General features: G+C 71.4%; 96 protein-coding genes and 2 pseudogenes (1 of these 98 only partly in view). 55 read left to right on the forward strand and 43 right to left on the reverse strand.

All coding sequences use genetic code 11. The annotated features are described in order from the left end of the window. Nucleotides 1-1150: the 3' portion of a hypothetical protein gene (locus tag Srubr_RS12745; protein ID WP_229926922.1), read on the forward strand. Its footprint begins 131 nt before the window's first position; 1150 of the gene's 1281 nt are visible here — the last part of the coding sequence; its start codon lies off the left edge, out of view; its stop codon occupies nt 1148-1150. A gap of 133 nt (nt 1151-1283) precedes the next feature. Here Srubr_RS12745 and Srubr_RS12750 read toward each other — a convergent pair whose 3' ends face one another. The 4 genes from Srubr_RS12750 to Srubr_RS12765 all read right to left on the reverse strand — a co-directional run bounded on the left by Srubr_RS12750 (nt 1284) and on the right by Srubr_RS12765 (nt 3273). Further along, entirely contained in the window at nt 1284-1790 is a 507-nt protein-coding gene (locus tag Srubr_RS12750) for a hypothetical protein (RefSeq protein ID WP_229926923.1), read from the reverse strand. 491 nt (nt 1791-2281) lie between these two features. Beyond that, a complete protein-coding gene (locus tag Srubr_RS12755; protein WP_189998251.1) occupies nt 2282-2554 on the reverse strand; it encodes a hypothetical protein in 273 nt (90 codons plus the stop codon). Beyond that, entirely contained in the window at nt 2551-2850 is a 300-nt protein-coding gene (locus tag Srubr_RS12760) for a hypothetical protein (RefSeq protein ID WP_189998252.1), read from the reverse strand. The genes Srubr_RS12755 and Srubr_RS12760 overlap by 4 nt, the downstream gene beginning before the upstream one ends. A 30-nt stretch (nt 2851-2880) precedes the next feature. After that, complete coding sequence (locus Srubr_RS12765; protein WP_189998253.1) at nt 2881-3273, reverse strand: hypothetical protein; 393 nt, start codon at nt 3271-3273, stop codon at nt 2881-2883. 763 nt (nt 3274-4036) lie between these two features. Between Srubr_RS12765 and Srubr_RS12770 the strand changes: the two genes are divergently transcribed. From Srubr_RS12770 to Srubr_RS12790, 5 genes and pseudogenes are all read left to right on the forward strand, one after another. Next, nucleotides 4037-4849, forward strand: coding sequence for a hypothetical protein (locus Srubr_RS12770; RefSeq protein ID WP_189998254.1), 813 nt, complete (start codon nt 4037-4039; stop codon nt 4847-4849). Between the two features lie 96 nt (nt 4850-4945). Beyond that, the gene (locus tag Srubr_RS12775) at nt 4946-5815 is read left to right on the forward strand and encodes a phosphoadenosine phosphosulfate reductase family protein (RefSeq protein ID WP_189998255.1); all 870 of its coding nucleotides are present in this window, start codon (nt 4946-4948) and stop codon (nt 5813-5815) included. Between the two features lie 220 nt (nt 5816-6035). Beyond that, nucleotides 6036-6443 (forward strand): annotated as a pseudogene (locus Srubr_RS40585) (DUF6248 family natural product biosynthesis protein). A 236-nt stretch (nt 6444-6679) separates the two neighbouring features. After that, nucleotides 6680-7321 carry a hypothetical protein gene (locus Srubr_RS12785; RefSeq protein WP_189998257.1) on the forward strand — a complete coding sequence of 214 codons (642 nt, stop codon included), beginning with the start codon at nt 6680-6682 and terminating at the stop codon, nt 7319-7321. A 265-nt stretch (nt 7322-7586) separates the two neighbouring features. Next, on the forward strand, nt 7587-8375 hold the full coding sequence (locus Srubr_RS12790) for a hypothetical protein (RefSeq protein WP_189998258.1): 789 nt from the start codon (nt 7587-7589) through the stop codon (nt 8373-8375). 18 nt (nt 8376-8393) lie between these two features. Here Srubr_RS12790 and Srubr_RS12795 read toward each other — a convergent pair whose 3' ends face one another. After that, the gene (locus Srubr_RS12795; protein WP_189998259.1) at nt 8394-9038 is read right to left on the reverse strand and encodes a hypothetical protein; all 645 of its coding nucleotides are present in this window, start codon (nt 9036-9038) and stop codon (nt 8394-8396) included. Between the two features lie 88 nt (nt 9039-9126). Further along, nucleotides 9127-9465: pseudogene (locus tag Srubr_RS12800) on the reverse strand (Tn3 family transposase); the annotation flags it as partial. A 235-nt stretch (nt 9466-9700) separates the two neighbouring features. On the opposite strand from Srubr_RS12800, the gene Srubr_RS12805 reads away from it, so the two are divergent. Both Srubr_RS12805 and Srubr_RS12810 read left to right on the forward strand, forming a co-directional pair. Beyond that, nucleotides 9701-10084, forward strand: coding sequence for a hypothetical protein (locus Srubr_RS12805; RefSeq protein WP_189998260.1), 384 nt, complete (start codon nt 9701-9703; stop codon nt 10082-10084). A 275-nt stretch (nt 10085-10359) separates the two neighbouring features. After that, complete coding sequence (locus Srubr_RS12810; RefSeq protein WP_229926924.1) at nt 10360-10713, forward strand: hypothetical protein; 354 nt, start codon at nt 10360-10362, stop codon at nt 10711-10713. 99 nt (nt 10714-10812) lie between these two features. Here Srubr_RS12810 and Srubr_RS12815 read toward each other — a convergent pair whose 3' ends face one another. From Srubr_RS12815 to Srubr_RS12830, 5 genes are all read right to left on the reverse strand, one after another. Then, nucleotides 10813-13149 (reverse strand): hypothetical protein, encoded by a 2337-nt coding sequence (locus Srubr_RS12815; RefSeq protein WP_189998261.1) that lies wholly within the window; start codon nt 13147-13149, stop codon nt 10813-10815. Beyond that, nucleotides 13133-13435 (reverse strand): hypothetical protein, encoded by a 303-nt coding sequence (locus Srubr_RS12820; protein WP_189998262.1) that lies wholly within the window; start codon nt 13433-13435, stop codon nt 13133-13135. Before Srubr_RS12820 ends, Srubr_RS12815 begins: the two co-directional genes overlap by 17 nt. A 241-nt stretch (nt 13436-13676) precedes the next feature. Then, on the reverse strand, nt 13677-13808 hold the full coding sequence (locus tag Srubr_RS41405) for a hypothetical protein (protein WP_268257601.1): 132 nt from the start codon (nt 13806-13808) through the stop codon (nt 13677-13679). After that, on the reverse strand, nt 13805-14101 hold the full coding sequence (locus tag Srubr_RS12825; protein ID WP_189998263.1) for a hypothetical protein: 297 nt from the start codon (nt 14099-14101) through the stop codon (nt 13805-13807). The genes Srubr_RS41405 and Srubr_RS12825 overlap by 4 nt, the downstream gene beginning before the upstream one ends. Before the next feature lie 2 nt (nt 14102-14103). Next, the gene (locus tag Srubr_RS12830; protein WP_189998264.1) at nt 14104-14802 is read right to left on the reverse strand and encodes a hypothetical protein; all 699 of its coding nucleotides are present in this window, start codon (nt 14800-14802) and stop codon (nt 14104-14106) included. A 351-nt stretch (nt 14803-15153) separates the two neighbouring features. Between Srubr_RS12830 and Srubr_RS12835 the strand changes: the two genes are divergently transcribed. The 9 genes from Srubr_RS12835 (at nt 15154) to Srubr_RS12870 (ending at nt 23887) form a co-directional block, all read left to right on the forward strand. After that, nucleotides 15154-17004, forward strand: a complete 1851-nt coding sequence (locus tag Srubr_RS12835; RefSeq protein WP_189998265.1) for a helix-turn-helix transcriptional regulator — start codon at nt 15154-15156, stop codon at nt 17002-17004. A gap of 108 nt (nt 17005-17112) precedes the next feature. After that, on the forward strand, nt 17113-17577 hold the full coding sequence (locus Srubr_RS12840; RefSeq protein WP_189998266.1) for a hypothetical protein: 465 nt from the start codon (nt 17113-17115) through the stop codon (nt 17575-17577). A 65-nt stretch (nt 17578-17642) separates the two neighbouring features. After that, nucleotides 17643-17765, forward strand: a complete 123-nt coding sequence (locus Srubr_RS41410) for a hypothetical protein (RefSeq protein ID WP_268257602.1) — start codon at nt 17643-17645, stop codon at nt 17763-17765. 2 nt (nt 17766-17767) lie between these two features. Continuing rightward, complete coding sequence (locus tag Srubr_RS12845; RefSeq protein ID WP_189998319.1) at nt 17768-18436, forward strand: hypothetical protein; 669 nt, start codon at nt 17768-17770, stop codon at nt 18434-18436. Then, the gene (locus Srubr_RS12850; protein WP_189998267.1) at nt 18433-19146 is read left to right on the forward strand and encodes a hypothetical protein; all 714 of its coding nucleotides are present in this window, start codon (nt 18433-18435) and stop codon (nt 19144-19146) included. Before Srubr_RS12845 ends, Srubr_RS12850 begins: the two co-directional genes overlap by 4 nt. Continuing rightward, nucleotides 19143-20147, forward strand: a complete 1005-nt coding sequence (locus Srubr_RS40590; RefSeq protein WP_229926925.1) for a hypothetical protein — start codon at nt 19143-19145, stop codon at nt 20145-20147. Before Srubr_RS12850 ends, Srubr_RS40590 begins: the two co-directional genes overlap by 4 nt. Then, complete coding sequence (locus Srubr_RS12860; RefSeq protein WP_189998268.1) at nt 20144-21280, forward strand: site-specific integrase; 1137 nt, start codon at nt 20144-20146, stop codon at nt 21278-21280. Before Srubr_RS40590 ends, Srubr_RS12860 begins: the two co-directional genes overlap by 4 nt. A gap of 29 nt (nt 21281-21309) precedes the next feature. Beyond that, nucleotides 21310-23034, forward strand: coding sequence for a hypothetical protein (locus Srubr_RS12865; protein WP_189998269.1), 1725 nt, complete (start codon nt 21310-21312; stop codon nt 23032-23034). 424 nt (nt 23035-23458) lie between these two features. After that, a complete protein-coding gene (locus Srubr_RS12870) occupies nt 23459-23887 on the forward strand; it encodes a hypothetical protein (RefSeq protein ID WP_189998270.1) in 429 nt (142 codons plus the stop codon). Between the two features lie 138 nt (nt 23888-24025). On the opposite strand, the gene Srubr_RS12875 is transcribed toward Srubr_RS12870, so the two are convergent. Next, complete coding sequence (locus Srubr_RS12875) at nt 24026-24550, reverse strand: DUF6292 family protein (RefSeq protein WP_308439945.1); 525 nt, start codon at nt 24548-24550, stop codon at nt 24026-24028. 102 nt (nt 24551-24652) lie between these two features. On the opposite strand from Srubr_RS12875, the gene Srubr_RS12880 reads away from it, so the two are divergent. After that, complete coding sequence (locus tag Srubr_RS12880) at nt 24653-24814, forward strand: hypothetical protein (RefSeq protein WP_189998320.1); 162 nt, start codon at nt 24653-24655, stop codon at nt 24812-24814. Nucleotides 24815-24914: 100 nt separating this feature from the next. Here Srubr_RS12880 and Srubr_RS12885 read toward each other — a convergent pair whose 3' ends face one another. The 8 genes from Srubr_RS12885 to Srubr_RS12920 form a co-directional block, all read right to left on the reverse strand. Continuing rightward, nucleotides 24915-25421, reverse strand: a complete 507-nt coding sequence (locus Srubr_RS12885) for a hypothetical protein (RefSeq protein WP_189998272.1) — start codon at nt 25419-25421, stop codon at nt 24915-24917. Next, nucleotides 25421-26149, reverse strand: coding sequence for a bifunctional DNA primase/polymerase (locus Srubr_RS12890; RefSeq protein ID WP_189998273.1), 729 nt, complete (start codon nt 26147-26149; stop codon nt 25421-25423). The genes Srubr_RS12885 and Srubr_RS12890 overlap by 1 nt, the downstream gene beginning before the upstream one ends. Continuing rightward, on the reverse strand, nt 26146-26580 hold the full coding sequence (locus tag Srubr_RS12895) for a hypothetical protein (RefSeq protein ID WP_189998274.1): 435 nt from the start codon (nt 26578-26580) through the stop codon (nt 26146-26148). The genes Srubr_RS12890 and Srubr_RS12895 overlap by 4 nt, the downstream gene beginning before the upstream one ends. Nucleotides 26581-26785: 205 nt before the next feature. Then, nucleotides 26786-27268, reverse strand: a complete 483-nt coding sequence (locus Srubr_RS12900) for a hypothetical protein (protein ID WP_189998275.1) — start codon at nt 27266-27268, stop codon at nt 26786-26788. Between the two features lie 84 nt (nt 27269-27352). Further along, nucleotides 27353-27991 (reverse strand): hypothetical protein, encoded by a 639-nt coding sequence (locus Srubr_RS12905; RefSeq protein WP_189998276.1) that lies wholly within the window; start codon nt 27989-27991, stop codon nt 27353-27355. A 23-nt stretch (nt 27992-28014) separates the two neighbouring features. Further along, nucleotides 28015-29721, reverse strand: coding sequence for a type I-E CRISPR-associated protein Cse1/CasA (gene casA / locus Srubr_RS12910; RefSeq protein ID WP_189998277.1), 1707 nt, complete (start codon nt 29719-29721; stop codon nt 28015-28017). Between the two features lie 72 nt (nt 29722-29793). Beyond that, entirely contained in the window at nt 29794-30498 is a 705-nt protein-coding gene (locus tag Srubr_RS12915; protein ID WP_189998278.1) for a hypothetical protein, read from the reverse strand. 330 nt (nt 30499-30828) lie between these two features. Beyond that, nucleotides 30829-31260 (reverse strand): hypothetical protein, encoded by a 432-nt coding sequence (locus Srubr_RS12920; protein ID WP_189998279.1) that lies wholly within the window; start codon nt 31258-31260, stop codon nt 30829-30831. 129 nt (nt 31261-31389) lie between these two features. Here Srubr_RS12920 and galE point away from each other — a divergent pair, with 129 nt between their 5' ends. After that, nucleotides 31390-32385: a UDP-glucose 4-epimerase GalE gene (gene galE / locus Srubr_RS12925; RefSeq protein ID WP_229926927.1), complete on the forward strand. Its 996-nt coding sequence runs from the start codon at nt 31390-31392 to the stop codon at nt 32383-32385. Nucleotides 32386-32403: 18 nt separating this feature from the next. On the opposite strand, the gene Srubr_RS12930 is transcribed toward galE, so the two are convergent. Genes Srubr_RS12930 through Srubr_RS12955 form a run of 6 tightly spaced genes read right to left on the reverse strand, consistent with a single transcriptional unit; the run spans nt 32404 to nt 37892 of the window. After that, the gene (locus Srubr_RS12930; RefSeq protein ID WP_189998280.1) at nt 32404-33243 is read right to left on the reverse strand and encodes an alpha/beta hydrolase; all 840 of its coding nucleotides are present in this window, start codon (nt 33241-33243) and stop codon (nt 32404-32406) included. Next, nucleotides 33218-33982 (reverse strand): sugar phosphate nucleotidyltransferase, encoded by a 765-nt coding sequence (locus Srubr_RS12935; protein WP_189998281.1) that lies wholly within the window; start codon nt 33980-33982, stop codon nt 33218-33220. Before Srubr_RS12935 ends, Srubr_RS12930 begins: the two co-directional genes overlap by 26 nt. Before the next feature lie 14 nt (nt 33983-33996). After that, on the reverse strand, nt 33997-35061 hold the full coding sequence (locus tag Srubr_RS12940) for a DUF2332 domain-containing protein (protein ID WP_189998282.1): 1065 nt from the start codon (nt 35059-35061) through the stop codon (nt 33997-33999). A gap of 11 nt (nt 35062-35072) precedes the next feature. Continuing rightward, nucleotides 35073-35738, reverse strand: coding sequence for an RraA family protein (locus Srubr_RS12945; protein WP_189998283.1), 666 nt, complete (start codon nt 35736-35738; stop codon nt 35073-35075). A gap of 16 nt (nt 35739-35754) precedes the next feature. Further along, on the reverse strand, nt 35755-36975 hold the full coding sequence (locus tag Srubr_RS12950) for an SIS domain-containing protein (RefSeq protein WP_189998284.1): 1221 nt from the start codon (nt 36973-36975) through the stop codon (nt 35755-35757). Continuing rightward, nucleotides 36972-37892 carry a dTDP-4-dehydrorhamnose reductase family protein gene (locus Srubr_RS12955; protein ID WP_189998285.1) on the reverse strand — a complete coding sequence of 307 codons (921 nt, stop codon included), beginning with the start codon at nt 37890-37892 and terminating at the stop codon, nt 36972-36974. Before Srubr_RS12955 ends, Srubr_RS12950 begins: the two co-directional genes overlap by 4 nt. Nucleotides 37893-38113: 221 nt before the next feature. Between Srubr_RS12955 and Srubr_RS12960 the strand changes: the two genes are divergently transcribed. After that, entirely contained in the window at nt 38114-39427 is a 1314-nt protein-coding gene (locus Srubr_RS12960) for an XRE family transcriptional regulator (RefSeq protein WP_189998286.1), read from the forward strand. Nucleotides 39428-39478: 51 nt separating this feature from the next. Here Srubr_RS12960 and Srubr_RS12965 read toward each other — a convergent pair whose 3' ends face one another. The 3 genes from Srubr_RS12965 to Srubr_RS12975 form a co-directional block, all read right to left on the reverse strand. After that, nucleotides 39479-39844, reverse strand: a complete 366-nt coding sequence (locus Srubr_RS12965; RefSeq protein ID WP_189998287.1) for a hypothetical protein — start codon at nt 39842-39844, stop codon at nt 39479-39481. Between the two features lie 336 nt (nt 39845-40180). Next, nucleotides 40181-41188: a hypothetical protein gene (locus tag Srubr_RS12970; protein WP_189998288.1), complete on the reverse strand. Its 1008-nt coding sequence runs from the start codon at nt 41186-41188 to the stop codon at nt 40181-40183. Between the two features lie 153 nt (nt 41189-41341). After that, nucleotides 41342-42049, reverse strand: coding sequence for a hypothetical protein (locus tag Srubr_RS12975; protein WP_189998289.1), 708 nt, complete (start codon nt 42047-42049; stop codon nt 41342-41344). 1500 nt (nt 42050-43549) lie between these two features. Here Srubr_RS12975 and Srubr_RS12980 point away from each other — a divergent pair. Beyond that, nucleotides 43550-44404 carry a hypothetical protein gene (locus tag Srubr_RS12980; RefSeq protein WP_189998290.1) on the forward strand — a complete coding sequence of 285 codons (855 nt, stop codon included), beginning with the start codon at nt 43550-43552 and terminating at the stop codon, nt 44402-44404. Nucleotides 44405-44760: 356 nt separating this feature from the next. Here Srubr_RS12980 and Srubr_RS12985 read toward each other — a convergent pair whose 3' ends face one another. Further along, nucleotides 44761-45528 carry a hypothetical protein gene (locus Srubr_RS12985; RefSeq protein ID WP_189998291.1) on the reverse strand — a complete coding sequence of 256 codons (768 nt, stop codon included), beginning with the start codon at nt 45526-45528 and terminating at the stop codon, nt 44761-44763. Nucleotides 45529-45635: 107 nt separating this feature from the next. Here Srubr_RS12985 and Srubr_RS12990 point away from each other — a divergent pair, with 107 nt between their 5' ends. Continuing rightward, on the forward strand, nt 45636-46046 hold the full coding sequence (locus tag Srubr_RS12990) for a hypothetical protein (RefSeq protein ID WP_189998292.1): 411 nt from the start codon (nt 45636-45638) through the stop codon (nt 46044-46046). Between the two features lie 1379 nt (nt 46047-47425). Here Srubr_RS12990 and Srubr_RS12995 read toward each other — a convergent pair. The 4 genes from Srubr_RS12995 to Srubr_RS13010 all read right to left on the reverse strand — a co-directional run bounded on the left by Srubr_RS12995 (nt 47426) and on the right by Srubr_RS13010 (nt 52458). After that, the gene (locus Srubr_RS12995) at nt 47426-47824 is read right to left on the reverse strand and encodes a hypothetical protein (RefSeq protein ID WP_189998293.1); all 399 of its coding nucleotides are present in this window, start codon (nt 47822-47824) and stop codon (nt 47426-47428) included. Then, nucleotides 47808-48329, reverse strand: coding sequence for an ArsR/SmtB family transcription factor (locus Srubr_RS13000; RefSeq protein WP_189998294.1), 522 nt, complete (start codon nt 48327-48329; stop codon nt 47808-47810). The genes Srubr_RS12995 and Srubr_RS13000 overlap by 17 nt, the downstream gene beginning before the upstream one ends. 997 nt (nt 48330-49326) lie before the next feature. Further along, nucleotides 49327-51018 (reverse strand): helix-turn-helix domain-containing protein, encoded by a 1692-nt coding sequence (locus Srubr_RS13005; RefSeq protein WP_189998295.1) that lies wholly within the window; start codon nt 51016-51018, stop codon nt 49327-49329. Nucleotides 51019-51618: 600 nt separating this feature from the next. After that, the gene (locus Srubr_RS13010) at nt 51619-52458 is read right to left on the reverse strand and encodes a GntR family transcriptional regulator (protein ID WP_189998296.1); all 840 of its coding nucleotides are present in this window, start codon (nt 52456-52458) and stop codon (nt 51619-51621) included. Nucleotides 52459-52731: 273 nt separating this feature from the next. On the opposite strand from Srubr_RS13010, the gene Srubr_RS13015 reads away from it, so the two are divergent. The 33 genes from Srubr_RS13015 (at nt 52732) to Srubr_RS13175 (ending at nt 82217) form a co-directional block, all read left to right on the forward strand. Beyond that, entirely contained in the window at nt 52732-53040 is a 309-nt protein-coding gene (locus Srubr_RS13015) for a hypothetical protein (protein ID WP_189998297.1), read from the forward strand. Next, entirely contained in the window at nt 53037-53303 is a 267-nt protein-coding gene (locus tag Srubr_RS13020) for a hypothetical protein (protein ID WP_229926928.1), read from the forward strand. The genes Srubr_RS13015 and Srubr_RS13020 overlap by 4 nt, the downstream gene beginning before the upstream one ends. A 169-nt stretch (nt 53304-53472) precedes the next feature. Continuing rightward, on the forward strand, nt 53473-55056 hold the full coding sequence (locus tag Srubr_RS13025) for a DUF2637 domain-containing protein (RefSeq protein WP_189998299.1): 1584 nt from the start codon (nt 53473-53475) through the stop codon (nt 55054-55056). Then, nucleotides 55053-55280, forward strand: a complete 228-nt coding sequence (locus Srubr_RS13030) for a hypothetical protein (protein WP_189998300.1) — start codon at nt 55053-55055, stop codon at nt 55278-55280. The genes Srubr_RS13025 and Srubr_RS13030 overlap by 4 nt, the downstream gene beginning before the upstream one ends. Before the next feature lie 77 nt (nt 55281-55357). Next, the gene (locus Srubr_RS13035) at nt 55358-57658 is read left to right on the forward strand and encodes a hypothetical protein (RefSeq protein WP_189998301.1); all 2301 of its coding nucleotides are present in this window, start codon (nt 55358-55360) and stop codon (nt 57656-57658) included. Between the two features lie 226 nt (nt 57659-57884). Then, nucleotides 57885-58409: a hypothetical protein gene (locus Srubr_RS13040; protein ID WP_189998302.1), complete on the forward strand. Its 525-nt coding sequence runs from the start codon at nt 57885-57887 to the stop codon at nt 58407-58409. A gap of 10 nt (nt 58410-58419) precedes the next feature. Then, nucleotides 58420-59070 (forward strand): hypothetical protein, encoded by a 651-nt coding sequence (locus Srubr_RS13045; protein ID WP_189998303.1) that lies wholly within the window; start codon nt 58420-58422, stop codon nt 59068-59070. Nucleotides 59071-59213: 143 nt separating this feature from the next. Beyond that, on the forward strand, nt 59214-59735 hold the full coding sequence (locus tag Srubr_RS13050) for a hypothetical protein (protein ID WP_189998304.1): 522 nt from the start codon (nt 59214-59216) through the stop codon (nt 59733-59735). A 212-nt stretch (nt 59736-59947) separates the two neighbouring features. After that, nucleotides 59948-60853 (forward strand): hypothetical protein, encoded by a 906-nt coding sequence (locus Srubr_RS13055; RefSeq protein ID WP_189998305.1) that lies wholly within the window; start codon nt 59948-59950, stop codon nt 60851-60853. A 272-nt stretch (nt 60854-61125) separates the two neighbouring features. Beyond that, on the forward strand, nt 61126-61737 hold the full coding sequence (locus Srubr_RS13060) for a hypothetical protein (RefSeq protein WP_203854996.1): 612 nt from the start codon (nt 61126-61128) through the stop codon (nt 61735-61737). Then, nucleotides 61734-62063 carry a hypothetical protein gene (locus Srubr_RS13065; protein ID WP_189999980.1) on the forward strand — a complete coding sequence of 110 codons (330 nt, stop codon included), beginning with the start codon at nt 61734-61736 and terminating at the stop codon, nt 62061-62063. The genes Srubr_RS13060 and Srubr_RS13065 overlap by 4 nt, the downstream gene beginning before the upstream one ends. A gap of 91 nt (nt 62064-62154) precedes the next feature. Then, on the forward strand, nt 62155-62865 hold the full coding sequence (locus Srubr_RS13070) for a GGDEF domain-containing protein (protein ID WP_189999981.1): 711 nt from the start codon (nt 62155-62157) through the stop codon (nt 62863-62865). After that, nucleotides 62865-63704: an ATP-binding protein gene (locus Srubr_RS13075; RefSeq protein WP_189999982.1), complete on the forward strand. Its 840-nt coding sequence runs from the start codon at nt 62865-62867 to the stop codon at nt 63702-63704. The genes Srubr_RS13070 and Srubr_RS13075 overlap by 1 nt, the downstream gene beginning before the upstream one ends. A gap of 262 nt (nt 63705-63966) precedes the next feature. Continuing rightward, nucleotides 63967-64761 carry a hypothetical protein gene (locus Srubr_RS13080; RefSeq protein ID WP_189999983.1) on the forward strand — a complete coding sequence of 265 codons (795 nt, stop codon included), beginning with the start codon at nt 63967-63969 and terminating at the stop codon, nt 64759-64761. Nucleotides 64762-64950: 189 nt separating this feature from the next. After that, nucleotides 64951-65388 carry a DUF2742 domain-containing protein gene (locus tag Srubr_RS13085; protein WP_189999984.1) on the forward strand — a complete coding sequence of 146 codons (438 nt, stop codon included), beginning with the start codon at nt 64951-64953 and terminating at the stop codon, nt 65386-65388. A gap of 479 nt (nt 65389-65867) precedes the next feature. Then, nucleotides 65868-66440, forward strand: coding sequence for a hypothetical protein (locus Srubr_RS13090; RefSeq protein ID WP_189999961.1), 573 nt, complete (start codon nt 65868-65870; stop codon nt 66438-66440). Between the two features lie 219 nt (nt 66441-66659). Beyond that, nucleotides 66660-67343: a hypothetical protein gene (locus Srubr_RS13095; protein WP_189999962.1), complete on the forward strand. Its 684-nt coding sequence runs from the start codon at nt 66660-66662 to the stop codon at nt 67341-67343. Between the two features lie 327 nt (nt 67344-67670). Further along, on the forward strand, nt 67671-68129 hold the full coding sequence (locus Srubr_RS13100; RefSeq protein ID WP_189999963.1) for a hypothetical protein: 459 nt from the start codon (nt 67671-67673) through the stop codon (nt 68127-68129). A 96-nt stretch (nt 68130-68225) separates the two neighbouring features. Next, the gene (locus Srubr_RS13105; protein WP_189999964.1) at nt 68226-68369 is read left to right on the forward strand and encodes a hypothetical protein; all 144 of its coding nucleotides are present in this window, start codon (nt 68226-68228) and stop codon (nt 68367-68369) included. 146 nt (nt 68370-68515) lie between these two features. Then, on the forward strand, nt 68516-69571 hold the full coding sequence (locus tag Srubr_RS13110; RefSeq protein WP_189999965.1) for a hypothetical protein: 1056 nt from the start codon (nt 68516-68518) through the stop codon (nt 69569-69571). 608 nt (nt 69572-70179) lie between these two features. Then, on the forward strand, nt 70180-70602 hold the full coding sequence (locus tag Srubr_RS13115; RefSeq protein WP_189999966.1) for a hypothetical protein: 423 nt from the start codon (nt 70180-70182) through the stop codon (nt 70600-70602). Between the two features lie 78 nt (nt 70603-70680). After that, nucleotides 70681-71436 carry a hypothetical protein gene (locus Srubr_RS13120; protein ID WP_189999967.1) on the forward strand — a complete coding sequence of 252 codons (756 nt, stop codon included), beginning with the start codon at nt 70681-70683 and terminating at the stop codon, nt 71434-71436. 615 nt (nt 71437-72051) lie between these two features. Further along, nucleotides 72052-72591 carry a hypothetical protein gene (locus Srubr_RS13125; protein WP_189999968.1) on the forward strand — a complete coding sequence of 180 codons (540 nt, stop codon included), beginning with the start codon at nt 72052-72054 and terminating at the stop codon, nt 72589-72591. A 774-nt stretch (nt 72592-73365) separates the two neighbouring features. Continuing rightward, on the forward strand, nt 73366-73689 hold the full coding sequence (locus Srubr_RS13130) for a hypothetical protein (RefSeq protein ID WP_189999969.1): 324 nt from the start codon (nt 73366-73368) through the stop codon (nt 73687-73689). Between the two features lie 78 nt (nt 73690-73767). Further along, nucleotides 73768-74172, forward strand: a complete 405-nt coding sequence (locus tag Srubr_RS13135) for a DUF6573 family protein (protein ID WP_189999970.1) — start codon at nt 73768-73770, stop codon at nt 74170-74172. Between the two features lie 83 nt (nt 74173-74255). Then, nucleotides 74256-74687, forward strand: coding sequence for a hypothetical protein (locus tag Srubr_RS13140; RefSeq protein ID WP_189999971.1), 432 nt, complete (start codon nt 74256-74258; stop codon nt 74685-74687). Between the two features lie 330 nt (nt 74688-75017). After that, nucleotides 75018-76865 carry a ParB/RepB/Spo0J family partition protein gene (locus Srubr_RS13145; RefSeq protein WP_189999972.1) on the forward strand — a complete coding sequence of 616 codons (1848 nt, stop codon included), beginning with the start codon at nt 75018-75020 and terminating at the stop codon, nt 76863-76865. A gap of 103 nt (nt 76866-76968) precedes the next feature. Beyond that, a complete protein-coding gene (locus Srubr_RS13150; protein ID WP_189999973.1) occupies nt 76969-77319 on the forward strand; it encodes a hypothetical protein in 351 nt (116 codons plus the stop codon). Then, nucleotides 77316-77636 (forward strand): hypothetical protein, encoded by a 321-nt coding sequence (locus tag Srubr_RS13155; RefSeq protein WP_189999974.1) that lies wholly within the window; start codon nt 77316-77318, stop codon nt 77634-77636. Before Srubr_RS13150 ends, Srubr_RS13155 begins: the two co-directional genes overlap by 4 nt. Nucleotides 77637-77946: 310 nt before the next feature. After that, entirely contained in the window at nt 77947-78231 is a 285-nt protein-coding gene (locus Srubr_RS13160) for a hypothetical protein (RefSeq protein ID WP_189999975.1), read from the forward strand. 81 nt (nt 78232-78312) lie between these two features. Continuing rightward, nucleotides 78313-79113, forward strand: a complete 801-nt coding sequence (locus tag Srubr_RS13165) for a hypothetical protein (protein WP_189999976.1) — start codon at nt 78313-78315, stop codon at nt 79111-79113. 820 nt (nt 79114-79933) lie between these two features. Continuing rightward, nucleotides 79934-80983: an ArdC-like ssDNA-binding domain-containing protein gene (locus Srubr_RS13170; RefSeq protein WP_189999991.1), complete on the forward strand. Its 1050-nt coding sequence runs from the start codon at nt 79934-79936 to the stop codon at nt 80981-80983. Nucleotides 80984-81845: 862 nt separating this feature from the next. After that, a complete protein-coding gene (locus Srubr_RS13175; RefSeq protein WP_189999988.1) occupies nt 81846-82217 on the forward strand; it encodes a hypothetical protein in 372 nt (123 codons plus the stop codon). Between the two features lie 196 nt (nt 82218-82413). Here Srubr_RS13175 and Srubr_RS13180 read toward each other — a convergent pair whose 3' ends face one another. From Srubr_RS13180 to Srubr_RS13215, 9 genes are all read right to left on the reverse strand, one after another. Next, nucleotides 82414-82641 (reverse strand): hypothetical protein, encoded by a 228-nt coding sequence (locus tag Srubr_RS13180; protein WP_203854997.1) that lies wholly within the window; start codon nt 82639-82641, stop codon nt 82414-82416. An 840-nt stretch (nt 82642-83481) separates the two neighbouring features. Further along, complete coding sequence (locus Srubr_RS13185) at nt 83482-84552, reverse strand: ArdC-like ssDNA-binding domain-containing protein (protein ID WP_230426657.1); 1071 nt, start codon at nt 84550-84552, stop codon at nt 83482-83484. A gap of 820 nt (nt 84553-85372) precedes the next feature. Next, nucleotides 85373-86173, reverse strand: a complete 801-nt coding sequence (locus Srubr_RS13190; protein ID WP_189999976.1) for a hypothetical protein — start codon at nt 86171-86173, stop codon at nt 85373-85375. 81 nt (nt 86174-86254) lie between these two features. Further along, nucleotides 86255-86539, reverse strand: coding sequence for a hypothetical protein (locus Srubr_RS13195; protein WP_189999975.1), 285 nt, complete (start codon nt 86537-86539; stop codon nt 86255-86257). A gap of 310 nt (nt 86540-86849) precedes the next feature. Next, nucleotides 86850-87170 carry a hypothetical protein gene (locus Srubr_RS13200; protein ID WP_189999974.1) on the reverse strand — a complete coding sequence of 107 codons (321 nt, stop codon included), beginning with the start codon at nt 87168-87170 and terminating at the stop codon, nt 86850-86852. Continuing rightward, nucleotides 87167-87517: a hypothetical protein gene (locus tag Srubr_RS13205; RefSeq protein WP_189999973.1), complete on the reverse strand. Its 351-nt coding sequence runs from the start codon at nt 87515-87517 to the stop codon at nt 87167-87169. The genes Srubr_RS13200 and Srubr_RS13205 overlap by 4 nt, the downstream gene beginning before the upstream one ends. Nucleotides 87518-87619: 102 nt before the next feature. Continuing rightward, entirely contained in the window at nt 87620-88768 is a 1149-nt protein-coding gene (locus Srubr_RS13210) for a hypothetical protein (RefSeq protein ID WP_203854998.1), read from the reverse strand. 496 nt (nt 88769-89264) lie between these two features. Continuing rightward, the gene (locus tag Srubr_RS41415) at nt 89265-89399 is read right to left on the reverse strand and encodes a hypothetical protein (protein WP_268987384.1); all 135 of its coding nucleotides are present in this window, start codon (nt 89397-89399) and stop codon (nt 89265-89267) included. Nucleotides 89400-89794: 395 nt separating this feature from the next. Continuing rightward, on the reverse strand, nt 89795-90059 hold a 265-nt coding region (locus tag Srubr_RS13215; RefSeq protein ID WP_203854999.1), incomplete at its 5' end, for a hypothetical protein.

The following is a 90059-nucleotide window of genomic DNA, read 5'->3' on the forward strand; positions in this document are numbered from 1 at the left end:
CCTGCAGCGCGCCTTGAAGGAACGAGAGGACTTCCGCAAGCAGTACGGCGCGTCGCTGGAAAAGCTGCTCGGCCCCGGCGCCAACGCCCTGTGCCACCTGACGGACAACGGCGAACTGCGCGCCAAGGAACTGGACACCCCGCCCAAGGGCGTGACCGCCTCCCAACGACGCCGCTCCAACATCCTGCGCCGCCTCGCCGCAGCCGCCGGCGTGCCCAGCGGAGCCGTCTCCTACCCGAAGCCGGTCCCGAAGCCCACCATGCCGGCCTGGGCCCGCAGCGAATTCCACAACCGACTCCAGAGTGAGGTCGACAAGAAGCCGTCGGCACCCGGCCGCGCCCGCCTCCTGGTCGTCATCGGCCTGGTCCTGGACACAGCCGCCCGCAGCGGCGAACTGTGCTCCCTCGGCATCACCTCGCTCGCCCCCGACTTCTCCTGGGTGAAGATCACCCGCAACCCTCAGGCGATCACCTCCGAAGTCCATACCACCGAGGTCTGGCCCGTCTCCTCCGCCACCCAGGCCGCTCTGGCGAACTGGCTCGGAGTCCGTGACCGCCTGGTCGAGGACCTGGAAGGCGACAAGAGCGCCCTGCTCGTCGTCCTGCACGGCAACCGGATGTTCCACGGCCAGGGCGCCTACAAGCGCGGGATGCCGCTCCAGGTGCGGGGCTTGATCAGCAGCTACCGGGCCGGCGTACAGGAACTCAAGGACGAGGTAACCAACCGCGGCGGAGCGGGCTGGCAACTCCCCAAAGGGATCGAACAACTGCGACGCGGCGTCGAGGAACGCCGCACCGCATACGGCACCGACCGCCGCGCCGGGACCAGGACTCCCAAGTGGGCCCCAGCCGTCGTCCTGAACCCGCTGTCGCCCGAAGAGACGGAGAAGAAGAAGACAGCGACGGCATTCGCCAAGACGGCCGAGGCCGTGACCGCCTTCCACCAGGCCCGCGAGGCCACCAGCGGTGACGAGAGCGATCCACAGGTGCTGAGGGCCAGGCGCACGCTACAGGAGACGACCCGGATGGCATGGGCCCGGTCCGACCACACCGCTACCCTCCGGCTGCTGCGGCAGGCCGGCCTTCACGCCGACGACCTTGCGGCCGCCGGCTACACCAAGCTGCTGTTGGATGCGTTGGAACGTTCATGAGGCGAGCTGGCGGGGAGACTGCCTCGCTCCCAGGGAGAAGGGCCGCACAGGCACGGTCGAAACCGGGAAGACGGGTGCGGCCGGTAGCCCGGGAGTTGAGTCTGAGTCAACGCGCGCTACAGCAGCGGGGTGCTCAGGCGGCCACTGCGGTCGCCTGGGTTCGCTCCAGCCGGGACTGCTCCCGCCGCCACTCCCTGCACCCGGTACCTCGGCAGGCCGGACGCAGAGACTTCCCCTTCGGACTGCCGCGGTAGCCACTGGCTGTGCTGCACGCTGGATCGCTCTCGCCCAGCACGCACAGCGACCACGCGGCCTCATCGAGGGCCTCGCCGTATTCCGCGTCCCAGATCGCCCGGCCGTAGACGTAGCCCAAGGACACGCCGACCTTCGCGGCGGCCTCTGCCACGGGCACAGCGTCCGCGACCAGCGCAAGCAGACGCTCCCGCGCTTGCCGGGGGAACGCTTTTTCGGCAAGTGCATGGTTCCGGTCGCGGCTGTCGGCGCTGTGCGCCCGCACGCAGACCGGGCACCGGCAGCCGACCCGGTACAGCGTCGACGGCGCGTAACGCTCATGGTCGTACTCCACCTTGATGGGCCGCGCGGCCAAGCGCAGCAACTGCTTGCCCGTCCAGGTGTACACGCGGCCACCGCGGCGGTGGGGCGTCAAACGGCCGCCAGGAAACCAGCCATAACTGGCCATACTGGACACACTGGAGGGAGCCAGCTCCATCAGCTCAGCGAGCTGCCGAGAGGTATAGACCCTCTCGGCGTCGACACGCTGCGCGTACTCGGCCAGAGGGTGAGGCTTAACAGAGGTACGAGGCACCTTCCATCCCTTCGACTCGCCCCCGTAGGCGCGGGGAGTAACACGCGCTCCTGCGTTGAGAAGCAGAAGGCCAACCCCGCAGCTGCGGGGAGCAGGAAGACGCATCCCGGCCGTTACCGACTCGGGAGACACCCCCGCATCGGCGGGGACCACGCTCGACCAACCAGCCGATAGAACTCGACAACGGGGTCACCCCCGCATCGGCGGGGAGCAGTGCGTCCACCATAGCGAACCCAGCCCACGGGCGGGGTTCGCTATGGTGGACGCTGGAGCCCTTCCCAGGACACGGTTCCGCCGCCCTGGCGTCAGGGGCCCGCGATCAGCCAGAGGATCAGGACGGCGTCCAGCGTCTGGGAGTGCCGGTAGACGACGCTGATCCCTCGACCACCGGTTGTCTCCGGCAGCAGCTCGACGGCGTAGGACTCGCTGTGCGGATCTGCATCCGGCAGGCCCCGGGCGTGGTCCGGGGTGGGGTCATCCTCCAGCGCGCGGCGGACCGACTCGACGGCGGCCTGCTCGGAGTGGGTCAGCTCGCTGCGGATCTTCTCGGCGGCGTCGCTGTAGAACGCGTGGCTCACTGGGCGGTCCCGTTCCGCTCGGCCATCTTCTGGCTCAGCTCGAACGCGACGTCCTCAGTGCCACGCATCAGGGCTGCCATCCCCTGCGGGTCGCAGCGCAGCATCACCCGGTGCCGGTACGCCTGGATGAGGTTGCGTACCCCCGTGAGGTCATCCAGGGCAAGCCCGTCCAACTCCTCCTCGAACTCCTGGCGGTCGCCAGGGAATGCCCAGACGCTGAGCGCAGCGCGCAGCTCGGCGAGCGTGCGCATCGGCGGGACAGGCCGGTCGGCCTGGTGGTCGGGCTGTGCGGTCACGGTGACCTCCTCGTCGCTGTGCTCTCGACGCTACTCGCCTACCGCTGGGCGCGGTCGGCCTTGAGGAATCCGGACGCCCTGATATCCGGGGCCGAGACCCCGGCGAGCGGTGCGCCGGCGGATCGGGCTGGGCGGAGTGACGGCCTGGTCCTGGTCATCGCGGGTGTCGCCGGCCGGGAGGCCGAGGTCACGGCGGAGCCGGGCCAGGGCCTGGAAGACGGCGTCCGTCGCCACGGCGGCGGCCGGGTGCACGCCGCGCAGGGCGAGCGCGGTCGTCTCCATCGCCTCGACCGCATCCTCGGCGGCGGCCTCACTCCAACTGTCCGGTGAGCGCGCGGCGTCGTGCAACTCGCAAGCAGCATCAGCCAGGGCCTCGGCGTGCTCGGCGACACCCGGCGCGGCGGTAGCGGACAGCAGGTTCACGGTGCTGGACTCCTCGGTCAGGCATGCCGGTCGGATGCCGGGCCAGCCTCTTCTCCCCTTTATATAGGGAACGAGCATGTGGCGGCGTGCCTACCGGGCTTGACCAACTCACCGCCACCGGTGCACTGCTGGTGCCGGATCCACATGAGCATGCCGTCGGCGGCGAAACAGCTGTCTGTGAGTAGCAGTTCGGCGTGGTCTGCGCAACCTTCGGTTCGGTGGGTCGGCATCGCGCCGGGGCTTACGCGGCCGGCCGTCGTTCGGGCTGCGGCTTTCGCTGTTGTACTCGTAGCAGGGGCCGGCGGGGAGGGGGACCGACGGTGATCCGGAGTGCCGTCTATCGCCCCGGCGTTGAGCCGGACGCCGTACTGCCGCTGTCGCATACGCGCGAGCGTGAGCAGACCGCGCCGTCCGGCCAGGCTGAGGGGGAGCGGCTGCTGCCGCGGTGCGGCCAGGAGCGTCGAGCTGGTCAGCCCTGTCCGCATCGTCGTGGTTGAGCGTCCGTTTGCAGGGTCGTGAGGGGCGCGCGAAAACTGCGACGTAAGGCCTCTGAACTGCGCTTTTCTGTCAGTTGGGGTTGACTTAACCCCAAAAATTTGAGATTATTGGTTACGTCGAAAGGGGGCGGGAATCCCCGGAAGACGCCGGGCCTTCGGGGCCCACACGAACCGGCGGCGGCCTGGGCTGGTGGGGCGGGAATCCCGCTCCACCAGCCCAGGCCGCGCATGACACCGAGAAACCTCACAACCAGGAGAAGACTGTGGTGAACAAGCCACTCACCCCGCCGAGCGGCGCCGTGCATTCCCCGCAGGAGTGGGCGGTGACGGCCCCTCTCGCCCAACTCCGGGCCAAGGGCGTCCGCTGCCTGCTGAGCTGTGGCAGGACTGCCGATTACGTCGCCGTCCCGCTCGCCGACGGCTCAACCATTCGGCTCACCGGAACCACGCGGCCCGACGAGAACGGCACGGTCGACGACGTCAGCGTCAACCACCCGGTCCGGGCCCACGAGAGCTGGCGGGCCGAGCTGGACCACGCTGCCGGTTCCACCCTCGTGTACGACTCGGAGGGCCGACAGATGACCTTCGCCGAGGACACCAAGGCCCTGGTCGCCGCCATCCTTCAGTACCACCGCCAGCGTGGCGGGGAGTTTGGAGACCAGCAGCCACCCGTCCCGGCTGAGGGTGAATCCGGCGAGGAGGCCGCGCCGGACGATCTGCCGTTCCTCAGCCCGCTGGCCGACCTCGCCGACCTGTACGGCCGGTTCGAAGACGGCTACGGCCCCGACGACATTCGGGCCGTTTTCGGCCGCATCCACGCAGAAGGCGGCCCGTACCTGGTCTGTGTCTGGGACTACGCGGACGAGTACGGGTTCGGCGGCGACTCGCAGTTCTACGCCGAGGACGCGGACGGCCGCCTCTTCGAGGTCCAGCCCGACATCCACCGGTGGCTGAGCGGCTGGCAGGAGACACCGGGCGCGGTGGATACCTGGGTGTGCGCGCCCGTCAGCGAGCCGACCGAGTTCCCGGTCAGCGACGACTTCCACAACTACGCCCGGACCGACCGGACCGGCGACTGACCGGCCGTCCGGCCGGGGGAGCGGGGCGGGAATCCCGCTCCCCCGGCCGGGATCGCGAACGACACCGAGAAACCTCACAACCAGGAGAAGACCGTAGTGAAGAAACTCCTCACCCCGCCGTGCGGCACCGGGTGCGCCACCGCGCAGCTGGAACTGTTCGCCGCGCCGGCCACCGCGCCGACCGCACCTGCGACTGAATTCGACTGGGATGCCCACGACGTCGTGATCGTTGGCGATAGCGGTGGCAAGGACTCCGGCGCTCTCGTGCACGAAGTGTGCACCCAGGCCGACAAGGCAGGTCAGCTCCACAAGGTTCACGTGCTCCATTGCGACCTCGGCCGTACTGAGCAGGGCCACCTGGTCGAGTGGCCTGGCGCGCTCGAAGTCGCCCGCGCGCATGCCGAGCAGTACGGCGTCCGATTCGCCGTCCGCCGCAGCAAGCGGTGGAAGTCACTGTGGGAGCGGATTCGTTCGCACGGCAACTGGCCGGGGTTCTTCGCTCGCTACTGCACCGCTGACGGAAAGACGGCGGTCGGCCGGGACTACGTGGACGAGGCCGGCATCGAGCTGAACCTGGGGCGCCCGATCCGTGCCGGATACGCGATGGGCATGCGCGCCGAGGAGTCCCGGGCCCGCGCCAACAAGCCCGTGATCGAGCGGCACCGCATGAGTGGCAAGGGCACGCTACGAGTGGTGACGACGTGGCTCCCGATTCACCGGCTCACCACCGAGCAGGTGTGGGAGATCCACCGGAAGAACGGTATCGCCCACCACGAGGCGTACGACCATGGGATGCGGCGCCTGAGCTGCCGGGCCTGCCCGCTCGCGCACACCGACGACCTGGTCCGCTCCGCCCAACTCAACCCGGAGCTGTTCGCTGAGTACGCCAGGGCCGAGCGGGAGATGGGCCACCAGTTCAAGAAGTCCATCAGCCTGCGGGAGATCATCGAGCGCGCCCGGAGCTGACACGACCGGCGGGGGGAGCGGGGCGGGAATCCCGCTCCTCCTGCCGGAGGGCGCCCCACCGAAACACCTCAACCGTCGAAGGAAACGCATGAAGCGATACGGAGGCAGCGCCGACCACGGACAGACCACTGTCATCCGGCGCCCCCAGCGCACACTCACCCCGGAGGAGCACCAGATCATCCGGGGCACGGCCGTCCTGAACCGGCAGGGGGCCTGGTACATGGGGATCATCGACCCGGTACCGAATCCGTCGCCGATGAGCGAGGAGGAAGGGGCGTGGGTGCGCGAGCAGGTGTGGCCCTCCTTCTTCTAGGAGATCGACCACAAGTACCCGTGGGGGTTTTACCGGTGGTCGACCTGCGAGCGGGGGAGCTGCTGGAACTGCCTCGGCGGCCGCTGCGACCTGTGTGTCCACCGGCAGAGGGGCGGCCCGTACGTGGACGACAACACCGACTGGGTGTACAACGCGCGCGGCCGATGCGTGGCCCGGCTCATCCTCCGACCCGGTGGCGAGCCGTGCGTGTGGTGGTGCCGCTGCCCCTGCCCCAAGACCGGCCCGCTTCCCGCTGAGCCGGCACCGGCGGCCCAGGCCGTCCCTGCACAGACACGTGCCCGGCGTCGCCAGTAGACCGGACCGGCCGCGCCCAGGCCCCACTGGCGTGCGGACGGCGCGGGTGTCGACTGGCCCCAGGACACCCTGTTCTGACCAGCGGGCCACCCGGCATCAGACATCGAACGGCCCGGCGGGGCGATGCATTGGGAATCCCGCCGGGCCGGCGGTCCGGCCACCGAGGGCCCTCAACGAGCCCTTAACCGAACCAGGCACCATCGTATCCAGCACCGACACCACCAGGAGCACACCCCGTGAAGACCGACGATGGCCGCCAGTGGGCGACCCGCGAGGACCTGATCGAGCACAGCGGCTACAGCCGGACCACCCTGACGAACCTGTGGCTCGCCCGCGAGAGCAACGGCCATCCGGAGGCCCACACGATCGACGGCGTCATGCACTGGGACCTCAAGGTGTGGACCGAGTGGCTCGCCGAGCACCGGCGACACCGGCCCCGTGACGAAGACCGGGTCGACCGCAGCGGTGACCCGGACGAGGAACTGCCGCCGGCCGGACAGGCACGCGTGCTCGGCATTGACCCCAGCCGGATCACCCAGTACGAGAAGAACCCGCCGGTCGGCTGGCCGGACCCTGTCCGCATCGAGGAACTGCCGACCCGCATCCGCCGGTGGCGTACCCGCCGGCAGCTGTGGCAGTTCGCCGACGAGCACCCGTTGCTGGGGACGGTCGGCCGCCCGCCCGGCCCCGAGACGAAGCCGCGGGCGAGCAAGACCGAGGGATCCGACCCGCGCATTCGGGTCGCCGCCGAGGCTCTGGCCTCCCAGCCCGACAGGAAGGTCCGCGAGGTGGCCGCCGACCTCGCCCGCGAGCACGGCCAGTCCGTGGACACCTGGAAACGGATCATCACCGAAGCACGCAAGCGCACCCAGCAGTAGACGGTCCACAGCGGTTGCCTGCTGGGTTGTCTTTGTGACACCCGCGGGTATGGGCCGGTCGGCGGACTCGGGCCCTGCACAATGCCCGCCTTGCGGTTGCCGGGATCACAAAGCGAATCCAGATCCCAGGCCCGCGCCAGCTCTTCGTCGGGCCGGGCACGGGCCATCCTCCGGGGAGGCAGCGATCACAAGGCTGCAGACCAGTCGATCCGCTCCGCACGCTCCGCGCCGCCATCTGTTCTACCCGCAGCGTCAGCTCGCGAAGGTGTGGACGGCGCCGCAGTACGCGGCGGCCGAGGACGCCTACCTGGCCGAGGAGGAGAAGCGGCAGCATGAACTGGAGGAGCGCCGGGCGCGGCTGAAGGAGAAGGCGGCGGTCAAGCGGGCCGGGATCGACCGGAGGAACGCCGCCTCCCGCCGGGCCGCGCTGGAGCGGGCCACCGCCGCCGAGGCGGAAGCGCGCCGGGCGAACCTCGGGCCCGCCGGGGCCCGGTGGCGCGACAAGCTCATGCGCCGGCCGGGTGTGCGGGAAGCCGTTGAGTACCTGGCCCGCGAGCACCACATCAACGTGACGGTCGGGATGAGCACCGCCGAGTGGCGCTGGGGCGGCGGGACGCCTCTGATCGGCCCGGACGGCACCCCGGTTGCCGTCCTGTCCCCGGTGTCCGGGATGGTGAACGGGGAGGCGTTCCTGCTGCTGGCGGGGATGCTGCTGCTGTTCGAGACGGACGCCGAGCAGCGGCGTTTCGACCGAAACACTCGTGCCCGTCGCCGCCGCAAGGTGCCCATCGACGGCTGGCGGATGGAATACCTCTCGGCACAGATCGTGGGTGCGGCGGGCGCGGCCGCGGTGCCCACGCCGCGCAGGGGCCGCCCCGGTCGTGCGGGCGGCCCGTGCTCCTGCGCACAGCCGGAGCTGACCGCCATCATCATGGGCCAGCCGTATCCGGCGGAGCCCGCCGAGCAGATGACGCCCGCTAGCGCCGTCTACGCCGCCTCCTGCCGTGCCTGCGGCGGCTCGTACGACAAGCCGTGGCGCCGCCGCACGGCCTGACCCTGCCGAACGGCCGGGTCAGGCGGCGACCTGGACGCGGGCGTCGTACTGGGCCACAGTCCAGGCCAGGGCCTGGCAGGTGTAGAGGAACCAGTAGTCGTACTCGGTGAACTCCCAGCCGGCGGTGTCGAAACGGAAGCCGTCGAACTCGAACGCGGCGAGCGCGGCTTTGGCGCCGGCCTCGGTCTCCAGGTCGGCCTTGCTGTAGCGGGAGAACAGCTCCTCCTCGACCTCCGCGAGCAGGCCGGGGTGGTCGGCTTCGGCTTCCTGGGCGGCCTGCTTGATGTACGCCTTCACGCGGTCTTCGGCGTACGACTGGACGCCTGTGCTGCCGATGCCGTCCGGTTGGACCTTCTCGGCCCAGTAGCGGGTGTCGATCTTCCAGTCAGGGCCGGGGCCCATGCAGGTGCGGAAGAACAGCAGCATGTCCTCGTCGCGGCGGAAGATGTGGCTGCCGGTGTGCCCGGTGATCGCCAGGGCGCCGGGCCAGGTCATCACCTCGAACCAGTACGCGGAGGACTTCGGCATCTCGACCTCCAGGTGCCGGTAGAGGCCGTCGTCGCGCCGCACGGTCAGCTTGCCGCCTGCGGATTCGATGGCGAACCGCTCCTTGATCTCGGCGATTCGGGCCTTCAACTCGGCGCCCGGGTCGATCGTGGTCATGCTCGTGGTCTCCCACCCTCGGTGCCGGGCACGGCTGCCCGGCCTGCACGGGTACAACGAATGGCCCAGCCGGGCGGGTACGCGCGGATCACGCCTCGTTCAGGTCCTCGTCGTCCGCGTCGACCTCGTCCGGGTCGCGCAAGGGCCGCAGGCCCTGGGCGGGCCCGGAGGCGGCGATGTTGAACAGGTAGCGGCCCAGGAAGTTGATGTGCGCGTTCTTCAGCGGGGACAGGCGGGCCACGTCTTCGTCCTTGATGTCGTGGCCCTCGGCGCGGAGCTGGGCGACGGCGGCGTCCAGGTAGCGGGTGTTCCACAGCACGACGGCGTTGAGGACGAGACCGAGGGCGGCGAGCTGGTCCTCCTGGCCGTCCCGGTACGCCTGGCGGATCTGCCCGCGGCCGCCGTGGCATCGAGCGGCACGGGATCTCCTGAGCACGTATGGGTACGGGGCGGGTGCCCTGCCCTACCCGGGTGGGGCACCAATGTGCCGTTCTCGGGTTTCGATCCTCACCTCGGCGGCCGGCGCCGAGCTTTCGACCGCGCCGACGCCGCGCGGTGTGCCACGTACTTCGTCTCCAAGGCTACCGCAGCCGTCGCGGCATGGACCGTGGTTGTGGGGGGCGTGCCCGTAACACGGAGCGGGCGAAGACCGTTGGGAGAGCGTGACCAGTATCGAGCGAGCGCTGGAGCGTGCGACGCTGTGGGCCGATCTGGCCATCCTCAGCGGCCCCGACATGCCGGATGAGCACCGGGAGGCATTCCGGACCGAGTTGATCGCGGAACTCGTCGGACACCCGAAGGAGCAGTTCCCGGAGCGGCACTGCGCGTTCATCCGCGACAACTGCATGAAACCCCACGTCCGACCATTCTTCGAGACGTACCTGATGATCGGTATCGGCGCCGAGTACGCCGGCGAAGACGCCGGTCCGGCCGAGTTGTCCGCCCGGCTGCAGGAACACTTCGGTCCGGTGGTCGGCGAACGGATGGCGCAGTGCGTGCTGTGGGCACAGGCGCAGATGATGAGCCCCGACGCCTTCACCCCGTAGCATCTGACGGTCAGGCGATGAGGCGGTGGCCTGAGGTCGGCTCACCCGCCACGGCGGCCGCCGCTGCTCGTTGAATACGCTGAGAATGGGCGCGAACGACGGTGATTGAGCTGCTGGCGCAGGTCTGGAATGGAGGGGCCCACGAGTGATCCCGATGCCGCCGCACCGTACGAAGGGACCGGGCGTCCTCGGCGCAACCAGCCCTGGTGAAAGGGGGCCGCTCGGCCGCTGGCCGGAGCCTGACGAGACACCGGAGGAGGAGCCGGGCGACGCCGGTGACCCCCGTGAATGACCTCGCGGCCGTGCGCGCGCAGGAGTACGCGAAGGTGTACGAGGAGCTTCTTGGCGCGGCAGCCCGGCTCGACATGTTGCGCCGCCTGGAGGGCGGAGCCGTCGACGCTCATGCCACCGCGGCCATGCACGCGGTCCGGTTCGCGGCCACCATCCTGTGGCCGGCCGTTCCCGGTACTCCCCCGCCTGGCTACCGCCACGACAGCGAGCACCTTCTCCGTCTGGTGGAGACCTGGCGCGAGGCGGCGCTGGAACTGGGGGAGTTCGCCCCGTCCCGCCCGGCCCTGCGGCTCGTTCCCAGCGCCGATGCCCTGCAGCACCGGGGACCCACTAGCTGAGGCGGCTCTTGACGGCTGTCCCCTGGCCCGTCCAGGCCGGCTGAGCGCGGGTTCCTGCGGCACAGGCGCACCTGTCCGCCGGGCAGGGAATCCGAGAACTCATGCCGGGTCTGCCTCCCCCCTGACCGACTGCGTGAGGAGGTCGTCTCTGATCCGCTGGAGTACCTCGTACAGCCGATCCGCGCGGGCGCTCTGCTTCGGGCCGAGGTCTTCCCGGGGCGCGTCGAGCAGGACGGCTAGGTGTTCGGGCTCCACAGGCGTGTTGATGTTCCGCCTCGCTTCCACGAGGGCGTTGGTGATCGCCCGGCGGTACTCGATCGGCTCCAGCTGGGAGTGGAAGTTCTTCAGATCCTTGGCGGTGCGTGCCGCGCTGAAGAGAGTGCCACGGAATCCTGGCTGGATGCGGTGCCACGCCGGGTGGTCAAGGGCGGGCAGGGGGCGGTGGTCCCGCTCGGCGGCGATGACGGCATGGAAGGCGGCGTCGCGGTCGAGGAAGGTGCGGCCGGTGGCCGGCCTGAGGGTGCGGCGGCGGTGCGTGGCCGTGCAGCGCCCGCCGGGGTTGGCTGAGGTCGGTGCGAGGGTGCCGACCGGTTGGCCGTCCGCGCAGACGATCAGCACATTGGGGTGTTCCAGGTCGGGTTCGAGAGTCCAGACCCGGCCGTCGAGCGTGCCGAGGGCGGTGGTCTCGCTCGCCACGGCGGCCGCCCGCAGGGCAGCGACGAGCCTGGTCCCCTCCTTGCTGCGGGAAAGGACGGACTCCGAGATGGTCTGGAGCTGGGCGAGGTCGCCCTCGTGCGGGGCGCGAACGGCCAAGCGGAGTGCTGCGTGGCGGAGCGCCGGCGTGAAGAGGGCCAGGTGTTCGCTTCGGCCGGCGGACGCGGTCGCCAAGGGCGCTGCGGCGCGAGCCACTGCCGTGGCGGTCTGTTCCGTCAACGCGGCCCACCAGGCGGGCACCGCTGTGGTCGGCTCGGGCTGTTGGCGCAAGGACGCTTTGATGACGGCCTTGGCGGCGATGTCGCGGTTGCTGAAGTACCTGCCCTTGGTGGGGCGCATGGTCCGCTCCCGGGCCGACATGGTCTGCTCCCGGGCCGACCACCCGAGGATGGAGCGGCGCCCGGTGATCGCGCGCTCGGGTGTCACCGTACCGGCCCGCTGGCCGTCGCGGAGGACCGTCCATGCGTCCCCGGACGAGAGATAGCTGACCATGCACCAGCCGGAGCCTGCCTGGAGGCCGAGGTCCTCGATGGCCACGGGCAGTTCGTCGGCCCCGTTCAGTTCTTCGGACCCTGCGGTGGCCCTGTCAGGTCGGGGGGACGGCTCCAATGGGCTCGGTTCTGCCGCAGCCCCAGACGGGTCTGAGGGGCCGGTCAGGGGCTGGCCAGCCGGGCCGAGCGGGAACATGTCCATCTGACCCTCAGGCACGTCCGGCTCGGCGGGCTGACCGGTTTCCTCCGCCTCGGCAGCGGCCGGCGGAGAAGCCGACAGGACGCTGAGAGTGGCGTCCTGGGGGGTGAGCTGGGTGAGTTGCTGCAGCAGTTCCGCCAGGGCCTGGCTATGCCGGGCTCGTTCCGCGTTCCGGTCTCGGTCGAGGTCAACGAGATGCCGCTGGAGGCCGTCAGCGCGTTCGCGGGCGGTGGCGAGATCAGCGTTCGCGGTGCGCAGTTCACCTTCCAGGACCATGATCCGGCCAGCCTGCTCATCCAGCCTGGGGCGGAGCACCGTGAGTTCGCCCTCCAAGCGACCAGCCTGTTCGGTCAGAGCGAGGTAGTCCTGGGTGAGCTGACGCAGGGCCCCGGTCGCGGTGTCGGCCCGCTGGTCCGCCTCGGCCGCCTCGCCCAGAGCGGTTGCCGCATCCCGTACCGCGGCATCGCGCTCCAAGTTGGCCTCGGCGGCGGCGCGCGCAGACGCCTCGGCCGCGGTCCGCGCGGCGGCGGCCGCCTTCTCCGCGACTGCGCGGGCGGTTTCGGCTTCTTCCACCCGGATGGCAGCCGCCTGGTCGACGGCGGCGACGTGGGCGGCGACGGCGTCGGTGTCGGCGGCGGCCTGCTCGCCGGCGATGATGGTGTTGAGGGCGGCGGCGACCCGGGGCAGCAGATCGGCGAGCACGCTCTGCTCGCGGGCCCGCCGGGCGAGGACCACCGGAAGCGGATCCGGCGTGGGACCGGACCCACCTGTCTCCTCTGCCATGCGCCGGGCGGCGGCCTCCGCCTTTGTCTTCTTCTCCTGCCGATACGCGTACTGCTTGTCCCTCCTGTTGTTGTGGGTGGGACAGAACTCTGGGGGCGGCCCCGGGCGGCCCTTCGCGGGGGTCTCGCGCTCCTCGGTGCAGTCGGGGTAGCGGCAGTCAGCCGCCGCCCCGGCGTGGCCGGCGAACTTCCGCTCCAGCCCCGGGGCCCCAGCGCCGGAGGCGGCGGTGGCGTCAGTGAGCTCCGGCACCGGATGCCTCCGTCTCCGTGCGTGAGAGCTCGTTCTCCTGCGCGGCCAGGCGGGCCAGGCGCCCCATCGCGTTGCAGAGGCGCTCGGCGCTCACCGCGCCGTCGACGAGTTCGTCACCGGTGCCGTCAACGAGCAGGGCGGTGGCCGTCTCGGTGATGCCCCACCGGCGGATCTCCTGCCGGCCTTCGGAGTCGGTCGCGACGTACTGCACGGCGGCGAGGAACTGGGTGCGCCCCTTGGTCGTGAGGTGACGTACGGCCTCCGCGACGCTCAACTGCTCCGCCACCGTGCCCCCTTCATGTATCGGTGCCCGCTTTCGGTCGGGCCGATCCTAGCCGCGCGCAGCCAGCAGCGGAGCGGATGCCACCCCGGGCCCTGTGGCATGCCGTTTTCCGGCCTACTGAACCGTTGTCCCGTTTCTTAACTCAACTCACTCGGAGTGAAATCGAAGAGAGATGAGTGAGGTTAGATCGACCAGCAGCATGCCCGGGGGTCCACGGTTCGAGCGGCGGGAGTCGGCCTCGGGATCACTTCGCCGCAGCTTCGGAGCGCTGCTCGCGCCCGGCGCACCGGATGACCTCCCCGTCGTGATTGGTCCGGGTCGTGCTCTCGGTGGCGTAGAAGACCCGTTTGGCGTTGTGCGGGATGCGGGTGGTCACGGCTGCTGGTCCTCCTCGTAGTTGTCCCAGTCACCCGCAGCCGCGCGGCGCGCGTCGTGGGTGAGCAGGAGGTTGTGCTTGTCGGCGAAGGCGTGGGCGTGGTCGGCGCAGACCCGCTGGTGCCGCTGGCTGGTGCGTCCGGCCCGTCCGGTGACGTAGCTGTAGGAGGTGACCCAGGTCGGGGCCTTGTTGCAGCTGCGGGCGCCGCACGTCTCGCCCAGCTCGATGGCGAGTGCGAGCTTGTCGCCGGTCAGCGGGACGACCGCGTGGCCCCACGCGGTACTGGCACCCATGGTCAGCTCCTCGGGGTGTGGTCGGCGTCGCGGCTGGTGTCCAGGTGGGTGGCGGTGCCCTCCTCGTCCGCCCGGTACGGCTGGAGGCAGACGCGGCACTCCATCACGCCGTCGTCGTCCTGGTCGCCGCCGGCCGGGGCCGAACCGCCGTCCACGTCAACGACCTTGACGCCAGGGAAACCCCTCTCGGAGACGGAGTCAGGGGTCCAGGACATGGAGGTCTTGCCCGCGCCGCCGGGGTGCAGGCCCGCCGCCCGGGCGGCCTGCTGGGTGGCGGCGAGGCGGTCGAAGGCCGCGCGGAAGAGGGGCACCAGGTCCCGGCTCATCACGTACGCCTCCGCCTTCTTCCAGGACGGGCGATCGGGGTCGTCCACCTTCTCGATCGGGTCCGGGGTGCCCTCCGGCCACCACCCCGCCTTCACGCCGCGCGGGACGGCGCGGGCCAGGGCGACGGCGGGCCCGTTGAGCCTGCCGAGGGCCGCCCGCAGCGTGTCGGCGTCGGCGTGGCCGCCACCGTCGACCACGACCAGCCGGGCGAAGGTGCGGGCGCCGGCGGGGAGCGAGCGGAGGAAGCGCTCGGCGCGCTCGGCCGTCCAGCCGGTCTTCACCGTGCGGACGGTCAGGTTCGCGCCCTGCTGCGCGGCGAGCCGGAGCACCTCCCGGGTGAATTCCTCGCTCGCGCCCTCAATGGTGATCTTCATGCAGACCTTCCGACAGATTCTTGCCCCGTTCTCCGGGGTCTGTTTGGGAGTCTGGCCCTCCGCCCCCCTCCCTGTCTACATCCGGGAGAAGTTGGCCAGAAATCTAGACACGTTCGGGTGATGTGGTGGCCCCCGGCGTCTCGCCTCGGATAATGTGCCATATCCGAGGCGACAAACCGGACAGCGTCCCGCACCCCCTTGCTTCACCGCAGGAACGGGTGTTGCGAGGAGGCGACACCGCTAGCTCCCTCTCGGTTCCTCTTGCTTCAAAGCAAGTGGCCATGGGACTGTCTTGCGTGACAGTCACTCAGGAAGGCGCCGGGTTGCGCCGGGAGAGAGAGGGGAGCGGCGTTGAGTCTGGATGAGCTGTACACCAGCCCGCAGATCGCCAAGCGGCTCGGCGTGAGCCGACAGCGCGTCGACCAACTCGTGGAGAACGGACAGCTGCCGCGGCCGGTCGGCCGCTCGGGGCGGACCCGGATGTGGCGGGCCGCCGACATCGAACTGGCCCTGGCGGGCAGCGACCCGTCCACCGGCCGGCCGCCCACCCCCGACTGGGACACGGTCCCCGCGCCGGACGCCCCGCTGCGCCTGGCCGTGGACGAGGTGCTCACCGTGCCCGGCGTCTGGTCCGACGAGCCGCCCCGGGTGCACGTGCGCATCTGGCGCGGCCCGGCCGGCGGCACCCGCCGCACCGTGGTCCTCTACGGCGCCCTCGTGGAATCGCACGGCATCATCGTCAACTTCGCCGAGACCGTGGCCCGCGCCATCGCCGCCAAGCACCTCGGCCTCGGCGAGGCCCGCAGCGCCTGGTGGTTCGGCTTCTGGCCGCGCGGCTTCCCCCGCCCCGAACTGCAGATCCAGTACGTCTCCTTCGCCTTCCCCCGCGCCTCCGGCGGCGGCCTGCTCGACACCCTCCTGCGGCGCGGCAGCCGGGACACCTGGAACGGCGAGTTCGACAGCCCCGTCTGGCAGGGCGTCGAGCCCGCCCAGCTGACCCGCGTCCTGGGCAGCGCACCCGACCTCAACTTCCCGCCCGGCACCTACACCGCCGCCGTGGTCACCGCCCTGGCCTCCGGACAGCGCCCGGCCGTCCTCGCCTTCGACCCGCACCACCTGCGCACCCGGCTGCGCCGGATCGGCCGCCTGCACGCCTACCGCGCGGCCCTGCTCGCCGGGGACGACACCCGCCCCGGCCTGCCCGCGCTCGGCCTGCTGGCCCAGGGCGGGCACGCGGCCGCCGCGCGCACCGCCGAGGCCCTGGGCATCGCGGTGCGGGTCCTGGTGCCCGACGCCCTCACCGCCGCCGACTCCTACCGGAGGCAGGCCGAGACCCAGGACCCGGGCGCCGACCTGGTCGAACGCCGCTTCTACCAGCCCACGCCGGACGAGAACCAGCTGCTGACCCGCTACGCCAACCTGCCCGAGCGCGCGCTGTCGACCGGCGCCGTGCACCGGGCCCTGACCCACGTGCGCGCCCTGGCCGGTGCGCTCGCCGACCAGGCCGAGACCGGCGGCGCGCACGCCGACGCGGACCTGGGCGACGCCCTGGCCGCCGCCGAACCGGAACTGGTCAGCACCCGGCACCTGCTGGACCCCACGCTCGTGGACGACCCCGGCCCCGCCCCGCACGCGATCTCCACGCTCGGCGAGGCCGAACAGGCCTACCTCGCCACCGTCTCCTGGTGGGGCCCGGCCGCCGGCGACGCGCACCGGGCCGCCGCCCTGCGCGGCCACCTGTGGGAGAAGGACCTGGAGGGCCTGCGCACCGGCTACGACCCCTTCGGCCGCCTGGTCCTGCACAACCCCGCCACCGGCGCCCTGGCTGTCGAACGCCCCCGGACCCGGCCCGCCGCCCCGTACCCCGACGACGCCGAGATCGCCGCCACCCCCGGCAGCATGACCGCCTTCGTCCTGCTGCCCGACGGACGGTGCGACATCCTGCCCACCGACCCTCGTTACACCCACGACGACGTCACCTGGGGCTACGGCGGCACCGGCCCGGAGATCCTCGCCCGCGCCCTGTCCTTCGCCGTCCTGCCGCACCCCGACCCCGAGCACCCGCTCACCCTGGAAGACCGCGCACCCGGAATGGACGCCTACCTGACGGACCTCGTCACCAGCCACCCGCAGCACGAACCGCTGCGCTGGGGCGTGGGCGCCCTGCGCGGCCAGCAGCGAGGGACCCAGACGCACCGGTGAACCCTGCCGCCCCCGGACGTACGGCGGAACGCCGGCGCCGCACCGCTGTCGGCGCCCCGCCGTACCGTTCCCACCACCACCCGCCCGCCCGGCCCCGAAAGGAATCGCATGCCCGGGTCATCCGCTCCCGAACCGCCACGGCTCCACCTCGTAGACCTCACCCCCGCCGACGCCGAGGCCATCACCGGCTTCCTCGCGCCGCGGTTGCGTGCGCAGATGGACGAACACCGCTTCGGCACCCCGCCGTACCGGACGGCCTTCGCGCTGGACGCCATCGTCCACCGCGCGGGACACGGTGCCCGCCGCCACGCCCAGGACCTGGCCGCGGACAGCTTCTACGACCGCCACGAGCGGCTGCGCTGCCTCCACGCCCTCCAGGACGCCTGGAACCTGCTGTGGCAGGCGGCCTTCCCGTGGCGGGAGGAAGACGGCTACGACCGCGACCGCTGGGTGTGCGTCGAGTACATCGACGCCGAGCACGCCGCGCGGGGGGAGGCGATGAAGGCGGAGATCGACGCGGAGCTGCGCGCCGAGAGGTCGGCCGCCGCGCGGGCCGAGGGCGGCAGCCGGTGAGCGCCCCGGCCGCGCCGGCGGCGCAGGCAACTCCCGTTTGTCCGGGGCAGCTTGAGCTGTTCCGCGTGCGGCCGCGACCGCACCTCGTCCTCGACTACGCCCGCCCCGACGGCGGCCCGCTCACCGACGCCGACTTCGCCCCCCTCACCCGGCTCGCCCGGGCCGCCACCACCCGAAAGAGGGACTGACCATGCCGCTGTCCGTACCGCTCCTGCTCGTACCGGGGGAGCCGGACCGCCACTACACCATCCACCTGCACCGCGTGTACTGGAACGGCGGCACGCCCTCCGTACCGCTCACCGAGCTGAGGGAGGACGCCGAGGGGCTCCTGCGGATGTTCTCCGCGTGCGTCGCCGCCGAGCTGGCCGAGCCCGACGTCGAGGTCACAGAGCACCCCGACGGCTCCGCCGAGGCGGTGGCCCGCGTGCTGTGCACCGAGGAGGAATGCGCCGCCGTCGCCGAGCGCTACCGCCGGGACGCCGGCGAGGACATCGAGGCGGAGGCCGCCCGGACGTGGGCTGCCACCCGGCTCCAGGACCAGACCGTCGAACTCCTCCGGCTCCGCGCCGAGCTGGAGAAGACCACCCCCGGCAAGACGGCCGCATCGGCCACGGACCTGCTCGCCGCCCTGCTGGCCGTCCAGCAGGAGCGCACCGGCGGCCAGGGCGACCGCATCGTGCTGACGCTGGACGAGGCCGCCGACCTCTTCCAGGCGTCCGGGCTGTTCCCCGACTGGACCCCGGAGGCCGCGCGGGCGGAGATCGAGCGCCTGATCCGCGCCGGCCGCCAGCCGTACCCGGTCACCGACCGGGACGCCGCCACCGGCGCACTGCGCTGGCTGCCCGCGGACGGGAAGTGACCGCCGTGATGCTCACCTCCGTCACCCTGCCCGACGGCACCGCCGCCGTGGTGCACACCGCCAGCCTCGGATGGGGCGCCCTCACCATCGATCGGTACGGGCTGCCCGTGCTGTACCGCAACGTGCTGGACGAGCTGCACGCGGACGCGTCCTGCGCGGCCGTGCGGGAGCACGACGGCGGCGTGCTGGTGGAGTCGCTGCCCGGGGGCGGCCCCGGCGTGCTCGCGTACGCGCTGGCCCTGTGCACCGCCCCGGAATGCCGCGCGCTCGCCGAGAGGTGCGAGAAGGAACTCGGCGGCCCGCACCCGGACCTGGACTACGAACGGGCCTGGGCCAGCAAGCAGACCGCCGGGGACCAGGACGAGCGGGAGATGGTCCAGGAGTACCTGTCCGCCGAGGTCCAGGACGTCAACCTGTACTGGCTCCAGCGGGTCGACCCGGACGCGGCCCGGATCTTCCGGCTGGGCTGCTTCACCGGTCTGTTCAACAGCGCGCACCCGGTGCCCGGCTATGAGGACTTCGACCTGGGCAAGGCCCTGCAGCGGTACGCGGCCGCCAAGCACGCCGAGGACAGGATGGACCGCTACGGTGCCCTGTTCGCCGGGACCGCCGACGCCTACGCCCGGCTGGTGGCCGAGGAGAAGGCGGTGCATCGGTGGCTGCGCGAGCACGGCCGCACCGTCCCCGCACCGTTTGGAGAGAGGGCATGACCGACCAGCACACCACCCCGGAGCCGGCCGTGCCCCGTCGTCCCAGCGACGTTGTGGCCGGCACGCCGCTCACCTCCCTCGCGCAGCAGCGCGCGGCGGCCGGGGCGCGCCTGCGGACCGAGCACGACCGCGGCCAGGACGCCGTCGTCGGCGACGCCCTGGCCCAGCTCGCCGTGGGCGAGGCGATCCGGCGGACCGTCCGCAGCGAGCGCGGCGACATGATCGCGCAGGCCCTGCGGCTCGGGGCGACGTGGGAGCAGGTCGCGGCCGCGCTCGACACCACCGAGCTGGCGGCCGTGGACGACCTGCGGGTGTGGGCCGAGGGGCAGCGCGCCCTCTACCGCCAGCACGTTGCCGAGGGCGCGGACGTGCTGGTCGGCTTGGACGAGGACGCGTACGGCGAGGTGATGCGGTGGGTCGCCTTCGGCCTGGGCCGGGCCGCCGTCGAGGCCCGAGCGGAGCAGACGGCCCGGCTGCGGGCCGCGGTCGCTGCCACGCCGATGGTCGACACCGTCGGCGAGCTGCGGGCCCTGCTGGAGCAGCTCCCCGGCGAGATGCCGCTGTCCCTGGACGACTACCACCGGGCCCTGCCCGGCGAGCCGGACCAGGTGCACACCATCCACCCCCGGCTGGTCGCCACCGTCTCCGGGCTCGCCACCGAGGCGGAGACCATCCAGCCCGGGCTGATGCTCACCCAGGTATACGTGCCCTTCCCCGCCGAGTACGAGGAGCAGGCCGCCGTCGCCACCCGCGACGACCTGCCCGCCTACGACGAACTTCCGCGCGCCGCCGACCACCTGGAACGCGGTGAGCTGCGCGCCGGGCTGAAGGACATCGCCGAGGTACTGGAGGAGCTGGCCCACCTACTCGGCGAGGTCGCGGCGGACGTCACGGAGCACGACGAGGACGGCTCGCAGCTCCGGGTCGAGGCGCAGCGCATCACCCACGCCGCCGAGCGGGTCGGCAGGCTCGCCGAGACGGTGGAGGAGGCCGCTGAGTGACGACCACCGAGGAGTACGGGACCGTGCTGGAGCCGGTGGAGGTGGTCGACGCCGAGCTGGTCGAGGCCGACGACGCCCCCGGCGCCGGCGCGGTCGTCGTGCACGACCCGGTGGCCGCCGTCCTGGCCGCGCTGGACACGAAGGCCGCCAAGGACCAGTACGACCGCCGCCCGCGCAAGACGAAGACCGGGTACGCCCGGGACTGGGAGCTGTGGCAGGAGTTCCACGGCTGGCTCGAAGCACAGACCGGCACCCGCCTTCCGGACAGCGCCATCACGGTCGGCACCTACGTCGCGTTCGTGAAGTGGCTGGACGAGGTCAAGGAGGCCGCGCCCAACTCGATCGAGCGCCGGGTGACCGGAGTGTCCTCCGAAGCGCGCCGGTACGGCTACAAGGTGCCCAAGGCCGCCCGGGCGGCGGCCACCCAAGCACTCAAGCCGCTCAAGCTGGACGAGGAGCGGCAGAAGCGCGGCCGCGGTAAGGCCGCCGCGATCACCCCGGCCGACCTGCGAAGAATGAACACCGCACCGCGCCAGCGGAAGCCGCAGCCGGACGCCCGGCGCCGCCGGGTACTCATCGTGCCGGAGCTGGCCCGGCTGCGGGACCGGAGCCTGCACACCATGCGGTTCGCCGTCGCGGGCCGCAACGCGGAGATGAGCGCGCTGAACGACACCCACATCCGGCTCGTGGCGGAGGGCCTGGAGGTCCACGTGCCCAGCGTGAAGCGCCGACCGGCCCGCGACGTCGTCGTCTCCTACGGCGAGAACGCCGACACCTGCCCGGTGCGCTGCTGGCTCGCATGGAAGGAGGCCAAGCTCGCCGCCGGCGCGGCGCCCGACGGGCCCGCGTACCTGCCCGTCGACCAGTGGGGCAACCTCGGCGCCAGTCGGCTGTCGCCCGACGGCTGCGGCCGGGCGATGGCCCGCTCCGCGAAGTACGCGGGGATGACGGAACGACGGATCACCGGGCACTCCGGCCGCCGAGGACTGGTCACCACCGGTCGCCGCAAGGGCAAGCGGTCGGAGAAGCTGCGGACCCAGGGCGGCTGGTCGAAGAACTCGCCGGTGTTCTGGGAGTACGTGGACGAGGGTGACAAGTGGGCAGACAACGCGACCGAGGGAATCGGATTGTGACCGCGAAGCCCAACACGAGGGAGGGGGCCATGGCCTACACCGGCTACGCTGAGCTCTGGAAGGCGCTGAACCCGCGTCAGCAGTTCTACCTGAAGACCATCTTCGAGGAGGACCAGGCGCGGGAGGCCGCGCAGCGCGCGGCCGGCGCGGCGGGGAACTACGACCGTCGCCCCGCCGCCGAGTGGCGCACGATCGACGCCTACCACGAACCGGCCGTGCCCGACCTGGTGGGCCGCACCGCACTCCAGATCCGTTGGCGTGGCGCCGGGCACCACGACCAGGGCACCGGCTCCACCATCAAGGTCCTGGTGTCACACAAGCTGATCACCCTGGACCACCGGGCCACCCCGTTCGGGCGGATGCACCAGGTCACCATGACCAAACACGGCCGGGCTCTGATGCGGTGGGTGACCAAGCCTCGCCCCTGCCGGACGAAGGTGCCGCTCAAGGAGCGGGCCGCCGAGGTCCTCGGACAGCTCTACGACGCGTCCAAGAGCCGCACGGGATACCTGGACTGGGCGCGCTCGCCCACCATCGACAAGGAACTCATCCCGCGCGGGCTGGCCCGCTCGCGCGGTACCTACCTGGGGTTCGAGATCACCGAGGAGGGCGTCACCCACCTTGCCGAGCATCACGCCGCCTACGCCGCGGCGTATCCGAAGCTGAACCTGCCCGACCCGTCGGGCAGGAAGTGCTGGCCGAAGGAGGCGGACCGGCTGCTCGACTGGCTGCGGAACGAATGCTGGTCGCTCGCCCACGCATCCGAGAGGGCCGAGAAGAGGGCACAGGAGGAACGCGCCCGGGCCGAAGAGGAGTTCAAGGAGGAGTTCCACCGACAGGAGGGGGAGCTGGCCCTTGCGATGTACCGGGAGGTCTTCGAGCTCAAGCGGGCCCACGCGAAGGCCCTGGCGGACACCTTCGACGGCTACAGGGTGAAGATGCGGATGGTCCTGGCGGAGCGCCTGCCGCAGTACACGGCCGCCACGCTCGCCGCGGTGACCGCGGTTGTCGAGGGCACCGACCCGGTGGCAGCGATCCGCAAGCAGACGGCGGCCGCCGTGTCGGAACTGCCGGCGTACACCCCGACGGGCGTCGCTGCGGTCGATGTGGAGGGAGAGCGCCTGTACGCGGAGTGCCAGCGCAAGCGGCCGCGCCGGGCGGCCACCACCCGCAAGGGCAAGGCAAAGGCCGCCGCCGGGCTCCACACCGAGGCCGTGCCCAGCCCGGCGCGTGGCACCGCACTCGAACAGCCGTGGGCACTGGCCGTGCACCTGCACCGCGTCCTGCGTAACGGCTACCTCTACCGGCTGCTCAACGCTCCGCCGGAGGAGGAACAGCCGCGCAGGCGCCGCCCGGCCGGGCTGCTGGACGCCCCCGCGCTGCGGCTGCTCGTCGCCCTTGTAGCCACCGAGAACCCCCGGCGGGCCCACCACTCCCGCATCCAGGTCGAGCGGTACGGGCAGGCGAGCGAGGGGGAGTTGGCAACGATTCCGCGAGGCTTGTTCTCGTACGAAATCAAGCAGGTCACCCGCAGCACGAAGGCACCCGGGGTCCTCACCGACCGGGGCCTTGCCGAGTACATGAACCTGGCCCAGTTCGACGCCTACAGCCACTACGGGGACAACTGGCCGCTGCTGCATGTCACCCAGGCCGGTCGGGACCATCTCGCCGAGTACCGCGAGGCGTACGCCGAGTTCCACCCCGACGTCGTCCTCCCCCCGGTGTCGGCCCCGGCCGTCCCGTCCGGCAGCTGACGCTTGCCTGCGGCCACCGGTAGGCCCGGGTGACCATCTCCGTGGTCAACACGTCTTCGTTCTCGATCGGTCGGCGGCGTCCGCCGGGGGTACGGGGACGGGGCACCACAGCGGACGGCCCCAGACGCCCGTGGGTGCACACCGCCAGCTGCGGATGGGGCACCTCAGAACAGCTCCCCAGGCCCGCCCGGGTGGTCGCGCCCGGCGCTGGGGATTCCCCCGCCGCTGCTCAGCCAGTGGTCTCCGACATGACGGTCTCCACCACCGTGTTGGCGACGCTGTCCTGTCTGGCCGGACTGGAAGGTGTCGAGGCCCACTGAGCGCTGTCAGATGATGTTCCATAGGTGGTTGAAGTCACCTACGAGGGAGCTGCGATGGCCCACTCCGCCACCCGCGCCGGCTGCGTCCCCGACGGAGGCGCCCTGTGAGCGGCGTGCCCCGGGAGGAGAGCCATCCGTACTTCGCCTGCCCGTCGTGCGGGATCGTCGGTGAGCCGGACTCCGTCGAGTACGCCCTCAGCCCGGACAGGGAACACGTCGACTGGACCGTGGCCATGAAGGTGAGCTGCGGCTCCTGCCGCAGCTACGCCGAGATCACCCAGACCGACGCTGTGGTCCGCGACTCGGAGCACCGCTGCTTGCGCTGCGGCCACGCCACCGCTTGCCCCGCCCGCGCGGATCGGGTCAGGTGCTGGAGCTGCGGCCTCAACCAGCCCGGCCCCGCCTCCGCCGGCGCCCGCGCCGAATACCTGCACGACGTCGAGCGCGCTGCCGACCAGTGGGCAGCCGCCCGGGTACGGGTCGCCAAAGACGACGCCCGCGAGCGCGGCGCCCTGCCCTGGTGGACCTCATGAGCGCACCCACGGCCGCGATTATCTAGGGGGTGAGGCGTCTTCGCCCAGGTCAGACCGCTGATCGGCAGTGCAGGCATGTAAGGCAAGTAGGACTTGGCATGTCCTCGGGAGGTGTTTCGATCGAAACACCTCCTGCACTCACGTTCGGAGCAGGTCCTCTGCCAGTGAGTACACCGCCAGGCGTTGCGCCGTGTCGGGCGTGATGTACCCCAACTCCATGAACTCGCGCTGCTCCACGCCTACCTGGGCGCCGACCGGAATCGGGATCTCGTCTGCGTGAGCCGGGAGGGCGGTGGGTCCCCGCTCGGCGAGCGTGCGTACAGCGAGGGCAACGGCATCAGCGGGCGGAACGATTGCTCCGGTGATAAGGGGCAGGCGTTCTTTCGGCTCGTCGTCTTCATCATCCAAGGGCGCGATGCTGTACGACCAGCCGGCCATCTGGTTCCACACCAGCGTCCAGATCCCACCCGCGACATCGACGAAGGCTTCCAGCAGCATGATTTCTTCGCCGTCCGGGCCGGTCCCGGCGAGACTGTCGTCCCACTCGGCTGAACCCGCATGGGGGCCAAGGGCTGCGACGACGGCCCTCAGGTATGCGGAGTGCGCCCGCTTCGGCGCGTCGGGGGAAAGGGCACACGGCCACGCAAGACTCATGTGGGCCATGATCGGGCAGTTGGGGTCGGTGTGTACGTCACGAACACACCGACATGCCTAACAACCCCCGGATACCTGTGAGGCACGTTCCTGAACAGGTACTTGCCTCACATGCCTGACGCTCGTTTCTCACCCGAGATAACGTCGGCGGAGGCCCACCGGCTCGTCGAGGCACACGTGCCCGATGCCCACCTGCGCAGCCCCGGCGGGATCGCCCTGCCGGACGGCAAGGGCAAGGTCGCCATCCAGTACGGCAGAGGTAGGAAGCCGTGAGGAAGGGCGCTGGAGCCTGCGTAGCACGGATGTGCGTCAGGGCCTCGTCGTCGGGGCCGCCGCCGCAAGGCTGGTGATGATGCCGAGTGACGTCACGCCGTCAGCCCCAGACTTCCAGGGCTTTGTTGTTCAGGTTGACGTGCCGAGTCGCCGGCGGGTAGCTGCCCGGGGCTTCCAGCCCGAGGGCCCACACGGTGACGGCGTGTTCGAAGCCCGTGCGGTGGCGGTGGTATTCCGCGGCGGCGCCCTTCACGAAGCGGCGCACGGCCGGGCTGTAGGGAGAGCGGCTGTCCTCGGTGCTGGTGAGCGTGGTGCTGGGGTCGACGTAGCGGACGTTTTTCAGCCGGGGGTCCTGGAGCAGCTCGGTGAGCGCCTGGTGCCAGGCGGTCAACTTCTTGGCCCGCTCGCGCATCGCGCTGCCCGGGTCCGCCTGCGCCTCCGGAGTGTCGAGCAGGGTCTCCAGCTCGAAGTAGGAGGCCAGGCCGAGGGGGGCGAGCTTGTCGTCGTACTCGTAGATGGCGTCGATCTCGGGGCGGGTGAACGCCCGCACGTTGTACTGGCACAGGCTCAACGCGTTCGCCAGCGAGTCACGGAAGTAGTCGTCCATCAGGCCCCCCTCGGGTGAAGCCGGTCGGCGATCCAGTTTGGCAGGGGAGCCACAGGGGAGTCGTGGACGATCGTGTAGGGCAGGCCGCCCACAAGGGAGCCGGGCCCGACGAGGTACCCGCCGCTGCGGCGGCCGGGCCCGCGGACGTCGATCCCCGGGCCGAGGGCGGTCCGGCCGCCGGAGCTGCTGCCGATGGTGCAGTCCGCCGACACCCGGAAGTACAGGTGCCGGCCACCGGACGGGGTCGCCACGGTCAACGTGTCGGGCCACGGCTTACCGAGGCGCGCGGCCAGTCCGGCGAGCACGGCCTGGCCGTCGTCGTCGTGGACATCCAGGTCCAGGGCGACGACGCCGGAGGCCCGGCAGGAGATGCCGACGTTGCGGCCGTCGGCGAGCAGCTCGGGCAGCACCGCCTCGTCGCGGGTCGCCAGCCGCTGCCAGCCAGGGGAGGGCACCCGGCCACCGACGGGGAGCGGGAAGACCGCCAGGCCGCGCCGGACAGCGGTCTGTGCGTCGGCGAGCCGCCCGGGGCATTCGGCGGCCCAGTGCCAGAGCTGGGCGGGGCTGCGCCGGTGTTCGGGGCACCCGTCGCGCTCGGTGCCCCCGGCAACGCCTCCGCACCGGGTCTTGGGGCACGTGCAGCTCCGGAAGGACCCGCCGAGCATCGTCGTGCCGTGGCGGGCGTAGCCGCTCGCCGCGATGACGGCTTGGACGTCGCGCGTGCTCATGCCGCCTCGCTGTCCTCGTCGTCGTAGCAGGTGCACTCCGCGTACGGGTCGCCGTCGGCGCCGCAGTCGTAGCAGTCGCCGTCCTCGTCGTAGTCGTCGTTCTCGTCGGGGTCGGTGTACTCGCCGTGCCGCCAGCCGGTGCAGCCGACCGAGCAGCCGCAGCCCTTGGCGCACTCGGGGCAGACCATGTTGTTCGTCCAGCCGCACGTCGTGCACATGATCTGGTTGGCCGGGTCGTTCTGTTCCTGGCGGAGGTAGTCGACGGCTTCCTTGTACGTGTTGATGTCGACGTACGTCTCCAGGTACTCGTACAGCGTTTCCCGCTCGTCGGCGTCGGGGTGGTCCAGGAGCGCGATGGCGTCGGCGTGCTTGATGCCCAGCTCGGCCTTGAGCTCGGCCAGGGCCTTCTTCCGCGCGTGGTTCTTCGGCATCTCAAGCTCTCGTTTCCGCGGCTGCGGTGATCCCAGACTCACCGGCCGCCAAGAGCGAGGCCAGCAAGGTGATGTGCGAGGAGGGTGGCTCGGCGCGGAGCACCTGCGGTGTTGCTCGTCCGGTCTGGGCCAGACGAACCGGGCCGTGAGCCGGGCCCACGGGCATACGCCCGCAGACCCACTGTAGCGAACCGGGGTGGTGCTGTCAGTGAGACCGGCTGACGAAAGCCTCACCGGCCCTGCGCAGCGCGGTGTGGGCCCCCCGGCTGCGCTCCCGCCCCTCGTCCAGCGCCTGCTCGACCTCGGGAGCGAACCGCCCGTTCTGCGGGCTGCCGAGCACGATCGCGCTCAGCTCCAGCGCGCTCCAGGCGGCCTCCTCGGAGGTGGCCCTCACCACCGGGTCGGAGGTGATGAGCACCAGCCGGTCACGCGCCCGGGTGACATCGCTGCGGGCCCGGTAGAAGCTCGCCCGTTCGACCGGATTCCCCTCCCCCGCCCGCAGAGAGTCCACCTGGAGCCAGAAAAGCTCCCGGTAGGCCAGGACCGCGTCGAGCAGGGCGGCGACCCGGTCCGCCACGATCTGCCGGTGCTGTTCGTTCCGGGTCCACCGCTCAGTCCAGCGCTGCGTCAGGCTGGCGAGCAGGACACCGGCGAGGGTGCCGACGACCGCGATCAGGTTCCCCCACATGAGACCCCCTAGGCCCTGGCGTTGAGCACTCGGTCGGAGTGGATGCGGCGGGCCTTGCACGTGCTGTGCCGCAGGTACAGCCGGTCAGTCACGGCCGCCGTCCTCGGTGCCGAGTGGGGTGACCGTGCCGTCGACCAGCCGCTTGGAGGCGTCCATCGCGTGGCCGGTGCAGGCCAGGAAGGAGCCGCCGTCCGCGTCGGCCACCCGGTGGGTCAGCGGCTCACCGCAGGGGGAGGCGAGACGGTCGTACCCCCACCTCCGAGTGCAGGCCGGGGCGGTGCACCAGGCGCGGCCGCCGGTCCCGGTGAGCGTGTTGCCGTGGTCGGGGCACACTCCCCAGGGCACGGCGCACACGCGTCCGTCGCGCACGGCACGGACGCGGGCGAGGTCGCCGGCCGTCTCGTCCAGGTCCTGCCGGACGGTGCGCACCGCCCCGGCGGCGTCCTCCAGCCGGAAGCGGGTACGGCGGACGTCCTCGCTGGCGGATGCCCCCAGCCGTTCGCTGATGTCGAGGATGCGGCGCTGGAGGGCGTCGGCCTCGGTCATGAGGGCGCGTAGCTCGGCGGGGGTGGGTTCCTGGTCGTCTGACATGGGGTTCCTCTCGCGCAGGGAGTCGAGGCAGACCACCGAGACGCTCCGGGCCCCGGCGGCGAAGACGTTCTTGCCCGCGGCACCGGGGCCGACGGCGGCCACGAGCGTGCCGGGCCCGTTCGAGCGCAGCACAGCGGTGCCGGCCGCCGGTGCCGTCAGGTGGTGCGGCGTGAGCCGCGGCCGCCGGGTGTGGTGGCGGCTTCGGTGATGTCCCAGCCGTCCTCAACGACGCGCTTACGGAGCGTGGGGTAGGAGACGACGCAGTTGGGGTGTCGGCTGAGCTGGTTGAGGGTGTAGCGGCCGTCGAACACTTCGTAGGTGGTCGAGGCGGGACCGCGCCGCCCGGTGCCCGCAGCCCTCCGGGGGGCGGCCGGTGCCGGTGGCGTCTTCGGCGCGCGCTTGCGCGGCTTGGGCTGCGGGGCAGGGTCTTGCCGGTACTGGGCCAGCAATTTCCCGCGTTCCATGGGGCGCAGGGGGAACGCGTCGATGCAGCGCTCGGCGGCCGCGTGCACGGCGTCGCGCCACAGCGCGCGGCCCTGGTCGGGGTCCTGGGCGTGGACGCGGACTGCTTCCTCCCAGTCGCGGTCCAGGTCGTGCAGGAGCATCCGGGGGGCGACCTGGGCGGAGGGGCGGCCGGAGATTTTCACGGCGTGCTGGCGCAAGTTGCTGCCGATGACGTCGGCGTAGCGGGACATGGTGGCCAGCTGCTCGCGGGCGGCCGGGTCGGCGAGCTGCCCGGTGGTACCCAGAGGCGTCACGGTGACAGTGATGTCGCTGATCGCCGACTGGTGCTGGTTGCTGTAGAGGGTGGTGCCCAGCACCGCGTGGAGGGACAGACCGGGGGCGAGGGTGCCGCGTTCGGCGGCGGCCACGGCGTGCTGGACGACGGCGCTGTGCTCGCGGGTGCTGCTGAGGAGGACAGCCCCACGCCAGGGCTGCGGCCAGCTCTGGTCGTCGAGGACCGGCAGGGGGATGGGGGTGCCGGCCTTGCTCGTGGCCCAGGCGGTCATCGGGTCCAGACGGCTGGAGTGCTGCCACAGGTCGGGCAGGCGGTCACCGTCGTGGTGGGCGACGGCGTCCACGGTGCCATCGTCGGTGGCGTGCAGCCGGATGCGGCGGGTGGGCCAGGTCAGCAGGTCGAGACGGCCGGTGGGAGTGCGCGAGCGCATGGGCGCGGGCGGGGTGTCCCGCTCCCACACCGGGGCGTCGCCGTCCGCGCGGGGCTGGGGCGGCAGGTTGAGCAGCAGGTCGTCTTTCAGGGTGCCGCCGAGCACGGTCAGGTGGCAGTGCGTGGCGGAGGCGGCAGGCCCGATCTGGGCGCCGTAGACCTTGCCGCCCTTGGTGGCGGGGTCGCCCGGCGCGGCCCGCTTGATCCCGGCGACGTCGTAGGCGAGCAGGTGCAGCAGGAGCTGCGCGGCGCGGGCGGCGGGGTACGGGGGGAGCGGCTGGTACAGCTCGTGGCTGAACCAGGCGGCCGCGGCGCCGCCAAGGGTGCCGGGATGCAGGGCCTCGGGGCCGCGGGCGTACTCGGTCAGGGCGCCGCACTGGAGGGCGGGGTGCTCCGGGTGGAAGAGGTCAAGGTGGTCGGCCCACCGGTCCAGGTAGGCGGTCACCGCAGCGGCGTCCAGGGTCTCGGCCTTCCACGCGGCGTCCCACTCGGCGGCGTCGCGCGGTCCGGCGGCCGCGTCGTACACGGCGGCCAGCAGACGGAACAGGGCCACGCCCTCGGCCCGGTCGGCGGGCAGGCGCAGGCGGTGGGCGCGCAGCAGGGCCTCGGTCAGGCCGACGTCGCGTGCAGCGGCGGCGTCCAGGTCCCAGACGGGGATCCAGGGCTCGGTGGTGAGGAGGAACGGGGCAGGCACGGCGGGGCTCCCTCGCGGACGTGAAGGGGGGCCGCCCGGTGGGCGGCCCAGGGCGAAAGGGGAAGGCGGCGGTCAGACCGGAGCCGGGACGGGGAACAGGGCGTCGGCGACGGTCTGGACCCGGCTCTTCGTCGTGTCGTACGCGAGGTGGCTGAGGGCCAGGCCGTACTCCCGGACCTGGCCGGCCGCCGAGGCGGAGGTGACGCGGGTCTCGCCGTCGCTGATCTCCAGCTCTTCCAGCACCTGGGCGCGGGTGATCAGGACGTGCTCGCCGTCGACCTGATCCGCCTGGCCGAGACGGACCGTGAGTTCGTCGTCGGCGCGGTGCAGGTACAGGACGGGCGTCCCGGCCGCGTCGATCAGGCGTCCGATGTCGTCGGGGTCGACGGTGGGCAGGTCCGGCAGGGGGCCGGGCACGCCGGTGACGTCGGTCACGGTGAAGCGCTCCACGTGGTCGTCGCGGTCCACGCCCATGGTGCCGGCGGTTTCGCGGACCATCTCCTCGTACCGGGTCTCGGCCTCCTCGCGCGAGGAGGCCTCCTCCACCTCGCGGGTGGTGGGGTCGCTGTAGTCGACCGCCCACACCGTCTCGCCGGACCCCGGCGCCCGGTAGGTGTACAGACGGACGTAGAAGCCGGTCTCGCCGTCCTCGCCGACCTGGGTGGTCTCCCGCTCCGCGGCCCCCCGGCCGGCCAGGGCGTCGATCAACTTCTCGACCTGCTCGGCGTAGTCCACGTCCACGTCCACGCTGGTTACGGTGGAGATCACGTTGCGCATCAGGGCCTCCTCGGGTCCAAGTCCCGCTGCGGCGCGGCGGGTTGCTGGCGCCGGGCGAGCGTCCGGCACACCCGCACACTAAAACTTTAAAAAAGCGTGTGCAACTCATTCTTAGAAGAAAACTTTAAAGTTTTTGGCTTGCCTCACCCTGTTCGTCGCCCCGGACATCGCGGTGCTGTCGGCAGACGTGAACATCGCGATAGGGGCGCCTTGACGCGCAGTGCACCGCGCCGGGCGCCTCGCGCCCGGCGCGCGCAGTCGGCCGAGCCTGCCGCACCGTTCCGGTGCTTTCGTCCTCGGGCTTTGCCGCATACACGAGTCCGTCGGCGGCTATGCCGCGGGGTGGTAGCGGCGGGCGTGGGCTCCGTGCTCGTTGGCCATGGCGTCGAAGCAGTCGACGCTACAGGCCCGTCCCAGGCTCGCGGCCATCCATCCGCCCACCGCCGAGGTTCCACCGCAGTGGTCGCAGTGCTTCACCGACGGATCGGCCGGGCAGGGGGCGGGCTCGAAGCGGGGACGCCGCGGCGGGGTGTACGGCATGGGCGCCCACTTGTGGCGCTGGTACTCGTCCCGGGCGTCGGACAGGCGGTAGTACCGGCCGCCCCGGTCGTCCGGCTCGTACCCGTCGTCCTCGTACGCCCCTGTGGGGCGCCCGCCTCCGTACGTCTCAACGTCCCAGGCGGTGACCGCTGCTGTAGGCGCCTTTGACGAGCCTGCCGGGCGCCAGGGCGGGCCGCTCCGGTGAGAGCGGCGACGGTCCACGGACGCCACCGCTACCTTCGTGGACCGGGCCCGGCGAGGCAGCCCGCGAGGCCGCCCTCGCCCCCTGGTTTCTCCGCTAGCCTTGCTGCCGGTCGTCTACTGGGGCTGTAACGAGGCCGGGAGAAAAGCGTGTTGAAGGTCCTTATTGCCGGGGGAGCCGGTTACATCGGCAGCACGGTCGCCTCGGCCTGCCTGGACGCGGGTATCACCCCTGTGATCCTCGACAGCCTGGTCCGGGGGCGTCGCGAGTTCACCGAAGGGCGCACCTTCTACGAGGGCGACATCGCGGACGGCGCGCTGGTCGACCGGATTTTCTCGGAGCACCCGGACATCGTCGCGGTGGTGCACTGCGCGGCGCTGATCGTGGTGCCGGAGTCTGTCGCGGACCCGATCGGCTACTACGAGGCGAACGTGGCCAAGAGCCTGGCGTTCGTCCGCCACCTGCACCGCAACGGCTGTGATCGCATCATCTTCAGCAGCTCGGCCTCCATCTACCAGGCCGAGGACGGTTCGCCCGTCAACGAGGACTCGCCGCTGGCGCCGCAGAGCCCCTACGCGCGGACCAAGGCCGTGTGCGAGGAGATGTTCGCCGACATTGCCGTAGCGGGGCCGCGCGTGCTGTCGCTGCGGTACTTCAACCCGGTCGGGGCCGACCCCAAGCTGCGTACCGGACTGCAGCTCAAGCGGCCCAGCCACGCCCTGGGTGTGCTCATCCAGGCGCACCAGGAGGGCCGTCCGTTCCCGATCACGGGGACGGACTACCCGACGCGCGACGGCAGCGGGATCCGGGACTACGTGCATGTCTGGGACCTCGCCGCGGCCCACATCGCGGCGATCGAGCGCTTCGACTCCATCCTCACGGGGCCGAGGCGCTCGATCGCGATCAACTTGGGCACTGGCTTCGGCACCACGGTCCGGGAGCTGTGCGCCGCGTTCAACAAGGTCGTCAGCACGCCCCTGGCCACCGTCGATGCCGACCCGCGGCCCGGTGATGTGGCTGGCGGCTACACCAAGAGCGACCGGGCGGCGGAGCTGCTGGGGTGGACGCCGAAGCTGTCCCTGGAGGACGGCATCCGCTCCGCGCTGGAGTGGATCCCGGTGCGTGACGCCCTGCTGAAGGACTGATCCGCCCTTCGCCCGCCGTCACCCCTCCCGGGCGCGAGCGTCCGGGAGGAAAGCGGCTTCGAGGGCGAGCAGGTGCCGGATGGCGGGAGCGAGCCAGGCGGTGTCCCACCGGTGGTCTGAGGGGGCGTCCCGGTAGGCGGCGTGGGGGATGCCGAGTTCTTCGAGGAGCCGGCGGCCGGCCAGCCAGTCGGCTTCCAGGGTGCCGATGCCGCCGAGCGCGATGCGGCGGGCTCCGTGGAGGGCTTGGGCGTGGCGGCGCAGGTTCTGCCGTACGTCGTACTCGTCGAGCCGGGCGGTACTGCCGGCGACGTCCACGAGCTGGGGGTGGGGCGGCCGGTCGCTGAGCAGTGAGGCGTCCCAGACGCTGGCGACGGCGAAGAGGCCGGGGTGCCGGGTCAGCAGGTTGAGGGCGGCGAAGCCGCCCTTGCTGAACCCCAGCAGGTGCACCGGAGGCCGGTCCTGGCCCTTGAGCAGGGCCAGGAGCGTCGGTACGACCATGCGCACGAGGTGGTCCTCCTGCCGGCAGTCGGCCCGGGTGGCGTGGTTGACCAGCCAGGGCGACTGGCTGAACGTCGGTGCGGCGAAGACGGTCCCCTCGCGCAGGTGGGCCGGGAGCCGTCCGATCTCGGCGAGGCTGTGGCCGTACTTGCGCCCGTTGCCCTTCTCGACGGGCAGGGCGAGCACGATCCTGCGCACCCGCTGCTCGGGCCAGAGCACGGTGATCTGTGTGCCGGGCCGTTGGAACGGGCTCTCCAGGAGGACCAGCCGGGTGTGCGCGGGCAGGGCGTCGGCGTCGTGGACGGGTGCCTGGTGGTGCGGGAGGGCGGGGCGTTCATCGGCGGAGGGCGGCGACGGCATCGTGGTAGGTCTCCCAGTTGTCGCAGTTGAACCGGAGGTCGTCCGGCCTCAGCGGCAGCGCCGTGAGGTGGTTGCCGGCGGCGATCCAGCGCCGGACGGCGTCGATGAGGTAGAGCTCGCCGGTAGGGCGGGGCGGGCACGTGCGCAGGGCGTCGAAGACGAACGGCCCGAGCAGCCAGCGGGCGGCGCAGGCGTGCACCCACCGGGCATGGGTGTGGTCCAGCAGGTTCCTGCCGAAGGTGACCGCGGCCGGCCCGGTCCCGGGCGCGTCGGCCGCGCCCAGGAGCGTCTCGTGCGCGGGGATGCTGTCCGCGGGGAAGACGCGGGTCAGGACGGAGCAGACCGTGCCGGCGAGGAGCCGCTGGAGCGGGGTGTCGCTGCCGGCGGCGCCGCGGATCAGGTTGTCCCCGAACGCGAGGACGAACGGCCGGCCTCGGGTCCATGTCTCGGCGGCGAGGACGGGCGCGCCGGGGCCGGCGCCGTCGTCCTGGACGCGGTAGGAGAAGTCCATCCCGTACGCGGCGCCGCTGCCGAAGTAGGCCGGGATCTGCGGCTTGCCCGAGGAGATCACGAACAGGACGTCGGTGATCCCGGCCGCGCGCAGTTCGTGGACGAGGTGCTCCAGGATCGGCATCCGTCCGGCGGGCAGCATCTCCTTGGGAAGGACGCGGGTGATCGGGGCCATCTTGGTCCCGGCTCCGCCGGCGGCCACGACGGCCCTGGTGATGCTGTGCGGCATAAGGTGCCCTCCGGTCAGGTGCCCGCCGGGGCGGGCGTTTTGGCCAGCCAGTCGATCCAGGTTCCGTAGATGTCGCAGTGGGCCACGACCTCGGAACGGCTCACGCCGCTGTCGTGGCTGGCCATGATCATGCGGGGGGTGGCGTTGCTGAAGTGGCCGATGGAGATCTCGTGCAGCGGGCGGCGCCGGCTCAGCTCGGCGAGCGTGTCGACGAGGCGTTCCCGGCCGCCCGGCGAGCCGAAGATCTGGTAGATCGACCAGGAGAAGACGAGGACCAGGTGCTGGTCGTCGGGGGTCTGGGCGACGATGTCGGCGAGGTGGTCCTGGGCGGTGCCGGCCAGGATCGTCGGCGGGGTGCGGGCGGCCACCGCCAGGGCGCAGTTCAGGGTGTGCATCCGCTGGGTCTGTTCGGGCCAGGTGAGGCTGACCAGCCACTCGGTGGCCTCCGGGTCGGTGACGTCCACCGGGCTCGGTTCGATCCCGACCGGGCGTACGAACCGGGTGACGTCCAGGGTCAGGGGCGGCGCCGCACCCTTGACCGCGCAGTGCAGGACGGTGTCCGGGTCGCTGTCGGGCAGGGTGAGCCGGTGCCCGTCGTAGTCGTAGGTGTAGCGGTCCCAGAGCAGGGCCAGCCCGGCGCTGGCGCCCACGTCCACGATCCTGATCGGCCGGCCGTCGCTGAGCTGCTGCTGGAGCGCGGCGAAGGCGGGCAGCAGGACGGTACAGCGGTTGACCTCGTTGGTCTGGACGGACCGGGTGGAGATGATCTGCCGGATCCGTCCGGCGTGGTGGCGGCAGAAGTCCGTCAGCAGGCCGGCCCCGTGATCGTCGGCCAGGTCCTCGTGGCCGGTGAAGTAGGCGGCGAGCGGGTGCTTCACGCCGCGGCGCAGGACGTGGTGGACGGCCGCGAGGAGCATGTTCGGGGCGGGTTGTCCCGGCCGGGTATGGGCGGCGAGGTCGAGCAGCTCGGGGGTACGGGCGACGGCCCGGGCCAGGGTGGCGTACAGCGGGGACAGGCTCGCGGCCTGCTGGTCGGCGAACCGCCGGAAGGTCTCGGCGAGCTGGGTGTGGTCGGTCACGGGGGATCTCCTCAGATGATGGTGTAGCCGCAGTCGGTGAGCTGCTGCACGGCGCCCAGGCTCTGGCCCCGGCGGGCCCACCACTTCTCCTCCTCGGCGGCCTGGGACGCCTGCGCCGTGGCGATGACGGCCGCGACTTGGCCGCTGGGGACGATCACCGTGCCGTCCTCGTCGCCGACCACCACGTCCCCCGGGGTGATGCGGACGCCGTCGATGTCCACGGGGACGTTGACCGCGCCGTCCTGGCGGCCTGCGGGGTAGTCGTAGTTGAGCGGGGTGGTGCCGCGGGCGACGGTGGGGAAGGCGATGCGGCGTAGCTCGGCGACGTCGCGGACCATGCCGTCGACCAGGACCCCGGCGATGCCCCGGGTCTGCATGTGCGCGGCGGTCACGCTCCCGAAGCACGAGCGTTCCTTGCTGCCGCCGGCCGCGACCACGACGACGTCGCCGGGCAGGGCGAGGTCGATCGCCGCGCGGCGCACGGTCACGTCCGGGCCCAGCGCGGTGACGGCGCTGCCGCACAGGACCAGGCCGGGGGTCTGAAGGCGCAGGCAGTGGGAGAGGGCGCCGGTTTTGCCGAGGGCGTCCACGATCTGGGCGACCGGGATCCGCGACAGGGCGGCGATCTCGCTGCGGGCGGGGCGGACGATGTCGGTGTGGATCTCGCGTGCGGACATGATCAATGCCTTTCGTTCAGCGGGTGTGGGTGGCAGAGAGTTCACGCAGCGGTGCCAGGTCGCGGGCCATGAGGTCGTCGGCCGACAGCACGCCGGCCGGGCCGGACCGGTCCGCGGCCAGGGTGGCGCGGGTGGTCCGGCACAGCAGGTGGGCGACGGACTGCACCAGGGCCGCGAGCGCGAAGTCGTCGACGCGCGGCAGCCGCAAGCCACGCGCCCCGGCTGCGGAGCGGCTGGGACCGTCCCGGTGCAGAAGGAAGAGCCGGGTGCCCGCCACGGTGGCGGCGCTGACGGCCTCGCGGGCCGTCGGGCCGGCCGAGTCGTAGGCCAGGAGGAAGACCACGTCGCCGGGGGTGGCGCTGCTGAGCTGGTGGCGGACGCCGTGGGCGGGGTCGGGATGGTCGTTGTAGATCGCGCTCATGTCGGCCAGTGACGGATCGCAGACGACGAGCGGGGGCTGTACCCCGTCGACGCCGAGCGGTGCGTCCCAGGCCAGGTTGTGCGCGAAGTGCTCGCCGACGAGGGCGAGAGGCCCGCCGTCCGGGCACAGCACGTAGATCCGGCGCCGGCCGGTGATCGCGTCCGCGACGGCTTCGGTCGCCTCCCCCAGGAACGCCCCCAGCAGTTCGGTGTCCACCCCGGCCAGGGCGCGCAGGTGCCGCTCCGCTCGGGCCGACAGCGGCTTCGTGCCGGGGCCGAGCGCGGTGGCGGCGGCCAGGGTCAGCACGGTCAGCATGGCGTCCTCGCTGATCTGCTGGTCCGTGGTCCCGGTCGCCCAGACCACGCCGCCGTCCGGCTCCAGCTGGCTGCCGTCGCCGCCCACCAGCGCCAGCACCGGCACACGGTGTTCGGCGCAGAGCCGGGCGACCTCAAGGATGTTCGCCGACCGGCCGCTGACGCTGGCGACAACGACCAGGCCCACCCGGCCGATGCCGCCGACGAGCGACCGCGCGAAGGCCGTGCGGTACCCCTCCCGCTGCGCGCTGTAGGCCAGGGTCGCCGGGCTCATCATCGCGTCGTTCACCGGCACCTCGGCCTGCGCGTGGAGCTGGAGGAGTACCGAGCGGACGATCGCCGAGGAGCCGCCGTTGCCGAAGGCGCGGATCTCGCCGCCACCGGCGGTGGCCTTGACCAGTAGGTCGACGGCCTCGGCATGACGGGGGAGCATGCGGCGGACGGCGGCGCCCACCTCGATCAGGTAGGCGTGGGCGAAGTCCTCGTACGGGGGCGTGGTCACGATGGGTCCTTCCTTCGCCCCGTGGCGGGCCCGGTGGGCATCAGCCAGGGCTCGACCGCGGGCGGGAACTCGATGTCGAACAGGCGCCGGCGGACCGGGCCCAGGGCCGCGGGCAGGTTCTGGCAGTCCAGGCGGCAGTCGACCGGCCGGTCCCCGGCCGCCGCGTCCGCGTCCCCGGCGCGGACGTGATCGGCGGGCAGGCGGAACCTGCGCGCGATCAGCAGCGCCATCCCGTACTTGGTCAGGCCCTGCTCCGCACTCCAGTGGACGACCGAGCCCAGGTACTGCCCCTGCAGGAGCGCCCCGGCGAGCCGGCGGCACACCTCGGCCGCCTCGTCCGCGTGCGTGGGGTAGCGGACACACACGTCGTCCAGCTCGACCGGGGCACCGGAGGCGACCTGGCGGGCGATCTCGGTCAGGTTCGTCTCGGCCGCGAACCGCACGGGCCCGTACAGCACGGGCAGCCGCAGGATCACCGCGTCCGGGCACGCGGCACGCACGGCGTGCTCGGCCAGCAGCTTCCACCGGCCGTAGGCGTTCAGCGGATTCGGGGCACTGCCGGGCCGGTAGGGCGGCGCCGTCCCGTCGAAGACGTAGTCGCTGGAGATGTGCACCAGCCGGGCCCCGCACCGGCGAGCGCCCTCGGCGATCAGCCGGGCCGCATCCACGTTGACCGCGCGGGCCCTGTCCGGGGCACCAGCCCACACCGCCGGGCGACGCTCGCCCACGCAAGACACGACGACGTCCGGCCGCACCCGGCCCAGCAGGCCCGCAATGGCATCGGCCGACGTCGCATCGACCGCGACCAGGGCGCCGGCCCCCCGGCTGAAGGCGGTGCCCGTCACGGCCATGTCGCCGAAGGCCCGCATCACGGAGCGGCCCAGGAGCCCGGACGCACCGAAGATCACTGCTCGCACACCTCACCTCCACGGTCTGGCGAGGTGAGACAGACAAGCGGAGGCAGACAGGTGATCGCGAGAGGTCGCCGCGGTGTACCCGGTGAACACACCAAGTCGGTGTACGGACACCGATTCTGGGGCCTGGTGTACGTACACCAGGCCCTGTTCGTCCCGTCTTCTGGCGGTCCCTTGAGCGGTGGTACCTTCCGGCCAGGACCCCCGCCGGACTTGGAGTGCCCATGGAGCCAGCAGCGGTTGACGCCCCGCCGGCCAATGTGCTCGGCGCCCTGTTACAGCAGCTGGGGCTGCGGCCGGAGCAGCTCATCGCCCGCATCAACCAGCGGCGGGCCCGCCGCGGATGCTCCCCCCTCAGCCCGAAGGCGGCCTATCCCTGGCTGCGGGAAAACCCCTCTCTCCCGCAGCCCGACAACCAGGCGGACGCCTTGGCCGTCCTCACCGCCAGGGCCGGGCGGTGCATCACCGCGGCCGACGTCGGATGGGACCTGCATCGCCCCCGGACCCGTCACCGACACCTCGACGCGCCCGGCGACGCCCCTCTGGAAGCCCTGCTCCAGGAGATCAGCCAAGGAGACCTGATGGACCGCCGCAACCTGCTCATGCTCACCGGAGCCGCAGCCACCGCCCCCGCCCTCGCGCTGCTGCTCGGCCCGACAGCGGAAGCCTCCGCCGCGCCATCCGGTCAGCTGAGCGAACGGCTCGTCGGGTCGATCGAAAGGGCCGTTCGTGATCTGAGAGGGATCGACGACTCCACCGGCAGTGCCAGCGGGGACCTCACCTGGGGCATCGGCATCTGGCAGAGCGCCTCCCGGGTCGTGGCCCAGGCCCGCGGCCAAGGCCCCCTCACCGACCGGCTCCACACCGCCTACATCGAACTGAGCGAACAGGTCGGCTGGATGTGCTTCGACGCCCGCCAGCACCCCCAGGCGCAACGCATCTACCACACCGGCATGCGCCTGGCCCGTGAAGCCGGCACCTCACTGACCACCCGTCATTCGACGGCCAACCTGGTTGCCTCAGCCGCGTACCAGGCCGCATGGCTGGGCCACCACAACGACGCCGCCGCACTCCTCGACATCGCCGCACGGACACCAGATCTCCCGCCCGCAGTCGCCGCGGTCATCGCCGACCGGCGCGTCTACGCCGCAGGACGGCGCCACGACCCCGACGCGGTCCTGCGATTCCGCGACGAAGCGCTGGACCACCTTGGCACTGCAGACGAGCAAACGCCGTGGTGGGCGACCTGGATCACGAAGGACTCCGTGGACGCCTCCACCGGCCGGGCCTGGCTCGCCTGCGACCAGCCCTCCCGGGCCGTCCCCTTCCTGCGCAGCCGCGTCGAGGCGACCGCACCCGCCTACCCGCGCGACCACCTCCACGCCGTGCTCGACCTGGCCGACACCGTCCACCAGTGCGGCGACGGCGACCAGGCACGAGAACTCCTCGGTCAGGCCGAAGGGCTCATCAGCACCGTCAGCTCCCAGCGCATGGCCCACCGGTTCGACGCCCTGTCGTCCGCCGTCGCCGGCGCATGAGGGGTGCCATACAGAGCGCGGCGTTGAGGTACAGCCCGGGAGGCGTCTGCATCAGGCCGCACTGAGGTTCTGGTCGGGCTTCTCGTAGAACCTGGCGAGCACAATGACCCTCACCTGCCGCTTCCGGCCCGGCAGGCCGCTGTCGGTGATCACGCGCAGCTTCGTCTCGCCGTCGCGGGAGAGATCCTCGGGGACGACAGCCAGGTACTCCGCCCAGGCGCTGAAGTCCTCGCGGGGAGACTTGCTGAGCACCTCCCCGCACAGCACGCCGCCGTTCGTGACAGACCAGCTCAGTACAGGAAGACCGAGCCGGAGGCCGTCGGATAGAGCGTCCTGCAGTGCCAGCGACGCCTCCTGCTGCTGGAGGTATTGCTCCTGCGGCTTCATCGGATCCACCTTCACAACAGCGTCCGTCATCTGCGCGTCCTCTTTTCGTCGCCGACGTCGTTTACTGGCCTAACGAACAGACCGCCGTCTGGGTGTCTTGCCGCGCAGCTCGACTATGACCAAAGCGAGGTCGACGAAGCGCTGATGAAGAAGAAGATCGTCATGTTGCGGGATGACGGGGCCCACCACGGTGTCCACTACGGCCCGGTCCCGGCCTGACGCCACCCGTGGTTCAGGTGCCGCCCGGCCCGCACCACCGAGTGGGGCCCGAGCAGCAGCAAGCCGCTCCGGAAGGCACGGGGGAGGCCTTCCGGAGCGGCTTTGCTCAGCGTACGGACTCCGCGCCGGCCGGGGCCCGACTTTCCGTCATTCGCTCGCGATCATCTCGTCCACCAGCCCCGCGAAACTCTCCCGCCCGATCGCCGCCACGCCGTACATCGCGAGGAACACCGCGGCGTAGTGCGCCGACACCTGCCGACCGTGCGCGGTATCGACGTCCACGCCCCCGGCTGGGTGCCCGGCCGCCGTCGCCTCCAGGTACGCCACCAGCGCCATCCTCATCTCTTCTGGGGCCAGCGCCGCCAGCTCGTGCAGCCGCTGCTCCTGCTGCTGGATGGAGAGCTCAACCCCGACCGCCATGGCCATCCGCACCACGTTCTGCATGAACGCGCGTACGAGCATGCACGTCTCGGTTGCCACCGAGACGTGCGCCGCCATCCGCCGCTGGGCCTCAGCCACCTGCTCCGGCTGACCCAGGCCGTAGCCACCGACCAGCTGGACCGTCACCTCCTTCGCCGCCCGGAGGGGATCGAGTGGCGCGGCCGCCGGCCGGCTCCCGAAGAACCCGAGGGCGTCCATCGTCATGAGCGCCTCGGCCTGGGACTGCGTCACCTGCTCGACGGTGGCCATGGTGGCCTCCACCGTGTCCAGCCAGCGGCGCACCTTGGACCGGCTCAAGTGCGCCGCCTGCTGCCGAAGACAGCGGATCGCGGCGGCGTGGACGACGGCCGCGAGCTTCTCCCCGACCAGGGGCTCCTCGCCGAACAGGCCGGTAAGTGATCCGGCGCTGAGCGCCCGCAACGCGTCGGCGACATCGCGCTCGATCCCGGCTGGGGCGACCCCGACGGGCCCGAACAGCTCCGGCAGCCGGGCGCCCGGAGCCTTCTCCTTCAGCTCCGCCGCGCCTTGGCGCAGCAGCAGCCCAACCACCGGCACCGCCCGCTCCAGCGTGCCGCTGTCGGCCATCAGGTCTGCATGAGCTCGCAGAACAGGGGCCTGTTCCGCCCGGAAGTAGCCGCGCAGCAGGCCCAGCACCGCCGTGTTGGCGGTGCGGAAGTCGGCCAAGAACAAGGGATCGGCGTCAGTGGTCGTCATGCCCGTACAACGAATCGCCCGGACGGCGGACACGCTGCGGCTGGCAGGCGCGCGACGCAGGGAACCCCCCGTCGTTCAACGGGGCGGCGATGCCCACGGCCAGCCCGACTTCCAGAGCCCTGGGCGCGACCTCCCCGGCGGTGTCGTTCGACGTCAGAGGTTGGGCACCAGTTCCACCGAGCCCGTTGAGAAGTGGAAGCACAGGTTGCCGAAGACGGTTTCGGGGCGGGGCCCGGCATCGCCGTGGTGGTATTCGAACACGGCGCTTGTCAGGTATTCGCGGGTCCGGTGCCAGTCCAGCAGCTCGTCCTGGACCACTGAGGTGGCCCACGCGGGGAGGTCCTCAGCGGTCTGGACCGAGCGCAGCAACTCGTCCAAGGCCTCGTACCACTCAGCAAGCTGAGCACGATGGTGCCGCACCAGCGTATCGACACCCGCGGCCCCGTCCCTGGCCGCTACCGCGCGTAGATCCTTGCCTTCGAGACAGGACTCGCGTGCCCCGTCCCGGCGGTCCACGTATAGGGCGTACTGCAGCCGGAACTCCGGTGGAATCCGAGCACCTTCGCTGTTTCCCCAACTGGCCCGGAAGTAGTCCGCGTGCCAGGTCGGCACATCCGGCCGCGGCACCAGGCGAACCTCGGCGTCCCCATCGGTCACCGTGTGAACGGCGTTGCCGACCCGGCACCACGACGCTCCATCGGCGAAGCACTCCCGCAGCGATTCTCCCAGTTCGTCCAAATCACCGCCGAACCCGCGCACCAATGCGGCCGACGCACTGGCAACCGGCAGATCAGCGAACGACAGGTTCAAAGCAGTGATGTCGAGCCGGTCCTCAGGCAGTTGGATCGTCACCATCGTCATGACCGGAGCCTCACGCACCTCGGAATTGCCGGATTGCCGACACACCCACAGGTCACCCATCCGCACCGAGCAAGACCGCGGGCAGGACACCGGTCCGGACCTACCCCCGTGCAGCGACTGGGCCACTGATCCCCAAGGCCGAGTGACCCGCGTCCGGTGACCCGCCCGCCCCCATCAACATCGATGCCTTTTCGCCGGTCACCGGACTGGAGCGGGTCCCAGGAAGCGTCACGTCGACAAGGTCGGTGACGCGTCCGCGTACCCGCTCGGCGGCCTTGCGGGCGCGGTAGGCGGCCTAGCGGCACGCGGGGCCGCAGTAGAGCGCGTCACGGCGGTGGCCGTGCCCTCGGGGGAACCGCCGGCCGCACGAGGGGCAGCGCACGATGTGCTCAGTCTCGTGGCCCAGGGTGTAGGACAGGCCAATATCGACGGCCTCCTCGAAGTGGCGGCGCCAGCGCCGGGCGGCGGCCTTGCACCGTGCGGAGCAGAACCGCCTGTCGCTGCGCGAGCGCACCGGCAGCGGCTGGGAGCAGAAGATGTACGCACAGCGGCGCACCTGCCCGGCCATGCCTCCACCGTACGCCCGCCCAGCCGGGGCCCGGGTCGCAGCGCCGTGCGGCGGCGCCGGCGGCTTGTCGTACGGGAGCGTGGCCTGCTTGTACCCGCCCGACCGGTTCTGAGAACCTGGAACGGATCGATGCCTTTACGGGTATTGTTTCGTGTGTCAGATTGTTCACGGAGCCTCTTGGCGGGCTACCGGGGTTAAGGCCGGAACCAGGGAACTGGATCCCTCCACCCTTCGAGGTGGTTGTGGCCCCCGGGAGTCCCCCAGGGGGCTTTGTGCTGTCTGGCCCCAGCCCTGGCCGGTTGGCAGACCACTGACATCGACCTGGGCCGGCGACGCGGTGTGGGGCCTGGCTGCAACCAGACCCCACGAACGATCGGACCGCTCTCCGTCTTCCGCGCTGACCATGTTTCAGGTCTCGGCCGGGAGGGGCAAGCAGAAGACCGAACTGTAGGCAGCGCTGAACAACCGGCTGCTCGACGTCTTCGACGCCCCGCCCGACTCCACGCAACCGCAGACGCCCCTGTGAGCGCACGACAGCGCGCACCGCGTGGAAACGGGCACGGAAGCCGTGAACGCCCCGCAGGGGCCGCGCCAGGCCCCTTCTCGGCTGTCCTGCGGTTGGTGCCGTGCCGCCTGCACCGATACGGCGCCAGTGCTTCTTCAGTCGCCGCGCGAAGCGTGTCCTTTTCCTTCTGTCCACGGGCCCGCGGACGGCGACGGCGGGCCGGGGGAGCACGGAGGAGAAGCCGCGCGGATGGGTGGGGCGGGGCCTGCCCGGTCCGTACGGTGCGAAGAGGGCCCGGGAACCGCAACCCCGCCCGCCCGTGTCCGGACGGGGCGACCGCCGTTGTATGCGACGGCGCGACCGACTGGCGCGCCGTCGCACGCGGCGCCGCGACCTTGCGCCGCGCCACCGAAGGAGAGGGCGCCCGATGACTGAGCACCCCGCAGCTGACCGCGACCGCCTGCTCCACGCGGTAACCCAGCTCGTGACCGCGTTCGAGCAGCTCGGGGCCGAGCACAAGGCGCTGGTCGCCGAGGTCGAGACGACCGCTGCGAAGGAGCGCCGCGGCACCGTGAACCGCATGGCCGAGGCCGTCGCTCAGGCCGGTCACACCCTGAGCCGCATCGTGAACATGTTGGCCACCGTCCACGGGCTGAAGAGTATGGGCATCGACCGGCAGTTCTCCAAGGACGCCGACGGCGGCGACTACAGCCCCCTGAACAGCCTGGGGCACCCCGGCGAGACACTTTACGAGGCTGCGGGCTACCTCCAGGCAGTCGCCCACACCTTGGGCAAGGCGTACACGCCGACCCGGAAGCACCCCGCCCTGGCCAGGGCCCGGTGCCCTCAGCATCTGGGGACGGCCCTGACCAGCCTGCGGGCGGCCCTGGAGTCGGTGTGCGCCGACCTCGCCGACGACCAGGACGTGGAGGCGGTCACCGAGTACGCCTCCACCCTGGCGTACCTGACCGAACTGAAGGACCGCGTATGCCGCACCGTGCCGGCTCAAGGCGCCTGGCCCAGCTCCAAGCACGTGCTGGTGAGTACCGAGCTGTGGCGCGGCCTGCTGGATTCCGGGATGGGGCATGTCGAACGCGACGTCGCGATGTGGCTCATGCTCCAGACGGGCCAGCAGCAACGCCGAGCTACAGACGAGATCGCTGCGCAGCTCGACTACGAGCAGAGCCAAGTCGACGAGGCACTGGAGAAGTTGCGGAAGGCCGGTGTGCTGGGGGACGACGGCACCGTGCTCGGTGTCCACTACGGCCCGGCGCCGGTCTGACGCCGTTCCCGTGCCCAGGTGCCGCCCGTCCACGGCTTCGAGACGGCGGCCCGGGCAGCTGGAGCGCGTCGGCGGCCGAGACGCCGTCGAGGCGATCGAGACCACCGCGCCCGGCCGCTGCCGCTGCGGTGTTCCCCCTTCTCCGGGACCTGACCCGGCTCCGCCAGAGCCTGGCCTTTCTGCCGAGTAACCGGCCCGAACCCGTCCTCCACGGCGATAGCCAGTCGGTCGTGCCGCCAGTCCCGATCACCCGGGGCCGCTCCTGCCGTGGCCTCGGCCCCGGATACGAGGGCCTGCGCATCCCCGCGGGCCGTACCGTGCCGGGGGCGTGGCCGCACCAGGGCGAACGACGGCTGTCACCGGACCGTTGACATTCGGGCCGCGTCGACCTCCAAGCGGACCGTTGCCAGGTCGGAGAGCACGGCCAGGGCGGCGTCGCGGGCCTGTGCCGCCTCCGCGGCGCGTTCGCCGACGGGCTCCAGGGGCGGCTGCCCGTACGGCGCGAGCCTGGTGCGCAGTGTCTCCAGATCGTCGAGCAGCTTCACGCCGTCGCCGTCGCCGTTCAGCCTGTTCTCCAGCGCACGCAGGGAGTGGGAGGTGAGGAAGTCCTCAGCCAGCTGGGGCCAGGCTTCGGCGACATCGACCAGACGCTGGGCGGTCTGCCGGATGCGGGTCTGATGGGCTGCGCACCACGCCTCCACGGCCCGCTGCCGCGCGCGTTCGCGCCGCTGGGTGGGGACGTCGCGGTCGCGGCTGTGGGACTCGGCCGCCCGCTCCAGGCGGGTCGCCCTGGCCTCGGCGGCCTGCCGGTTCGTCATGCCCAGGCTGTCCGCGATCTTCTGCCATGACGCGCCGCGGTTGCGGGCGCCGCGGATCAGGTCCCGCTCCAGCGCGTCCAGACGCGCGCGAGCCTCCTCAACCTGCGTCAGCGCCGCCAGCAGGTCCTCCGCCGGCACCTCCGGTGCCTCCTCGCCCTCGCGCACGAAATACCCGAACGCCTGCGCCCGCACTTCCTGCATCATCCGGATCGGGTCCAGGTAGTTGCGGCCCTCCCCGTATCGTTCGCGGAGCAGTTCCTCCGCCGCATCCCGCGTCCGCTGCCGCTTCACGTGGTCGATCGCCATGGACTCACCCTTCCACCCCGAACGCCGTGTCACCAAAACGTTGACAAGCTGCCGTGAGGCGGGGACGGCCCCGGCGGCGAGGGCCCCCGGACCGTAAGGTCGCCACCATGTTGCAGGACGAACTGAACGCCAGCGCCATCCACCAACGGGACATCACCGCCGAGCACTTCAGCCCCGGCGACGTCGTGCACGTGATGGCCACGGTGCTCGAAGCCCGCCAGGGGCACCCCTTCTTCACGTACAAGATCACCGGGCGCATGGGCAGTCACGCCACCGGCGAGCCCGCGCACGTGCTGGAAAGCGACAGCAATACGGTGCGGGCCCCCGCCCGGTACCTGATGCACCGGACGGGCTGCACCGAGTGCGCCGCGTTCGAAGGGGCACTGCGTGAAGAGATCACCTCTGCCGACTACGGCGAGACCGATCCGCGCGAGGTGATGCTCATGGCCCGGTCCGCCGACGGTCAGCTCCTGCACATCCTCGACGCGCTGCGCCTGGAGGAAAGCGAACGGGACTGACGGGCCCCGGCCGCCGGAGACCGCCCGGCGGATCGGGCCCGCCCCTCCAATGTCACCGAAACGTTGACGTCGGCGGGTCAGATGAGACGCCTGCGCACCGGACCCGTCTGCGCGAGCGGGAGTAGGTCGAGACGGCCGTCCTCCTAGGAGACGGAAGCCGGGATGCGGCTGGTCCAGCCGGTAGGCGGCCTCCACCTCGGCAGAGCCCAGGGGACGGCGCCGCGGGCGTCCCGTGTGCGCCGGGCAAGCACGAAGGCCCGACAGTGTCACCGGAAAGTTGACACTGCCGGGCCCGTGGACCGCAGCGCCCTGACGTCGAGTTGACGCACCCCTCAAGGCCACAGAAGCCTCAGACGCCCCTGTGGGCGCGCGGCAGCGTATGCGACGCGGAAATCGGGCACGGAAGTCCTGAACGCGCCCCAGGGCCCACGTCAGTCCCCTTCTCAGCCGTTCTGCAGCCCGAGGAAGCCTTGCCACCCGCACCGACGCGGTGCCCCGCTTCTTTTTGTCGCCGCGCGGAGCGCGTCCTTTTTACCCCTACTACGAACCCGCACCCGGCAATGGCGGGTCGGGGGAGCACGGATGAGAAGCCGAGCGGATGGGTGGGGCGGGGCCTGCCCGGCCCGTACGGCGCGGGAGGGGCTCGGGAACCGTAACCCCGGCCCCGCCCCACCCATCCGCCCCTCTTTCGCGCGCCCGCGGCGCGCACTCTCACCTCTAGGGGATAATTAGTCCTCGCGCTCTTGAAGATCGCCCTGGGCCCCCGCTCCGCGTGAGGGTGCCGCGCCGTGGGCGAGGGCCCGGCCCGGTGCCCACCGGTCCTGTCCGCTCCACTCCGCACGGCGACGCCGCTACTACGTCGCGGGGGCTCGTCGCGGCACGTCAGCCCGGGTGTCCCGAGGGGGAGTGGGCCCAGTAGGGCCCACGGACCCGAGGGAGGAAGAGGGGCGCGGGGGACTCATTATCCCGGGGGACGGGGGTCCAGGCTTCCTGCGCTCGGGGAGGCACCGGACCACCGGGGCCAGCTGTCCGCCGGGGACCCATCACGACTACCGACCGCTCGACGTCTGCGGCCGGCCGCAGGCCGCGGCGACGCCGTTCGGGCGCTGAACGACGGCGCAAGGGCTCTTCCGTCCTGGCATCTCGCACGGGCGGAATCACGGTGCGCACACGCGCCGGCCGCCGCCCCGCCGTCCGAGGGCGGACAGCGACCCGATGCACTCAGAGCGAACCGGCCGGGCGCAGGCGCCGCCGCCGAGGAGGAGCCCCCCAGTTGGTTGCAGCCAACAGGAGGGCGGGGTCGATGCCTCCTCGTTGGCCCCCAACCGACAAACGGCCCACGCCCCAGATCGGGACGTGGGCCGTTGAGACCGAGAGTGTCAGTCGATGGGTGTGGGTACCGGCAGGTGCCGAACGGTCGCGAGCGGGCGGTCCGCGTCCTCCAGCGGAGTGCCGTCCTTATCCAGTTCGAGGGCCTCGTACACGGCCGGCCCCACTCGATAGGTCTGGACCCCCACGATCGGACCCGCAGGCTCCAGCCATCGCTCGGTCAGGAGCACCTTGACCGCCCGGGAAGTTGCTGAGGTGCTCATGTGCAGCTTGCCTCCTATCGCAGAGGCGGACTCCTCAACGCGCTGACCGAGCGGGGCCCCGCTGGCGACGTACATCAGGATCTTGGACGCAGCGGAAGGCAGGGAGCCCGACTTGCACAGCAGCTCGTGGAGCTGCTCGCGACCCAGCCAGTGCTCAATGTTGAAGTGCTCAGCTGGCGAGCTCATCACTTGCCCCCTTAGAAGGCCGCGGCTTGGAAGCGGACTCAGGCGTTGGTGCCGGTACTACAGGATGCCTCATGTCCGCCACCGCCTTCACCTGGTCCTCGGCCGACCCGTCGTACGCGAATCGCCCGTTCAGCCGGTAGAGCTTCACCTTTGCCATTCTTCCGGCCTCCAGCAGGAAGCCACCCGCATGGAGCTTCTTGATCGACTTCGAGACCTGTCGGGGGTTCATCCCGAGCCTCTGACCGATCTCGTCGTAGGTCAGTTCCACCCGCTCGGCGTCCTTGCCCGAGTTGAAGATGTAGAAGCCTAGGACGTCTCGATCGTTGCGGTCGTATCCCGAGTCCTTCTGCCAGACCGCCGCCCCCATCTCCTTGGAGACGTTCATGTGCCGACCGCGCCAGCTGTACCCGACGGAAGGCTTCTTGCCGAGCTGCTGGTCCTCGAAGCCCGGCAGCATGTCGACGTGCATCATCTCGCCGGTCTCGCGAACCACTCCCCTTGCCATAGCCTCCCACCTCGGGTTTTCCCATGTACGGGAACCAGTGGGCGCTACCTTACACACCCTTCCCGGAATCGGGAAACGCTCCCCGAGGTGTACGTGGCGGGTTCGCTCCGAGTGTTTCCCGATTTCGGGAAGCGTAGTGCAGCTACTTACATTCGTCTGTCGGGAAACGTACAGAAGAAAACGCTCTGACCTGCGGAAACGCGGTTCGCCTCTTACTACGTAGTAGACGGCCACCGACGACGTGCGGCGCGGAGGCGCCCGCCGGGCGCGTCCCGCCCGCACCAGCGTGTCGGCCGGGTGCCCGTGAACAGTGGTCCGCGAGCGCGGGTTCGCTCCGAGTGTTTCCCGATTTCGGGAAGCGTAGTGCAGCTACTTACATTCGTCTGTCGGGAAACGTACAGAAGAAAACGCTCTGACCTGCGGAAACGCGGTTCGCCTCTTACTACGTAGTAGACGGCCACCGACGACGTGCGGCGCGGAGGCGCCCGCCGGGCGCGTCCCGCCCGCACCAGCGTGTCGGCCGGGTGCCCGTGAACAGTCGCTTGTGGGAGAAGGGCGGCTTCGCCGCGTGCCAACAGCCAGCAGGGGAGTGCGAAGGGTGGCTTTCACCTGGGACGAGTTACTCCCACCCGCTCATTGACCTGTACCACCGAAAGTCCGCCACGGCGATGCGGTGCGCCGACGGATCAGGCACGCGTATGTTGCAGCAACCCTGTCCCGGTCTCCGCCACGCGTCCTGTCTTGAAGGCCCCCGGCGGACCGCTCGCCGCCTACGGTGAGCAACCACCCCCGGCGGGGCACCGCAAGCCCGCAAGGGCTGAGGAGCTACCGACCCTGCGCGCTGGGGCAGTGCCGGTCGGCGCACGTGCTGGGGAAGGCCCGAGGCAGGCGCCCCGGGGGATGAACAAGGTAGTCCGGGCGTTGGCGGTGATGCGAGGCCCTCGGATAAGGGTCGGTCCCCCGGAGGGCTACCCTCCGGGGGACCGGTCGTTGACCTTCAGCTGTGTGACGGTGCTGCGCCGTTGACGATGGCGGCTCGGCACCGGAAGCACAGGCCGGTTTCGAAGCCGACGAAGTCATGGTTGTGCGGGCACCCCTGGCCGTCCGGGCCTGGGCACTTACCGTCACTGCGCGGGGCCTGAGCAGGGATCCGGACCTCCGGCGCGGGGTCGGGACGGTCGGCAGGTGCACCGAGAACCACCCGCTGTTCCTTGGCGGCCAGCCGCCGGATGGGAATCTTCCCCGTGGCCAGGCCGTCGGCGGCCAGGCGCCCGGCGAGGGCCTGGCCGATGGCCCCCAGCCCCTCTGCGGCAGCCTGCTGGCGTGCCTTGATGACCACCTGGGTCAGGTGCTCGCGCAGGTCGTCGGCTGTTACGGGGTCCCCCTCGCTGGTCATGGTGAGGTGGCGGGCCAGCGCCTGGTCGAGGAACACGGCAGTGTCGCGGTCGAGGGAGGCCAGGGTCTGCGAGCAATCGGCACACGGCTGACCGTCGGTACCGCGGTCCTTCCCGCAGTGCGGACAGGCCCTGCGCCGGGCCTCGGCCTCCCGCGCGGCAGCCTTCGCCTGGCGGTCCTGTTCGATCTTGGCCCGGCGGTCCTTCTCCCGCTGGATGCAGGTACGGCACGGGGTGCCGTCCTCCAGCTCCCCGTCCTCGCAGTCGGGTCTCGGGCACGGGCCCGGCTTGAGCATGGCCAGGGTGGCCCCGACCGGGCTCTTCAGGGTGCCCGCGGCGTGGCGCTGGGTGTAGCCGTGGGTCACCCAGCGCCGGGCGACCCGCTTCCCGAGCTTGCGGGCCTGGGCCAGGCCGCCGCCGCTGGAGACCAGCTGCTGTTCGATCGCCTTCACCACGGTGCGGGGCCGGTCCGAGCCGGCCGTGGTCACGAGGGCCTCCCGGAGAGCGTCGGGGAACGCTTCGAGGACGGCCTGGACCTCCGGAGTGACCAGCACCTCCCTGGACGATCGAGCAGCCGACCGCCGTTTCGGCGCGGTCGCGCCGTTGGCCGCGGCGGAGCCGCTCGACGTCCCGCGAGCCCTACTACCTGTAGTGGGCCTGCGGCCGTTACCAGCGCTACGCGCTGAAGGCGCCGTGTTTGGTTGTTGTTCGTCTGGTTTCCCTTCGTCTTGTTTAGCACCCCCAGTTTCGGGGGCTCCCGCCCTACCGGATTTGGGGGCACCGGCCCCCCTCGTTTTGGGGGTACCGGTACCCCCATTTTTGGGGGTACCGGCCTGACCTGCGGTTTCGCTCTCGAAAGCGGACGTGTCGGCTGCTTCGGCCGCTGCTTCGGCCGCCAGGCGCTTCTTGCGCCGGGCGAGCCATTCCGTGCGGGAGCGGGGGCCGGTGTAGTCGGCAGGGGGGTGGAACCGGACGTCGTACACGTAGCGCTGGCGCATGCCGTTGGCATAGCGCTTCAGGTCCGGGACGATCGCCCCGATGGATTCGAGCGCCTCGCGGTAGGGCTTGAGCTGCTCGGGCTTCTTGATGCCCATGGCGTCGGCCAGCTCGGGGCCGGCGGGCCACACGAGGTTGTCCGGGCGCTCGCGGTTCACGCAGGAGGCGAGGACGGTCCAGAACTGCTTGTGGGCGGCCTTGAGGTCGCTGTAGGTGATCCACTCCGGGACCATCGTGAACAGCGGGGGAGCGTCGGAGCTGTAGACGCCGACCTCGGTGGGGTCGAAGTCGTCGCTCATGCGGCGACTCCGGCACGGCGGCTGGCATGTGTCCTGGCGGATGGGTGGTGCTGGTGGTGCACGGTGTGCTTTTCCCCTTGATGTCGGGTAGGGGAGCTCCCGGGCCAGGATGGTGTGGCGGACGTTGTGGCAGGAGTGCTGTCCTGCCGGTGGCGGCCGCGTCTATCCTGGCTGCGGCGTGGGCATACACGCCGTGAGCGCCCCAGGGCTTTCGGATGTGGGTTCGGATCTCTGGTGGTGTGATGACTCTGGCCGAGTCAGATGTGGTGGCCGCTTCCTGCGCCAACAGGGGGCGGCCACGCCCATGTCAGGGGGCGTGGGGAGACAGCCGGCCGGAGGGCAGCTGTCGGTGCTGCTCCGGCTCCAACCACCTGGACGGCTGGTTGGGCGGTATCGACAAAACGCGTACGCTCATCAAGCGCACCTCCCGATGACTACAGGTGCGGACCGTTCGCCGGGCGGCCACCCGGCGGCGGACACGACAGGCCCCGAGCGGGGCCTGTTGCGTTTCCGGGGGCATCTTCCTCCCCCGGTTGCACTATCCGACCACACGCACCGTAACGGGTGTGTCGCAGGGTGCGTGAGGGGTTGTGCGGGTGATCAGCCGATGGCGATGGGCTGGCTCGGGGGCTCCATCGGGGGGATCGGCCAGCGTGCGGCGCGGGCGCGCTGCATGGTGTCGACCAGTTCGGCGCGGTCGGCGGGTACGACCCGGACCGTGACGGCCACGGGCTCGCCGGTCTGCCCGGAGACGGCCACGTAGGTCATCTCCAGGACCCACAGGGCCCGCGGGATCTCCAGGAGCTGGGCCTCGTCGCTGTCCGGCTGGCGGGCGCGGGTGTGGCGGTGCCAGGTGAGCGGGCCGTGGCCGGCCTGCTCGATGTGGTCGTGTATTCCGCTCAGGCCGAGATCCCGCTCGCCCAGCTGCGGGATCTGCTGGAGCAGGTCGGGGTGCACCCAGTCGTCGCTCAGCTGGTACGGGCCTTCGCCGGCGGGGGAGGTCACCTGCCGGCGGCGGACCGTCTTGGTGCCCTCCGGCAGCCCGAGCCGGTCAGCGATGTGCGGGGGCGGCTCCATGCGGGTGACCCGTTGCCCGCCGTGGGCCTGCCACGGCTCGCTCGCTGAGGACGCGGAGGGGAAGACGTACCCGCGCACGGGGTGGCGGTCGATCGTGTTGCCGATGGGGCGGCGGGCGCCGGGCGCGCGGACGACCAGCCCGCTCTTCTTGACGGCGCGTACCAGCCCCCTGGCCTCCAGCAGGCCGAGCGCCTTCTCGATCGTGGCCTTGCTGGCGTTGTACTCCAAAGGGGAGGCGAGCGTGCCGTAGGGCGGCAGGGTGCTGCGGGCCGGGAACTCGCCCGCGGCGATCCGGGCCGCCAGATCGTCGGCGATTTCTTCGTAGCGGGTCGCCACCGTGGCGGCTCCTGTCGTGTGATCCATAGGTACGCGCGGCAATCTATACCGAGTCTTCGGGGGGCTCAGCAGAGCAGGCATGCTTTTAATCCTAGGACAAAAAGTCTGTTTTGGCAATGAGTCCTAGGACAGTTGACTCCTGATTGGCAGTAAGGCAAGATCAGTCCTGCGACTGAACGGCCAAGCCGGTTCAGCGTCCTGTCGGCGCATGCCTCACCGCACGCGCCGTGCCCAGCTCTGCGGGGGTGGCACCCCGCGGGCCGGGTCTCTCACTCGAAACCGCATACGGAAGGCACCGACGTGACCACGCACGCCTCCGCGGCTCCCACTCCCTACGGAGCCGCCCTGCACGCCCTGTCCTCGCTGACCGGGCAGCCCGAACGCTTCTTCCTCGGCCAGCCCGGCGACTCCTGCCGCCTGCGCGGCGCCAACCTGGAGTTCCTCGCCACGCTGCTGCTGGACCTGCGCGACGCCGACGCCCTGACCGCCCGCCGCCGGTGCCTGCCCCGCCCGCAGCTGCTGACCGTCGTTGAGGAGCTGGAGCGCGCCGACGAGGCGGCCGGCCCCGAGCAGTCCGACGACGAGATCGAGCGGGGGTGGGCCGCGTGAAGATCGACGCCCGCACCATCGAGGCGGTCAACGCCCTCATCCGCCTGTTCCTCGTCCGGGTGGACGAGCTCCACACCGGCCTGTTCTTCGCGGTCATCCCGCTGTTCGTGATCGTCGTCGGCGCGGCCGCGCTCGCGGTCGTGGTCATCGCGGCCGCTGTCTTCCTGGTCACCGGCGCGCTCGGCGTGATCCTCATGGCCCGCCGCGGGATCAGCGCCGCCGCCGCCCGCAGCGCCGCCACGCCGGCGGTGAACGCCCCGTGAGGGCCCGCTGCACGCTCCCGCTAACCCGGCCCGCACTCGAACAGCACGGTCTGGCCGACCGGGACCAGGCCCACGAGCAGGGCCGCTGTGCCCAGGTCTACGCCTCCCAGAACCCGCCGCCGCCCCGCGCCCGAGCCGTCGCCCCCCGCGCTCAGGAGAACACCACCCGATGACCCTCACCGATCCCCGCACCGAGACGAACAAGCCGCCGAGCTCCCGCCCCGAGGGCCGCAAGGCCGCCAGGGCGGCCGCCCGGGAGGCCGGAGCCCGCGCCCGCCGGGCCGAGGCAGAGGCCGGCACCGCCGAGAAACTGGGCAAGCTCGACATCGCCGAGCGCAGCCTGAGCTTCGAGCAGAAGCGCGACCGGGCCGAGCGGCAAAAGCGCGAGGCCCGCCGCGCGGAGAAGGCGCGGCGCCGCAAGGAGGCCGCCCAGAGGTGGAAGACGCGCGGCAGGGCCCTGGTGCAGGTGCTCCCCGTGGTCGTGGCCGTCTCGGCCGTGGCGGCCCTGATCGTGGCGTCCGTGTGGATCGCCTGGCCGGCCCAGGCCGAGGCGATGCGCGCGGACCTGGGCGAGCGTTCGTGGGTGGTGCCCGGAGTCGTCGAGGGCCTGACCTGGTGCTCCGCGTCCCTGACCATCCTGGCCGTGCGCCGAGGTGCTCCGGCGGGCCGCTACCGGGTGATGACCGCTGCCAGCGCCCTGATCGCGGCCAGCCTGAACCTCTTCCACTCACCCAGCATGTCGGCCGGGCAGGTCAACGCCCTCGCCTCGCTCGCCGGTGTCCTCGCCTTCGAGCTGCTGGTCGGTCTGCTCCAGCACACCCAGAGCGGCCGGACGGCGGCCGAGGTGCGCGAGCAGATCGCCCGGTGGATGGCCCACCCGCTGGTCTCGATGACCGCCTGGCGCATCCGGGCGCCGTACCGCAAGACCGTCACGATCCAGTCGGCATGGGAGCAGGCGTGGCAGTCGCATCACGGCGGCGAGCCGGGCACGACCGCCGCGCGGGTGCGCCGCCAGCGGCGGGCCGAGGCCCGCATGGACCGCGCGCGGAGCTGGACCGGCCGCCGCCGGGTGGCCGAGGTGAAGCGTTCCGCCGTGGCCGCGGCCGCCGAGGCGGAACTGGCGGAGAGCTGCGCGCGCACCGCCGAGGCCCGTGCGACCGAGGCCCGCGCCAAGGCCGTGGAGTTCCGCAACCGGGCCATCAAGGAGCGGGAGAAGGCGGACGCGCGGCTCAGTTCCCAGATGTACCGGGGCCTGCCGTTCATCGGCGGGCAATGGGTGCCGGTCACCGTTCCGGCCGCCCGTTCCGAGCAGGCCGGGAAGCGGGCCGAGGGCCCAGAAATTCAGTTCCCGCAAGGGAAGTCGGCCCCTGCGGCCGCGTCCGGGAACCGCCCGGAACAGGGCGCGCGGAACACCTCCGCCGGCCCTGCCGAGGCTGGGAAACCGGCCGACGGGAACGGTCCGGCACAGCGGGCGGAACGCGACCTGACCCCGTACCTGGAGGTCGCGTTCCCCGTCGCCCGGGAACTGGCGTACGCCGCTGCGAAGGACAAGCGCCGGCGTACCGGGAACGGCTTCTTCTCCCCGTACGAACTGGCACGCCGGGTCAATCTCCGGCGCCAGGACGGTCCCGTGCTGGTGTCCCTGCTGGAGGCCACGCCCGGGTTCGCCGAGGCGATGGCCGCGGCGATCGAGAAGGCCACCCGCGAGGAGCGCGCCGGTGAGGCGGCCGTGACCGAGGAGGTCAGCGCGTGAGCGGAACACCCCAGCGCGGCCTGCCGCCGCTGCTGATCCTGGCGGCCCCGGCAGGGATCACCACCGTGTGGGTCCTGCCCGCGCACTACGGATGGTCCGGCCGGGATGCGGCCGCTGCCGCAGCAGTCGTCTTCCTCGCGGTCCTGATGCTGCCCCGCCTGCCCGGCGTGCTGGCGGGCGCCACCAAGACGGCGGTGAAGAAGCGCAAGAACACCAAGAAGTAGCCCCACGGCCGGGGCGGCGGATGGCACCTCCGCCCCGGCCCTCTCGAAACCCCGCACCACGCAAGGAGCACGCACGCATGACCCAGCCCACCGACTCCGCCGACGGCGGCGGTCAGGTCATCGACCTGATGGAGCGCCTTCCGCCCGCCCGGCGGGACGCCATGGCCAAGGCCGCCCGCACCGAGACCCGGATGACCGCCGCCGGCATCGCCGACGCCAGCACCGGCACCGTCCGGCTCGCGGCCGAGACCGACGGCCGGGACCTGCCCGTGATCGAGCAGGTCCACGAGCGCCGAGGCCTGCGCGACCTGCTCCCGGCCACCCTGCTCAGCCCGCGGGCCTGGCGTCACCGCGCCGAACTCGTGGCCTACGCGGCCGGCTACCACACCCGGCGCAGCCCGGTGTACGCCTGGCGTATCGCGCAGCTGTCGGCCACCGGCCTGCGGTACGGCGTGAGCAACGCCGCCGGCTACCTGCTGGTCACCGAGTACGGCGACATGATCCGCGAGGCCAAACGGTCGGTGAAGGCCAAGGACGGCGTCTTCGACAATACCGACATCGCCAGCCTGCGGGCGGAGCGGCGGGATGTGGGCCGGGCCCGGCGGCGGGAGAACCTGACCGTCCTGTCCGCCACCGGTGTCACCTCCTACGTCGCGATCCTCGTGGCCATTGCCGAGCTGTGGGGCATGGCCCTGCTCGCCCCGGCGCTGCTGCCGCTGGTGAGCGTCCTGGCCGTCCTCGGGGTGCGCGAGCGCGCCCGCCGCGGTGAGCCGCTCGTGCTGTTCGACCAGGCCGCCGCCGCCGAGAACGCCCCGCTGACCGACACCCGGCTCAACGAGGCCCTTCGCACCGCCGGCATCCTCCGCGAGGACCAGACGATCCAGCTGACCGCCCCGGCCCTGGCCGCGGACGGAGGGGTCGAGCTGCGGTTCAAGGCCAAGGGCGTGACGGTCTCCAAGCTCCGCGCCAAGAGCGAGGACATCGCCGCCGCGCTGGACGTCCCCGAGGACTGGATCGACATCCAGGCCCTCAGCAGCCCCGGCCACATCAGCTTCTGGATGACGGACCTCGACCCGTTCGCCGGACACCGCCCCTCCCCGCTGTTTGAGCTGACCGGCCCCATCGACGCGGTCCAGGACGGCATCCCGGCCAGCTTCGACAAACGCGGCCGCCCGGTGATGCTGAAGCTGTTCGAGCTGATGGGCCTGATCGGCGGCGCGAGCCGGGCCGGCAAGGGACTCGTCCTGCGCAACATCATCTGCGGGGCGGCTTTCGACCCGCGGGTGCGCATCCGGGTCGCCACCGGCAAGAAGCCCGCCGAGCACAGCGTCTACGCCCCGGTGCTGGAGACGTTCATCTTCAAGCAGCCCCAGCGGCTGTCACTCCTGCTGGACGCGTACGAGAAGGAGATCGACGAGCGCAGCCGGTACCTGGCCCGCAACGGCCGCTCCGTCCCCGACGAGGAAGACCTGGAGCAGATGGGCATCGAGCTGCTCATCGTGGACGAGTCCGCGGACTACCTGGACACCAACACCGCCAACAAGGCGCAGAACCTGATGGCCGAGGAACTGACCGGCAAGCTCGACAGCATCGCGCGCGGGGGCGCCGGCGTGGGCGTCTTTGTGCTGCTGGCCATCCAGGACCCGAAGAAGGGCATGGTCAACACCCGGCTGCTGGCCAACCTGCTGGAACGGTGGTGCCTGCGCGTGGCCGACGCCGCCTCCGCCAACGCGGTCCTGGGCTCCGGCTCGGTGGGCAAGGGCCTGCGTCCGCAGGACATCAAGCGGGAGCAGGCACCCCTGGGCGTGCGCAAGGGCGCCGAGGGCGAGATGCTCACCAAGGCGTACATGATCGACCAGAACAAGAAGGGCGAGGCGGCCCGGCTCATCGCCCGGGCCGTCGAGGTCCGCGCCCGGTACGGGGCGCTGCCCGGCCAGCGCCCGGACCCGATCGAGGACGCCCTGATGGCCCTGACCGGCCTTACCTCGGTGCGCGGCGGCATCGACGGGCTGGGAGACCCCGCCCCGGCCGGCGCGGCCGCCGGACCGTCCGCCGGCGGCGACAGGCCCGGCATCCTCAGCCAGATGCTCGCGGTCTTCCGGGCCGCGGACGACCCGGAGCGGCTGCGGACCGCGGAACTGCTCGCCGGCCTGGCCCAGCTCGACCCCGACACCTGGTCGGCGGCCGCACTGTCAGTGGACGAGGACGACGACGCCGCCTACGTCCGCACCGGCGGGGCCGAGATGCGCCGGGCCATCGACGCCGAGCTGGAGGGCACCGGCCGGACGCTCCCCTCCCGGGGCTGGACGGCCGGAGGCCGGGCGAACGGCTACTACCTGGCCGACGTGCGCGCCGCTGCCGGAATTACCCCGGAATGACCCTCGGTACGGGGTCCGTACGAGGTCCGTACGGGCCACATTGATGCAGGTCACAGGCCGGTACGGGCCCCGTACACCCTCCGCGCCGGCCGGTACGCGAACCGGCCCCCCGCGCCGCGTACCGGCCGCGTACCGGCCTCTGACCTGCGACGACCCGACCCGTACCGGCCCTCGTCCCGATCACAAACCGACACGAAACGATCTTCCGCTCAGGAGCTTCCGGAACATGAACCCCCCTGTCCGCAGGGCCCGCGAGACCGTCTACACCATCACCGAGCACCACCCGGCGCCCCTGGCCCGGCGAGCCGCGCCCCAGGACACCGGCCCCGCCCGGGTCCCGCTTCCCGGAGCCGAACTGGTCACCCTCCCCGGCGGACAGCAGGCGTGGGCCTACGTCCAGCCCCGGGAGGTCCCCGCGCCGGCACCGCAGCAACGTCAGCCGGTCCCGGCCTGGGCCAAGACGTCCGCCCTGCTGATGTGGTCGGCCTCCGGCAGCAGCGTGGCCGCCGGCTACGGCCTCCAGCTCGCCGGGCCCTGGCTGGAGGACCTGGCCCTGGTCCTGGCCGCGCTCAGCCTCGGCGCCACGGCCGTGACCTGGGTGGTGCGCGGCCTTTTCACCCGCACTTCCCACGGGGCCGGCCGGGACACCGCCGTCACGGCACAGTCCACCGCCACCGCGCGCGCCCGCACCGTCCTCGGCGGAACCGTCACCGCCACGTCCACCGCAACCGCCATCGCCCGCACCAAGTAGGGAGCGCCCCGTGAACACCGCCACCTCGCTGACCCTGCGAGGACCACTGAAGATCGATGGCAACCCTCTGTGCTGCCCGGGTCGGGAAGGCGCGCCCGCACCCCGGCGCCTGACGCTCCTGGTGTCCGGCAGCACCGTGATGGCCTCCTGCGGCGAACAGCACCGCGCCACCGTCACCGGCGGCCGCCGGGCCAAGCGCGCCAAGTGCTTCTTCGCCGTCGAGCAGCTCACCCCCGGTGCCGTGCGCGCTCTCGCGCAGCAGGTCAAGCCCGGCACCAGCTTCCGCATCACCCTGCCCGGCGGCATGGTGATCGAGGGCAAGAGGGGGCCGGCCGCCGCCGCGCCGGCAGGCGGTCAGCCCGGAAGCGCGGCGGCCGTGTTCGCCGCGAAGAAGGCCGCCGCCCGCCAGACCGGACGCGGCACCGGAGGCACCGCAGGCGCCGTCACCGCCGCCTTCCAGGCCGTCACGGCGGTCGCCGGCACTGCGGCCGCGGCCGCCAACGCGGTCGGCGCCGGGGCCAACACCGTCGGCAAGGGGTTCGACATGGGCCGTGAGGGCTTGCGTACCGGGCGGGCCGCCATCAGGGCCGCCGACAACGCCGGTGCCCGGCGCTTCGCCCGCGAGAACAAGGACGACGAGCAGGGCGGTGACACCCGGTGAACCGGAGAGTCGTGGCCCGGGCTCTGGCCGCCCGGAGCACAACCCCTTGCCTGACAGGTTCTGAACTGGTATAGTTTTCTGTGTTGGCAGGGGGTGGCGCCCCGGCCGGCATCACTCGAAACCCCGCACCCGGGAAGGGACCCATGACCACGAACACCGATACCGCGAGCGGCACGGACTGGCTCGACAGGGCTGAAGCGGAGTACGCCGCCGAGGAAGCCGCGTTCGAGGCCGACAGCGCTCGTCTCGCCGCGAGCATGGCCGACGGAATCAACGCGTACCTGGCCCGGATGGGCATCACCCCCTTCACCCCGGCCGTCGCGGACGGCGAGAACGTCGTGCCCGCCCTGGTCGCCCCGGAGGACCCCGAGCGCAAGCTCTACGGCGTGCACGTCACCCTGGACGACGAAGAGGGATACGTCCTCCTCGTCAGCGACTACCGGGGCGACGTCGACTTCGCGCTGCGACCGGCCTCCGTGCGGCTGGACGGCCCCCGCTCCGTGGTTCTCGCCCGCCGCTACGGCCCCGCACCCGAGAAGCCGAAGCCGACACCGAAGCCGCAGCCGTCGGCTGACGCACAGGCCATCGTGCGGGCCATCGAGCGGCTCGTGATCACCCTGGAAAGCGCGGTGCTGAGCGCCGCCCACGCCGGCGGCCGCCGCTGAGTGACCCGGCCGGCTACGGCCGCTCACCGCAAGCAGCCGCAGCCGGCCGGAGGCCCCAGAATTCCGCTCCGCGTCCGGGCGCCGAACGGCCCGCCCGGACGGCTCTCTTCCCCCGGCGCCCCATGGCGCCGGCCCCCGACCGCCGGGCGGCGGATGGCACCGCCGCCCCGGCTCCACTCGAAACCCGATCCCGCACCCCACGGAAAGGCTCCATGCCCCGCATCACCTACCAGCCGAAGAAGTTCACCCCCGCCCATCAGCGGATCATCGACATCGCCAACGCCATCTGCGCCGAGTACGCCGACCAGGGGTTCGATCTGACACTGCGACAGCTCTACTACCAGTTCGTGGCACGCGACCTGCTGCCCAACAAGCAGAGCGAGTACAAGCGGCTCGGTGACATCGTCAACGACGCCCGGCTCGCGGGAGCCCTGGACTGGGACTACATCGTCGACCGCACCCGCAACCTGCGGGACCTCGCGCACTGGGACAGCCCCAGCCACATCATCGGCGCAGTAGCCGCCCAGTACCGCACCCACCGCTGGGCCAACCAGCCTCACCGGGTCGAGGTATGGGTCGAGAAGGACGCCCTGATCGGCGTCATCGCCAAGGCCGCCGAAGCCGAGGACGTCCCGTACTTCTCCTGCCGCGGCTACACCTCACAGTCCGAACTGTGGGGCGCGGCGCAGCGGATGATCGGCTACGAAAAGGCGGGACAGAAGCCGGTGATCATCCACCTCGGCGACCACGACCCCTCGGGGGTCGACATGACCCGTGACATCGCCGACCGCATGGCCCTGTTCGAGGCCAACGTGAGCGTCGAGCGGATCGCCCTGAACATGGACCAGGTCAGGCGCTACGGGCCTCCGCCGAACCCGGCCAAGCTCACCGACTCGCGCGCCGGCGGCTACATCAGCCGCTACGGCCGCTCCTCCTGGGAGCTGGACGCCCTGGACCCCACCACCCTGGACGAGCTGATCCGCTCCGCCGTCGACCGCTACCGCGACCGTGAGCAGTGGGAGCGCGACACCCAGGCCATGAACGCCCAGCGCTCCACGCTCGCCCGGGTCTCCCGGAGGTGGCCCGCTGTAGAGACCATGGTCAACACCGCCGGGTAGCCCCTCGGGACGCGGTCCCCCTCGCGGCGGCCGGGACGGCGACAGCATGCCTCCCGGCCGCCCGTCCCGGTCCCCCGAGCGCCACCGCGACGCCCGGCCGTGGTCCCGGTGGGCCCGGGCAGCGCACAGCCCGTGCCACCCGGCCTTCCTCGGACTGGGGAACGCCCACCCCTCTTGCAAATCTGCTTTAAAGCTGGTATTATTTTTTGTGTCGGCAGGGGGTGGCTCCCCGGTCGACCTTCCTCGAAACCCGACATCACCGGAGGCATCGCGTGACGACTTGTCCCGCCCACCGCATCACCAGCCCGCCCCGGCCGGAGGTGCCGCACGACGCGCAGGCCAGTGGCTGGGTGTGCAAGGGATGCCTCGCCCCGGCGGGCAGCGCGGAGGAGCGCCGACGCCATCACTGCCCGTGCTGCGGCGAGCGGTTCTCGGACGGCTGCACCGGGCAGCCGCGCCGCCGCACCTGCCCGCACTGCGGCACCCTCGACACCCACACCGGCCAGTGGCTCCCGCCCGCCGACCCCATGGCGGACTTCCTCCGCGACCGCTACACCCGGACCCCGTGGTACCGGGCGTGGGCAGAGGCGTCGGCCCGTTTCGGGCTCGACGTGGCTCACCACCTGGTCCAGGTGACCACCGAGATCGACCAGACGCACCTGTACGGCCAGGTCGTCTTCGGTCGGCACGCGCTCGGCGTCCGGTACGGCGCGCGCGGCTTCGAGGCCGCGAGCCCCTGCCCGCGCCGCGACGAGTGCCGCCGGGGCCGCGTGTGGACCCCCGTGAGGACCCGCGAGGACCTGCTCCACGTCCACCTGCACGGCGCGGGCCCCGGGGCCACCGGATGCGACCGCCCCCGGATGCACCCGCAGGGGACGCGATGAGCCTGTATACCCCCCGCCGCCTGGACCACGTCCCCGGCAGCGTCCGGGTCATCGTCGGCTGGGACGCCCCGCTCGCCACCTTCTATGCCCAGGTCTGGCAGGTGCCCCGCCGTGACGGCGCCCTGATCCGCGACCTCGTCACCGCAGGCATCCACCCGTACGAGATCGACGACCCCGCCTCCGTCGTGGACCTCGTCCGGCCCTACGCGCACATCCCCGAGGGCCTCCACGAGCGGCTTACCGCGGACCGCCTCACCGAGGCCGACCCGACCGGGGGCCGTCTGCGGGACGCTCTGATCCAGATGCGCGCGGCCGCCGTCCGCTGAACCGCCCCTGGGGCGACCGCCACCGCCGGCACCCTGCCGCCCGGGCCTTCCCTCATTGATGCGAACAACACCGAAAGGAAGCCACCCCCTCATGCCGTCCGCCGCGATAGAGACCGGCGCCTTACTCGACCGTGCCCGCACCGATCTTGCCCGGCCCGACGCCAGTCCCCACGAGCTGCGCAACACCCTCGCCCAGGTCGTGCCCGCCGTCGAAATGCTGCTGGCCGAGGTCTGCGCGCTCAGCGGCCAGCTCGCCCAGGCCCGCACCTGCCCGGTCACTGGACTTCCCACCCGAGCGGCATGGACCGCTCGGGCCCGCGAGATCGTCACATCGGGACCGGCCTCCGTCCTCCTCATCGACCTCGATGAGTTCAAGCCGGTCAACGACCGGTTCGGGCACGACGCCGGGGACGCCGTCCTCGCAGCCGTTGGCTCTCGCCTGGCCGAATGGGCCACCGCCGAGGGAGGCGAGGCCGGACGCCTGGGCGGCGACGAGTTCGCCGTCGTCCTCCCGCGCACCGACGACCTGCCCGCCCGCGCCGCCCGCCTGCGCACCCTGCTGACCCGGCCCGTCCGTCACGAGAGCCGACGCCTGGCCGTCGGGGCCTCCATCGGCACCGCCTGCACTGACGGCACGGCCCCCGCCGACACCAGCGATGCCCATCTGTCCGCCCTGCTGAAGACGGCCGACACCGCCATGTACCGCGCCAAGGGGCGCGGCCGCCGCGGCCGCCGCCTGGCCCGGCTCCTTCCGCTGCCCGCCCGCCTCGCCCACGTCCTCATCCCCCGAAAGGCCGTCTGATGACCTTCACGCCGATCACCCTGCCGTTCGAGCCTTCCGCACTCATCCTCCTGGTCGGCCCGAGCGGCTCCGGCAAGACCCGTGTGTCCCGGATGTTCCCTCCCGGTCACGTGCTGCGGGCCGACGACTTCCGCAGGATGTGCGCCGACGACAGCGGCAACCAGGCAGTCAGCCAGGCCGCCTGGCACGCACTGGAGACCGTGCTCCGCGCGCGGCTCAACCTGCGGCTGCCCACGGTCGTAGATGCCACCTTCGCCGAGGAGGGCCAACGCCGCCGCTTCGCCGCACTCGCCGACGACTACGGGGTCCTCTCCTACGCGCTGGTGATCAACACGCCCCCGGACATCGCCCACGCCCGCAACGCCGCCCGCACCGGCACCACCCGTGTCCCGGCGGACGTCGTGGACGACCAGGTAGCCCAGATCCGCGAAGCATGCCCGCAGAGGGAGGGCATCGACCGGACCGTCCACGCCGAGAGCCTGCCGGTACTGGGCGCCGCGCTCCAACGGCTGGCGGTCCAGGAGGCCCGCACCAGCGACCTGGCCGATGTCCGCCGTGTCTTCGGTGACAGCGCGAGCGAACTGTTCGCCTGGGACTCCATCAGCCGCGACACGCAGTTCCGCACCGGCACGTTCGCCGCCGGCAACGAGGAACTGTGCGTGCGGTGGATGGACGACGGTGACCCCTTCGACTGGCGGTTCGAGGCATGCGTGCCCTGCCCCAGCGGCTCCTGCCCCGGACCGGCCTGGACACCCGTGCGCTCCGTGGCCGACCTGGCCGCCGCACAGCAGAACACCCCGGTCGACGACGCCGAGTGCACCTCCTGCTTCCGGATCTGACCCGGCGGCACCCCGGCCCGCCCACCGGCTCCAGCGACCGCGGCGAACGACAACGGCCCGTGCCTACGAGATGACACGGGCCGTTGTCGTTCCTGCGGGTGCCGGCGTTGTGCCTCACGACGGCTGCTGGCTCAAGGAAAAGCAGATCAAGCGGCCCTCGCCGCTTCCAAATCCGGGTTATTAGTGGTAATATTGTCCTTGTTGGAACGGGCGGCACCCGGACCAGCGTCACTCGAAACCCGATTCCAGGGAGGACTTCACCATGACCACCACCGACGACTACCGCGCGTCCCTGCTGGCCTTCCGCGCCGCCATCCGCGCCGTACGGCAGTCGCCAGGGCCCGCCACCCTGGCGGAGCTGTCCCGGGCCGCCCTGGCGCTCCCTGGGGGACCGTCGGACTCGGTCACGGACGACGACAAGCACGTGATGCTGCTCCGGGCCCTGGAGTTCGCCGAGGACTCCCAGCTCTTCCCCCGCATCGACCGCATGGTGACCACGGTCGATGACCTGTCCCGGTCGGTGCCGAGCTGGACTCCGCGCCCGTACGCGGCGGAGGCGACGGCGGACGCGGTCCGGCTGCTGGCCATGTGCCACGAGCAGCAGCCCGACATGGAGCAGCACCCGCTCAGCCCGTGGACGCGCGCGGCCGAGACGGGGACGCGCCTGCTCCAGATCATCCTGCGGCGCACCGACAAGCGGCCGGCCGACGACCTGATGGTGCGCACGGCCAAGGAGTTCGCCGAACGACTGCGGGCCGCCGCCGCGCACCGGGCCGTGATGGTCGCCGCCCAATTCGCCGTGTACGCCGCGCGCATGTACGGCCTGTTCCCCATCGGTCCCCGCATCGCCCAGATGAGCGGCAGCTACGTCGAGTGGACCCGCATGTTCGGGACGGTCCGGTACCGCTTCACCCTCGCCGAGGGCGGATGGAACGACGGCTTCCCCCACGGGCGCGTGACCGTCGTCCGGACCGGCTCGTACGAGAGCGTCCGCACGTTCGCGCTGACCGTCCGCACCCGCCGCAAGCTCATCGACCAGTTCGTCAGCTCCCTGTGATCCGTCGGCGGGGCGTGCGCACGGTGCGCCCCGCTGACCGTCTGGCCTACCGGCTATTTCCCGGCAGGGCTCCCGTGATCGACCTGCGGGCCGCGAACAAAGCGCTCACGTCCTCTGGCCGCCCGGCGGCCCGGGCCGCCACCGCACCGGTCCGTCAAAACCCCAGCACCCGACATCGAAGGAGAACCCCTGAACACAGCCGATGCTGCCCAAGCATGGGCAGAGCATCAGGTCACTACGCTCGCCGGCGGAGCCCGTGACTGGGACGTCCCGCTGTACGGCTCACCGGCCTGGACCCGGCTCCCCCCCAACGATCCCCGGCGGTTCGCCGCCGTGGTTGAGGCCGCCGAACGGTGGCGCCGCCGCCAGGCCGAGGAGGAGCGCCTGGAGCGGCTTGCCGACGAGGATCCCGCCGCCTGGTACGCCGAAGTGACCGCCGGGGCGAACGAAGAAGCCCGCCGCCTGGCCGGACGCCTCGCGCGGATGCGGAGTCTGGCCGAACTGGGAACCGCCCGCACCCGCCGGGCTCCCCGCCAGCTGCGCGCCACGCCCGGCTGGCCCCCCGTTGCCCTCCCCGGCAGGCCCGGCCAGTACCTGTACCCCGATCGCCGACGACCGGCCGCCTGAACCCGCCTCTGCCCCGCCGCCGACAGGCCAACGCCGACCGCTGGCCCCCGGGGCCGTCGGCGGAAAAGGGACCCGGCTTCACCCCGCTGACGCGCCTGCGGCAGCCGGGACCACAAGGCCCCGCGCCACCCCTTCCTTCCCGTGGCAAGTGGGCCGCCGGGCTGCCGGGCGGAATTCCCCGCCCGGCAGCCCGGCGCCACAACACCGTGAACCCTCAACGATCAAGGACGGTCATGATGACTACCCCTGTGTGTGACACCGCCTCCGAACCGGCGACCGACAAGGACGGCCGCCCGTACGCGAACGGCTTCCGGCCGGCGGTGCTGGAATGGGACGGCTGGACGTGCGCCGACTGCATTCGCCGGGCAGTAACGGCTCCCCTCCGCGGAGCGCTGCGCCGTGTGATCTGTCCGCCTGCCGCGCCGGCTCGGTCCGGCGCGGCAGGCGGACCCCGACCTCTTCCCGATGGAGTGATGACGATGCCCGAGCAGCCCGAGAGCTGTGACGAACAACCGGAGGCGGTGCGCGCCTTGGTGGGCCGGACCATCACGGTGACGGAGGCCCTGACTGGAATTCCGAACAGCCGGCCGTACCAGCTCCGCGTGACCGAGGCCCGCATGTCGTCCGACCCCGCGTCCGGCATCGTGCTGGTGACCGGTGACCGACTCCGCATGGACGGCGCGCCCGCCATCCGCAAGCGGGGCCCCGTCGTAGGCGTCACAGTGTCGTTCCTCGACGGCTGGCCGGAGGCACTGGGGTTGCCCGCTCTGCCGCTGCGGGAATGGGCGCTGGAGGCCGTGGGCCTGTCGGCGTACGCGGAACACCAGCGCGCCGGTATCGCGGCCCGGATCGTTGATCCGGGCCCGGCGTACCGGGTCACAGCCGGGAAGGCCGTCGAGGAGCAGGCCGTGCCCGGGGACCAGGTGGTGCAGAGGGTGGCCGAGGCGCTCGCCGAGGACGGAATGCGGGTAGACCGGCATGCGGACGGACGCACGCTGCGGCTGCGGTACGACGACGGCCGACCACCGGTGATCCTGGCCCCAGAGGGCTAAACCGGGCCGCGCCGCGTTGTACGGCCTGGCCGCCGATCTTCACCAACTGCCTCGTCCGCCGCTACCGGACTCGCCTCCGCGTAACACCCTTCCGGCCGGGCGGCGGGTCCCGCCGCCCGGCCACCACATCAGTCGCCCCCGGGCGGGCGCCGCAGCGCTGAAGAACCTCATGCCAGCCGCGCCCGCGCCAACCCCTGAACACCGTTGAGGACTTCCGCCGTGCAACACCCCCCGGCCTACACCGCCAAGATCACTGACTATGACCGCAGCGTGTCCACCCGCATGTACAGCGCCGACAATGCCGATGCCCTGATTGCCGCCGCACTCTGCGATGACGACGAGGTCAGCCCCGACGCTGACCGTTCCGGACGCATCACCATCACCCGCATGATCACCGGACACCGCAGCGCCCTGGACCCCACGCGGGTCACGCTGTGGCGCACCATTCGACTCGAACCGGTGTGCCCGCCGCGTTGGCTGACGACTCGTCAGTACAAGGACCTGCGGTTGATCCAGGAACGCGAAGCGGCCCCCGGTACCATCCTGGTGAACGGATGCGTCAGGGCCGGGGTCGTGTCCGTCCCAGCGGCCGCCACCAAGCGTCTGCTGGAGCGTGGCTGGCTCACAGTTGGGCCGGACGGCACTGCGTCCGTCTCCTACGCGGGCAGGGTGGCAATGACGCTGCACGAACACCGCACGGAGACCGGGTACATGGGCACCGACAAGTGGGTGGTCGACGGCTTCGGCATCGGTGAATGGCACATCGGAGAGCCCCTGTATCTGGCCCGCTGCTCCTGCGGATACCGCGCCGAGGGCCGCTTTGAAGTCCGGGCGATGGCGCAGCAGGCATCCCGCAAACACCGGCTTGAGCGCCTTCGAGCCGTGTTCGATCTGACTGCCTGACCAGCTCCTGCCCGCCAGGCCAACTGCTCGCTGCCGCCTGAACCGGCTACTGGCTGCGGCTCGCGGGACTTTTCCACCACCACCGAGGCCAAGAAGGCGGCATCCGTGGGCGGTTTACGTGGCCGGCGGTAGCCCGGCGGCCCGTGGTGCCCTGGTGCTGACAAGGGCTGGAAGGGTGAGGGCGGCCCCGGCTTAGCGATCTAAGTGCAGATAGTCCCGATGGCCCCCGCTTGCCAACCCGATCTAAATAGGGTATTATTTTCTTTGTCGGGAGGGGGTGGCACCCCGAACGACACCACTCGAAACCCGAACGTACCGGAGGCCCTAATGCCCCGCACCGAGCACCGTCAGACCCTCCAGAGCCTGCACCTGCCCAGTACGGCCGCAACGATCCGTGCCGCGGTCCGCCCGCACCAGGAGGCCCTGGCCGCTGAACTGGCCGCCGACCGTTACGCCCGTCCGCTCACCGCCGAGGAGACGGCAGAGGAAGAGAAGATGATCGCTCGCATCGAGGCGGGGGAGGGCGCCCCCGAGGTGTTCGTGCGCTGCTTCTCCGACCGGGGTACGGGCTGGACGAAGACGGCGATCATCACAGCCGGAATCCGCATCGACGACTACCTGTTCGAAGCCGCGAAGCCGGTCCACTTCGGCCCGGTTTACGCCCGAGCCACCGAGAAGCCGCACGAGACCATCAAGCGCTACATCTGGCGCGTCAACCAGGCCAAGTCCATGCTGGTCGTCGCGTCCGACGTGCCCGTGATCTGGTACGACGACCCTCGCCCCTGATCGCGGGTCCCCGGGGGCTCCTCCGGACGCTCGCCCCCCGGGGACCGGGGGCGGGGTGTGTGCGGCGCCGTCGTGGCCGGGGGCTGGCGCGAGCGCGTGGTGGCTGAGGAAAGCCTTCGCGCCGCCCACGACCCTTTCACCCTCCGCAGTGCCAAAGCACAGGTGGACGCCGCCATCGAGCAGGTCCGCGCGGCGGCTGTGCTGAACCCCGGCCAGGTCCAGGTGCTCGCCGAGGTCTGACCCGGCCGCCCTGTCTCGTCGCCCGCCCGGTCAAGCAGATCGGGCGGGCGACGCGAGAACCCCTGTGAACTCCCGTGCGCCACGTTCGTGTGGCGCTCCCTCCGGCGGAGACACGCCGGACCCAACCACGAAGTGAGGAAACCCTGATGTCGACGCCCACGAAGCGCGCCGCCGAGATGGCCCGCCTGCTCATTGCCGCCGCCAAGCAGGACAACGCCTGTGTCGTGACTAGCGATCTGGTGGACACCGTGATGAAGGCGCACGCCGACACGGAGCCCGGGAAGGCCAACCCGGGGACCGTCCGCCGGCTGGTCCGGAAGCATGCGGCGGTCGAAGGCGTGCGCGTCATCCTGACCGACGAAGAGCGCGAGCACGGGCCACACGGTGTGCGGCAGTGCCGTGTGCGGGAGCTGCGCGCGGCCGAGCAGCCCTCGCTGGAGTCGGACTACGTGGGAGTCATGCCGCAGTACGCGCAGTACCCGGGGGTGGCCGAGGCCCTGGAGATCCTGCGGGCCGCTGAGGTGCCGGTGGCGACGGTCCCCGCGCGCAAGGTGCTGTACCGCGAATGGCACAGCCCCCAGGGGCCGCAGGGCGCGTTCATCTGGCCCGGGGCCGGTCGGACGCTGGAAGTCTCCTGGTTCATCGACGGGGCGGACGACGAGCGCGGCATGCGGTCGAGAGGCACGCGCACCGTGCGGGCCGCCCGTAACCAGGCTCTGGACGACGTCGCCGGCGCGTTCCGCAGGGCGGGTTGGACGGTGTGGCGGGTGCTGAGCCGCAAGACGGCGACGCGACGGGATCTCCACGTGGACGTGACGCCGCCCGCGCCCAAGGAGGAGCCGCCGGCGGTCATCACCGAAGAGGACGCCGAAGCCCTGGTGGCCGAGTTCGGCATAGGGGAGGGCGACCTGGACGAAGCCGTGTACGACGCCGCCAACGAGGACGGGGCCGACGAGTACAACGGCGGCGCGCACCCGGAGCTGAGCGATGACGACGCGTACAAGGAAGTCCACAACGCGGCCGACGTGCGGGCGAGCAGCGTGAACAACCAGGGGGCCACGGCGCAGGTGCAGTTCCTCGCCGAGTTCTGCGGCACCGTCGAGGCCCTCCGCTCCCTTCTGAGGGACGTGATGTCGCCGCCCGCGACCGTGGAGTCCCCGGCCGTCTCTGCCGACCTGCGCACCGGTCAGATCCAGTCGTGATCTCGGCCTGTCAGGGTTGGTCCTCACCCGGCAGGGCGGGGAATCCCGCCCTGCCGGGAAGCGGTGGTATCTGTGGGCGGCGCAGCGGTGCTTTCTTCCGCCGTCCGGCCCGGGGGGCCGGGTGCGAGGGGCGCTCTCGCGCCGCCCCCTCGCGCTCCCCCGGCGCCGCGGGAGGCGGCGGGGGAGCGGGTGCGGGTTGGTGGGTGGGCATCGCACCTTCGGTGCGATCCGGCCGTGCGGCGCCGTTGTGGTCGGGGGCCGGCGCGAGCTTGGTGGTCGGGTGCCGGCGCGGGGGGTGGCGGGCGTGTGGGTGGCCGGGGTGGAGGAGGGGGTGCTGGTCGTCGTCGGGGTGGGGGAGCGGGGTCGGTGGGCGGTTTACGTGGCCGGCGGTCGCCCGGCCAGCCGTGGCACGGTGGTGCTGAACAGGGCTGGCAGGGTGGGGGTGGCCCTGCCGGTGGTCGGGTGCGGGTGGCGGGGTTCCGGGGAAAACGTGCTGGTCAGGGGTCTTCCCTGCTTGCCGTCCTGGCTCAAGTAGGGTATTGTTGTCTTTGTTGGGAGGGGATGGCGCCCCGAACGACACCACTCGAAACCCGAACCACGGAGACGCGATGGACATAGAAGTTGAACTCGAATGGGTCCCCACGCAGGACGTGCAGGTCGGAGACAGGATCGCCTGCCTTTTGAGCGACGCTCACGCATATCCGCGAGTCACCGGCTGGACTGACCGCGTACTGGAGTTGAGTCGGCACGGACTGAAGGACGTCACGCACCGGAAGTTCCAGGTCAGTGAAGCCCCGTGGTGGGCGGAGGACATGACGACCTTCAACTTGGCCAGGCAGGCGCTCATCGTCTCCCGCGAGGCGAACCAGGAGCCCGTGCGCGGAGGCGGCGTGGACGGGCCCTCCGTCGAGGAGATGCAGGAGTGGCTGTCCGAAGGCGGAGCCGAGGCCCGTGACGGGTGCTGGGTGGAGCCGGATGGCAAGTGTGAGCACGGATCGCCGTCGTGGCTTCTGCTCCTCGGCACGATCTGACCACCTGTAACCGGCCGGGCGGGGCGGCATCCCCGCCCGGCCACACCCCGAACACTTCAACGGCAGAAAGAACTTCACGTGGCGACCGCAGACCAACAGCAGCGGCATCAGAACGGCAACGGCGAGATCCAGACCCGGCAGAAGCTCCCCGGAGCCAAGATCCTCATTGCCCCAGTGCCCCAGTGGTACGACGGCCCCCCCTTCCCGCACGTCGTACTCAGCGACATGCCCATTTACGTCCACTACGAGAGGGTCGACGAGAGCGGTGGCGAATGGCCCCCAGCGCCCGTTTCCTACGGACCCCGCCGAGTAGCGGGCAAGGGGGTACGCAGCTTCCTGGGCAGCAGCCTCTGGGGACTGATTGCCAGCGAGGCGACCGTCACTGATGACGGAGTGATTCGATACCGCCAGTCGCCCAGCCACTCCGTCCGGCGCTTCGAACCTGACCCGGCGGCGGGAGTGCTCATCCACGACCCTGAAGGGCAGGTCACCGCTCCCGGCTACCGGATCACCTCCCCTGACGGCGAAAGCTATCTGTGGAGCCGTCACGCCATGCTCGGGGCCGTCGAGGTCTGCCTCAGGGAAGGGCCGATCGACTGGCCCAGCGGATGGGCTCACCTCATGCCCGGTGGAGGCATCCGCTTCGCACGAGGAGGATTCCCGTGGTCCGGCCCCCAGGAGTGGACCGCCGAACCCGTGGCCGAGCCCGGCGACTTCGGCACTCCATGCGCGGACTGCGGCCGCTACCAGACGGACCACACCCACTACGTGTGGCAAGGCTACCGCCGTGACAAGACCAAATGCGGGACGTGGACCGCCGAGCCAACCCGCTAACGGAGCCCCGCCGGTCCGGCGCCGCCCCCTCGGTTATGCCGGGCGGGGTGGCGCCGCTTCGGTGGTAGCGGACACGCCTGACGGCGTGGCGGTGCTGGTGTCCCGGCGCCGGCGGCACCGGGACGTCGACGCGCCCGCCGGCGCGGCCCCTGCTTCTGGCCCCTTCGGGGCCGGCCGGCCGCGCGGCGGCCGAGGTCCGCTGACGCGGACCGCCGTGTCTGTCCGGACCGCGGCGGTTGACGCCGGACAGCACCAGGTCGAGGGACGACCAGTAGGACCGCCTCCGGCGGAGCCCCACCCCCGAAGGGCGGGAGCGCACGGCGAGTTGCGGGCCGATGAGTGGCCGGGGTGGGGGAGCGGGGTCGGTGGGCGGTTTACGTGGCCGGCGGTCGCCCGGCTGACGGTGGTGTCGTGGTGCTGAGCAGGGCTGGCAGGGTGGGGGGTGGCCCTGCCGGTGGTCGGGTGCGGGTGGCGGGGTTCCGGGGAAAAAGTGCTGGTCAGGTGGCTTTCCCTGCTTGCCATCCTGGCTCAAGTAGGGTATTGTTTTCTTTGTCGGGAGGGGGTGGCACCCCGAACGACACCACTCGAAACCCGAACCTGACGAGAGGGAAAACCATGACTGGCGTGCTGGACGACGGTCCCGTCTTCCTCGACGACACCCCGCCCATCCCCGCGAACTGTGCCGAGCTGGCTCGACCGGCATGGGAGCTGTACCAGAAGACCCCCGGTACCGGTGCCACCCGGATCGCGGAGCTGATCACGGACCTGCTGCACCTGGCCGACAAGATGGGGCAGCCGGGCGGCGCCGAGCGCACCATCCAGGAGGCCGTGGCCGAGTACCGCAACGAGCGGGTGGGCTACCTGGAGTACATGGTCGAGCAGGTCGTAAGGGGCGGGTCCGCCGCCGCCCCGAAGTCTCCGAGGTACCTGGGGCAGTTCCGTCCCGCAGGCCGGGACTGGATCACCATCGTGGAGGGTGACGAGACAGCTGAGCCCATCGACGTTGCGGGCTGCCTGCGGGCCCAGATGCAGAGGGCCGACCTTCGCACTGGGGAGATCCAGTCGCTCGTGGAGGGCATCGCGCGCGGTGAGGTGATCACGGCCGACAACGGCACCGCGTTCCGCGTGATCGAGCACCCGACCTGCCAGGGCTGATCCTCACCCGGCAGGGTGAGCGGGAATCCCGCCCACCCTGCCAAGGCGGTGGCGTCTGTGGGTGGCCACCTTCGGCTGTGGGTCGACAGCCGTCCCCGTTCATCGTGTGGTTGCGTGGCGCCGTCTGGGCGGGTGGTGCCCGGCCCGGGGGGCCGGGTGCGAGGGGCGCTCTCGCGCCGCCCCCTCGCGCTCCCCCGGCGCTGCGGGCTGGGGCGGGGGTGCGACCGCGGGTTGGTGGGTGGGCATCGCACCTTCGGTGCGATCCGGCCGTGCGCCGCCGTCGTCGGGCCCTGGGGGCCCTCCTTTTGGCGGCCCTTCGGTCGCTGGCGCTCCCTGCGGGCTGCGGTCGCTGGCGCTCCCTTGCGCGGGGCCCCGGGGGGCTCCTCCGGACGCCCGCCCCCCGGGGACCGGGGGGCGGGGTGGGTGCGGCGCCGTTGTGGTCGGGGGGGCCGGCGCGGGCGTGGTGGTCGGGTGCCGGCGCGGGGTGGCGGGCGTGTGGGTGGCCGGGGTGGAGGAGGGGGTGCTGGTCGTCGTCGGGCCGGGGTGGGGGAGCGGGGTCGGTGGGCGGTTTACGTGGCGGGTGGTCGCCCGGCTGACGGTGGTGTCGTGGTGCTGAGCAGGGCTGGCAGGGTGGGGGGTTCCGGGGAAAAAGTGCTGGTCAGGTGGTCTTCCCCGCTTGCCATCCTGGCCTAAGTAGGGTATTGTTTTCTTTGTCGGGAGGGGGTGGCGCCCCGAACGACACCACTCGAAACCCGAACCGACAGGAGAACCAGAATGCGCACGCTCATCGAGGCCATCCGGACGGTCCGCGCCCGACGCCGCGCGGCCAGCGGGGGGATGCGTTCGTACACCGTTGTCCTGGACTGGGCGACGGAGCAGTATTCCCACTACGCGTCGGAGATTGTCCAGGTCCGCGCCGCTTCCCCGCTTCAGGCCGAGATCGCTGCGCTTCTGGAGGCCGCCGAGTCGAACCGTCACCACGTGGAGGAGTTCGAGGGCGTGGAGGGGCGCGATCTGATCATCGTCGCCGGTCAGCTGTTCAAGCACATCGCTACCTTCCCGGGCACCCACTACGCGGTCCAGTCCGACCGCTTCTGATCCGACTGGTCGGGGCGGCGGCTGGCACCGCCGCCCCGGCCCCCGCTCGAAACCCCACCGCACGCCAGGAGGCAATCCGTGAGCACGACCCCCTACACCCGGGCGCACGCGATCAAGGACGGGAGGCTGATCGAGGCCGACCCCGGCATTGTCGAAGAGTTGCAGTACCCCGCCCCGGTGGCCATGACCGAGGCTGTCTACCGCGATTGCGTCGCCGTTCCCGACGGCTACGCGTGGGAGACCGGCATCCGGCTCGATCCGACCGAGCGCGAGTGGGATTTGCTGCTCAGCGCCTCCATCGCGATCAAGGCGGCAGCTGGCACCGGACGCCCGCCCCGGCTGGCGTTCACCCTCTACCGCGTTCCTGTCGACGGGGGCACGCGGCAGGCCCAGCGCGTGACCCTCGTGGCGGAGGCGTCACCCGGTGACCAGGGCGAGCGCGTCATCACGATCATGCGCCCCACGGAACGTCTGCCCTACTAACCCGCCCGCCCGGGGCGGCGGATGGCACTGCCGCCCCGGCGCTTTCACTCGGAACCCGCTCTACCCGTACAAGGAGGCCCCGCATGGGCTACGACTACCACGCCCAGGGCACCATCAAGATCACCCCGCCGATCCCCGCCCCCGCTCTCCGTGAGCTGCAAGGGCCGGATCTGCCGGTCTTCTGCCTGGCTGACGGCGTGGACGACCCGGAGGCCGCAGGTCCCTGGTCCGACATGGTGGGCGTGTGGGCACTCGTCCCGGCGGACGTTCCGCTTGACCTGGCGCAGCCGGTCACCGTTGGCGCGCTCGCCATGCGCATCGTGTCCAAGAGGCACTCGATTCACGATCCGCTGTCACGGTTCGCCGAGCTGTGCCACCGTGCGGGCCGCAGGCTCACCAGCGAGGTGACGTTCCGGGGAGAGGACGGAGAGCAGGGCGTGATCTGGGTGGACGAGAGCGGCGAGGTCGTGTGGGCCGAAACCGTCGCCCCCGGCCGGGGAACTTCCTGCCGATGACTCATCGCGTCCGGCCCGGCCCTCCGCCGGGCCGGACGCGACGGCCGCAACACCCCTCCCAGGGTGGCTGCGAACGCCGTAGATGGACCTGTCCGTGCGCGCCGACCGGACTGTGGTGAAGCCGCCGGCCGCGCCCGCCGGTGGTGGGGACTGCCCGCTACCGGCCCCCGTCTTGTACCGGCGATGTCGGTCGTTGAAGCGGGGAAAGCGCTGTTGAGGGCGCCGCGACACCTTGACTTCCGGTCTAAAGCTGGTAATATATTTCATGTCGGCAGGGGGTGGCGCCCCGACCGGCACTACTCGAAACCCGAACCGCGAGAGGGACTCATCATGACCGTGACCCAGGCCGAGCAGGCGGAACCCGCCGTCATCGAAGAGGAGGCCGGGCGCCTGGAATGGATCGACCCCCTGGCCGACTTCAACCCGCCGGACGACCCGAACGAGAAGGACACCAACGCGGTCATCATCGACCCGTACAACCACCGCAAGAAGCGGGACACTGGGGACAGCACGCAGCCCGATCCCGGCCTGATTGCCAGCGCGGAAGCGATCGGCATCCAGACGCCCCCGATCCTGCGGCCGCAGGTGGGTGACCACGAGGGGCAGTTGGGTGTCGTGGCGGGGCAGCGCCGCATGAAGGCGGCCAGGATCGCCGCCGAGCGGGCAGTGGCCGCGAACCGTCCGTACCGGAAGGTCCGTGTGATCATCCGCGACGACCTGAAGGGCGCCGACGACGAAGTTCTGGTGGCATCCATGGCGGAGAACGTGCACCGCAGGGCCGCCAGCCCCGAGGATGACCTGGAGACCGCCCAGCAGTTGACCCTGCTGGTAGGCGCCAAGCGGGTCCCGAAGGCGCGCAAGGCCCAGCTGGCCGCCGCGATCGGCCGGACGCCGGAAGAGCTGGACGTAGCGGCCAAGGTAGCCAAGCTCTCCCCCGAGGCGCTCGATGAGCTGTGGGAGTGCGACGTTGAGCTGGACTGGGTCGAGCAGGCCGACTACGACGCGGTCAGGGACGTTCCCAACGCCCTGATGAAGCTGGAACAGGCGAAGCGGAAGGACCAGGCCGAGGGCAACACCAAGCGGGGCGCATGGCGGCAGGCCATGCAGGCCCTGCGGGCCGAGCAGGCGAAGGCCGAACGGATCGCGAAGATGCGGGCCGAACTGGCCGAGAAGATGATCCCCGTCGTCAACTGGCCCTACAGGTGGGAATACACCAGTGCCCGCCCCCTGGACGAGTTGGTCAGCGCCATCGGCCGCCCGCTCACCGAAGCCGGTCACAACGAGACCTGCGAGGGCCACGCGGCCGCGTTCGACCCGGCTGACGGTGAAGTCGTGTGGGTGTGCACCGACTACAAAAAGCACGGCCACCGCCTTGCCGGTGCCCCGGACCCCGACGACACCCACAGCCCGGAGGCCGACGAGAAGGCCGCCGCCGAGCGCGAGGCCGCCCGCGAGGAGGCCCGGCGGGTGAAGACCAACAACGCGGCGTGGCGGACGGCCCGGGAGGTCCGGCAGGCGTTCATCGTCGACATGTGCCAGGACAAGGGCGAGGCCCCGGCCGACGTGAAGGACCTCGTACTGACGGCGATCCTCACGGGCCGCTACACGTACACCCACTACGTGACGGCCGACAGCGGCAGCCTGCTGGCGATGTTCCTGAAGAGCGAGAAGTTGAGGCACACCCCGGCGGACGAGGTGGCCAAGCTGGTCAAGCGCACCGGGGCCAAGCGGTACTGGTGGTTGCTGTTCGCGCACGTCGCGGGCATGTACGAGTTCGAGCACATGACCGACGAGGCGTGGCGAGGGAAGAAGGACGAGTTCGGTCGGCGTAAGCCGATCGAGCCGCAGACCGTCGAATGGCTGAACTTCCTGAGGAAGCACGGTTACAGCCTTTCGGAGGTCGAGGAAGAGACCCTGGCCACCGCCCAGCAGCAGGCCGACGAGGAGGCGAAGCGGGTGGCCGAGCGCGCGGAGCGTGACGCGCGCTGGCGCCGTGAGCGGGCCGAAGCCGATGACACCAAGCAGGAGGCGGAGGACTCCCAGCCGGACGAGGATGGCGAGCCCGGGGACCAGACGGACGCCGGGCCCGCCGAGGACGAGCCGGAGGACACGGCCGACGAGCCGGAAGACGGGACCAGGGCCGACGACGGCGAGCAGAGCGCGGCCGAAGACGAGTAGTCCCCGGCGGGCCCGCTCGCGGGCCCGCCCCACCAGCCGGGGCGGCGGATGGCACCGCTGCCCCGGCTCCCACTCGAAACCCGGCGCAACAGGAAGTTGATACATGCAGGACATTCCCGAGACCACGGGCGAGCGGCTGGCCCGCGCCATGCGCGCTCACGGCCTGGCCGTGAGCGCGCTGTTCTCCCGCCACGGCGGCGGGGGCCGGATCGTGGTCGACATCGAGGGCGGAGGCGAGATCTGGATCACCGGCGCCAACGGACAGATCGACCGGCAGACCGGTGACCATTTCGGGTGGGGTGCCGTCTACCGGCCGTACGGCGAGCGCAGCGGTGAGGGCGAGACGCGCATCTATGAGTCCACCGGCACTCGGGCCGCTTTCGAGCGAGACACGGCAGCCCTGATCGTTGCCGTCGTCCAGTGCGCCGCAGCGCGACGACTGGCCCCCGCATGAGCAGCGCCATAGTGCACCCGGCCCGTGCACTGGCCTACCTTGCCCGACAGGACGCCGGGCCGCCCCCTGCGGACGCCGAGGAACGCGACGGCTGGCGCGAGGAGCTGAAGGCCGGCCACGACGCCTACCGTGCCGGCCGAGCATTCGCGGTAGGCGTCGACCGCATCGACACCATCCGGCGAGCGATTGAGTCCGGCCGGTACGACGCGCGAGACTGCCGGGACCTCAAGGAAGCCCTGGACGCTGTCGTGCACGGATGCATGTCCTACTGGCGGGCGACACCGTACGGACTGGTCTGGATCGACAACGAGTCCTGACCGCCCGGATATGCAGACCGGCGACCGCCCTGCCATAAGGCAGGACCCCCCGCACACAGGTGCGACAGGCTGGCGCGGTCGCCGGTCCTCTCGAAACCCGCAACCTACGCGGACCACAAGGACACTGCCCAGGGACTTCGCAAACTGCGGAGACACCAGAGTAGCGGCTCGGAGCAGTGCGGCGGAAACAGGGGGGCAACGAGCCCCCACCTCTTGCAACCTGGCTTAAAGGTGGTATTGTTTTATGTGTCGGGAGGGGGTGGCACCCTGAACGGCACACTCGAAGCCCGAACCACTGGAGGGTACGGACATGACCACGATCATGGAGTTCCACGAGGCCGCCCTGTATGCCCTGCGTGACCGCATCATGACCACCGCAGCCGACGACGACCGAACCCCACAGCAGGAGTTGGACGGCCTCAGCGACAGGGGGCTGGCCGCCTACTGGCACGGCTACCGCACGGCCGTCGGAAACGGCCTTACCGGCTACGCCCTCCACGCCGCCGCTTTCCGCGCAGCCCTCACTGCCCCAACGGACGCGGCCCACGCCGACACGAAGCGCCTGCGACAGGTCCTCACACAGTCACTGGCCTGACCAAGCCGCTCCGGTCGGGGCGGCGGATGGCACCGCCGCCCCGACCTCACTCGGAACCCGAACCCACAGGAGAGCCCACACATGACCCTCATCCGAACCCCGGCGGCATACACGGACGGTGAGGCCGCCGCCGCCCGCTACCGACGGGATTTGCTGGTGGCCAGTTCCTGCGGCCGCATGCTCGCGGAGGCAATCGGCCGCCCCCTGCACCGTGCCCGGCACGCGGCGCAGATCTACCGCGCCGCCGTGGAGGACATCAAGGCCGACCGGCGCAACGCGCCCGGTCGTCGCTGGCTCCGTGATCAGTCCGCCGTGTGCCGCCGGCGTGCCCGCATCGCCGCCGACGAGAAGGCTATGGCCATCGAGAACGGACAACAGGCCCAGGCAGACCAGTGGGCCGCTCTCGCCGCCGCCTACGCCGAAGCCAGCGAGCACCTGGGCGGCACTGTTCTCCGCCCGAGCGACGCCATCGCCATGTTGACCGCCGCCGCCGAAGCCCTGGAGAGAGCCACCCTGCCCAGTCCAGCGCAGACTGGCCAGCCCGAAGGGGATACCCCCCTGTCCAGCATTCCCACCTACCGGATTGACACCGGGCGCCGAGCCCTCCGCGCCGCCCGGCGCGGCGAGGGGAACCTGACCAAGCACATCAACGGCGTGGTGGTGGAGTTGCTGTTGTTCGCCTGCTACGCAGAGAGGCAACACCAGAACGCCTACCGCACCGCCATGCAGGCCGTACGCGCCCTGGACCGCGCACGCGCAACCGCGCCGGAGAACAACCAGCGGGACATCGACCCGCAGGCCCTGGCCGCCGCGCTGGAACTTGCCGAGCAAGCCCTGAACACGGCCGAGGCCATCACCGGCCAGTCTGGCGAAACCGTCTGACCGGCAGCATCACCAGAACAGGCCGGGGCGCGGAACCGCGCCCCGGCCGAAGCATGTCCGGCCGCACCGCGCCGTCTGGCAGAAGCCTCTTCTCTGGCGCGCATGACCTACTGCACCAACCGTGCTGGCCGACGGTAGGCCGTTTGTGCCGGCTCCAGGTGCGCGGCGCCGTTGGGGTGACACCCGGCCCGGGGGGCCGGGTGCGAGGGGCGCTCTCGCGCCGCCCCCTCGCGCTCCCCCGGCGCTGCGGGCTGGGGCGGGGGTGCGACCGCGGGTTGGTGGGTGGGCATCGCACCTTCGGTGCGATCCGGCCGTGCGCCGCCGTCGTCGGGCCCTGGGGGCCCTCCTTTTGGCGGCCCTTCGGTCGCTGGCGCTCCCTGCGGGCTGCGGTCGCTGGCGCTCCCTTGCGCGGGGCCCCGGGGGGCTCCTCCGGACGCCCGCCCCCCGGGGACCGGGGGGCGGGGTGGGTGCGGCGCCGTTGTGGTCGGGGGGGCCGGCGCGGGCGTGGTGGTCGGGTGCCGGCGCGGGGTGGCGGGCGTGTGGGTGGCCGGGGTGGAGGAGGGGGTGCTGGTCGTCGTCGGGCCGGGGTGGGGGAGCGGGGTCGGTGGGCGGTTTACGTGGCGGGTGGTCGCCCGGCTGACGGTGGTGTCGTGGTGCTGAGCAGGGCTGGCAGGGTGGGGGGTTCCGGGGAAAAAGTGCTGGTCAGGTGGTCTTCCCCGCTTGCCATCCTGGCCTAAGTAGGGTATTGTTTTCTTTGTCGGGAGGGGGTGGCACCCCGAACGACACCACTCGAAACCCGAACCTGACGAAGAGGTAGCAAATGGCCACCAGGACGATGCGTCGCCGCTCCCCCCGGAAGTCGCCCGAGCAGGTCGCAGCCGAGGTAGCCGCTCTCAGGGAGAAGCTGAACGATGCCATCGAGTCGCTGGTTTCCGCCGACGGGTGGCGGGCGATGCTCCGCGCCACGATGGCAAACCTCGGCCGCTACTCGGCCAACAACATCATCTTGATCCTGGCCCAGTGCCCGCATGCCACCCAGGTCCGGAGCGCCAGGGAGTGGAACCGGAACGGCCGTCTGATCATCAAGGGACAGAAGGCGCTGAGGATCTTTGCCCCCATGACCCTCACCAAGAAGGACAGCGACGGAAACCCTGTCCTTGACGAGAGCGGCCGGGAACAGAAGCGCACCCTGTTCAAGACCGTCCCCGTGTTCGACATCAGCCAGACCCGCCCCATGGACAACGAGGAGAGCGCTCAGCCGGAGACGGAACAGCCCGTATATGAGCTTGGCGGAAAGACGCGGGGCGCAGCTCCGGCCGAACTGTGGGAGCGTCTGGAGCAGCACGCCGAAGGCCACGGATACACGGTCAGGCTCGGTGTGACCGCCCCGGCAGACGGTTTTACCCGCCCCGCCACGCGTGAAGTCGTCATCCAGGAAAGCGACCCCGAGGCCCATCGTGCGCTCGTCCTCGCCCACGAAGTCGCGCACATCGAATGTGGCCACGTCGAAGTTATGGACGAGTACCAGAAGCACCGGGGCCGCATGGAGTGCGAGGCTGAGTCCGTCGCCTACATCGTGGCCGGGGCAGCCGGTATGGACGCCGCGCTCACCTCCGTGCCTTACATCGCCACGTGGGCAGGCAAGACCGCCGAGGAGGTTCGCGAGACCCTTGCAGCCGCGAGTGAAACCGTTGTGCGTGCTGCGCGCGCCATCCTCGCCACAACAGCCCCGACCGTCGCCGAGGGCGAAGCGGAGTACGCCGCCGAAGAGGCCGCAGGATCTGCATACCAGGCGGAGCGTGCCGAGATGATCAAGGCCAACGAACGGCGCGAGGCCGCCCGCGCGCTGGAGACGCCCGCCACGACATGACCGCCGGGGGCGATGGCTAACGCCCCAGCCCCTGGCCCCCTGAACCCGCGTTGCCGCCCGGACGACTCATCCGGGCGGCAACGCGGGAAGCCCGCTCCGGTCCCGGCGTGCGCGGAGTGCGCCGGTTTGTCGTCTGTGGCTGGGCTGAGTGCGCGCGCCGGGACCGATGCCGATCGGCCGACGGCCGGTCGGTGGGGCCACCGCCTGGTGCGCGGCGTCGTGGTGGTGCCCGGCCCGGGGGCCGGGTGCGAGGGGCGCTCTCGCGCCGCCCCCTCGCGCTCCCCCGGCGCTGCGGGCTGGGGCGGGGGTGCGACCGCGGGTTGGTGGGTGGGCATCGCACCTTCGGTGCGATCCGGCCGTGCGCCGCCGTCGTCGGGCCCTGGGGGCCCTCCTTTTGGCGGCCCTTCGGTCGCTGGCGCTCCCTGCGGGCTGCGGTCGCTGGCGCTCCCTTGCGCGGGGCCCCGGGGGGCTCCTCCGGACGCCCGCCCCCCGGGGACCGGGGGGCGGGGTGGGTGCGGCGCCGTTGTGGTCGGGGGGGCCGGCGCGGGCGTGGTGGTCGGGTGCCGGCGCGGGGTGGCGGGCGTGTGGGTGGCCGGGGTGGAGGAGGGGGTGCTGGTCGTCGTCGGGCCGGGGTGGGGGAGCGGGGTCGGTGGGCGGTTTACGTGGCGGGTGGTCGCCCGGCTGACGGTGGTGTCGTGGTGCTGAGCAGGGCTGGCAGGGTGGGGGGTTCCGGGGAAAAAGTGCTGGTCAGGTGGTCTTCCCCGCTTGCCATCCTGGCCTAAGTAGGGTATTGTTTTCTTTGTCGGGAGGGGGTGGCACCCCGAACGACACCACTCGAAACCCGAACCACACGGAGGCGCTCATGAGCGAGCAGATCACCACCGAACGAGTGGCCGAAACCGAAGAGATCGGGCGGGCCGTCTATTGGGCCCTGCGCACCGAAATGATCGAGGCGGCCGACCGGCGGGAAGTCGATGCCCCGCTGCTCGCCGAGGCACTGAAGATCGAGGCGATCTATCAGGCCGCCCGCGCCGCAATGGCCAAGGCCAGCGCCGACCGCCACCGCATTCTGTATGCGATGTGGCGTCTGAAGAGGGACAGCCACGCTGTCGCGGCGCTCATGCCGCCGACCGTTAAGCCCTTGACCGTACAGAACGCCGTGGTCAGGCTCGCGCCGCGCGAGGACTTCTCGCTCCTGCCGCTCGGCGGCGATGAGCCCGCCGTCAAGAAGTGACAAGTCGGGAGTCGGGCGGCGGCATCTGCCGCCGCCCGACTCCCGACTTGTCACTTCTTGACGGCTCGGATCATCGCCGCGCGCCGGCAGGAGCGAGAAGTCCCGCGCGGCTGCGAGACTGACCACGGCGTTCTGTACGGTCAAGGGCTTAACGGTCGGCGGCTATGAGCGCCGCGACAGCGTGGGCTGTCCTCTTTCAGACGCCACATGCATACAGAATGCGGTGGCGGTTGGCGCTGGCCTTGGCCATTGCGGCGCGGGCGGCCTGATAGATCGCCTCGATCTTCAGTGCCTCGGCGAGCAGCGGGGCATCGACTTCCCGCCGGTCGGCCGCCTCGATCATTTCGGTGCGCAGGGCCCAATAGACGGCCCGCCCGATCTCTTCGGTTTCGGCCACTCGTTCGGTGGTGATCTGCTCGCTCATGAGCGCCTCCGTGTGGTTCGGGTTTCGAGTGGTGTCGTTCGGGGTGCCACCCCCTCCCGACAAAGAAAACAATACCCTACTTAGGCCAGGATGGCAAGCGGGGAAGACCACCTGACCAGCACTTTTCCCCGGAACCCCCCACCCTGCCAGCCCTGCTCAGCACCACGACACCACCGTCAGCCGGGCGACCACCCGCCACGTAAACCGCCCACCGACCCCGCTCCCCCACCCCGGCCCGACGACGACCAGCACCCCCTCCTCCACCCCGGCCACCCACACGCCCGCCACCCCGCGCCGGCACCCGACCACCACGCCCGCGCCGGCCCCCCCGACCACAACGGCGCCGCACCCACCCCGCCCCCCGGTCCCCGGGGGGCGGGCGTCCGGAGGAGCCCCCCGGGGCCCCGCGCAAGGGAGCGCCAGCGACCGCAGCCCGCAGGGAGCGCCAGCGACCGAAGGGCCGCCAAAAGGAGGGCCCCCAGGGCCCGACGACGGCGGCGCACGGCCGGATCGCACCGAAGGTGCGATGCCCACCACCAACCCGCGGTCGCACCCCCGCCCCAGCCCGCAGCGCCGGGGGAGCGCGAGGGGGCGGCGCGAGAGCGCCCCTCGCACCCGGCCCCCGGGCCGGGCACCACCACGACGCCGCGCACCAGGCGGTGGCCCCACCGACCGGCCGTCGGCCGATCGGCATCGGTCCCGGCGCGCGCACTCAGCCCAGCCACAGACGACAAACCGGCGCACTCCGCGCACGCCGGGACCGGAGCGGGCTTCCCGCGTTGCCGCCCGGATGAGTCGTCCGGGCGGCAACGCGGGTTCAGGGGGCCAGGGGCTGGGGCGTTAGCCATCGCCCCCGGCGGTCATGTCGTGGCGGGCGTCTCCAGCGCGCGGGCGGCCTCGCGCCGTTCGTTGGCCTTGATCATCTCGGCACGCTCCGCCTGGTATGCAGATCCTGCGGCCTCTTCGGCGGCGTACTCCGCTTCGCCCTCGGCGACGGTCGGGGCTGTTGTGGCGAGGATGGCGCGCGCAGCACGCACAACGGTTTTCACTCGCGGCTGCAAGGGTCTCGCGAACCTCCTCGGCGGTCTTGCCTGCCCACGTGGCGATGTAAGGCACGGAGGTGAGCGCGGCGTCCATACCGGCTGCCCCGGCCACGATGTAGGCGACGGACTCAGCCTCGCACTCCATGCGGCCCCGGTGCTTCTGGTACTCGTCCATAACTTCGACGTGGCCACATTCGATGTGCGCGACTTCGTGGGCGAGGACGAGCGCACGATGGGCCTCGGGGTCGCTTTCCTGGATGACGACTTCACGCGTGGCGGGGCGGGTAAAACCGTCTGCCGGGGCGGTCACACCGAGCCTGACCGTGTATCCGTGGCCTTCGGCGTGCTGCTCCAGACGCTCCCACAGTTCGGCCGGAGCTGCGCCCCGCGTCTTTCCGCCAAGCTCATATACGGGCTGTTCCGTCTCCGGCTGAGCGCTCTCCTCGTTGTCCATGGGGCGGGTCTGGCTGATGTCGAACACGGGGACGGTCTTGAACAGGGTGCGCTTCTGTTCCCGGCCGCTCTCGTCAAGGACAGGGTTTCCGTCGCTGTCCTTCTTGGTGAGGGTCATGGGGGCAAAGATCCTCAGCGCCTTCTGTCCCTTGATGATCAGACGGCCGTTCCGGTTCCACTCCCTGGCGCTCCGGACCTGGGTGGCATGCGGGCACTGGGCCAGGATCAAGATGATGTTGTTGGCCGAGTAGCGGCCGAGGTTTGCCATCGTGGCGCGGAGCATCGCCCGCCACCCGTCGGCGGAAACCAGCGACTCGATGGCATCGTTCAGCTTCTCCCTGAGAGCGGCTACCTCGGCTGCGACCTGCTCGGGCGACTTCCGGGGGGAGCGGCGACGCATCGTCCTGGTGGCCATTTGCTACCTCTTCGTCAGGTTCGGGTTTCGAGTGGTGTCGTTCGGGGTGCCACCCCCTCCCGACAAAGAAAACAATACCCTACTTAGGCCAGGATGGCAAGCGGGGAAGACCACCTGACCAGCACTTTTTCCCCGGAACCCCCCACCCTGCCAGCCCTGCTCAGCACCACGACACCACCGTCAGCCGGGCGACCACCCGCCACGTAAACCGCCCACCGACCCCGCTCCCCCACCCCGGCCCGACGACGACCAGCACCCCCTCCTCCACCCCGGCCACCCACACGCCCGCCACCCCGCGCCGGCACCCGACCACCACGCCCGCGCCGGCCCCCCCGACCACAACGGCGCCGCACCCACCCCGCCCCCCGGTCCCCGGGGGGCGGGCGTCCGGAGGAGCCCCCCGGGGCCCCGCGCAAGGGAGCGCCAGCGACCGCAGCCCGCAGGGAGCGCCAGCGACCGAAGGGCCGCCAAAAGGAGGGCCCCCAGGGCCCGACGACGGCGGCGCACGGCCGGATCGCACCGAAGGTGCGATGCCCACCCACCAACCCGCGGTCGCACCCCCGCCCCAGCCCGCAGCGCCGGGGGAGCGCGAGGGGGCGGCGCGAGAGCGCCCCTCGCACCCGGCCCCCCGGGCCGGGTGTCACCCCAACGGCGCCGCGCACCTGGAGCCGGCACAAACGGCCTACCGTCGGCCAGCACGGTTGGTGCAGTAGGTCATGCGCGCCAGAGAAGAGGCTTCTGCCAGACGGCGCGGTGCGGCCGGACATGCTTCGGCCGGGGCGCGGTTCCGCGCCCCGGCCTGTTCTGGTGATGCTGCCGGTCAGACGGTTTCGCCAGACTGGCCGGTGATGGCCTCGGCCGTGTTCAGGGCTTGCTCGGCAAGTTCCAGCGCGGCGGCCAGGGCCTGCGGGTCGATGTCCCGCTGGTTGTTCTCCGGCGCGGTTGCGCGTGCGCGGTCCAGGGCGCGTACGGCCTGCATGGCGGTGCGGTAGGCGTTCTGGTGTTGCCTCTCTGCGTAGCAGGCGAACAACAGCAACTCCACCACCACGCCGTTGATGTGCTTGGTCAGGTTCCCCTCGCCGCGCCGGGCGGCGCGGAGGGCTCGGCGCCCGGTGTCAATCCGGTAGGTGGGAATGCTGGACAGGGGGGTATCCCCTTCGGGCTGGCCAGTCTGCGCTGGACTGGGCAGGGTGGCTCTCTCCAGGGCTTCGGCGGCGGCGGTCAACATGGCGATGGCGTCGCTCGGGCGGAGAACAGTGCCGCCCAGGTGCTCGCTGGCTTCGGCGTAGGCGGCGGCGAGAGCGGCCCACTGGTCTGCCTGGGCCTGTTGTCCGTTCTCGATGGCCATAGCCTTCTCGTCGGCGGCGATGCGGGCACGCCGGCGGCACACGGCGGACTGATCACGGAGCCAGCGACGACCGGGCGCGTTGCGCCGGTCGGCCTTGATGTCCTCCACGGCGGCGCGGTAGATCTGCGCCGCGTGCCGGGCACGGTGCAGGGGGCGGCCGATTGCCTCCGCGAGCATGCGGCCGCAGGAACTGGCCACCAGCAAATCCCGTCGGTAGCGGGCGGCGGCGGCCTCACCGTCCGTGTATGCCGCCGGGGTTCGGATGAGGGTCATGTGTGGGCTCTCCTGTGGGTTCGGGTTCCGAGTGAGGTCGGGGCGGCGGTGCCATCCGCCGCCCCGACCGGAGCGGCTTGGTCAGGCCAGTGACTGTGTGAGGACCTGTCGCAGGCGCTTCGTGTCGGCGTGGGCCGCGTCCGTTGGGGCAGTGAGGGCTGCGCGGAAAGCGGCGGCGTGGAGGGCGTAGCCGGTAAGGCCGTTTCCGACGGCCGTGCGGTAGCCGTGCCAGTAGGCGGCCAGCCCCCTGTCGCTGAGGCCGTCCAACTCCTGCTGTGGGGTTCGGTCGTCGTCGGCTGCGGTGGTCATGATGCGGTCACGCAGGGCATACAGGGCGGCCTCGTGGAACTCCATGATCGTGGTCATGTCCGTACCCTCCAGTGGTTCGGGCTTCGAGTGTGCCGTTCAGGGTGCCACCCCCTCCCGACACATAAAACAATACCACCTTTAAGCCAGGTTGCAAGAGGTGGGGGCTCGTTGCCCCCCTGTTTCCGCCGCACTGCTCCGAGCCGCTACTCTGGTGTCTCCGCAGTTTGCGAAGTCCCTGGGCAGTGTCCTTGTGGTCCGCGTAGGTTGCGGGTTTCGAGAGGACCGGCGACCGCGCCAGCCTGTCGCACCTGTGTGCGGGGGGTCCTGCCTTATGGCAGGGCGGTCGCCGGTCTGCATATCCGGGCGGTCAGGACTCGTTGTCGATCCAGACCAGTCCGTACGGTGTCGCCCGCCAGTAGGACATGCATCCGTGCACGACAGCGTCCAGGGCTTCCTTGAGGTCCCGGCAGTCTCGCGCGTCGTACCGGCCGGACTCAATCGCTCGCCGGATGGTGTCGATGCGGTCGACGCCTACCGCGAATGCTCGGCCGGCACGGTAGGCGTCGTGGCCGGCCTTCAGCTCCTCGCGCCAGCCGTCGCGTTCCTCGGCGTCCGCAGGGGGCGGCCCGGCGTCCTGTCGGGCAAGGTAGGCCAGTGCACGGGCCGGGTGCACTATGGCGCTGCTCATGCGGGGGCCAGTCGTCGCGCTGCGGCGCACTGGACGACGGCAACGATCAGGGCTGCCGTGTCTCGCTCGAAAGCGGCCCGAGTGCCGGTGGACTCATAGATGCGCGTCTCGCCCTCACCGCTGCGCTCGCCGTACGGCCGGTAGACGGCACCCCACCCGAAATGGTCACCGGTCTGCCGGTCGATCTGTCCGTTGGCGCCGGTGATCCAGATCTCGCCTCCGCCCTCGATGTCGACCACGATCCGGCCCCCGCCGCCGTGGCGGGAGAACAGCGCGCTCACGGCCAGGCCGTGAGCGCGCATGGCGCGGGCCAGCCGCTCGCCCGTGGTCTCGGGAATGTCCTGCATGTATCAACTTCCTGTTGCGCCGGGTTTCGAGTGGGAGCCGGGGCAGCGGTGCCATCCGCCGCCCCGGCTGGTGGGCGGGCCCGCGAGCGGGCCCGCCGGGGACTACTCGTCTTCGGCCGCGCTCTGCTCGCCGTCGTCGGCCCTGGTCCCGTCTTCCGGCTCGTCGGCCGTGTCCTCCGGCTCGTCCTCGGCGGGCCCGGCGTCCGTCTGGTCCCCGGGCTCGCCATCCTCGTCCGGCTGGGAGTCCTCCGCCTCCTGCTTGGTGTCATCGGCTTCGGCCCGCTCACGGCGCCAGCGCGCGTCACGCTCCGCGCGCTCGGCCACCCGCTTCGCCTCCTCGTCGGCCTGCTGCTGGGCGGTGGCCAGGGTCTCTTCCTCGACCTCCGAAAGGCTGTAACCGTGCTTCCTCAGGAAGTTCAGCCATTCGACGGTCTGCGGCTCGATCGGCTTACGCCGACCGAACTCGTCCTTCTTCCCTCGCCACGCCTCGTCGGTCATGTGCTCGAACTCGTACATGCCCGCGACGTGCGCGAACAGCAACCACCAGTACCGCTTGGCCCCGGTGCGCTTGACCAGCTTGGCCACCTCGTCCGCCGGGGTGTGCCTCAACTTCTCGCTCTTCAGGAACATCGCCAGCAGGCTGCCGCTGTCGGCCGTCACGTAGTGGGTGTACGTGTAGCGGCCCGTGAGGATCGCCGTCAGTACGAGGTCCTTCACGTCGGCCGGGGCCTCGCCCTTGTCCTGGCACATGTCGACGATGAACGCCTGCCGGACCTCCCGGGCCGTCCGCCACGCCGCGTTGTTGGTCTTCACCCGCCGGGCCTCCTCGCGGGCGGCCTCGCGCTCGGCGGCGGCCTTCTCGTCGGCCTCCGGGCTGTGGGTGTCGTCGGGGTCCGGGGCACCGGCAAGGCGGTGGCCGTGCTTTTTGTAGTCGGTGCACACCCACACGACTTCACCGTCAGCCGGGTCGAACGCGGCCGCGTGGCCCTCGCAGGTCTCGTTGTGACCGGCTTCGGTGAGCGGGCGGCCGATGGCGCTGACCAACTCGTCCAGGGGGCGGGCACTGGTGTATTCCCACCTGTAGGGCCAGTTGACGACGGGGATCATCTTCTCGGCCAGTTCGGCCCGCATCTTCGCGATCCGTTCGGCCTTCGCCTGCTCGGCCCGCAGGGCCTGCATGGCCTGCCGCCATGCGCCCCGCTTGGTGTTGCCCTCGGCCTGGTCCTTCCGCTTCGCCTGTTCCAGCTTCATCAGGGCGTTGGGAACGTCCCTGACCGCGTCGTAGTCGGCCTGCTCGACCCAGTCCAGCTCAACGTCGCACTCCCACAGCTCATCGAGCGCCTCGGGGAGAGCTTGGCTACCTTGGCCGCTACGTCCAGCTCTTCCGGCGTCCGGCCGATCGCGGCGGCCAGCTGGGCCTTGCGCGCCTTCGGGACCCGCTTGGCGCCTACCAGCAGGGTCAACTGCTGGGCGGTCTCCAGGTCATCCTCGGGGCTGGCGGCCCTGCGGTGCACGTCTCCGCCATGGATGCCACCAGAACTTCGTCGTCGGCGCCCTTCAGGTCGTCGCGGATGATCACACGGACCTTCCGGTACGGACGGTTCGCGGCCACTGCCCGCTCGGCGGCGATCCTGGGCCGCCTTCATGCGGCGCTGCCCCGCCACGACACCCAACTGCACCCTCGTGGTCAACCCCTGCGGCCGCAGGATCGGGGGCGTCTGGATGCCGATCGCTTCCGCGCTGGCAATCAGGCCGGGATCGGGCTGCGTGCTGTCCCCAGTGTCCGCTTCTTGCGGTGGTTGTACGGGTCGATGATGACCGCGTTGGTGTCCTTCTCGTTCGGGTCGTCCGGCGGGTTGAAGTCGGCCAGGGGTCGATCCATTCCAGGCGCCCGGCCTCCTCTTCGATGACGGCGGGTTCCGCCTGCTCGGCCTGGGTCACGGTCATGATGAGTCCCTCTCGCGGTTCGGGTTTCGAGTAGTGCCGGTCGGGGCGCCACCCCCTGCCGACATGAAATATATTACCAGCTTTAGACCGGAAGTCAAGGTGTCGCGGCGCCCTCAACAGCGCTTTCCCCGCTTCAACGACCGACATCGCCGGTACAAGACGGGGGCCGGTAGCGGGCAGTCCCCACCACCGGCGGGCGCGGCCGGCGGCTTCACCACAGTCCGGTCGGCGCGCACGGACAGGTCCATCTACGGCGTTCGCAGCCACCCTGGGAGGGGTGTTGCGGCCGTCGCGTCCGGCCCGGCGGAGGGCCGGGCCGGACGCGATGAGTCATCGGCAGGAAGTTCCCCGGCCGGGGGCGACGGTTTCGGCCCACACGACCTCGCCGCTCTCGTCCACCCAGATCACGCCCTGCTCTCCGTCCTCTCCCCGGAACGTCACCTCGCTGGTGAGCCTGCGGCCCGCACGGTGGCACAGCTCGGCGAACCGTGACAGCGGATCGTGAATCGAGTGCCTCTTGGACACGATGCGCATGGCGAGCGCGCCAACGGTGACCGGCTGCGCCAGGTCAGCGGAACGTCCGCCGGACGATGCC

It is taken from the genome of Streptomyces rubradiris (assembly GCF_016860525.1).
Classification (GTDB): Bacteria; Actinomycetota; Actinomycetes; order Streptomycetales; family Streptomycetaceae; genus Streptomyces; species Streptomyces rubradiris.

Bases quoted from the DNA above. Each gene is read 5' to 3' on its own strand.
- Srubr_RS13065 (WP_189999980.1), top strand. From the start codon at position 61,734: ATGAGCCTGTATACCCCCCGCCGCCTGGACCACGTCCCCGGCAGCGTC.
- Srubr_RS12965 (WP_189998287.1), bottom strand. From the start codon at position 39,844: ATGACGGACGCTGTTGTGAAGGTGGATCCGATGAAGCCGCAGGAGCAA.
- Srubr_RS13090 (WP_189999961.1), top strand. From the start codon at position 65,868: ATGCCCGAGCAGCCCGAGAGCTGTGACGAACAACCGGAGGCGGTGCGC.
- Srubr_RS12980 (WP_189998290.1), top strand. From the start codon at position 43,550: ATGACTGAGCACCCCGCAGCTGACCGCGACCGCCTGCTCCACGCGGTA.
- Srubr_RS12995 (WP_189998293.1), bottom strand. From the start codon at position 47,824: ATGAGCTCGCCAGCTGAGCACTTCAACATTGAGCACTGGCTGGGTCGC.
- Srubr_RS12945 (WP_189998283.1), bottom strand. From the start codon at position 35,738: ATGTCCGCACGCGAGATCCACACCGACATCGTCCGCCCCGCCCGCAGC.
- Srubr_RS13190 (WP_189999976.1), bottom strand. From the start codon at position 86,173: ATGACCCTCATCCGAACCCCGGCGGCATACACGGACGGTGAGGCCGCC.
- Srubr_RS13005 (WP_189998295.1), bottom strand. From the start codon at position 51,018: ATGAGCGACGACTTCGACCCCACCGAGGTCGGCGTCTACAGCTCCGAC.
- Srubr_RS12970 (WP_189998288.1), bottom strand. From the start codon at position 41,188: ATGACGACCACTGACGCCGATCCCTTGTTCTTGGCCGACTTCCGCACC.
- Srubr_RS12930 (WP_189998280.1), bottom strand. From the start codon at position 33,243: ATGCCGTCGCCGCCCTCCGCCGATGAACGCCCCGCCCTCCCGCACCAC.
- Srubr_RS41415 (WP_268987384.1), bottom strand. From the start codon at position 89,399: ATGGATCGACCCCTGGCCGACTTCAACCCGCCGGACGACCCGAACGAG.
- Srubr_RS12975 (WP_189998289.1), bottom strand. From the start codon at position 42,049: ATGACGATGGTGACGATCCAACTGCCTGAGGACCGGCTCGACATCACT.
- Srubr_RS13170 (WP_189999991.1), top strand. From the start codon at position 79,934: ATGGCCACCAGGACGATGCGTCGCCGCTCCCCCCGGAAGTCGCCCGAG.
- Srubr_RS13210 (WP_203854998.1), bottom strand. From the start codon at position 88,768: ATGAAGCTGGAACAGGCGAAGCGGAAGGACCAGGCCGAGGGCAACACC.
- Srubr_RS13100 (WP_189999963.1), top strand. From the start codon at position 67,671: ATGCCCCGCACCGAGCACCGTCAGACCCTCCAGAGCCTGCACCTGCCC.
- Srubr_RS13185 (WP_230426657.1), bottom strand. From the start codon at position 84,552: ATGGCCACCAGGACGATGCGTCGCCGCTCCCCCCGGAAGTCGCCCGAG.
- Srubr_RS12895 (WP_189998274.1), bottom strand. From the start codon at position 26,580: ATGCCGAAGAACCACGCGCGGAAGAAGGCCCTGGCCGAGCTCAAGGCC.
- Srubr_RS13040 (WP_189998302.1), top strand. From the start codon at position 57,885: ATGAACCCCCCTGTCCGCAGGGCCCGCGAGACCGTCTACACCATCACC.
- Srubr_RS13125 (WP_189999968.1), top strand. From the start codon at position 72,052: ATGACTGGCGTGCTGGACGACGGTCCCGTCTTCCTCGACGACACCCCG.
- Srubr_RS13000 (WP_189998294.1), bottom strand. From the start codon at position 48,329: ATGGCAAGGGGAGTGGTTCGCGAGACCGGCGAGATGATGCACGTCGAC.
- Srubr_RS12890 (WP_189998273.1), bottom strand. From the start codon at position 26,149: ATGAGCACGCGCGACGTCCAAGCCGTCATCGCGGCGAGCGGCTACGCC.
- Srubr_RS40590 (WP_229926925.1), top strand. From the start codon at position 19,143: ATGACCGACCAGCACACCACCCCGGAGCCGGCCGTGCCCCGTCGTCCC.
- Srubr_RS12990 (WP_189998292.1), top strand. From the start codon at position 45,636: ATGTTGCAGGACGAACTGAACGCCAGCGCCATCCACCAACGGGACATC.
- Srubr_RS12960 (WP_189998286.1), top strand. From the start codon at position 38,114: ATGGAGCCAGCAGCGGTTGACGCCCCGCCGGCCAATGTGCTCGGCGCC.
- Srubr_RS12885 (WP_189998272.1), bottom strand. From the start codon at position 25,421: ATGGACGACTACTTCCGTGACTCGCTGGCGAACGCGTTGAGCCTGTGC.
- Srubr_RS13165 (WP_189999976.1), top strand. From the start codon at position 78,313: ATGACCCTCATCCGAACCCCGGCGGCATACACGGACGGTGAGGCCGCC.
- Srubr_RS13080 (WP_189999983.1), top strand. From the start codon at position 63,967: ATGACCACCACCGACGACTACCGCGCGTCCCTGCTGGCCTTCCGCGCC.
- Srubr_RS12825 (WP_189998263.1), bottom strand. From the start codon at position 14,101: ATGGGTGCCAGTACCGCGTGGGGCCACGCGGTCGTCCCGCTGACCGGC.
- Srubr_RS12900 (WP_189998275.1), bottom strand. From the start codon at position 27,268: ATGTGGGGGAACCTGATCGCGGTCGTCGGCACCCTCGCCGGTGTCCTG.
- Srubr_RS13050 (WP_189998304.1), top strand. From the start codon at position 59,214: ATGACCACGAACACCGATACCGCGAGCGGCACGGACTGGCTCGACAGG.
- Srubr_RS12935 (WP_189998281.1), bottom strand. From the start codon at position 33,982: ATGCCGCACAGCATCACCAGGGCCGTCGTGGCCGCCGGCGGAGCCGGG.
- Srubr_RS12880 (WP_189998320.1), top strand. From the start codon at position 24,653: ATGCCTGACGCTCGTTTCTCACCCGAGATAACGTCGGCGGAGGCCCAC.
- Srubr_RS13180 (WP_203854997.1), bottom strand. From the start codon at position 82,641: ATGAGCGAGCAGATCACCACCGAACGAGTGGCCGAAACCGAAGAGATC.
- Srubr_RS12840 (WP_189998266.1), top strand. From the start codon at position 17,113: ATGCCCGGGTCATCCGCTCCCGAACCGCCACGGCTCCACCTCGTAGAC.
- Srubr_RS13150 (WP_189999973.1), top strand. From the start codon at position 76,969: ATGCAGGACATTCCCGAGACCACGGGCGAGCGGCTGGCCCGCGCCATG.
- Srubr_RS13115 (WP_189999966.1), top strand. From the start codon at position 70,180: ATGGACATAGAAGTTGAACTCGAATGGGTCCCCACGCAGGACGTGCAG.
- Srubr_RS13025 (WP_189998299.1), top strand. From the start codon at position 53,473: ATGACCCTCACCGATCCCCGCACCGAGACGAACAAGCCGCCGAGCTCC.
- Srubr_RS13200 (WP_189999974.1), bottom strand. From the start codon at position 87,170: ATGAGCAGCGCCATAGTGCACCCGGCCCGTGCACTGGCCTACCTTGCC.
- Srubr_RS13070 (WP_189999981.1), top strand. From the start codon at position 62,155: ATGCCGTCCGCCGCGATAGAGACCGGCGCCTTACTCGACCGTGCCCGC.
- Srubr_RS13175 (WP_189999988.1), top strand. From the start codon at position 81,846: ATGAGCGAGCAGATCACCACCGAACGAGTGGCCGAAACCGAAGAGATC.
- Srubr_RS13205 (WP_189999973.1), bottom strand. From the start codon at position 87,517: ATGCAGGACATTCCCGAGACCACGGGCGAGCGGCTGGCCCGCGCCATG.
- Srubr_RS13075 (WP_189999982.1), top strand. From the start codon at position 62,865: ATGACCTTCACGCCGATCACCCTGCCGTTCGAGCCTTCCGCACTCATC.
- Srubr_RS13010 (WP_189998296.1), bottom strand. From the start codon at position 52,458: ATGGATCACACGACAGGAGCCGCCACGGTGGCGACCCGCTACGAAGAA.
- Srubr_RS13140 (WP_189999971.1), top strand. From the start codon at position 74,256: ATGGGCTACGACTACCACGCCCAGGGCACCATCAAGATCACCCCGCCG.
- Srubr_RS12830 (WP_189998264.1), bottom strand. From the start codon at position 14,802: ATGAAGATCACCATTGAGGGCGCGAGCGAGGAATTCACCCGGGAGGTG.
- Srubr_RS12795 (WP_189998259.1), bottom strand. From the start codon at position 9,038: ATGACCACGATCGACCCGGGCGCCGAGTTGAAGGCCCGAATCGCCGAG.
- Srubr_RS13195 (WP_189999975.1), bottom strand. From the start codon at position 86,539: ATGACCACGATCATGGAGTTCCACGAGGCCGCCCTGTATGCCCTGCGT.
- Srubr_RS12875 (WP_308439945.1), bottom strand. From the start codon at position 24,550: ATGGCCCACATGAGTCTTGCGTGGCCGTGTGCCCTTTCCCCCGACGCG.
- Srubr_RS12985 (WP_189998291.1), bottom strand. From the start codon at position 45,528: ATGGCGATCGACCACGTGAAGCGGCAGCGGACGCGGGATGCGGCGGAG.
- Srubr_RS13055 (WP_189998305.1), top strand. From the start codon at position 59,948: ATGCCCCGCATCACCTACCAGCCGAAGAAGTTCACCCCCGCCCATCAG.
- Srubr_RS13145 (WP_189999972.1), top strand. From the start codon at position 75,018: ATGACCGTGACCCAGGCCGAGCAGGCGGAACCCGCCGTCATCGAAGAG.
- Srubr_RS12915 (WP_189998278.1), bottom strand. From the start codon at position 30,498: ATGCGCAACGTGATCTCCACCGTAACCAGCGTGGACGTGGACGTGGAC.
- Srubr_RS13035 (WP_189998301.1), top strand. From the start codon at position 55,358: ATGACCCAGCCCACCGACTCCGCCGACGGCGGCGGTCAGGTCATCGAC.
- Srubr_RS13110 (WP_189999965.1), top strand. From the start codon at position 68,516: ATGTCGACGCCCACGAAGCGCGCCGCCGAGATGGCCCGCCTGCTCATT.
- Srubr_RS13160 (WP_189999975.1), top strand. From the start codon at position 77,947: ATGACCACGATCATGGAGTTCCACGAGGCCGCCCTGTATGCCCTGCGT.
- Srubr_RS12865 (WP_189998269.1), top strand. From the start codon at position 21,310: ATGGCCTACACCGGCTACGCTGAGCTCTGGAAGGCGCTGAACCCGCGT.
- Srubr_RS13130 (WP_189999969.1), top strand. From the start codon at position 73,366: ATGCGCACGCTCATCGAGGCCATCCGGACGGTCCGCGCCCGACGCCGC.
- Srubr_RS12845 (WP_189998319.1), top strand. From the start codon at position 17,768: ATGCCGCTGTCCGTACCGCTCCTGCTCGTACCGGGGGAGCCGGACCGC.
- Srubr_RS13155 (WP_189999974.1), top strand. From the start codon at position 77,316: ATGAGCAGCGCCATAGTGCACCCGGCCCGTGCACTGGCCTACCTTGCC.